This is a genomic window from Mesorhizobium sp. B3-1-9 (assembly GCF_006439595.1).
Lineage (GTDB): Bacteria > Pseudomonadota > Alphaproteobacteria > Rhizobiales > Rhizobiaceae > Mesorhizobium.
In genome coordinates this window covers 170495-282905 of record NZ_VFTJ01000007.1, presented here as the reverse complement: position 1 = coordinate 282905, position 112411 = coordinate 170495, and the positions used below count along the sequence as shown (strand labels likewise).

The following is a 112411-nucleotide window of genomic DNA, read 5'->3' as shown; positions in this document are numbered from 1 at the left end:
TCTTGATCTCCATCGCTTCGGGCGAGCCGGGCTTGAGCTTCGACAGGTCGTGGCCGATCAGCCCCGCGATGTCGGCGCGTATGGCGTCGGCTTTTTCGGCCGAACCACGCGCCTGTTCCTCGATGACGCGCTCGAGCAGGCTGACGACGAAGGTGACGCCGGAAGCTTTCACCGCCTGCAGGTCGACGGGCGAGAGCAGGATCGGCTTCTTCGCATCGCGTTTGTCTTCGAGGCTGTTGGCCGCGATCTCGGCGATCGCGCCGATCGCCTTGCCCTTGGCCGAGCGCAGATAGCCGGCCGGATCCTTCAGCTCGCAGACATCGCGCACCGTGGGCGCCGCGCTCGAGGTGATGTCGATGACCTGGCCGTCCCGCACCGTCACCACCAGCGGATGAGTAGCTTCGCTTGTCCTGGCGCGGCCGACGAAGAGGCCGTCGGCGGGCAGGCGGGTCGGATCGGTCATGGTGATGCTTCCTCTCAACTGTCGCGCGGCACTTTCCCCGGATTTGGGTCAAACGTGCATGCCGTTTTGTAACCCGGTTCGTGGGCCAGTTGTCCCTGTCATCAAAAGCGTAGCCGGCTGGCCCATCGAACGCGCTTTCAAATTCGTGAAATGAACAATAGGATTTTCACGAAGCTCCAGCGCCGAGGTAATCTTTGCCCGCAGCCTTTTCCGATCCGATTTGGCAAAAGCCGCAGGCTGCCCCGGCATTTCAATCGGGCTTGTCGGCTGGCGGCACGCTTGACGCGGTCATCGTCGGCGGCGGCATCATGGGACTATCGACGGCGCTGCATGCGGCGCGCGCGGGCCTTTCCATTCAGGTGCTTGACGCCGGCGCGATCGGGCAGGGCGCTTCGGGCCTCAATGGCGGCCAGGTCATTCCAGGCCTCAAATACGATCCGGAATGGCTGCTCAGGCATTTCGGCAAGGAGCGCGGCGAAGCCCTGGTGGAATTCGCCGCCGCGACAGCCGACGCCGTGTTCGATGTGATCCGCGACGAGAAGCTGACCGTGCCGTTCACGCGCAACGGCTGGATCCAGGCGGCCCACACCGAAACCGCGCTGAAGGCGGCGGCGAACCGGGATCGTCAATGGCGCTCGCGCGGCGCCGACGTCGAGTTGCTCGACAAGGCAGGGATCGCGGCGATGACCGGCGCCAGGGGCTATCTCGGCGGCTGGCTCGACTGCCGCGCTGGCGTCATCGATCCGCTGTCCTACACGATGGAATTGGCGCGCGTCGCCTCGGCCGCCGGCGTCAAGATCGCCGAGCAGCAACGGGTGGTGAAACTCGCCAAGGAGGCCGGCGTCTGGCGGGTTTCGACGCAAGGCGGCGCCGAATTGCGCGCCAAGTCGGTCGTGCTCGCCACCAACGCCTATACGGATGGCCTGCTGCCTGGCCTCGCACAGACGATCGTGCCGCTGCATTCCTTCCAGATCGCCACCGCGCTGCTCCCGGCGGACCTTGCAGCCAGCATCCTGCCGGGCGGGCAAGCCGTTTCCGATTCCCGTCGCATCCTCGTCTACTATCGCCGGAGTCCCGATGGCCGGATGGTGCTGGGCGGCCGCGGCCGCATGGCGCTGCCCTCCAGCCCTGCGGACTGGGCGCATTGCGAACGCGCGCTCACCCGCCTCTATCCGGCGCTCGCGGGCGTCGCCATCGAAAAGCGCTGGTTCGGCCGCGTGGCGCTGACACCGGATCATCTGCCGCATCTGCATGAGCCGGAGAAAGGTCTGCTCGCGGTCGTCGGCTGCCAGGGCAGGGGCGTCGGCCTGATGAGCGCGCTGGGCAAGCGCATGGCGGGCTACCTCTCGAGCGGCGATGCCAGGCAATTGCCGTTCCCGCTGTCGCCGATCCGGCCGATCCCGTTCCATGCTTTCCGCCAGGTCGGCGTCGCCGCGGCGATCACCTGGTACCGGATGCTCGACGCGTTCGAGCGCTGACCCCGAACGCGTGCGGCGCACAAGCGATTCAGCTTGACAATTTCAGGAATATGAAAAATCATTTGGTGATTTCAGAATTTCGATGGACAGTTCGATGTCGTCGACCATCGCTGCAACGCGGCCCCTGCCGGAAAACCGCATCTCGCCGGTGTTCCGCTTCGCCATGCTGCTGCCGGGCGGACTGGTCACCTTCTTCCTGATCCTGTTCTCGCTTGGCCTGGTGGTCTTCCTCGCCTTCAGGGGGAATGACGGCTCGCTGCTCGGCGTCGGCCTGACGGCGGAGAATTTCGTCACCGTCGCTACCGATCCGCTCTACTGGACGGTGACGCTGCGCTCGCTGGTCATCGCCGGCCTGGTGACGCTCGCCACCGTCGCTACTGCATATCCGGTCGCCTATTACCTCGCCTTCCACGCCGGCCGGCGGCGCAACCTGCTGCTCTTCCTGGTCACGTTGCCGTTCTGGACCAGCTATCTGCTGCGCGTCTTCGCCTGGAAGATCGTGCTCGCCTATAATGGCGTTCTGAACTCGGCCTTCATCGAGACCGGCCTCTGGTCACAGCCGACGCTTGCCTTCCTCAACACGCCGGCAGCGGTGGTGGTGACGCTCGCCCACGCCTACGCACCTTTCGCCATTCTGCCGATCTATGTGGCGCTGGACACGATCCCGAAATCGCTGCTCGAAGCCGCGTCCGATCTTGGTGCGCGGCCGTTCACCAGCTTCCGCCGCGTCGTGCTGCCGAATTCCATGCCGGGCGTGCTGGCGGCAGCACTCGTCGTCTTCGTGCCGACGGTCGGCGATTATGTCACGCCGGCCATGGTCGGCGGCCCGGCCAGTACCATGATCGGCACGCTGATCCAGTCGCAGTTCGGCAAGGCCAATGACTGGCCGTTCGGGGCGGCCCTCTCGGTCTGCGTCATGCTGGTCATCCTCTGCGTGGTGCTGGTGGCGCGCGGCACCGACCGCAGATTTGGCAGTCGCACATGAGCGCCCGGGCTGACACCAGCAGCGACGGCCGCTGGCTCGGCCTCTATGTACTTGGCTATCTCGTCTTCCTCTATCTGCCGGTGCTGCTGATCCCGCTGTTTTCCTTCAACAACTCCATCCAGGCGGCGTTTCCGCTGCGGGGCTTCACGCTCGAATGGTACCGCACGCTCTACGGCAACCCGGCGCTTTCCGGCGCTTTGGCCAACAGCCTGGTCATCGGCGTCATCGCCGCCTCCGGCGCGACGCTTTGCGGCATCACCGTCTCCTATATAGACCTCTACGGCCGCTCGCCGCTCGCCGCCACGATCAGCGCCATCGCCCGGCTGCCGATCCTCATCCCGGGCGTCATCGTCGGCATTTCGCTGTTGATCCTAGTCAACCTCATCGGCCTTGGCCCGTCGCGCGTTTCCATCGTGCTCGGTCACATCCTCGTCGCGCTGCCGACCACCGTGGTGGTGATGCGCAGCCGCTTCGCCGCCATCCCGAAGACGATCCGCGAAGCGGCGCTCGACCTGGGCGCCTCCGACTGGACGACGTTCCGGCGCGTCATGCTGCCGCTCAGCCTGCCAGCCGTGCTGTCGGCCTTCATGCTCTCCTTCCTGATTTCCTTCGACGAGTTCATCGTCGTCTTTTTCCTCGCCGGCACCGAGCCGACGCTGCCGCTCTACATCTGGAGCCAGCTGCGCTTCCCGCGCTCGCTGCCAACCGTGATGGCGCTCGGCACGGTGATCCTCACTGTCTCCTTCATCATCGCCGGCACCGCCGAAATCCTTCGCCACCGCGGTCTTGGAACTGCGCGCCGCAATCCAGCCTGAACCACAACAAAGAAGAGGAGAACGAAAATGACATTCCACCTGAAATCGATCGCCGGACACAAAGCCCGGGCCGGCCTTGCCGCACTGGCGCTCGCGCTGTCGTCGACGGTCGCTCTTGCCGCCGACAAGCTGCAATATTTCACCTGGTCGGGCTACGAATTGCCCGACTTCAACAAGAGCTTCCTTGCCGCGCATCCCGATGGCGTCGAGGCGACGATCTTCGGCGATGACGACGACGCCTTCACCAAGGTCAAGGCCGGCTTCCGCCCCGACATCGCTCACCCCTGCTACGACAAGGTGGCGCGCTGGAACAAGGAAGGCCTTCTGCAGCCGATCGACACCAAGCGCATCAAGAACTGGGATTCGATCTTCCCGGTGTTCAAGAACTTGCCCGACCTGCAGGCCGGCGACGGCAAGGTCTGGATGGTGCCGTGGGACTGGGGCAACACCTCGATCCTCTACCGCACCGACTTGGTGAAGAACCCCGAGGCGAGCTGGAACCTGCTGTGGGACAAGCAATATGCTGGCCGCATGGCGACCATCGACGCCGTGCACGACACGCCGATCGTTGCGGCTCTTCTGGCCGGCGTGAACCCCTTCGACATGACGCCGGCCCAGATGGACAAGGTGGCCGAAAAGCTGCGCGAGCAGCGGCCGCTGCTGTCGAGCTACACCACCGACATGACCTCGGTCGAGCAGGCTTTGGCGAGCGGCCAGCTGGTCGCCGCCATGACCTGGAATGCCTCGGCCACCTCGCTGAAGAAGCAGGGCGTGCCTGTCGAATTCATGAAGCCGAAGGAAGGCATGCTGACCTGGGCCTGCGGCTTCGTCATGCTCAAGGACGCCAAGAATGTCGATCTCGCCTATGACTTCATCAACAGCCGGCTCGACGCCGACTCCGGCAAGTTCCTGATCCAGTCCTACGGCTATGGCAGCTCGCTCTCGACCGCCTTCGCCGGCGTGTCGAAGGAGGAACTCGATAAGCTGCAACTGCCGGCCGATCCGGACGTGATGCTGAAGAGCACCATCTTCACCGGCCCGATGAAGCAGAATGACGACGTGGCCAAGATGTTTGAAAAGGTGAAGGCAGGGGGCTGAGCGATTAATTGCCGAAGTTTTGCGCTGCCCCTCACCTGCCTGCCGGCATCCTCTCCCCGTATAGTGACGGGGAGAGGGGCGCTGTCGCCGGCGGTTTCGCCAATCACCTCGTCGCAGGACTGGCGTCAGCGTCCGGCAGGATAAGAAACTTAATAATGAGGCCGGCTTGGTCAATTGCCGGCCTAATTGACTGCAACGAGGACCATTGCATGGACATTCTCGACGAAGCGGCGGCAAAGCCGAAAGACGATGCCGACGTCCGCGTCGGCCGGCGCGTCCGGGCGCTCAGACTCGAGCGCAAGCTGTCGCTGGCCGAACTCGCGGCCAAGGCCGGCATCTCCATCGGCGCGCTCAGCCAGATCGAGCGCGGCATGTCCTCGCTGCGCGTCAAGGTGATCTGGCCGCTCGCCGCCGCGCTCGACATCGAACCGTCGGCGCTGATCGCCGACGGCAACGAAGCGGTCAACGACCTCTATTGCGTGCGCGCCGACAAGCGGCGGCAGATCCCGGTGAAATCCGAAGGCATCGCCAAGGCGCTGCTGTCGCCGCCTGCCGCGACGCTCACCGGCATGCTGGTCACGGTCGAGGCCGGCGGCGGCACCGCGGAAGCCTATGCCCATGCCGGCCATGAATTCGGCTTCGTGATGGCGGGCGAGGTCGAGCTGGTGGTGGACGCCACGACCTATGTGCTGAAAGCCGGCGACAGTTTTGCCTTCAAGAGCACGCTGCTGCACGCCTTCCGCAATCCTGGCGCCGAGCGCTGTCAGATCCTGTGGGTCAACACGACAAAACCGTCAGAGGTGCGCGATGGCGCCTGATGCCCCAGAGCAATTCCAGGAAAAATGTGAAGCAGTTTTCCGTCCGGAATTGCGAGAACCATTGGTTCGGCTGCGGAAAGTCTCGAAAGTCTTTCCGGGTGGCGTGGTCGGTCTCGATGCCGTCGATCTGGATATCGCCAGCGGTGAGTTCCTGACCTTGCTCGGTCCATCCGGCTGCGGCAAGACGACGAGCCTGCGCGTCATCGCCGGCTTCGAAAGTCCGACCAGCGGCAATGTCCTGCTCGATGGCCGCGACATCACCGGGCTGCGGCCCTTCGATCGCCCGGTCAACACCGTCTTCCAGGACTATGCCTTGTTCCCGCATATGGACGTCGCGGCCAATGTCGGCTTCGGCCTGTCGCTGCGCAAACTCACCGGCGCCGAGCAGGCAAAGCGGGTCCGCGAGGCGCTCGACATGGTCGGCCTCGCCGACAAGCTGCGTGCCCGTGTGTCCGAGCTTTCCGGCGGCCAGCGCCAACGCGTCGCTTTGGCCCGCGCCATCGTCTGCGAGCCGCGCGTGCTGCTGCTCGACGAGCCGCTGTCGGCGCTCGACGCGCATCTGCGCGAGCAGATGCAGGTCGAATTGAAGCGGCTGCAGTCGCGGCTCGGCACCACCTTCGTCATGGTCACCCACGACCAGACCGAGGCGCTGTCGATCTCGGACCGCATCGTCGTCATGAACAAGGGCCGCATCGAGCAGACTGCTGCGCCGGCGACGCTCTACGATCGGCCGGCGACGCGCTTCGTTGCTTCCTTCATCGGCACGATGAACCTCTTACAGTCGCATTTCGTCGGACGCGACGGCGAGCGCCTGCGCTTCGCCGCAGGTGAGTTGCCGCTGGAGGCTACATCCGACAGCGGCGAGACGCCGGCTGTCGGCGACACGCGCACCATCGGCGTGCGGCCGGAGGATCTTCTGGCTGCCGGTGAAGCCGCCGAGGGAACCGCGCCGGCACGGGTGAGCGGCGTCGTCTTCCATGGCCGCACGCTGCGCCTGCATGCCGAACTGGGTGAGGGGACGGCGATCGTCATCGATGCCCCGCGCCGTGCCGCCGGTTCACAATTCAGCGTCGGCGACGTGGCGCATGTCAGCCTGCGGCGCGGCGCCAACTGTCCCATGCTTTCCAACTGATGCGATAGCGTTGGTTCAAGACGCCTTGGCGAAGAATCCCTGATAATCGGACTTGGCCTGCAGCAGGCGCAGGATGTTCTCGCGCGAGCCGCGCACATGGGAACGGGCGCGCTCGCCGGCCAGCGTGACATCGCCGGCGCAGATCGCGTCGACGATGCCGGCATGTTCCTCGCGGGTGAGCTTCCATTCGTCCAGCCACAGAAGCTCGGTCCAGACATATTGCTGGCATTTGTCGAGGATGCCGCAAAGCATGCCGTGGAGCATCTCGTTGCCGCTGATCTCCGCGATCACCCGGTGCAGGTCGATGCCGACCTGCAACTCCTCGAATTTCTCCCTGGTGCTGCGATCCGGGATCGCCGCCAGCCGTTCGCACTCGGCGAGCATGTCGCGCAGTTTCGCCTTGTCGGCGGCGGTCGCGTTGGCTGCCGCCAGTTCGGTCGCGCGCCCGTCGAGCAGTTCGCGGATGTCGAAAGCCTCGCGGAACATGGTGAGATTGAACTCTGCCACCACATAGCCTTGGCGCGGCCGCCCGATCACCAGCCCGTCGCGCTCCAGCCGGTTGAAGGCCTCGCGCACCGGCGTGCGGCTCACCTTCAGGCGCTCGGCGATCTCATTTTCCGTCACGCGGCCGCCCGGCGGAATTTGGCCGGTGATGATCAACGCCTTCAGCGCCTCGAACACCGAGTCGCGCAGCGTGTTCTTTCTCTCCTTCAAGCGTTCCGTCTCCAACGTTGCGTCACGGATTCGCGAGCTTAGTTCGTTTTAGGGCAGGCTTGAACAGGAGCATTTCGCCGGAGGCATTGCCCCCGCGGAACGGTCGTCCTCTACCGCAACCAAAAAACGCGAAAACCCGAGTTGACATCGGCCTCCGAAAAAATACACTCAAAATTGTATACAAATTCGCATACCAAATCAACGATAACGGGAACACCGGTTGGAGAAGCGAAAATGACGAAGAGACTTTGTATTCACGGCATGGCCGTCGCCGGCCTGCTGGCCATAGTCGCCGTTCCGGCGTCGGCCGCCGACACCATCACCGTCGCCTCGTGGGGCGGCACCTACCAGGAAGCGCAGACCAAGGCCTTCTTCGATCCGACGGCCAAGGAACTCGGCATCACCATCAAGCAGGACACCACCAACGGCCTCGACGACGTGCGCCTGCAGGTCACCGGCAATGCCGTCAAATGGGACATCACCGAGCTTGGCGCCGACGAATGCGCGCGCGGCTCCAAGGAAGGTCTGTTCGAAAAACTCGACTACAACGTCATCGACAAGAGCGGCATCAACCCGAAGCTTGTCCACGACGACTGGGTCGGCATCTCCTACACCTCCGTGGTGCTGATCTATCGCACCGATGTCTTCGGCGACAAAGGCCCGAAGACCTGGGCCGATTTCTGGGACGTCGAAAAATTCCCCGGCCGCCGCGCGCTTTCCGGCAGCCAGTCGACCGAAACGCTGAGTGTTGCGGCACTCGCCAAGGGCATTCCGATCGACAAGGTCTATCCCGTCGACATCGACGGCGCGCTGCAGTCGGTGGACAAGATCCGCGGCCACATCGATGCCTGGTGGACATCCGGCGCGCAGGCCATGCAGCTCGTCAAGGACGGCGAGGTCGACATGGCCAGCATCTGGAACGGCCGCGCCGGCACCTTGAAGAAGGAAGGCGCGCCCGTGAGCTTCTCCTTCGACCAGGGCGTGCTCACCGCCGACTGCATGGTCATCCCGAAGGGCTCGAAGAACAAGGACATCGCGATGAAGGCGCTGGCCAAGTTCGTCAGCCCCGAGTTGCAGGCCAATTTGCCCCTCTATGTCGACAATGGCCCCGCCAACGAGAAGGCCTTCGAGACCGGCAAAATCCCGCCGGAGCGCATCAAGGACATCAATTCCGCGCCCGAGAACGTCAAGAAGCAGGTGCTGCAGGATCCAGCCTTCTGGCGCGACACCCTCGTCGAGGCGACCGAGAAGTTCAACAACCTGATCCAGCAATAGCGATCCTGTTGGAGCGGCGTCGGCGAGACGCCGCTCCGTATCGTTTCGCGAAAAATGATCCGGAGTTGAAGGAGATGCTCTTGTCTCTCGCGCAGACCGCGCTTCCCATCGGTATCAGCGGTATCGAGAAGCGCTTCGGCGGCGTGTCCGTGCTGCATGACCTCGGCCTCGATGTCGCCGCCGGCGAGTTCCTGACGCTGCTCGGGCCGTCCGGCTCGGGGAAGACGACGCTGCTGATGATCCTGGCCGGTTTCGTCCGAGCCAATGCCGGCTCCATCAAGGTCGGTGGCGAGGAGATCATCACCATGCCGCCGCACAAGCGCAACATCGGCATGGTGTTCCAGAACTATGCGCTGTTCCCGCATATGAACGTCTTCCACAACATCGCCTTTCCGCTGAAGCAGCGCCGCGTGTCGACGGCCGAAACGGCCGAGCGTGTCGAGAGGGCGCTGGACCTTGTGCAGCTGAAAGGCCTCGGCGAGCGCCGCGTCGACCAGCTCTCCGGCGGCCAGCGGCAACGTGTGGCCTTGGCCCGCGCCATTGTCTTCGAACCGCGCATCGTTTTGATGGACGAGCCGCTGTCGGCGCTCGACAAGAGCCTGCGCGAGCATATGCAGATCGAGCTGCGCAACCTGCACCGAAGGCTCGGCATGACGACGGTCTATGTCACGCACGACCAGCGCGAGGCGATCACCATGTCGGACCGCGTCGCCGTCATGAATGCCGGGCGCATCGAGCAGATCGACCAGCCCGAAGCCCTTTATGCGAGGCCGAAGACCAAATTTGTCGCCGGCTTCATCGGCGAATCCAGCTTCATTCCGGTCGAATGCCGCAATGGCGGCGTCTGGCATGAGGGGAGCAAGCTGCGCATGAAGAATCCAATGCCGTCATCGGGCCGGCACCTGATGGTGGTGCGGCCAGAAAAGCTGCGCGTGATCGCTGGCGAACCCGCAGGCGACGTCAATGCGCTGCCGGCAATTGTCGGCGATGTCATCTACCAGGGCGACAGCTTCGTCTGCTACGCGACGCTCAGGGACGGGCGACAGGTGACGTTGCGCGACTATTGCCGTTCCGACGTGCTGGCGAAACTGCCGGCGCCGGGCGAGCCGATCACGCTCGGCATCGACGCGCAGGACGTCGTTCTGGTGGCCGATCAATGAGCCTCGCATCCGCCGGTTTCGATCATGTCGGCAGGTCTCATCGCGCGCTCAATGCCGATGCGCTCAACGCCGACGCGCGCCGGGAGGCGCGTGGCCTGCTCGCGCTTCTGTCGCCCGGGCTGCTTCTGGTCTTCGCCGTCATCATCGTGCCGATCGGCTGGCTGTTCTGGCTGTCGCTGTTCGACGAAGCCGGCCAACTCAGCGCCGCCAATTACGCGCGCTTCTTCGAGCAGGCCTCCTACATCAAGACCTTCGTCACCACCTTCAAGGTGGCCTTCGTCGTCACCGGCGCCTGCGTGCTGTTCGGTTATCCGCTGGCCTATATGCTGTCGCAGCTGCCGCGCCGCGCCGCCGGGGTCTGCCTGGTCTTCGTCATCCTGCCGTTCTGGACCTCGGTGCTGGTGCGCACCTATGCCTGGCTGGTCATCCTGCAGCGCAAGGGCCTGGTCAACACGTGGCTGATCGACCTCGGCGTCATCGGCCAGCCGCTGCCGCTCGCCAACAATTTCGCCGGCGTGGTCATCGGCATGACCCACATCATGCTGCCCTTCCTGGTCCTGCCGCTCTACGCGTCGATGAAGAGCATCGACACCGACTGCCTGCGCGCCGGCATGAATCTCGGCGCCAGCCCGGCCGCCACTTTCCGGCAGATTTTCCTGCCGCTGTCGCTGCCCGGTCTCGCCTCGGGCGTGGTCATCGTCTTCGTGCTGTGCCTCGGCTTCTTCGTCACCCCGGCGCTGATGGGCGGCGGCAAGGTGATCATGTGGGCGATGCGCATGGAGCAGACCACCAGCCTCTATTCCAACTGGGGCGCGGGCGCCGCGCTCGGCGTCGTGCTGCTTGGCGTCACGCTGGCGCTGCTCGGCCTCTTCCAGTGGCTGCTCGGCGCCCGTGCCACCGGGGTCTGGAGTGAGCGATGAGCATGGAGAACGCCCTGCCCATCTCGCATCGGCAACGCCTCTGGCTCTACGCGCTCGGCGGGCTTGTCATGCTGTTCCTGATCGCGCCGTCGGTGATCATCGTCATCATGTCCTTCTCCGGTTCGACGCTCTTGCAGTTCCCGCCGCAGGAATGGTCGCTGCGCTGGTATGAGAGCTATTTCGGCTCCGTCGAATGGCGCGACGCCACCATCGTGTCGGTCAAAGTGGCGTTAATGACGGCGGTCGTCGCAACCCTGCTCGGCACCGCCGCGGCCTACGCCATCAACGCCCGCACGCTGCGGCTGACCGGCGCCATCAACGCGCTGCTCACCGCCTCGCTGATCATCCCGGTCATCCTGATCGGCATCGGCACTTTCTTTCTCTATGCCCGCATCGGCCTCAACAACACGCTGACCGGCCTCGTCATCGCGCACACGGTGCAGGCGCTGCCGCTGGTCGTGCTGACCGTGCTCTCGGGCTTGCGGTCCTATGACATGAACCAGGAGATGGTCGCGCGCAGCCTCGGCGCCGGCCGCTTCTCCGCCTTCTTCCAGGTGACGATGCCGCAAATAAGATTCTCCATCGTCTCGGGCGCGCTGTTCGCCTTCATCACCTCCTTCGACGAGGTGGTGGTGTCGCTGTTCATCTCCGGCGGCGAGACCACGACGCTGACGCGCCGCATGTTCAATGCGCTGCGCGACCAGATCGATCCGACGATCGCCGCCATTTCGACTTGCCTGATCGTGCTATCGATCGTCTTGTTGTCCGCTGCCCAGCTTTTCGGCCGCGGACGTTGATACAGGGATACCCAGAACCGCATGCGTGACTTCCAGTTTCCTGGCCGCTCGCCAGTCCGCGCCACCGAGGCCATGGCCGCGACCTCGCATCCGTTGGCGACGCTTGCCGCGATCGACATGCTGCGCTCCGGCGGCAACGCGATGGACGCCGCGGTCTGCGCGGCCGCGGTGCAGGCCGTGGTCGAACCGCAATCGACCGGCATCGGCGGCGACTGCTTTGTCCTCTATTGCCCGAAGGGCGACGGCAACGTGCTGGCCTTCAACGGCTCGGGCCGGGCACCCGCCGCCGCGACCGTCGACTGGTACCGGGACAAGGGATTCAGCGAACTGCCGAAACAGGGGCCGCACGCGGTCACCGTTCCCGGCGCCATCGACGCCTGGTGCCGCTTGTTGGAGGATCACGGCCGCAAGGGTTTGGCCGACGCGCTCGCTCCGGCCATTCGTTACGCGGAAGAAGGCTATGTCGTGCACGACCGCGTCGCCTTCGACTGGGAGGATCCCGAGACCGACCTGTCGGCCGACGAGGTCGCGACGCGCATCTTCCTGCCGGGCGGCAAGCCGCCCAGGGCGGGTGACGTCCATCGCCAGCCGGAGGTGGCTGAGACGCTGCGCGTCATCGCCAGGAAAGGCCGCGCCGGTTTCTACGAGGGCGCGGTCGCGGACGATCTGGTCGGGCGGCTTCGCGCGCTCGGCGGCCTGCATACGCTCGACGATTTCGCCGCCACCAAGGGCGATTACCGGACCCCGGTCAGCACCTCCTATCGCGGCTACGACATCCACCAGATGCCGCCCAACAATCAGGGCCTCACAGCGCTTCTGATGCTTAACCTGCTCTCGGGCTTTGATCTGGGCAAGCTCGATCCGGACGGCGCCGCGCGCCTGCACCTCGAGATCGAGGCGGGCCGGCTCGCCTACCAGGACCGCGATGCGTTTTTCGCCGATCAAGATCATGTCGACGTGCCGGTCAAGGCGCTGCTTTCCGGCGCCTATGCCGATCGCCTGCGCGCCGCGATCGATCCCGAGCGCGCCATGACCGATCTGCCGCGTCTCGACCTGCCGGGCAGCGACACGGTCTATATCAGCGTCATCGATCGCGACCGCAATGCGGTCAGCTTCATCAACTCGACCTATTATTCCTTCGGCAGCGGCGTCGTCGGCCCGAAGACCGGCGTCGTGCTGCAGAACCGTGGCTCCAGCTTCCGCCTCGATCCGAAGCACCCGAACGCAATCGCGCCGGGCAAGCGGCCGATGCACACGATCATGCCGGGCATGATGACGAGGAACGGCCGCGCCTTGATGCCCTTCGGCGTGATGGGCGGCGGCTATCAGCCCTTCGGCCATGTTCATGTGCTGACCAACATGATCGACTTCGGCATGGACCCGCAGCAGGCGATCGATGCCGCGCGGGTGTTCTACAACCACGACGTCGTCGAGGCCGAGCGAAGCGTGCGTGCCGAGACGATCGGAGACTTGCGCCGGCTTGGCCACAAGGTGGTCGAGCCCGGTCATCCGCTGGGCGGCGGTCAGGTGGTGCTGATCGATTGGGAAAAGGGCACGCTGACCGGCGCGTCAGATCCGCGCAAGGACGGCCTGGCGCTCGGATATTGAGCAGCGCTGGACATCGGCCGATCGTTCGAAACATAGTCTGGAACCATGACAAACAGCGAAAACGCCACCGATCTCGCCTATCGCCTTGCACCAGGCGCCGATGACGCGCCGGCCATCGCTGCGCCCGAACGGACGGCCCTCTCGCATGGCGGACTGCGCCGCCTGATCGGCGATACCGTGGCGCGGCTCAACGCGCTGGGCGTCGGCCGCGGCGACCGTGTCGCCATCGTGCTGCCGAACGGTCCGGAAATGGCGACGGCTTTCATCGCCGTTGCTGCGGCCGCGTCCACCGCGCCGCTCAATCCGGCCTACCGGGTCGACGAGCTCGATTTCTATCTGAGCGACATCGGCGTCAAGGCGATCCTCGTCGGCAGGGACGAGCAGGGCCCTTCGGTCGAAGTCGCCGGGCGCCTCGGCATCCCGGTGCTGCGGCTGGCGGCGCCGCAAGGCGCGCCGTCCGGCGTGTTCACGATCGAGGGCGATCCCGCCGGGCCGCCGGTCGCCTCGGGCCTGGCCGCCGACGGCGATGTCGCGCTCCTTCTGCATACCTCCGGCACCACGTCGCGTCCGAAACTGGTGCCGCTCAGCCACGCCAATCTCGCGGCGTCGGCAACGCATATCGGCGCGACGCTCGGCCTGACGCCAGCCGACCGCTGCCTCAACATCATGCCGTTGTTTCACATCCATGGCCTGATCGCCGCGGTACTTTCCTCGCTCGCCGCCGGCGGCAGCGTTTTCTGCACACCGGGTTTCAACGCGCTGCGTTTCTTCCAGTGGCTCTCCGAAGCGAAGCCCAGCTGGTACACCGCCGTGCCGACCATGCACCAGGCGATCCTGCCGCGCGCCGCCCGCAATCCCGAACAACTCGCCGAGGCGAAGCTGCGCTTCATCCGCTCGTCCTCGGCTTCGCTCCCGGCACAAGTGATGGCCGAGCTCGAATCCACCTTCGGCTGTCCGGTTATCGAGGCCTACGGCATGACCGAGGCCGCGCACCAGATGGCGTCCAACCGCCTGCCGCCCGGACTGCGCAAGCCCAGCAGCGTCGGCGCGTCGGCGGGACCGGAAATCGCCGTCATGGCGCAGGACGGGCGGCTGCTCAAACCCGGCGAGATCGGCGAGATCGTCATTCGCGGCCCCAACGTCACCGCGGGCTATGAGAAGAACCCGGACGCCAATGCCAGCGCCTTCGCTCATGGCTGGTTCCACACCGGCGACCAGGGCGTGCTCGACGAGGACAGCTACCTGCGCGTCACCGGCCGGCTGAAGGAGATCATCAATCGCGGTGGCGAAAAGATCTCGCCGCTCGAGGTCGACGAAGTGCTGATGGACCATCCGGCGGTGGCGCAGGTCGTCACCTTCGCCATGCCGCATGACAAGCTGGGTGAAGAGGTAGCGTCCGCTGTCGTGCTGCGCGAAGGCCAGAGCGCCAGCGAGGCCGATATCCGCGGCTTCGCCGCCACCCGGCTCGCTGATTTCAAGGTGCCGCGCAAGGTGCTGATCCTCGACGAGATCCCGAAGGGCGCGACCGGCAAGCTGCAGCGCATCGGACTGGCGGCCAAGCTCGGGCTCGGCTGATGCGCATCACAGTCTTCGGCGCCGGCGCCATCGGTGGCTATCTCGCCGCGAAGCTCGCGATCGCCGGCTCGGTCGATCTGTCGATCGTGGCGCGCGGCACGCATCTGGAGGCGATCAAGGCCGACGGCCTTCGCCTGATCGAGGACGGCAAGGAAACGGTGGCGCGGGTCAGGGCGGCGGCACACGCCGAGGAACTCGGCGCACAGGACTATGTCGTGCTGGCGCTGAAGGCGCATTCGCTGGCGCCGGCGCTCGATCAGATCGCGCCGCTGCTGGGCGAGGGGACCGCGGTCGTCACCATGCAGAACGGCGTGCCCTGGTGGTATTTCCATAAGGCCGGCGGCGCGCTCGAAGGCACGAGGCTCGATGCGGTCGATCCTGGCGGTGCGATCTGGGAGCGCATCGGGCCGGAGCGGATCATCGGCTCGGTCGTCTATCCCGCCGTGGAGGTCGACGCGCCCGGCCTGATCCGCCATGTCGAGGGTACACGCTTTTCGCTGGGCGAACCGTCGGGCCAGAAGAGCGAGCGAGCCACCGCGCTTGCCCGCGAAATGGTCAAGGCCGGGCTGCAGGCGCCGGTGCGCGAGGACATCCGCTCGGAGATATGGGTGAAGCTTTGGGGCAATCTTTCCTTCAACCCGATCTCGGCGCTGACCGGCAGCACGCTTGCGGCGATCGTCGCCGATGAAGCGACGCGCGCCGTCGTCCGCGCCATGATGCTGGAGGCGCAGGCGATCGGCGAGAGCCTCGGCGTGCGCTTCCTCATCCCCGTCGACCGGCGCATCAAGGGCGCCGGCGATGTCGGCGAGCACAAGACCTCGATGCTGCAGGACCTCGAACGCGGCCGCCCGATGGAGATCGACGCGCTGGTTACCGCCGTGCAGGAGCTCGGGCGCCTGACCGGCCAGCCGACGCCGACCATCGACAGCGTGCTGGCGCTGGTGCGGCGGCTTGCGATCGAGCGCGGGTGCTATTCGCCCTTGTAGTTTGTTCCTGATTTGTTCTAATCTGATCCTTTGGACGATATCCGAAAGGGATCAGCCATGAACGAACAACCGTGGTTCGGGATCGGCAGGAATGGGCAGGCTTTTTTTCGTTGGGACGAGCCCAGTCAGGAGCCCAACGACCGACTGTTCTTCGCCATCCTTCTCGAAGAGATGATTGCTCGTATGCTGGCCTCACGAGCCGTGACTTGGCAGCGGGAGTTAGGGCTCGGCGGAAAGCTCATTCGAACCAGGCATCTGCATATTTCGCTTGTCATGCTCGGCGATCACGATGGATTGCCAAGATCTCTGGTCGACGCCGCTTGCTCGGCAGGCTCTCTCGTCCGAGCTCAAGCCTTTGATGTGTCGTTTGACCGTCTGTCGGCCTTTGGTGGCGGCGCTCTCGTTCTGCGCGGCAGTGACGGCGTTCCCGCATTGCAGGCCTTCTGGCGAGCGCTCGCCGCTGTGCTGTCCGACAGCCCGTTTAAGCCGCTTGTCGGGAAGTCGATCGAGCCGCACGTCACATTGCTGCGTGACAAAGTGCGTGTTCCGAAAGTCAATGAGCGGCCAATTGAGCCGATTGGTTGGACCGTGCGCGAGTTCGTGCTGATACACAGCTTCCTGCGTCAGGACCGCTATCAGGTCATCAGACGCTGGCAATTGAACGGTCAGGATGACGCGCATGCTGTCATGTGAGCATCTCAAATCGTCCTTATCGTCAGCGCGCAGGCCTCGCCATGCTGACAGGAATTGTCACCTGCGAAGCGACCGAGCCGTGGCGGGCGAACGATCGATACCTACTTGATGTCTGGTCCAAACCGGGAGGATCCCATGACCACTGCCGAAATTGCCAAGGACTTCACCGAACTGCTCAAGCAGGGCGACAGTCATAGCGCCGCCGCGAAATACAATGCCGACGACATCGTCAGTTACGAAGCCATGGAAGGCCCGATGGCCGTGTGCAACGGCAAGGAAGCCGTCAAGCAGAAGGGCGAGTGGTGGGAAGCGAACCACGAGGTCCATGGCGGCTCGGTCGAGGGTCCCTATGTCAATGGCGACCAGTTCGCCTTGCGCTTCAGCTTCGACATTACGCCCAAATCCACCGGCGAACGCGTCAAAATGGACGAGGTCGGCCTCTACACGGTCAAGAACGGCAAGATCAGCGAAGAGCGTTTTTACTATTGAGGCCGATGCGCTGAGGCTTTTTGCTTCCTTTCGCTCGTAAATTTGAAATCAGGGATGGCGACCGGGCAGATATTCCGGTCGCCATGCCAGCTTCTCAAATCGTCTTCACATACTGAGCCAGCTGGTCGGCCACCGCGCCCCAGCCGTCGAAGAAACCCATCTCCTCGTGGCTGTTGCGCGTCGCCTCGTCGCGGTGGATGGCGGTGGCGGTGTAGCGCGTGCCTTTGCCTTCCGGTGTCAGGGTAATGACCGCGGTGATGAACGGCTCGCCCGACGGCCGGTAGCCCGGCAGCAGCGCGTCGGTCCACACCAAGCGTTCGTTCGGCACGATCTCGAGATAGCAGCAATGGCGGTCGCTCACCTCCTTGCCGTCGGGCGACTGGATGCGCGTGCGGAACAGGCCGCCCGGTCTGAAGTCGATCTCGCAATCGGTGATGACCCACGGTTTTGGCGTGAACCACTGCTTGACGTGCTCCGGCGTCGTCCAGGCGCGCCACAGCAATTCGCGTGGCGCATCGAGAAAGCGCTCCAGCGTCAGGTCCAGTTTCGGGTTCGGCTTGAACGGATAGCTCACTTTTCACTCTCCTTGAGGCTCATCACATAGGCGTCGAACTGGTCGAGGCGGCGCTCCCACAGCGCGCGCTGTTCGGCGAGCCAGTTTTCCGCAAGCTTCAGCGGCTCGGGCGAAAGACTGTAGGTTCTGACGCGGCCGGTCTTTTGCGACTGCACCAGCCCGCAGCCCTCCAGCACCTTGAGATGCTCGACGAAGGAGGGCAGGGCCATCTCGAACGGCTCCGCCAGTTCGCTGACCGAGGCCGGGCTTCTGTTCAGCCGCTCCACGACACACCGGCGCGTCGGATCGGCAAGCGCGCGAAAAATGCCGTCGATGGGCGGCGGGCTCTGGCTGGCGGTATCGAGGCTGATCATTGGCTCTCGGTCCTGGCGTTGCGAATAATACTTAGGGAAAAACCTTAGTGTTGGCAAGAGCCAAAACCGAGCCGCCGTGAAGCGCTGGCAAAGCTGCCGCGGCGGGCCTAGGATTCGCTCAGATTCGCAAACCCACCGAGGCCTGCCTTGTCCATCGCCATGTACGGCATCACCACCTGCGACACGATCAGGAAGGCGCGCGTCTGGCTGGAAAGCCATGACGTGCCGTATCGCTTCCATGACTACCGCGCGGAAGGGATCGAGGCGGAAAGGCTGAACGGCTGGGTCGGCAAGGTCGGCTGGGAAAAGCTGCTCAACAAGGGCAGCACCACTTTTCGTGAGCTGACGGAGACGGACAAGGCCGGACTGGACGAGAAGAAGGCGAAGAAGCTGATGCTCGCCAAGCCGACGATGATCAAGCGCCCGGTACTGGAGGTCGGGGAGCGGGTTTTGGTAGGGTTCAAGCCGGAGGTCTATGAGGAGGCGGTTGGCGGAAAGTAGTCGCTAAGAACCCTCCCTCTTACGTCGAGTTCCTTCGCCCCCCTCTCTGTCCTGCCGGACATCTCCCCCTCAAGGGGGGAGATTGGCAGCTTTGACGAGGCGCTCGTCTTGCAACGTCTGCGATTGGCGAAGGCCGGCGTGACGGCTGATCTCCCCCCTTGAGGGGGAGATGTCCGGCAGGACAGAGAGGGGGGCGAAGGAACTCGACGTCTCAATAATTAAATTATGCTTGGCTTCCAAAAATTAAATTATGGTTGGGCTTCAAAATATCCCGCCAGCGCCACCGCGTTGTTATGTGCCTCGTCATGCGCGCCGTAGAGCAGCGTCACCTTGCCCCTGCCGAGTAGCGCACGCAGCTCTGCCACCGCGTCGCCATTCGCGTCGAGCTCGGCCCGATACCGCTTCTGGAACTCTGCCCAGCGCTCCGGCTCGTGCCCGAACCATTTGCGCAGCGCGTCGCTCGGCGCGATGTCCTTCAGCCACAGCGTCAGTTCGGCGTCCTTCTTGCTGACGCCGCGTGGCCAGATACGGTCGACGAGCACCCGCTGGCCGTCGGCTTTCGCCGGCGGCTCATAGACACGCTTCACCGCAATGTCGAAGGCCATCATACCTCCAATGAGCGAGAGACCTCTTACGCCCACTCGCCCTTGCGCATCACCGGCACGCGGCCGCCGTCCTTGGCGACGCCGTCAATGTCGATCTTGTCGGAGCCGATCATCCAGTCGATATGGATGAAACTCTTGTTGCCGCCGCGCTCGGCGATCTCGTCCTGGCTGAGCGAAGCGCCGTCGACGAAGCACTTCGAATAGCACTGTCCGAGCGCGATGTGGCAGGCGGCGTTTTCGTCGAACAGCGTGTTGAAGAACAACAGCCCACTCCGCGCGATCGGCGAGGAATGCGGCACCAGCGCCACTTCGCCGAGGCGGCGCGCGCCCTCGTCGGTGTCGAGCACCTTCTTCAAGACGTCCTCGCCCTTCGAGGCCTTGGCCTCGACGATCCGCCCGCCCTCGAAGCGCACGGAAATCTCGTCGATCAGCGTGCCCTGATAGGAGAGCGGCTTGGTCGAGGAGACATGGCCCTCGACGCGCCTTGCATGCGGCGTGGTGAAGACTTCCTCGGTCGGGATGTTCGGGTTGCAGGTGACGCCGTTCTTCGCCGTCGAGGCGCCGCCCATCCATTCATGGCCGTCCGCCAGCCCGACGGTCAGGTCGGTGCCTGGACCGGTGAAATGCAGCGCGTGGAAATTATGTCCGTTCAGCCATTTCGTGCGCTCGGCCAAGGCGGCGTTGTGTGCCTTCCAGTTGCCGATCGGGTCCTCGACGTCGACCCGCGAGGCCGAGAAGATGGCGTCGGCGAGCTTGACCACCGCGACGTCGTCCGCCTCGCCCGGAAAAACCTGCTTTGCCCAGGCAAGGTCGGGATAGGCGACGATGTTCCAGTTGATGTCGAAGCCGGTGATTTTTTCCAGCGCCGGCTGGTAGGCCATCGAGTTCGCCTTGTTGGCGCGCGCCACCTTGGCCGGATCCTGCGAGGAGAGCAGCGACGGATCTTCGCCGCGCACGGCGAGCCGCGCCGCATTGTTCGAGAAGGCCTTCGCCATGCCTTCATACAGCCAGCCGGCGGCGCGGTCGAAGCCGGCGTCGGCGCCGTAGCGGAAACGCGCCAGCGTGATCTCGTCGTCGTTGAAGATCGGCGTCACCAGCCCGGCGCCGGCCTTGTAGGCGTGCTCGACGATGCGGCGGGTCAGCGGCAGCGCCGCGATCGACGAGGTCAGCACCAGATCCTGTCCGGGCTGCAGCTGCAGCCCGACCTTGATGGCGACTTCCGCCAGCCTGTCGAGCTTCACCGGGTCGATGGTTGCCGAAACGCCGCGCGAATGTGTGGTCATGGGTCCTGCCTGCCATTTGTTGGGGTCCTGTTCCTACATAGACCGCTGCGGTTGGCCTTTCCACCGCGATCGACTGGGCCTGATTTCAGGCGGCGCTGTCCAGCGCCCGGAACTGCGCCATGGTCGCCTCGATCTCCTCGCGGAGCCAGGCCTTGAAGTCGCGCACCTTGCGGCTTTCGCTTTTTGTGGCTGAGGTCACCAGCCAGTAACCCAGCCCGCTCTCGGCCCGCACACCGAAGGGCGCGATCAGCCGGCCGTCGGCCAACGCGTCGGCGGTGAGCAATTGCCAGGCGAGCATCACGCCGTGGCCGGCGATCGCCGATTCCAGGCACAGCATCGGATCGGTGAAACGCGCTCCCTTCTGGAAGGTGACCGGCTCGACGCCGGCCGCCTCGAACCAGCCGTCCCAGCTGAACATCGCCCGTTCGTCGGTGATGGCGCAGGTCTGCGCCAGATCGCCGATCGACTTCAGCCTGGCCGCGATCGATGGCGCGCAGACCGGAAACACTTCCTGGGCAAGCAGAAGCTCGGCGCGGTCGCCCGGCCATTTGCCATCGCCAAGCCGGATGGCGATATCGATGTCCGAGCGGTCGAGATCGGCGACCCTGGCCGAGGCGTCGATGCGCAAAAGCACGTTCGGGTGTCGGGCGAAATGCCGCGATAGCCGGGGCAGCAGCCATTTCGAGGCGAAGGCCGGCGCCACCGAGACGACCAGCGTGCATTCGTTGGCCTCGTCGGCCAGCGCCACCGCTTGCGCGAGCTCGCGGAAGCCGGCGCTGAGCAGCGCCGTGAAGGCGGCACCGAATTCGGTCGGCACGAGCCCGCCCGGCGTCCGTTCGAACAGCGCCTGCCCCAGCTGCTTTTCGGTGCGCTTGACCTGCTGGCTGACGGCGCTGACCGAGACATTCAGTTCGGCGGCCGCTCCCGCCAGCGATCCCAGCCGAGCGACGGTTTCCACGGCACGCAGGCCGTTGAGATGGACGCGATTGAGCATAGCCATTCAGTTTTTCTAAAGTAGATGGATCGGAATCTCAATTGAAACCCGACAGAAAAGGGCGGAATTTAACAGGAGTAGCCTTGAGCCAGGAGGTGGTCCCATGAAGATTTTATCCTTGCTGAAAGGGCTTTCCGGCGCCGAGGCGAGGCCGCGCGATGACGATGACGATGAGATGACCCGCTGGATCACCGATCCGCTGTCGCATCCGGTGCTCGACACCATGTCGGAGCGCGAGCTTGGCGACATGCCGTTCCGGTTGACGGCGCGCCGCACCGCATACGAGATCGTGGGCACAACCTGTCTCTGACGCCATTCGGCCCGGTTGCGGGGCAGCGCTGGCCCAACGCAAGCACATTGTTTCGCGGACGCGCGCACTTATTGTGCGCCGCAATGAACGCCACCTCGCCATCGCCGCTGCGCCTTGCCCTTGCCGGCATGGTCGCGCTCGCCGTCGCCATGGGCATCGGCCGCTTCGTCTACACGCCGATCCTGCCCGGCATGATGGAGGAACTGCACCTGACGCCGGCCGACGCCGGCTGGATCGCTTCCGCCAATTATCTCGGCTACCTCATCGGCGCGCTCGCCGCGGCCGGCGGCTGGGCGCATGGCCGCGAGCGCCTGCTGATGTTCGCCGGCCTTGCCGGCAGCGCCGTGCTCGCGGCCCTCATGGGGCTCAATGAGACCATGGCCGCCTTCCTCGTCATCCGCTTCCTCGCCGGCCTCGCCAGCGCCTTCGTCATGGTGTTCATGGCCTCGATCGTCTTCAGCCATCTGGCTGAGGCTGGCCGCGGCGATTTGCAGGCGCTGCATTTCGGCGGCGTCGGCCTGGGCATTGCCGCGTCCTCGGCGCTGCTGGCGATTCTCGTCTCCGAACACGCGGGCTGGGCCGCCGGCTGGCTCTGGTCCGGAGCGCTTTCGGCGGTCGGGCTGCTCGTCGTCATGTTGCTCGCCGGCTCGACCACGCCGGCCAATGTCACCGACGGGCGCGAGCCGGCGCTGCCGAAGGACGGCTCCCTGGTGAAGATGATCGTCGCCTACGGGCTGTTCGGCTTCGGCTATGTGGTGACGGCCACTTTCCTGGTCGCCATCGTGCGCCAAGGCGGCGGCGGGCGCGTCTTCGAGGCCACCGTCTGGATGGTCGCCGGCCTTGCCGGCTTTCCCTCGACTTGGGCGTGGCAGAAGCTCGCCGGCCGGATAGGGCTTTATGCCGCTTATGCCGCGAGCTGCCTGGTCGAGGTGGTCGGCGTCACCGCCAGCGTCGTCGTCAAGGGCGCAGCCGGACCGTTGATTGCCGGCGTCCTGCTCGGCGGCACCTTCATCGCCCTCACGGCGCTGGGCATACAGATGGGCAGGCAGCTCGCGCCGCGGGCGCCGCGCCGCATCTTCGCGGTGATGACGGCAGCCTTCGGCCTTGGCCAGATCGTCGGCCCGATCGCCGCCGGCCTGCTTGCTCAGGCATCGGGCAATTACGTGCTTGCCTCGATCATGGCGGCGGCGGCCTTGCTGCTCTCCGGCGTCATTGCCTGGTCGGCTGCGCCAAAATCGCCATGATTTGCGGCCTTGTTCGATGCCGGGCATCGGGCACGGGCATTTTCTTTCCCCCTAATGTGTGACCTTATGCCCGCCGAACAGCAACGCCGCTGATTTGCGGTCAGACCGAGGAAACCCGCCACAGTGTTCGTATCTTTTTTCCCGCAGCCGAAGCTCTTCTTCACCTCGGCCGCCGTCTGGAGCCTTGCGGCGATTCTGTTCTGGTTTTTCGGCGGCGAGCAACTGGGAGCCGTCTTAGGCTTCCCTCCCGCTGCGGCCGGCGCGCCGCCCATCATCGGCATCGCGGTGCTGTGGTCGAAGCCCTTCCTGTGGTTCTACATCTACTTCGCGGCCTGCGTGGCGGTCTTCTATGCGTTCTGGAGCTGGTATGCGCCGCATCCGTGGCAGAACTGGTCGATCCTGATGACCGCCGTCATCCTGTTCTTCATCTATTTCAACGTGCAGGTCTCCGTCGCGGTCAACAACTGGTATGGTCCTTTCTTCGACTACGTTCAGGGCCTGATGTCGGGAACGACAGCCTCGACCGACACCGAATTCTACAAGGGATTGGCCGACTTCTCCTGGCTGGCGCTGGTCGGCATGAACGTGCAGGTGATCAACGCCTTCATCGTCAGCCATTGGATCTTCCGCTGGCGAACCGCGATGAACAATTACTTCGTGGCCAACTGGAGCCGGCTGCGCCATATCGAGGGCGCCTCGCAGCGTATCCAGGAAGACACGATGCGTTTCTCGCAGATCATGGAGGACCTGGGCTCCAGCTTCGTCCAGTCGATCATGACCCTGATCGCCTTCCTGCCGGTGATGATCCAGCTTCAGGCGCACATCACCGAGCTGCCGATCATCGGCGCGGTGCCGCAGCCTCTGGTCGTTGCGGCTCTCGGCTGGTGCCTGTTCGGCACGGCCTCGGTGATGCTCGCGGGCATCAAGCTGCCGGGCCTCCAGTTCCGCAATCAGCGCGTCGAGGCGGCTTACCGCAAGGAACTTGTCTACGGCGAGGATCATCCCGATCGGGCGCAGCCGGCGACGACGGCGGAGCTGTTCACCAATGTGCGCCGCAACTACTTCAGGCTCTATTTCCACTACATCTATTTCAACGTCGTCCGGTACACGTACCTGCAGGCGGACAACATCTTCTCGCTGCTGATCCTCGGCCCATCGCTGGTCGCCCATAAGATCACCTTCGGCGCGCTCAACCAGATTTCGAATGCCTTCGGCAAGGTGACGAATTCGCTCCAGTTCCTGCTGAATTCCTGGTCGACCATCGTCGAACTGCAGTCGGTCCACAAGCGCCTGCGCGCCTTCGAGGCGACACTCCAAGGCGAGCCGCTTCCAGACATCGACCGGCGCTATCTGGCTCGGCAGGGCGCTGAGGACCCGGCCTGATCTGGAGCAACCCAGGAGAGTGTAAAGATAAGCGATCCGGCGGGCGGCTCAGCCGCCGACGGTCGTCTGCGCCTCGCCGGCATGCTGGCGTGCCATATAGTCGCGAAAGCTGATGCATTCCACATCCGCTTTGACGCAGACCTCCCCGGCGAAGCGTTCCAGCGCGTTCCAGTAGGCGCCGTCGTTCATCAGCGTGAAGTGGAAGCCGAGTTCCAGCGGCAGGCGCTTGCCATTGTACTGAGCCTCGAAAGCGGCATGGAACGCCTGGTAGGCGCGCTCGGCGAATGCGTCCGCCATGGCCGGCCTCTCGGTGCCGTCCGAGTGGCGGACATAAAGATTGTAATCCATGGCGACCACCGGCTTCGCCTTCGGTCCCTCCGGGATGAGCGGCAGGGCAAAGCGGGTTGTCCCATTCAGGGTCGGCGGGACGGTCGGGCCTTTGGAGACACCGCTGGCGTCATACTGGAAATCGGCCTCGGGCAGGGCTTCGTAAAGCGCCTTGCCGGTCGAGAGATAGGGCGCGCGGAACCCGACCAGCGCATGATGGGCGAAATCGTGCCAGTCGGCCGGCTCCTGGATGCCGTTGATCGCATAGGCGTTCTCGAAAATGCGCCGGACGGAGGCGAATTCGGCCAGCCAGTCCGCCTTGCTCCAGGCCTTGCCGTCGAAATGGCCACAGGCATGGCTGCCGATGTCGTGACCCTCGGCCGCGGCCAGCCGGACCTGCTCCAGCCGGTCGGCCACGTCCTGTTTCGAGGCGCCGAAGCCGACATTGGATTTGCCGGCGGCCTTGCCGGGGCCGGCATAGTCCTGCCGCGTCTCCGGCGAGAGTAGGAACACGCAGGACAGGAAATAGGTGAAATGCGCGCCCGTGCGCTTTGCCAGCGCACGGCTGCGTTGCCACTGCGAGATCTCGCGGGCGGCGTCGAACGAGATCAGCACCACCTGCTTGGGTTTGGCCGGCGAAACGATTGGCGATTTCGGCGGATCGGCGAAGGCCGCATTGGCTGAGGCAAGCGAGGCGAGACTGAACGCAAGGACGCGGTACGAACGAAGCATTGGCAACCTCTGGCGGGACGTCTCCGGCTGATCGGAAGCCGGCTATCGCGCAAATGTGGCGCGGTTGCGTTCAGGCAAGGGCTGTGGGCGCCCGGCATTCCAAGCCGATTTTCCGGTCCGCCCCCTTCCATGCCGACAAAATTTCGCTAAAACGCGGGCTCAAGAGGCGCCCCCTTCCGGGGCAGCAATGGTTTTGATTGATGTCGGACGACAGTTTTATCCGCGAAGTCAACGAAGAGATGCGTCGCGAGCAGGCGCAGAAGCTATGGGACCGTTTTGGCCCGGCCATTCTCGGCCTTGCCATCCTCATCGTGCTCGGCACCGCCGCTGTCGTCGGCTACCGCTACTGGGACGAGACCCGCGCCAACCGCTCCGGCGACGCCTTCTCGGCGGCCCTCAAGCTCGCCAATGACGGCAAGAACGACGAGGCGATCGCTGCGCTCGACCAGTTGGAGAAGGACGGCTACGGCGCCTATCCGCTGCTCGCCCGCATGCGCGCCGCGACCGTCAAGGCCGACAAGGGCGACGTCGACGGCGCGGTCAGGGATTTCGACGAGGTCGCCGCCGACAACGCCATTCCGGCCGGCATTCGCGACATCGCGCGGCTGAGGGCGGCGCTGCTGCTCGTCGACCATGGTTCCTACGCCGACGTCTCCAGCCGCATCGAGGCGCTCACCGCCGACACCAATCCGCTGCGCCACTCGGCGCGCGAGGCGCTTGGCCTTGCCGCCTGGAAGGACGGCAAGTCGGCGGACGCACTCAAACTGTTCGACCAGATCTCTTCGGATGAAGCCGCCCCGCGCAATGTGCGCCAGCGGGCGCAGCTGATGTCCGAGCTGATCCGCGGGTCGGGCAACGCGTCGTGATCCTGGATGGGCTTCAAAGTCGCCATCATCGGCCGGCCTAACGTCGGCAAATCGACTCTTTTCAATCGGCTGGTCGGAAAGAAGCTGGCGCTTGTCGACGACACGCCGGGCGTCACGCGCGACCGCCGCGTCCACGCCGCCAAGCTCTACGACCTTCACTTCGACGTCATCGATACCGCCGGCTTCGAGGATGCCGCCGCATCGACGCTGCCCGGCCGCATGCGTCAGCAGACCGAGATCGCCATCCGCGAAGCCGACCTCATCTTCTTCACCATCGATGCCAAGTCCGGCCTGCTGCCCGACGACCGCACCTTCGCCGACGTCGTGCGCAAATCGGGCAAGCCGGTCGTGCTCGTCGCCAACAAGGCCGAGGCGCGCGGCGCTCAAGGGGGCATGCTGGAGGCCTGGGAACTCGGCCTCGGCGAACCGATCCCGGTTTCGGCCGAGCACGGCCAGGGCATGCCCGACCTGCGCGACGCGGTGATTGCGGCGCTTGGCGAGGAGCGCGCCTTCGGCGACGACGACGAAGACGGCAGCGACGAGATCGCCGCGAGCGAAGTGCTGATCGGCGAGGACATCGCCGACCCGGACGCTGAAGCATCCTATGACGATACCAAGCCGCTGCGCATCGCCGTCGTCGGCCGCCCGAACGCCGGCAAGTCGACGCTGATCAACGCGCTGATCGGCGAGGAGCGGCTGTTGACCGGTCCGGAAGCCGGCATCACGCGGGATTCGATCTCGGTCGACTGGGACTGGCGCGGCCGCCGCATAAAGCTGTTCGACACCGCCGGCATGCGCCGCAAGTCCAGGATCCATGAAAAGCTGGAAGTGCTCTCGGTGCAGGACGGCCTGCGCGCCATCCGTTTTGCCGAGATCGTCATCATCGTCCTCGACGCCACGATTCCCTTCGAGAAGCAGGACCTGCAGATCGCGGACCTGATCACCCGCGAGGGCAGGGCGCCGGTGATCGCCTTCAACAAATGGGACCTGATCGACAACCCGCAGGAATTGCTGGCTGAGTTGCGCGAAAAGACCGAGCGGCTCTTGCCGCAGGTGCGCGGCATCCAGGCGGTGACGGTCTCGGCCGAGACCGGGCGCGGCCTCGACAAGCTGATGGAAAGCGTCATCAAGACGCACAAGGTCTGGAACAGCCGCGTCTCGACTGGCAAGCTCAACCGCTGGCTGGAAGGCATCCTCGCCCATCATCCGCCGCCCGCCGTCGCCGGCCGCCGCCTGAAGATCAAGTATGTCACCCAGGCCAAGACCCGCCCGCCGGGCTTCGTCGTCTCCTGCTCGCGGCCGGACGCGATGCCGCAATCCTACGTCCGCTATCTGACCAACAGCCTGCGCGAGGCCTTCGACATGCCGGGCGTGCCGATCCGCATGGCGCTGCGCACGTCGGACAATCCGTTTGCCGGCAGGGCGAAGAAGCGGTGAGGTCTATTCCCGTCGCGGGTAAAATCCTCACAATGCTGGCGGGACAGCACCCCCTCTGCCCTGCCGGGCATCTCCCCCGCAAGGAGGGAGATTGGCAGCTTCGGCGCGCCGCCGATCCTGCAACGTGGGAGAGTAGCGAAAGTCTGCGTGACGTCTGATCTCCCCCCTTGCGGGGGAGATGTCCGGCAGGACAGAGGGGGGGTGTGACGGAACGCGACGCCGGATACTTCGATCCGCAGCACTACCTGTCCGAAAAAGCTAAGCGACCTCTCGCAACCCATCGCGGGTTCGCGCCCCCTCAGGCAACGTCTCCATCGCCGCCTGCAGCAATATCTCGGCCAGCCGCGCCGCCACCGGATCGAGCTCGGCGTCCTTCTGGTGCAGATGCAGCGCCATCGTCGGCAGGGCGGGAAGTCCCAGAATCCCCGGTGCGATCGCCCTGACATTGGCGGGCAGGCCGATATCGGTGCGGATCGTCAGGCCGAGACCCGCCGCCACCGCCGCCCAGATGCCGCCGAGACTAGGGCTGGAAAAGGCCATGCGCCAGGGCATGCCGGCGCGGTCGAGCGTTTCGGTCGCCACGGTTCTGAGCAGGCACGGCGCCTCGAACACCACCAGAGGCAGCGGCTCGCCCTTGCGCGGACCGGCCTCGATCGGCTTTGCCGGACCGATCCAGCGCGCCTGCACGTCGGCGACATGGCGGCTGTAGGGCAGCGTCATGCCGTCATGCCAGGCGAGCGCGATGTCGAGATTGCCTGACAGGACGCGCTCGGCCAGGTCGTGGCTGCGCCCGATCCGCGCTTCGATGCGGACCTTGGGATGGGCGCGGGCGAAGCGGCCGAGCACGTCCGGCAGCACGGCCTCGCCGAAATCCTCCTGCAGGCCGAGCCGCACCCAGCCTTCCAGTTCGATGTCTCGGATGGCGGAGGCCGCCTCGTCGTTGAGCTCGATCAGCCGCCGCGCATAGCCAAGCATCGTCTCGCCGGCCTCGGTGAGCGCCAGGCCGCGCCCCGCCTTGCGGAAGACCGGCGTGTCCGCCTGTTCTTCGAGCTTTTTCAATTGCGCGCTGACCGCGGACGTCGAGCGTCCCAGCCGCTCGGCCGCCTTGGCGAAGCTGCCCAGCTCCATGCCGGTGACGAAGGTCCTGAGGACGTCGAGGTCAAAAGTGACGCGGCGCATGAGATTGTCCTGATTTTCAGGATTGTTGATCAAAAACTTCCTGATTTTATGGATAAAGCTATGGCGCTACATCCCGTCCGTCAAGCCGTCAGCCGGCCGTCTCGGGAATGGAACCATGTCCGCCATCGTCACACGAAACGACTGCCAGCCGCCCGCGGGAGAAAGTGCCGGCAACCCTGCTCGCCGCGCCTTCGGTCCCAATCATCGCTGGAAGGTGCTGGGCATCGGCGTCGCCGCCAATGCCGGCTTCTCCGCCACCTTCTCCGGCATCCCGGCGACCGCGGTGGCGATGCGCCAGGGCTTTCACCTCGACAATGCCGCGCTGGGTTTGGCGCTTGGGCTGCTCGGCCTCGGCGTGGCGCTCAGCGAGTTGCCCTGGGGCGTGCTCACCGATCGCTGGGGCGACCGCCGCGTGCTCCTGACCGGACTTGGCGCGACAGCCGCGTGGCTTCTCATCATGGCCATGCTTGTCGTGCCGACAAAAACGGCCATTCCCGGCGTCGCGCCGCTGTCGGCAAGCCTGCTCGTCGCCGGCCTGCTCGGCGGCAGCGTCAACGGCTCCAGCGGCCGCGCCATCATGGGCTGGTTCGGCGAGGGCGAGCGCGGCTTCGCCATGAGCATCCGGCAGACGGCGGTGCCGCTTGGCGGCGGGCTGGGCGCTCTCGTCCTGCCGTCCCTGGCGCTGGCCCTAGGCTTCACCGCGGTCTTCGGCCTGCTTGCGGCCGTCTCCGCTCTGTCAGCCTGGTTTGCCTGGCGCTGGCTGCACGAGCCGCCGGTGGCAAGCGGCGGCCGCGCCGCCGCCGCGACAAGCGGCCCGGCACCCTTGCGCAACATCGAGGTGTGGCGCATCTCGACCGCCATCGGCCTGCTCTGCTTCCCGCAGGTCGCGGTGCTGACCTTCGCCTCGGTCTTCCTGCACGACTTCGCCGGCATGGCCACCTTTGTGACCAGCGCCAGCCTCGCCGCCGTGCAGACCGGCGCAATGGTGATGCGTATCTGGAGTGGGCGCTTCACCGACCGGCATGGCAACCGCCGGCCGTTCCTGAAACTCTGCAGCGCGTTGAGCACGCTGGCATTCCTGGTGCTTTGGCTGTTGGTGATCGGCGCCGCCGGAGCACCGTCGCTGGTGCCGCTGCTCCCGCTGATGGTCGTCGTTGCCGGCATATCCGTCTCCGCCTGGCATGGCGTCGCCTATACCGAACTTGCCACGCTTGCCGGTGCCGGCCATGTCGGCACCGCGCTCAGCCTGGCCAACAGTTTTGTGTTCGTCGGTTTCTGCGTGGTGCCGATCGCCATTCCGTGGCTGTTGGTGTTCTTCGCATGGCCGGGCGTGTGGCTCGCGGCCGCGATCTGCGCGGCGGCCGCCTGGCCGATCTTCCTGCGCCCGGCCTGATTCACCAGTCTGATTCCTCGCCGGCTTGCCGCGGAAACGGCAAGCCGGCTTCGCTCAAACATGAAAAGAACACGATCGATGTCGTTAACCCCCCATCAAGGTTAATGCTTCATTTTGACTCTCCGGGGTCAGTAGCGTTCTGGAGAGTTCCGTGCATCGACGCGTTTCATTGCGGCTTGCCGCCGCCGCCGTTGCGAAAAAACGTTCCTTTCTTCCTCCTTTGGTGCTCGGGCTCGGCATTTGGATCGGCTTTCCGTCGGCCGTCGCCTATCAGGATATGGCAAGCCTGATCTCCGGCCTGGAATCGTCCAACACCCGCTGGAACGCCTATATCGAGAAATCCGCCGCCGGCTCGGTGCATGCCGCCGAAATGCCGTTTGTCGATTCCCTCACCACCGGCTCGCTCTCCGGCTCCGGCGTGAATTTGCCGGGGGTGGGCACCGTCGCCTTCCGCGGCAAGGGCAGCGCCGTGGGCGTGACGCCCGATGAGGATCGTGTCATGCGGGCCGACAAGAAGGGTCGCATCGTCAAGGTCTCGCCGGTCGCGCCGCCCAAGAATTTCAGCGCCGGCTCGATTTTCGAGCGCACCTCCTCGCTGCTTCGCCCGAGCATGGACAGCGGGCTGAAGCTCACCTTCGCCAAGCCTGGCATCAAGGGCAAGGAAGTCCAGATCGCCCAGGCCTTCCATCTTCGCGAGGACAAGAAGCCGGATCCGGCGCTGCCGGCGGCACTTGTCGCCCTCGTCAACAACGACAAGCCGGATATCCTCGCCACCGCCTATGCCCAGTCCGCGCCCGACTATGCCAAGGCCTCGCCCTTCGAGGCGCTGCTGCAGGACGATCCGAACGATGGCCGCTTCATCCCGCCGATGGGCAAGGGCGACCATTCGTGGATCCAGAACCCGCTGCCCGCAAGCGTCTTCTCCCAGCCGGAACAGGCGTGCCTCGCCAAGGGCATCTATTTCGAAGCGCGCAGCGAGCCCGTGCGCGGCCAGGCGGCGGTCGCCCAGGTGATCCTCAACCGCGTCCGCAACCCCGCCTATCCCAAGACGATCTGCGGCGTCGTCTACCAGAACGACGACTGGTTCAACCGCTGCCAGTTCTCCTTTGCCTGCGACGGCAGGAAGAAGACCATCACCGACCAGGCTTCCTACAAGACCGCCCAGGAGGTCGCCATGGCGGTGACCGCCGGCAAGATCTTCATTCCCGAGGTCGGCTCATCGACGCATTACTACGCCAATTACGTCCATCCGGGCTGGGCGCGAGCCATGCACAAGATGACCAGGATCGGCCTGCATATCTTCTACCGCACCTATGGCGGCGGCTGGAGTTGAGCCGGCTGGCGGCTCGAGCTGAGCCGCCTTAACCACCGCCCCGGCTATCCTTCCTTCGACGCCCGGCAATGCCTCGGCGGACGCGCCTTGTTGCGCGGATTCGCGCCGAGTCCTCACGCGGCCGTGAAGGGCACGATGTCGCACCTCGATAAATCATTGATTTAACTACCAAAAATACATCGCTTGGAAGTTCGGTCCGTGGCTTGACGGGGGCGGACCCTCTAACTATGTTGCCGGCGACTTTAGAAGCGGACGGACGGCAATCGTCTGCCCGGGCAGGGGGGTTGCGATGGCCGACAAAACCGGGCCAGACGGAACCGGAGAAACCGGCCGCGGCAGGCAGCCAGAAGCCACCATCCGCGACGACGAACTTGAGCGCCGCCGGCGTAGTCTCGAAGCATCGCTTGCGACGAGACGCACGGACCGGTTCGAGGGGAAAGACGAAGCGAGAGCTGCGACCGGTTACGGTCAGGCGCTGAAACTGTCCAGCGAGTTCATCGCCGGAGTGGTGGTTGGTGTCGGCTTGGGCTGGATCATCGACCGCCTGGCGGGAACAGCGCCCTGGGGTCTGATCGTCGGCCTGTTGCTGGGCTTTGGCGCTGGTATACTCAATGTCCTGCGCTCGGCGGGACTTGCATCCGAATTCGGCCAGGGCGGCAAGCCGCGCGAGCCGAAAGAATGAAGTGGGGCGCCGCAGGGCGCCAAGTGAACTTAAAAAGCCGGTTGTGGCTTTGACGGGGATTTAAAGTGGCTGCTGCTGACAAGGTCGATCCGATCCACCAGTTCCAGATCCATCCGATCATCCCGCTGCATATCGGCGGCTACGACGTCTCTTTCACCAACTCCTCCCTGTTCATGGTCGTGACGATCGTGCTGGCGTCGGCCTTCCTCTACATGAGCACGGCCAGCCGCGCGCTCATTCCGGGCCGCCTGCAGTCGGTGTCCGAGATGGCTTACGAATTCGTCGGCAACATGCTGCGCGACGCCGCCGGCAAGCAGGGCATGCAGTTCTTCCCGCTGGTGTTCTCGCTGTTCATGTTCGTGCTGGTCGCCAACCTGATCGGCCTGTTCCCCTATTTCTTCACCGTGACCAGCCACATCATCGTCACCTTCACGCTGGCAATCCTGGTCATCGGCACGGTCCTCGTCTACGGCTTCGCCAAGCACGGCTTCGGCTTCCTCAAGCTGTTCGTGCCGCAGGGCGTGCCGGGCTACCTTCTGCCGCTGGTGGTGGCGATCGAAATCATCTCCTTCGTCTCGCGTCCGGTCAGCCTCTCGGTTCGTCTCTTCGCCAACATGCTGGCCGGCCACATCACGCTCAAAGTGTTCTCGGGCTTCGTCGTCAGCCTGAGCGCGTTCGGCGCCGTCGGTATCGCCGGCTCGGTGCTGCCGCTTGCCATGGCCGTTGCACTCTCCGCGCTCGAACTGCTGGTCGCCTTCCTGCAGGCCTATGTGTTCGCGGTGCTGACCTGCATGTATCTGAACGACGCCCTGCACCCGAGCCACTGATTTTCACCGGCGCCCCGGCGCCAGCTTACCCAACGTACCAACTGCAACGAATAGAGAAACCACAGGAGTTTTGAAATGGACGCAACTGCAGCAGCTGCTATCGGCGCTGGTATCGCCTGCATCGGCATGGGCGGCGCGGGCATCGGCCTCGGCAACATCTTCGGCAGCTACCTCTCGGGTGCGCTCCGCAACCCGTCGGCTGCCGACGGCCAGTTCGGCCGCCTGATCTTCGGCTTCGCCGTGACCGAAGCTCTGGGCATCTTCTCGCTCCTGATCGCTCTGCTCCTGGTCTTCAAGTAAGAGCCAGAGCTGACGAAAGGGGCCGCATGGTGCGGCCCCGTTCTAGGGACAGGGGAATGAGATGTTCGTGACATCTGCCTATGCGCAAGAAGCAGCGCCGGCCGCGGCCGAGGGCGATACGCATGCAGGCACCGCCGTGCCTGCCGCGGAGCATGAAACGTTCCCGCCGTTCGATGCCAAGACCTTCCCGTCGCAGATCCTGTGGCTGGTCATCACCTTCGGGCTCTTCTACCTGTTCCTGAAGCGGGTTGTGATGCCGCGTCTTGGCGGTATCATCGATGTCCGCAACGACCGCATCACCCAGGATCTCGACCATGCCGCAAGGCTGAAGGGCGAGGCGGACGCCGCGGTTGCCGCCTATGAGCAGGAACTGGCGGAGGCCAAGGCCAATGCCAACAAGATCGGCCAGCAGGCGAACGACGCCGCCAAGGCGCAAGCCGAGGGTACGCGCAAGAAGCTCGAGGCCGAGCTCGAGAAGAAGCTTGGCGAGGCCGAGGCGAGCATCGCCTCGATCAAGGCCAAGGCGATGAAGGAAGTCGGCACGATCGCCGAGGACACCACGTCGGCCATCGTCGAGGCGCTTGTCGGCGGCAAGACCGACAAATCCGAGATCGCGGCTGCGGTCAAATCCGCGAGCCGGTGAGGAGCGAGGATCATGGACGCCACATCACTCGCCACGCTCTGGGCAACCATTGCGATGCTCATCTTCTTGGGCGCTGTCGTCTACCTGAGGGTGCCGGGCATGCTCGCCAAGTCGCTCGACGCCCGCGCGGCCAAGATCAGCGGCGAGCTCGAGGAAGCGCGCAAGCTTCGTGAAGAGGCCCAGCAACTGCTCGGCCAGTATCAGCAGAAGCGCAGGGAAGCCGAGAAGGAGGCCGCCGACATCGTCGCCGCCGCCAAGCGCGAGGCTGAGCTGCTTGCTTCCGAAGCGGCCAAGAAGACCGAGGACTATGTCGCCCGGCGCACCGCGCTTGCCGAGCAGAAGATCAGCCAGGCCGAGCGCGAGGCCGTCAGCGAAGTGCGCGCCTCGGCCGTCGACATCGCCGTCGAGGCCGCCCGCGCGCTGCTCGCCGCCAAGGTCGACGTCAAGGCAGGCGCGGACCTGTTCAAGTCGGCGCTGGATGACGTCAAGGCCAAGCTGAACTGAGCGGATTTAGACCGCCGACATGAAGCCGCCCGGGCCACCTGGCGGCTTTTTTGTTCGAGAGAAGAGCGGGACGGCGACGCTGCCGATCTTCCCCCTTGTGGGGAGATTGGCCGTCACCATCGCTCCCGCTCACTCCAGCCCGGCCAAGCTCTCTTCCTCTTCCACCATTTCCGCCCCACCCAGCCTGAACGGCGCGAACGAGGCCCGGTGCAGCCTTGCCACCGGCCCATGCATCTCGATCGCGGTCCGGTGCCGGACCGTCGCGTAGCCCATATGCACCTCGAAGCCGTAATGTTCGTGGTGTCCGCCGCAGCCGCACATCATGCGGTCGCGCATCACCTTGGCGACGATCGAGGCTGCGGCGATCGATTGCGAGCGCTGGTCGCCCTTGATGAGCGCCCGGCCTTCGCAGGCGAGACCTGGCGGAATGTCGCGGCCGTCGGCCAAAGCGAGCTTCGGCTGCAACGACAGGCCGGCGGCGGCGCGGCGCATCGCTTCGAGGCTGGCTTTCAGGATGTTGCTGTTGTCGATGCCTTCGGCGCTGATCGAGGCCATCGAGACGCTGAGCGCCGACCCCAGAATCTTGAGGAACAGCGCCTCGCGCTGCAAATGGGTGAGGCGTTTGGAATCGTCGAGGCCTTCCGGGATATTGGCGGGGTTGAGCACCACCGCGGCGGCCACCACCGGTCCGGCGAGCGGACCGCGCCCTGCCTCGTCCATGCCGGCGACTGGCCACAGCCCGTCGGCCATCGCCTTCGTCTCGATCGAGAAGTCGGGCTTCTCGACCATTTCAAAGAGAAGCGGAGAATCGGAACGCGCGCGAGCCATGGTGCGGCGAGGTTCGCATCGGCTCCGATTCTCCGCAAGTCCTTCCGGGTCGGATGGGGCGTCGGACCGGGAAGGCACCGTCTCGCGGCCGGGGGGACAATGGCCGGACGGGATTCTTCAAAAGGACTGCAATTCCAAACGGAAAATCGCTTGGCCTGGAATTGCTTAGCGCCGGCCCGTCATGGCCGGCACTGAGGTTAAAGCAGCATCAGTTGTTCGCCGGCGCCCGAACCTGCGACGAATTGGTCGGTGCGAAGCTGCCGCCGCTCGACATTGAGGCCGAGCCGCTTGGCGGCGATCTCGAAACGCCGGCCGATCTGCCAGGCATAGGGACCGGCGCCCTTCATGCGCTTGCCCCATTCGGAATCGTAATCCTTGCCGTCGCGCATCGAGCGGATCAGCGACATCACATGCCGGTAGCGGTCGGGATAGTGGCGCAGCAGCCAATCCTTGAAGATCGGCGCCACTTCGAGCGGCAGGCGCAGGATGACGTATCCCGCCTCCCTTGCACCGGCGGCTCTGGCCGAATCGAGGATGCGTTCCATCTCCGGATCGTTGAGGCCCGGAACGATCGGCGCCACCATCACCGATGCCGGAATGCCGGCATCCGAAAGCTGCCTGATCGCCTCCAGCCGTTTCGTCGGCGTCGACGCGCGTGGTTCCATGGTTCTCGCCAGCATGCGGTCAAGCGTCGTCACCGACAACGCCACCTTGGCAAGGCCGCGCTCGGCCATGCGCGACAGGATGTCGATGTCGCGCGTCACCAGCGCCGACTTGGTGACGATGCCGACCGGATGGCCGCGCGCCTCCAGCACTTCCAGGATCTCGCGCATGATGCGGTATTGCTTCTCGATCGGCTGGTAGGGATCGGTGTTGGTGCCGATGGCGATCGTGCGCGGCTGGTAGCCCGGTTTCGATAATTCCCTGTCCAGCATGCGCGCGGCATCCGGCTTGGCGAACAGCTTCGATTCGAAATCGAGCCCCGGCGACAGGCCCATGAAGGCATGCGTCGGCCTGGCGAAGCAGTAGACGCAGCCATGCTCGCAGCCGCGATAGGGGTTGATCGAACGGTCGAAAGAGATGTCCGGCGACTCGTTGCGGGTGATGATCGTGCGCGGCTTCTCGACCTGCACTTCCGTCTTGAACGGCGGCAGTTCCTCCAGCGAGTTCCAGCCGTCGTCGAACACATGCCGGCTGACCGGCTCGAACCGGCCCGACGGGTTGATGCCGGCCGAACGGCCGCGATTGCGGTCGGGCCGCACGCGCATGCCGCTCTGTTCGATCATTGCATTGGCCATCTCGGCTCTGCCTGCTCCGAAAGCAGCAATGTCGGCACGCACGATCTGTTCCATTTTCGCCCTCTCCCAGGGACTGTCGGCAGGCTGTCGAATCGCTCTGTTCATGAAACTATTCCTATTTTACCGAAGAGAACAAAGCAAGAACTTTTTCGGCGAAAAGCCGTAGCTGGCGCAAGTCGCGGCTTTCCGCTATTCGGCTAAGGATGCTCAGCGTTCTCATCGAAACCCGCAACGACGAAGAGGGTCTTGCCCGTACGCTCGCCTCGCTGGTCGGCGGCGCGGTCGAGGGTGTGGTGCGCGACGTGATCGTCTGCGATCAGGGCTCGACCGACCAGACGCATCGGGTGGCCGAACATGCCGGCTGCCATTATGTGACCGGCGGCATCGGCGCCGGCATCGGCAAGGCCAAGGGCGATTGGCTGCTTTTTCTGGAACCCGGCGCGCGGCTTGCCGAGGGATGGATCGACGAGGTGGTGGCGCACACGGCGAAGCAAACCATGCCGGCGCGGTTTTCACGCGCCCGGGCCGACCGTGCGCCTTTCCTGGCCCGCGTCTTTTCGGGCAACCGCGCGTTGGCCGAGGGTCTTGTCATCAGCAAGCGTCAGGCCTCGGCCCTGGCAAAGAGCGCGCGCGGCGCCGAGGCCCTGGCGCGTGGTCTTGCCACCAGAAGGCTGAACGCCGAAATCTGGGTGGCGCCGCCGAAGTGATGCAGGCTCCCCCTTGTGGGAGAAGGAAGAAGCGCTGTCCCTGCCCAGTCAGGTCCCTCTGATTTCGACGGGCATCCAGGCCCTGCGGCGCCTGGCGACACGCTGCTCGCGCGTTTCGGCATCGAACCGAACGGCGACCGGCTGGCGGGAGAACAACTCGTGATCGTCAAGCGCGTTGACAATGACGACCGCCGTGGCGTCGTCACCGTCTCCGGCGATTGCCGCGACATAGACGCCGCACTCGCGGCAGACGAGATAGTCGGCGGTGCGCAGGCCGAAGCGGTAGACCTGCAGCCGTGCCCTGTCTTCGACTGAGATGCTCAGGCGTCCGTTCGGATCGGCGGCCGCGCGCGAGCCATGCCGGGTGCAGAACGAGCACTGGCAGGCGCGAATTTCCAGTCCGGCCGGGCCGAGCGTGGTGGAGAAGCTGAGGCGGATGTTGCCGCAATGGCATCCGCCGCTGTGAACGGTCATGGCAGATTGTCCCTTGTTCGCAGCACAAGGTACTTTGCCGGTCGCGGCTTCGGAATGGCTGCTCGTAGGCGAGAGCGCCATTCCGCCTGCAAACCGGATGCCGGTCGGGATGTTTTGCCTTTAGGTCTTGCCGCCACGCCTGAGATGCTCGTCCAGCCGCGGCATGATCTCGACGAAGTTGCAGGGCATGTGCCGGTAGTCGAGCTGCGCCTTGATGATGCCGTCCCAGGCGTCCTTGCAGGCGCCGGGCGAGCCCGGCAGCACGAAGACGAAGGTGGCGTTGACGACGCCGCCTGTCGCCCGGCTCTGGATCGTCGAGGTGCCGATCTTGTCATAGGAGATGCGGTGAAAGACTTCCGAAAAGCCGTCCATGCGCTTTTCGAAAATCGGCTCCAGCGCTTCCGGCGTCACGTCGCGGCCGGTGAAGCCGGTGCCGCCGGTGGTGATGACGACATCGATGTTTTCGTCCTTCGACCAGCCGAGAACCTTGTCGCGGATCTTCTCGCTGTCGTCGGTGACGATGTCGCGGGCGGCAAGCGTATGGCCGGCTTCCGTGATGCGGTCGGCCAGCGTCTGGCCGGACTTGTCGTCGGCAAGGCTGCGCGTATCGGAAACCGTCAGCACCGCGATGCGCAGCGGGATGAAGGACCGGCTCTCGTCAAGCTTCGCCATCTGTCACCTCCATGCTGCGCGTCGCGGCGACGAACCAGTCGGGATGGCGCGCGCGGATCTCGATCGCCGCGCGCTTGGCGACATTGCCGGTCTCGAACAGGCCGAAACACGTGGCGCCCGAGCCGGACATGCGCACGAAAGCTGCGTCGGCGCGCTTGAGCGCCTTCAGCGCCTCGCCGATCGCCGGCTGGATCGAGCGGGCAGGTGCCTCGAGATCGTTGCGCGTCGTCTCCAGCCAGTTGCGGACGGCGTGGAAGTCGAGGCGCTTCGGCAGCGGCGGCAGCGCCTCGTTGTCGCGGCTGGACAGCGCCTTGAACACGTCCGGCGTCAAGACGGCGACGCCCGGATTGACCAGGACCAGGCTAAGCGCCGGAAATGCGGAGAGCGGTGACACCTCATCGCCGATGCCGCGTGCGACCAGCGGTTTTGACGTCAGGCACATCGGCAGGTCGGCGCCGAGCGATAGGCCGATCCGCGCCAGCGAAATGTCGTCGATAACGAGCTTCCAGAGCCGCGCAAGGCCGTTGAGCGCCGCCGCCGCGTCGCTGGAGCCGCCGCCGACGCCGGACGCGATCGGCAGGTTCTTCTCCAGCTTGATGGCAACCGGCGGCGCATGCTGCGCGCCGGCTTCCCGGCGCAAGGCGTCGCGCGCCTTCACCACCAGATTGTCGCCGTCGAGCGGCAGGCCGGCGGCATAACGGCCGGATACCGAGAACTCGTCGTGCTCCGCCGGCTCGATCTCGAGCCGGTCGCCGAAGCGGGTGAAGACGGCAAGGCTGTCGATGAGATGGTAGCCGTCGGTGCGCTGTCCGGTGACATGCAGCGCCAGGTTGATCTTGGCTGGCGCAAGCCATGTCCGGATCTCTGCGCCGGGCTCGAGAATGTCGGCTGCTGGCGAGATGGGATCAGTCCTTGGCGAGACGGTATTCGCCGGTCTTGGGATCCTTGACCAGTGTGCCCATCGTGCCGTTCGCCGCCTGTTTCTCGGTCCGCCGGATTTTTGCCGTCACGCGCTCGGCCTCGCGCACGAAAGCGCGGTAACCAAAGTAAGCGGCGGCGCCGACAACGGCGAAGAAAATGATCTGCGGCATCTCTAAAACTCCTCCCGCGTCCTCGCGGCAAGGCCGGTCGAATGGGTCGGTCAAGCAGCCATGCTAGCCGCATTCATGGCTTTTTCAAAGCCCGAAGCGCGCCCATAGCGCGCGCTCTTCCGCCGCATCGAGGACGCCGCTGGCGGCGGCCGCCGCGATATCCGGCGCCGAAACACGCGAGCCAAACAGGCCAAATCGGCCGAAAAGCCCGCGCGGCGCGGTGATCAGCTTGAGCTGCGTCTTGTCGCCGAAACGCGTCCTGAGCACACCGCGCATATCGCCCAGCGCATCGACAAGGCCGAGCTCGAGGCCGCGCTTGGCGGTCCAGAACAGGCCGGTGAACAGGTCCGGGTCGTCCTTGAGCTTGCTGCCGCGCCGCTCCTTGACGAGGTCGATGAAGGTCTCGTGCACGTCGAGCTGCAGTGCCTTCAGCCGCTCGACGTCTTCCTTCTTTTCCGGTTTGAACGGATCGAGCACGGCCTTGTTCTGCCCGGCGGTGTGGACACGCCGCTCGACGCCGATCTTCTTCATCAACTCGGGGAAACCGAACGAGGCCGAGACCACGCCGATCGAGCCGACGATCGACGACGGGTCGGCGAAGATCTCGTCGCCGGCGATCGCGATCATGTAGCCGCCGGAAGCCGCCACGTCCTCGACGAAGACCAGCACCTTCTTGTCCTTTTCCACCGCCAGGTCGCGGATGCGCTTGAAGATCAGCCGCGACTGCACCGGTGAGCCGCCCGGCGAATTGATCGAGATGGCAACCGCCGGCGCATCGAAGCTGAATGCCTTTTCGATGACGCCGGCCGTCGAGGCGAGGGACAGGCTCGGCCGGAATTGGCCGCCGCCCGCCATGATGGCGCCTTGCAGCCGGATGACCGGAATGGTGACGGCTGTCGAGCGCCAGGATTTCGGCAGCAGGCGGTTGAAGAGGCGTTTCACGAAGGAATGTCTCCGGTCGATTTGCAAAGCAGCAAGATGAGATCAGGTCGGTTGGTCTGTTTCACGGGCGTCAGCTTGCTTTGGGCATGTAGGAATTCGCTGGCCAACGGCAATGCCGCATCGCCAGCCAGTGCATGTCGCGCAAAAGTGTGCAGCGGTTTTGCGAAAAAGACATGCATAAAACAAAACCTGAAGCGCGTCGCTAGAATCCATTTCAACGCGACGCGCTTCAAGGATCAATCGCCGAACAGCGATGCCAGGCCGTTATTGATCATTTCCGTCCGCTCCGCCGGCGCGTTGCCCGATGGTCCGTGCAAGGTGAGCGGCGGGCGGATCGACAGTTTTCCACGCGCGCCGAGCACCGCCCTGATGACGATGCGAATCGCCGCCGCGTCCGGCCGCGGATGCACGCACAGCATCTCGGCGTCGCCGAAGCGCCCCTCGATCGCATCGAGGATGGCGACCAATTGCTCGGGCCGGGCGATGACGGCCAGGCCGCCGCGCGGCCTGGCGACGGCGGCGGCGCTCCTGATCCAGCGCTCAAACAGCCCGTCCTCGACGACATGCGCCTCCCTGCGCAGCGCGTTGGGGGTGGCGCGATCCTCGGCGGCGTTGAACGGCGGATTCATAATGACGAAATCGAACTGGTTGTCGGCAAGGCCGGCTTCCGCACGCGCCCGGCCGGCCAGCGTCACGTCGGCCGCCAGTACCGAAGCGCGGTCGCCGAGATGCGCATTGCCGGGATGCGAAAGCGTGGCGGCGGCGAACCCGGCCATTTCGGCCGAGCGTTCGACAAGCACTGCCTGCGCCGCCGGGCAGCGCGACAGCACGGCAAGGGCCGCCGCGCCGGCGCCCGCGCCGAAATCGGCGAGCCGGCCGGAAAAGCCGGACGGCACGGCCGCCGCCAGCATCATGGCGTCCATGCCGGCGCGATGACCGCCCCGGCTCGGCTGCACCAGCCAGAAGCGCCCGCGGTGGAAGGCATCGACCGTGTGCGCCGGCGTATCCGGGACGGGGGCGGTGTTGGCTGCCATTATTTTTTGCGGATCTCGTTCTCGATGCCGGCATCCTTGAGGATGCGGCGCGCCGCATCGACCTTCTCGGCATCGACCATCACCCGCCGCGGCAGGATGCCGAGCGAGCCGTCGAGCACGCTCATATTCTGGTCGGCGACGAAACAGGCGATGCCGGCGTCGCGCATCAGCGATTCGACAAAGGAGATCACGACGGCGTCGTTGGTCCGGACAAGCTCGATCATGGAGCGAAAGTCGCAGGTTGCAGCGTTCCTGTAAACGTGCGGATAGACACACCGTCGGCGAAGCCGCGCCAATTCGCCTCTTGCCGTGCCCGGTTGTGCCGCCCTAGAGTCGGTGCGGGATTAAGGGTGCCGTCGTGCGCGTTAACTCGTGCGCGTTGAAGAGACGGGAGTTGTCGTGGTGGGTGTCGTTCTCAACATCGAAGGCAAGCGGGAACCCGCTTCCATCAAGGATTTGATCGATCTGACGGCGGCCGACATGGGGCGGGTCAACGAGCTGATCCTGTCCAAGGCCGGCTCCGACGTCGAGATGATCCCGGAGATCGCCAACCACCTGATCTCGTCCGGCGGCAAGCGGCTGCGGCCCATGCTCACGCTCGCCGCCGCGCAGATGTTCGGCTATTCCGGCGAAGGCCATGTCAAGCTCGCCACGGCGGTCGAGTTCATGCACACGGCGACGCTTCTGCATGACGACGTGGTCGACGAGAGCGCGCTGCGCCGCGGCAAGAAGACGGCGCGCATGATCTGGGGCAACCAGGCGAGCGTGCTCGTCGGCGATTTCCTGCTCGGCCAGGCGTTTCGCATGATGGTCGAGGTCGGTTCGCTGGAGGCGCTGGACATCCTGTCGGCCGCGGCCTCCATCATCGCCGAAGGCGAGGTCATGCAGCTCGCCGCCGCGAAAAACCTCGAGACCACCGAGGATGAGCATTTCGCCGTCATCAAGGCCAAGACAGCGGCGCTGTTTTCGGCTGCGGCGGAAGTCGGGCCGGTCATCGCCCAGGCCTCGCGCACCGATCGCGCCGCACTTCGCTCATACGGCATGAATCTCGGCCTGGCCTTCCAGCTCATCGACGACGCGCTGGATTATGGCGGCTCGAGCAAGGATCTCGGCAAGAATGTCGGCGACGATTTCCGCGAGGGCAAGGTGACGCTGCCGGTGATCCTCGCCTACCGGCGCGGCACCAAGGCCGAGCGCACCTTCTGGAAGCGCGCCATCGAGGACAATGTCGCCGACGACGCCGGGCTCGAAAAGGCGATCGGCCTGATGACCCGCCACGGCGCCATCGCCGACACGATCGGCCGCGCCCGCCATTTCGGCGAGATCGCCCGCGACGCGCTGGCGCCGCTGGAAGCGACGCCGCAGAAGTCGGCTTTGATCGACGTCATCGATTTCTGCATCAGCCGCGTCAACTGAGCCGGTCTGTCTTCTCGGGACTTGCCTGGCATCCGCCGGGCGGGGCGCCTGTGAATCGCGCGCCGGCCGTCTCGACAAAGGGCGGTCCGGCAAATTATCTATAAAATATGGCCAGCACAGAAGACACGATCGCCGTCCGCATCAGCAAGGAACTGGCGGACCGCATCATTTCGGGCGCCATCGAGCCCGGCTCGCGGCTGCGCCAGGATCATGTCGCGGAGGAATTCAACACCAGCCATGTCCCGGTGCGCGAGGCTTTTCGCCGCCTCGAGGCGCAAGGCTTGGCGATCAGCGAGCCGCGCCGCGGCGTGCGCGTCGCTTCTTTCGATCTCGGCGAGGTGAGGGAAGTGGCCGAGATGCGGGCGGCGCTCGAAGTGCTGGCGCTGCGCCATGCCGCGCCGCATCTGACGGCGTCGATCCTCGACCTGGCCGAGGAGGCGACCAAGGCCGGCGACAAGTCCCGCGACGTGCGCTCCTGGGAAGAGGCCAATCGCACCTTCCACCGGCTGATCCTGGCGCCCTGCAACATGCCGCGCCTGCTCTCCACCATCGACGACCTGCACGCCGCGAGCGCGCGTTTCCTGTTCGCGGCCTGGCGCTCCGAGTGGGAAATCCGCACCGACCAGGATCACCGCGCGATCCTGAGCGCGCTGAGACAAGGCAACACCGAATCGGCTGCCGCGACCTTGGGGCGTCACGTGCAATGGATCGGCCAGAAGCCGGTCAAGACCGCCTCCGGCAGAACGCGAGACACCTTCGCCATCGTGGGGTAGGTTCGGTGATTGGCGATGGGCCGAGGCCGCTCAGCTTCGTCATTCCGGGGTCTGCGCGCGTCGCTTCGCTCCCTTGCTCCGCCCTGGAATGACGAGTTCGAGGGCAGGCGCTTGCCATTCGTTTCAAAATATGGATTCAATAATAGATGAAGTTCAAAAATTATCTATAATTCCACACAAGCCAAGGAAGACATCGTGACCAACGCAGCCGTTTCGGCCCAAAAACCCTCCTTCAGCCCACTGCGGCTGCACAGCCGTTCGCTCGCCTGGCAGATCGGCGCCGTCATTCTTGGCTCGCTGTTCCTGGCGCTGTCCTCCTATATCGAGGTGCCGATGGTGCCGGTGCCGGTGACCATGCAGACCTTCGCTGTCACGCTGGTCGGTGCCCTCTACGGCTGGCGCTTCGGCGCGCTCACCATTGCCGCCTGGCTGGTCGAAGGCGCGGCAGGGTTTCCCGTGCTGGCGGGCGGGGCGGCCGGCATTCAGCATTTCGTCGGTCCGACCGGCGGCTATCTCTTCGCCTTCCCGGTTGTCGGCGCCGTTGTCGGCTGGCTGGCCGAACGCGGCTGGAACGGCAACCGCGTCATGCTGGCCTTCGCCGCCATGCTCATCGGCAACCTGCTTTGCCTGGTTCTCGGCACCGGCTGGCTCGCCGTCATGATCGGCGCCGAGAAGGCCATCACCTTCGGCTTCCTGCCCTTCATTGTCGGCGGCCTGCTCAAGTCGGCGCTGGGCGCGGCGACGCTGAAGCTCTTTTCCACCTATCGGGCGGAACAGCGCGACCGCTCGTCCGGGACGCGATGACCGTCAGGCTGCGCGCCCATCACCTGCTCTGCCTGCTGACCTATGTCGGCAAGGGCTACTCGCCGGCCTTCACCGCCAACTACGACAAGGTGGTGAAGCGGCTGGGCGAGGGCGAGGGGGTGGTGATCGTTTCCGGTCCGGACGACATCTGCGCACCGCTGCTCGGCGAACCGGAGCCGCATTGCCTGCGCCAAAGCGCCGCTGAGCGGGACGGGCTCGCCGCGCGCGACGTGGGGGCTTTCCTCGGCCAGCCGATCGAGGACGGCGACCGGTTCGTGCTGGACGCCTCCAGGCTGGCAGGGATGCGCAAGGCTTTTTCCGCCGGCCTGATGCGCCAGGCGTGCTCCGGCTGCGAATGGTCCGGCCTGTGCGACGCGGTTGCCGCCGGCGGATTCAGCGACACGCGTCTTTAGAGCATGATCCCGAAAAAGAGCATGATCCCGAAAAGTGGGCCGCGGTTTTCGGGAAAGATCATGCTCCAACAAAAGAACTGGATCAGGATGGCGATTCAACGCAACGTCATCCTGATCCAGGCAGCCCGATGCCGGCATATGGGCGTCCCGGGCCTCCGCGCGGGATTTTTCGGTGGCGCGGCATCGTTTTTTAAGCCGGATGATTGCATTGTGATTCGCTTGGCGATTGAAGCCCGACCCCAAAAAGGCCATGCTTTGGCCGGAAAAGATCGAGTCTGTGGGCGGTCCTCCAAGGGCGGGATCGCATCTGGCTGAAAGGGATACGATGCGGCAAGGACGTGCGCGCTGGCTGACGAGGCTGGCATTTTTGACCGGTGTGGCGCTTTGGGTGCTGCCGGTCCAAGCCAAGGAAGATGCCCAACCGCTCCAGATCACGTCTTTCTCGGGCGCGTATCTCGCGGCTCATATCGCTGAAAGCGACAACGACCTCGACGACGCGATCGCTTATTACAAGCAGGCGCTGGCCTTTGCGCCGGACGACAAGGATCTGCAGCAGAGCCTGATGCTGGCTCTGGTCGCGCAAGGCCGCTTCGAGGAATCGCTGGTCTATGCCGACAAGCTGAAGGAAGTGCCGGATGTCGAGCGCTTCTCGCGCTTGGCGCTGGCCATCGATTCCTTCCACAAGAAGGACTACGCCAAGGCGCAGTACTGGTTGAAGCTCTCGCTCGAATCCGATCTCGACCGGCTGCTTTCCGGCGTGATGGACGGCTGGGCCAAGGAAGGCGCCGGCAACGCGTCCGAGGCCATGGATTCCGTTGACAAGCTCAAGGGCCCGGACTGGTTCGGCCTGTTCAAATCGTTCCACCGCGCGCTGATCGCCGACGCCGCCGGCCTGAACGACAAGGCCGATGAACTCTACGCCGCCACCCTGGCCGACACCACGGCCGGCGGCTCCGCGCCCGAAACCTGGATGCGCAATGCGCAGGCCTATGCCTCGTTCCTCACCCGCAAGGGTGACAAGTCGAAGGCGCTGGCGGTGTTGAACCAGGCCGAGGCCTTCGCGCCGGGCAAGCTCGAAATCACCACGTTGCGTGACCGCATAGCCAAGGGCGATAAGATCGAGCCGCTGGTGGCCGGCCCGGCCGACGGCGCGTCCGAAATCCTGCTCGACCTTGCCACCGCGCTCAACCGCGGCGGCGGCGAGCCTTTCGTGCGCCTCTATCTGCAATATGCGCTGGCGCTGAAGCCGGACAGCGACGCGGCCCTGGTGCAGCTTGCCGCCGTTGCCGAGCAGCTCAAGGACGGTGAAGGCGCGGTCGCGCTATACCGCCGTATTCCGGCGTCCTCGCCGCTCAAAGAGCTCTCCGACCTGCAGATCGGCCTCAACCTTGCCGATCTCGACAAGCACGACGAAGCGATTTCCCACCTCAAGGCCTATCTCGACAAGCATCCGGAGGACATGCGCGCCTATCTGGCGCTTGGCGGCGTCTATGGCTCGAAGGAAGATTTCCGCTCGGCCGCCAATCTCTACGACAAGGCCGTCGAGCAGCTGAAGACGCCGACCGCCGCCAACTGGAACATCTTCTACCAGCGCGGCATCGCTTATGAGCGGCTGAAGGAATGGCCGAAGGCGGAACCGAACTTCCGCAAGGCGCTGGAGCTGCAGCCCGACCAGCCGCAGGTCATGAACTATCTCGGCTATTCCTGGGTCGACATGAACATGAACCTCAAGGAAGGCCTGGCGATGATCCAGAAGGCCGTGGATCTGCGGCCGAACGACGGCTACATCGTCGATTCGCTTGGTTGGGCCTATTTCCGCATGGGTCGCTTCGACGACGCCGTGCGCGAGATGGAGCGCGCCGTCTCGCTGAAGCCGGAGGATCCGGTCCTCAACGACCATCTCGGCGATGCTTACTGGCGCGTCGGCCGCAAGCTCGAGGCCACCTATCAGTGGACCCAGGCGCGTGACCTGAAGCCGGATCCGGATGTGCTCGCCACCCTGCAACAGAAGCTGCTCAAGGGCCTGCCGCCGATCGAATCCAACACCGCGCAGGAAACCCCGAAGGTGAAGCCGGAGCCGACGCCCGCGCCGAAAGGCTAAACCGCTTGCCAGCGTTCAAAAAAACGGGGCTCGACGAGCCCCGTTTTCGTTTAGCTCGGCGTCTGCCGAGCTTAGGCGTTGGCAGGCGGCATGCGTTGGAGATCGGTCGAAATGCCCGCCCCGTCGTCATCCACGGGCGGAGCAAGGAGCGAAGCGACGCGCGCAGACCCGAGGATCCATTCCGTGACTTCCGAGCGCTGCTGCGGTGCAGAATTCTGCTCCGCTGCATTCCTTGATCAGGGTCACGGAATGGATCCTCGGGTCTGCGCGACGCCGCTTCGCGGCTGCTCCGCCTTGGAATGACGAGGTTGGGAGGCTTCAGCCAATCCTCAGCGTTTGTGCCGATTTCACGGAAGTGACCGGCCAAAATCTTGCCCGTCGACAAATGGCGACTTTCAAAATCCCTGTGTCGAGAAGCTAGAACATCTTTCTGTAGACGACGAATCCGGACTTCTCGCCGACCTTGTCGTAGAGTTGCATCGCCGTGTGGTTCGTCTCATGCGTCAGCCAGTAGACGCGGTTCGCGCCCGCCTGCCTGGCGCGCTCGTAGACGCCCTCGATCAGCGCCCGGCCGACGCCTTGGCCGCGCGCGGCTTGCGTGGTGAAGAGATCCTGCAAATAGCAGCTCGGCGCGATCGATGTCGTCGAGCGATGATAGAGATAGTGCACGAGACCGAGCAGGTTGCCCTCGCGCTCGGCCACCAGCGCATGCACCGGCTCATAGGCGTCGAAGAAACGCGACCAGGTCATCTGCGTGATCTCGCCGGCAAGCGCCGTCGGGCCGGAGCGCCCGTAAAACGCGTTGTAGCCATCCCACAGCGGCAGCCACTGCTCGTAATCCTGCCTCGTGACGGGGCGGACGGTGAGTTGACCGGACATGGCGAAACCTTTGTCGTTGAACCAACGGAGCAAACAGTGGCCGCTGCTCGACAGCAATGGGCCAGCCCGCCGCAATGCTTTCCACTTGCGGGACGCGAGCCGCCGCCTTGACGCTTGCCGGCCCGGCAACTAGGGAAGCGTCATCCTGCGCTTTCCGAGGCCGAGGCCGCCGTGACCATCGAGATCCCCGCCCATATGCATCCCAGCCGCTCCTTCCAGGGGCTGATCCTGACCTTGCACAATTACTGGGCGGACTATGGTTGCCTCATCCTGCAGCCCTACGACATGGAAGTCGGCGCCGGCACCTTCCACCCGGCAACCACCTTGCGCGCGCTGGGTCCCTTGCGCTGGAACGCCGCTTACGTGCAGCCCTCGCGCCGGCCGAAGGACGGCCGCTATGGCGAAAACCCGAACCGCCTGCAGCATTATTACCAGTATCAGGTGATCCTGAAACCCAATCCGCCGAACCTGCAGGAACTCTATCTCGGCTCGCTCGAGGCGATCGGCGTCGATCCGCTGCTGCATGACATCCGCTTCGTCGAGGACGACTGGGAAAGCCCGACGCTGGGCGCCTGGGGGCTCGGCTGGGAATGCTGGTGCGATGGCATGGAAGTTTCGCAGTTCACCTATTTCCAGCAGGTCTGCGGCATCGAATGCGCGCCGGTGGCGGGCGAGCTGACTTACGGCCTGGAGCGGCTCGCCATGTATGTCCAGGGCGTCGACAATGTCTACGACCTGAACTTCAACGGCCGCGAAGGCGCCGAGAAGGTCACTTACGGCGACGTCTTCCTGCAGGCCGAGCAGGAGTATTCGCGCCACAATTTCGAATTCGCCAACACCGCGATGCTGCTGAGACACTTCGAGGACGCGGAGGCCGAATGCAAGGCGCTGCTCGATGCCGGCACGCCCAAGCCGAGCGACAATCTGGCGATGCACCGCATGGTCTTTCCGGCCTACGACCAATGCATCAAGGCGAGCCACGTCTTCAACCTGCTCGACGCGCGCGGCGTGATCTCGGTCACCGAGCGGCAAAGCTACATCCTGCGCGTGCGCAATCTGGCCAAGGCGTGCGGTGAAGCGTTCCTCAAGACGCGGGCGGGCGGGCTGGCGGCGGCTTAAGCCGACACGGCTTTCACGGTCTCGGCGGCGGCGGCGCTCGGCAATGCGATCTGCGCCGTTGCGCCGTCGATCGTACGCATGGCCTGCCTGACCCCCGGCATCGTGATCGTGCCATGCGCCTGGGCGGCGAAGCAGGCGCTGAGCGCCAGGATCTGCAGGGTTCTCGATGCCGTCTTCATCGTCGTTCAGCCAATAGGTCTCTGCCTGAGCGTTTGTCGCTTCAGCGCAGCGTTCGGTTCATGGGAAGTTCTGCTCCAAGGACGGGTGGGCCGGCGCCAACCCGACAGTGGGTGGCAAAATTCCGCGAAATCGATTGAAGAGGCGGTCTGCTTGCGGGGTGACAGCGGCCGGCCGAGTTGCTATTTCCCGCCCCATTCGTGACACCGGCGCCACGCGCCGACCTTCCCCATCGAGGGGAGGGTATGGAGCCAACCAATGCCCGACTTGCTGCTCGAACTTCGCTCCGAGGAAATCCCCGCCCGCATGCAGCGTAAGGCGGCCGGCGACCTCAGGAAGATGCTGGCCGACGGTCTGGTCGAGGCGGGTCTGACCTATGAGGCGGCGCGTGAATATTGGACGCCGCGGCGCCTGACGCTCGACATAAGGGGCCTGACCGCGCGTTCGAAGGACATCCGCGAGGAGATCAAGGGGCCGTCGACCACGGCGCCCGAGCAGGCGGTGCAGGGCTTCCTGCGCAAGGCCGGCCTGTCATCGATTGCCGAGGCGCATGTCCATTCCGACCCGAAGAAGGGCGACTTCTACGTCGCCCACATCGCGAAGCCGGGCAGGGCAGCCGAAGAAATCATCGCCGAGCTGGTGCCGGGCATCATCCGGAACTTCCCCTGGCCGAAATCGATGCGCTGGGGGCCGGCCTCGGCAAAACCCGGCTCGCTGCGCTGGGTGCGGCCGCTGCAGTCGATCGTCTGCACCTTCGGCCCGGAGACCGAGGAACCGGTGGTGGTCGATTTCGAGATCGACGGCATCCGCTCAGGCAACGTCACCTACGGCCATCGCTTCCATGCGCCGGGCCCGATCACCGTGCGCCGCTTCGACGACTATGTGTCAAAGCTCGAAGCGGCCAAGGTCGTGCTCGACGCCGACCGGCGCAAGGAGATCATCCTGGCCGATGCCCGCAATACCGCCTTCGCCAACGGCCTCGATCTTGTCGAGGACGAGGGCTTGCTGGAGGAGGTCTCCGGCCTGGTCGAATGGCCGGTCGTGCTGATGGGCGAGTTCGAGCAGGATTTCCTCACCATTCCGGGCGAGGTCATCCGCCTCACCATCCGCGCCAACCAGAAATGCTTCGTCACCCGGCCGCAGGGCAAAGGCGAGGACCTGTCAAACCGCTTCATCCCGGTCGCCAACCTCGAGGCGAGCGACGGCGGCAAGGAAATCGCCTACGGCAACGGCAAGGTGGTGCGCGCCCGCCTGTCCGACGCGCTCTATTTCTGGAAGACCGATCAGGGCGACCTGCCGGACCTCGATCAACTCGGGGAATCGGCGGCGAAATTCGACCTGGATTTGAAGAAGCCGCTCGACCAGCGCATGGCGCGGCTCGATCATCTGAACGTGACCTTCCATGCCAAGCTCGGCACGCAAGGGGAGAGGGTCGCGCGCATCAAGCGGCTGGCTGAGGAGCTTGCCTTGGTCGTCGGCGCCGACAGCGCGCTCGTCGCCCGCGCGTCGGTGCTCGCCAAAGCCGATCTGCAGACCGAAGTGGTCGGCGAGTTTCCCGAACTGCAAGGCGCCATGGGCCGCAAATATGCGCTGCTGCAGGGCGAGCATGCATCCGTGGCCGCGGCCGCCGAGGAGCACTACAAACCGCAGGGCCCGTCCGATCGCGTGCCCACCGATCCGGTCTCGGTTGCGGTGGCGCTCGCCGATAAGCTCGACACGCTGACCGGCTTCTGGGCGATCGATGAAAAGCCCACGGGCTCGAAGGATCCGTTTGCCCTCAGAAGGGCAGCGCTTGGTGTGGTCAGGATCCTCATCGAGAACCGTATCCGGCTGGCGCTGGCGTCTGTTTTCGCCAAGGCCTTTGCAAACTTCAAAGGCGGCGCGGATCAGTCGTCCGACCTCCTCGCCTTCTTCCATGACCGCCTGAAAGTCTACCTCCGAGACCAGGGCGCCAGGCACGACCTCATCGATGCCGTCATCACGCCTGCGTCCGACGATCTGCTCCAGATCGTCCGCCGCGTCGAGGCGCTCGGCTCCTTCCTCGACAGCGAGGACGGCAGAAACCTGCTGGCCGGCACCAAGCGTGCGGCCAACATCCTGGCTGCCGAGGAGAAGAAGAAAACCGTGGTGGCCGAGACTGTTGAGCCGGCGCTGTTTCGCGAGGATGCGGAAAAGAAGTTGTTTGCGGCGGTGAATCAGGCCGAGAAGGAAGCCGGCCAAGCAATTCAAAACGAAGATTTTTCCGCCGCCATGCTGGCGCTTAGCGTGTTGCGCGAACCGGTTGATTCATTCTTTGAGGGCGTTCTCGTGAATGATGAGGACCAGGCCGTGCGCGCCAACCGGCTGGCGCTGCTTGCCCGCATCCGCGCCGCCACCGACCAGGTCGCCAACTTCTCCAAAATCGTCGGCTGACGGTTCGAAAAATCGTAGGCTCGCTACCGGTCGCATCCGCTAGGATGCGGGCAGGCTTGAACAATTCGGCGCTCGAAATTTAATGCGCCGGAGCCGGCTTACAGTCATACGGCGATGACCTCCGCATGGGAGAAGTGATCCATGTCGCCCAGAAGCGCTGAGCGGTTCTGGGGCAACGACATGCATCAACCAAAGACTTAAGGCGCGTTCCCCGAGATCGTTTCCCGCGGCGCGCCGTAAGACGTTCCCAAACACGGAGGCATGCCATGAATTCCGTTGACGATATCGACCTGATTGAAGAGACCTCGGCCGCCGCCGAGGCCATCGAATCCGCTTCCGAAAACCTCCTCGACCACGCCGCTGCTGCGGCGGTCGAATCTGCCGATCCGTCCGAGGACGATGAGGAAGATGACGAAGACGGCGAGGAGGCCACTGCCTCGGCCGACGATGAGTCGGAAGACGAGGATGAAGATGACGACGAAGACGGCGACGACGAAGACGATGACGCCGACGAAGAAGCCAAAGCCTCGGGCGACGATGAGTCCGACGACGAGGATGAAGATGGCGACGGCGATGAAGACGACGCCGACGAGTCCAACGATGACGACAAGGAAGAAGCGGCCTGAGCCGTCTCCTGTCGTGTGAAGCATGAGGGGCGGCGCGTTACGCGTCGCCCTTTTTCGTCAGGCTCGTCAATCTCCAGGAAGATCGACCCGTCAATCTTCAGAAGCAGACCTAGTCAGTCTTCCACGATGCTGACCCGCACGCTGTCCGGATAGACGTCGACCTCGATCAGCGGCTCGCCATTGACGATCGCGCGCCGGGTCGAGCTGCTCATGGCGCCGCCGCGTCCCAGCATGCGCTGCAGGTCGGCGCGCGAGCCGTCGCTGCGGAACCAGGGATCGCCCTGGTCGTCGCCGTCGCGCCGATGGAACTTGTGCCAGTTGGCGCGGTCCTGCCGCACCATCTGCGCCGCGCTGCCGAGCGGATAGCCGTCGCTGGCGCGATGATCGCGATCGGAAATCCGCGCCGTGTAAGAGCCGAGCATATCATCGGCACTCGCCGTGCCCGCGCCCAGCGCGGTTGCCGCCATCAGGCCGGCGACGGCGATTGCTTTCGAAACAGTCATGAAATCCCCCTTTTTGAAACGCCAGCGCCATCGTGCCCGATCCGCATGACGGAGATCGGACAAAGTTCAAGCGCCTAGCATATCGAGGTGGTATCCAGTGTGATCTACATCGCCTTGCCGACGCGCGGCAGTGGCTGGGCAGTTTGCGGTTGCGCCTGTGGCTGCGCATCGGCTGTCGCGCCTGGCTGGGCGGCGGTCTTGCCGCTGCCGTTCGAAGCGGACGCGGTGCCGTTCGCGGGCGTTGCCGGCGAAGTGCCGTTTGCCGGCGCGGTGGCGGCGGGTGTGGTTGTGGCTGTTGCAGGCTTGGCCGACGCGGTCGCCGCCGGCGCTGCGAAAGCGCCGCCGACAATACCGCCCCGGATGATCATCGGGGCCTGCTGGTGCCCGGATTTCTCGGGGATTGCCGCGACCTTTTCATCGGTGACGGCGGGCATAGGGTCGCCAAGCGCTATCATCGACGGCGTCGAGGCCGCGGACAGCTTGGTCGGCTCGATCGCATTCAGCCTGACGACGGAAGGCGTCGAGGTCGAGGGTCCGACCACGACGATCGACGAGGCATGTGCCGCGCCGTTCATCGCCAGAAGGCTGATACCGAACGCTCCAAGCAAACGCATCACAAGAACTCCCCAGCCCGCAACCGCATCAAACCCGCACCTTAGGACCGGCACATTGAAGCCGGCTTGCTTGAAAACTTAACATTTTAGGGATTGATAAATCGCCAATGCCCGCACTTGCCCGATGCAAGCGGCCGTATTACGGGACCGGCATGTGCAGGACTGGTGGCGAATTTGGCTGAGATACTGGCGATCGGCGAGGCTCTGGAGCGGGCTTTGGCGCTGCTCGAAGGCGGCGACGTCGTCGCCATTCCGACCGAGACGGTTTACGGCCTGGCCGGCGATGCCACCAATGGCGTTGCCGTGGCGCGCATTTTCGAGGCCAAGGGCCGGCCGCGCTTCAACCCGCTGATCGCCCATGTCGCGGATCGCGCCATGGCGGACCGTATCGCCGGCTTCGATCCGCTGTCGGCAAGATTGGCCGAAGCCTTCTGGCCCGGCCCGCTGACGCTGGTGCTGCCGCACAGGGCGGACAGCGGCATCCATCCGCTGGTCACCGCGGGGCTGGACACGATCGCGCTGCGCATGCCGCGCGGGTTCGGCGGCGGGCTGATCGCGCGGCTCGGCCGGCCGCTCGCGGCCCCCAGCGCCAATTCCTCCGGAAAGATCAGCGGCACGACGGCAGGCGCGGTCGCCGCCGATCTCGGTGACAGGATCAGGCTGGTCGTCGATGGTGGCGCGACGCCTGTCGGACTGGAATCGACCATCGTCAAGGTCGAGGACGGCAGGCTGCGGCTGCTGCGGCCCGGCGGCATCGGCGCCGAGGAGATCGAGGCGGTGGCCGGCGCGAAACTATCGCGCGGCGCGAGCGGCATCGAGGCGCCGGGCATGCTTGCCTCGCATTACGCGCCGGGCACCGCGATGCGGCTTAATGTCGGGGACGTTGCCGAAGGCGAGGCTTTGCTTGCGTTCGGCCGCAATCGCGCCGAGGGCTGGGAACGGGCCGCTGCGTTGCGCAATCTCTCCGAAACGGGCGACCTGCGCGAGGCAGCCAGCAATCTGTTCGCCTTCATGCAGGCGCTCGATCGTGTCGGCGCCGCGACCATCGCCGTCGAGCCGATCCCGTTGGAGGGCCTGGGCGAGGCGATCAACGACCGGCTTGCCCGCGCCGCCGCGCCGCGTGACAAGCTCGCCTGAGCGCCCTAGGGTTTGTTTCATGAACGACCAGCCCTTCGATCTCGATCCCGCCGTCATCGACCGCTTCACGGCCATCGTCGGCGACAAATATGCCTTGCGCGACCAGGCCGACATCGCGCCTTACATCACCGAGCGGCGTGGCCTTTGGCATGGCCGGACATCGCTGGTGCTGCGCCCCGGCAGCGTCGAGGAAGTGAGCCGCATCATGCGGCTTGCGACCGAGACCGGAACGCCGATCGTGCCGCAGAGCGGCAACACCGGGCTGGTCGGCGCCCAGGTGCCGGACAAATCCGGACACGACATCGTGCTGTCGCTGTCCAGGCTGAACCGCATCCGCGAGATCGATGTCCTGTCGAATACGGTGACCGCCGAGGCCGGCGTCATCCTGCAGACGCTGCAGGAAGCGGCTGACGCCGCTGGCCGGCTGTTTCCGCTGTCGCTCGCCGCCCAAGGATCCTGCCAGATCGGCGGCAATCTGTCCTCCAATGCCGGCGGCACTGGCGTGCTTGCTTACGGCAATGCGCGCGAGCTCTGCCTCGGCGTCGAGGTCGTGCTGCCGACCGGCGAGGTGCTCGACGACCTGCGCAAATTGAAGAAGGACAACACCGGCTACGATCTGAAGAACCTTTTCGTCGGCGCCGAAGGCACGCTCGGCATCATCACCGCCGCGGTGCTGAAGCTTTTCCCGAAGCCGAAAGGCAGGGAGGTCGCCTTTGCCGGCCTGCCGTCGTCCCCGCACGACGCGCTTTCGCTGTTCACGCTGGCGATGGATCGCGCCGGCGCCTCGCTCACCGCTTTCGAGCTGATCGGCAAAAGACCCTACGACTTCACGCTCAAGCACGGGCAAGGCATCACCCGGCCGCTGGCCGACGACTGGCCATGGTATGTGCTGATGCAGGTCTCTTCCGGCCGTTCCGAAGAAGACGGCAGGGCGCTGATCGAAGAGATTCTTTCAGCCGGCCTCGAGCAGGGCATCGTCGGCGACGCGGTGGTGTCGGCAAGCCTTGCCCAGGGCGATGCTTTCTGGAACTTCCGCGAGACGCTCCCCGAATGCCAGAAGCCGGAGGGCGCCTCGATCAAGCACGACATCTCGGTGCCCATCGCCTCAATCCCGCAATTCATCGAAAAAGCGGCCGGCGTGGTTGAGCGGGTCTGCCCCGGCGCGCGCGTCGTCTGCTTCGGCCACATGGGCGACGGCAATCTTCACTACAACATCTCGCGTCCGGTGGATTGGCAGGACGAGGCGTTCCTCGAGCTCTACCATCCCATGAACAAGGCGGTGCACGATGTCGTGCGCTCCTTCCGTGGCTCGATCTCGGCCGAGCACGGGATCGGCCAGTTGAAGCGCGACGAGCTGATCGCCACGGCGCCGCCGATGGCGATCGACCTTATGCGCCGCGTGAAAGCGGCCTTCGATCCGGCCGGCATCATGAATCCCGGTAAGGTTATCTGATCCTCACCACATCGGGCGCTGGTCGCATTCCGATAACCATCGGCTCAGATCAGCAAAATTTAACCGACTTTCTTAAGCGCGCCGGTAAGAAGCGAGCGCTAATGTTTCTTCCCATAACGAGGCCGGAAAAACCGGCCCTGAGAGAACCGGAAAACGGCCCTCAGGACTAACAGGGAAGACATCGATGAACACTGGACTGAAGCCAGTCTGGGCCGGGCGCAACATGCGTCTCGACCCGTTTCGCCTACCGCAGATGGTGAGCTATGCCACCCGCGACGACTATGGCGATGTAACCTTCACCATCGACCAGCGCGGCGCCGTCATCCGCCGTGTGCTGGAGATGAGCGGCGTGCCGGCGATCATCGCGCTGCCCGCCAAGGCGTTCCGCGGCGTGGCCGCCCGCGCCATGGAGGATCCGGAGGGCAATGTCACGGTGACGCTGGAACTGCTGCACAATGATCCGATGCTGTCGGTGCCGCTTCTGGTCGCCGACGACCTCGACGACGTCGCCGCCGACTGGCGCGCCTGGGCCGATGCCTATCGCCTGCCGATGCTTCTGATCGAGGCCGACGGCATAGCCCGCACGCTGGAAGAATCGCTCGGCGCCGCCATCAAGTCGCTGCCGCCGCAGGAGCGCCGCAAGGGCCGCGTCTCCAACATGCGACGCCCGCGCTTCCTTGCCCGCCGCAAGTCCGGCAACCTTGGCCTGAGACTGGTCATCGACGGCCAGGAGATTATCGCAAGGGAGTAGCCGCCGGTGACAATCTTCTCCCCGTCACTATACGGAGAGAAGTGCCCGGCAGGGCGATGAGGGGCAGCGCCGACCTGGGTGTTTGGCCACCTCAAAATTTGATCCAACACACGCTATATCGCCGCTGTGCCTTTCGCCTTACCTCCAAGGTCGGCGCCGCCCCTCATCCGGCTGCCGCCACCTTCTCCCCGTGGAACGGGGAGAAGGAAGACTACACCAGTGGCTTCAGCCATATCCACACCGAACCGCCGATCAGGCCGAGGAAGATCAGCCAGCCGACCTGGTTGTTCGACTTGAACAGCTTCAGGCACTGGTCGGGATTGTCGATGTCGAGCCGGATGATCTGGCGCGCCATATGCGCGCCGGCGGCGATCAGCCCGGCCAGCGCCACCACGGGCACCTGCGCCGAAGCGAAGGCGATGGCGAAGCAGACCAGCGCGCCGCCATAGAGCCCGACCAGCCAGGTCTTGGTGTTGTCGCCGAACAGCCGCGCCGTCGAACGCACGCCGACGATGGCGTCGTCTTCCTTATCCTGATGCGCGTAGATCGTGTCGTAGCCGATCACCCACAGGATCGAGCCGATATAGAGCATGATGGCTGGATCATCGATGTCGCCGAACTCGACCGCCCAGCCCATCAGCGCGCCCCAGGAGAAGGCGAGCCCCAGCACGAATTGCGGCCAGTTGGTGATGCGCTTCATGAAGGGATAGACGGCCACGATCGCCAGCGAGGCGATGCCGAGCGGAATGGCGAAGCTGTTGAACTGCAACAGCACGGCAAGCCCGATAAGCGCCTGGATGATGACGAAAGCCCAGGCCTGGCGGCGCGTGACCTTGCCGGCCGGCAACGGCCGCGAGCGGGTCCGCTCGACCTGGTTGTCGATGTCCACGTCGGCGAGGTCGTTATAGGCGCAGCCGGCGCCGCGCATGGCCACGGCGCCGACGAAGAACAGGAACAGGTACCAGGGCGCCGGCAGCAGCGTCAGCAGCGGGTCGGTCGGGCGCGGATAGGCGCCCGCGGCAAGTGCCGCCGACCACCAGCACGGCCACAACAAGAGCTGCCAGCCGATAGGCCGGTCCCAGCGCGCTAGCTGCGCGTAGGGCCAAAGCCAGCGCGGCAGCACCCGGTAGACCCAATGGCCGCTCGGCGCGTCGGCGACCCGGCCCTGTGCTGCTTTCGACTGGATGGTTTCCATCACGGTGGAGTGGCAGCAGCAAGAGGCGCCGTCAAGCGGCCGCGTTGTCGCTCAAGCGTTGAAAACTTGTGCGTTGAAGCCCTAGGCGGTGAAAACATCGTGACTGGCAAACCATGCCTTGGCGACGTCGATGAAGGCCACGGCCGCCTTCGACAAGCGCTGGCGCGTGTCATGGGTCAGGATGATGCGCTGCATGGGCAGCGGATCGGAAAGCGGCTTGCAGACCAGCGGCAGCCCGTCATAGCTGCGGTCGCCATACGGCCTCGTATAGCTGACCGCGACGCCGAAGCCGTTGGCCACCATGGAGCGCTGCAATTCGAACGAGCTCGTCGCCGCCCGGGCGATCGGCGACAGGCCGCGGCTGAGGAAAAGGTCCAGCATGTGCTGCCAACTGTGCGGCTGATCGGTAGTGATCAGCGGATGCTGCGCCAGTTCCGCCAGGCTGACGGCGTGCTTGTCCGCAAGCTCATGGCCGGCCGGCAAAAGCGCGTGCGGCCGCAATTCATGCAGGAGAATGCGCTTGAAATGCCCGGGCAGACCAAGATCGTAGGTGAGGCCGAGATCGACGGCGCTGTCGGCCAGCCGCCGCCCCAGCGTGTCGAAGGTTTCGTCGCCGATGACGACCGTGACGGCTGGGCAGCGCTCGGCGAAGGCGCGCATCAGCGCCGGCGCGAAATAGGGCGCCAGGTCCTCGAAGCAGCCGAGCACCAATTCGCCGCCGACATCGGCATCGCGCGATCCGAGCGCCGCGAGCTCGTCCGCTTCGCCCAGCACCTGCCTTGCCTTGGCGACGGCCCTGCGGCCGAAGGATGTCAGCGCAACGCCGCTTCCCCGCTGGCGCACGAACAGCTTCTGGCCAAGCGCGTCCTCGACATTGTCGATCGCCACCGAAATCGATGGCTGCGAAACGTTGAGCGCCGAGGCGGCCGCGGTCACGCTGCCATAGCGGGCGACGGCAACGACATAGCGCAACTGGGTGAGGGTCGGTCTCATAGGTAAAAACTATAATCTAGATGACAAGTTATTATTTTACGCGATGTCCAGCGCTTGCGATAGTCGCTCGCCTAATCAAGGAGAGCGCCATGGCCAGCCCAAAGATCGATGCTTCGACGATTGCCGACTATCAGCGCGACGGCGCTGTCTGCATCCGCGGTGCCTTCAAGGACTGGGTCGATGTCATCGCCGGCGGCATCGAGCGCAACATTGAGAACCGCAGCGCCACGGCTTCCGACATTGCCGGCGGCAAGGGCAGCTTCTTCGACGACTACTGCAACTGGGAGCGCATCCCGGAATTCGTCAGGATCGTCAGGGAATCGCCGGCCGCCGAGCTCGCGGCCGCGGTCATGCAGTCGCGCACCGCCCAGTTCTTCCACGACCACGTTCTGGTCAAGGAACCCGGCACCCAGAAGCCGACGCCGTGGCACCAGGACATTCCCTATTACTTCGTCGACGGCAGGCAGACGGTGAGCTTCTGGATCCCGATCGATCCGGTGAAGGAAGCGACGCTGAGGCTGATCGCCGGCTCGCACAAATGGGAAAAGATGGTGCTGCCGGTGCGCTGGCTGAACGACGACAACTTCTATGCCGGCGAGGGCGACTACCGGCCGGTGCCGGATCCCGACAACGATCCCTCGATGAAGGTGCTCGAATGGGAAATGGAGCCCGGCGACGCCATCCTGTTCGACTTCCGCACGGCGCACGGCGCGCGCGGCAACCTGACCTCGGCGCGCCGCCGGGCGCTGTCGCTGCGCTGGGTCGGCGACGACGCGCGTTATGTCGAGCGTCCCGGCCGCACCTCGCCGCCCTATACCGGCCACGACATGAAGCCCGGCCAGAAATTGCGCGAGGACTGGTTCCCGGTCGTTTTCCAGAGCTAGAGTCGTCTTCCGGGCTTGAGTCGTTTTTCCGGCCCGGCCGGCGACGGGACTTGCCTCATTCCCCTCGATGCGGGCCATGTTCCCGTGCGCAATTGCCGCCAAAATGCCAAGATGCCTTGACCCATCGCCCGCGGACCAATAGCGGGTTCTCTCGACGAGGACGATCGGCAGCAAGAGGTGGCCATGAATGTTCTTCTTCTCGGCTCGGGTGGCCGCGAACATGCGCTCGCCTGGAAGATGGCCGCCTCGCCGCTGCTGACGAAGCTCTACGCCTCGCCAGGCAATCCGGGCATCGGCCGTGTCGCCGAACTGGTCAAGCTCGACGTCGCCGACCACTCCGCCGTCGCCTCCTTCTGCCAGGAGAAGAAGATCGACCTGGTCGTGGTCGGTTCGGAAGGTCCGCTGGTCGCCGGCATCGCCGACGACCTGCGCGCCTGGGGCATCCGCGTATTCGGTCCGTCAAAGGCGGCGGCGCGGCTCGAGGGCTCGAAGGGCTTCACCAAGGATCTTTGCGCGAAGTTCAACATCCCGACCGCCGCCTATGGCCGCTTCAGCGATCTCGCCTCGGCAAAGGCCTATGTCGAGGAGACCGGCGCGCCGATCGTTGTCAAGGCCGACGGCCTTGCCGCCGGCAAGGGCGTCACCATCGCCATGACTTTAGACGAGGCGAACGCCGCGCTCGAAGCCTGTTTCGACGGCGCTTTCGGTGCCGCTGGCGCCGAGGTGGTGGTCGAGGAGTATCTGACCGGCGAGGAGGCGAGCTTCTTCTGCCTGTGCGACGGCGCCACGGCGCTGCCCTTCGGCACCGCGCAGGACCATAAGCGCGTCGGCGACGGCGATACCGGGCCGAACACCGGCGGCATGGGCGCCTATTCGCCGGCGCCGGTGATGACGCCGGAAATGACCGAGCGCACCATGCGCGAGATCATCGAGCCGACCATGCGCGGCATGGCCAATATCGGCGCGCCCTTCGCCGGCATCCTCTTCGCCGGCCTGATGATCACCGACAGCGGCCCCAAGCTGATCGAGTACAACACCCGCTTCGGCGATCCCGAATGCCAGGTGCTGATGATGCGGCTGAAGGACGATCTGCTCGTCCTGCTCAACGCCGCCGTCGACGGCCAGCTCGCGCATATGTCGGTGCGCTGGAGCGACGAGACGGCGTTGACCGTGGTGATGGCGGCGAGGGGCTATCCGGGCACGCCGGAAAAGGGCTCCGTCATCCGCGGTCTCGACAAGGTGGAAGGCGTCCAGGTCTTCCATGCCGGCACTGCCATCAATGGCGGCGCGCTGGTCGCCAATGGCGGGCGTGTGCTCAACGTCACCGCTTTGGGCGCCACCGTCGGCGAGGCGCAGGCAAAGGCCTACGCGGCGATCGATCGTATCGACTGGCCGCAAGGCTTTTACCGCCACGACATCGGCTGGCGCGCTGTCGAGCGTGAGAAAGGCGCCGCCTGATCAGGCGGCCTGGCTCCTGCCGCCCTTGCGTGCCCAGGCCGGCAGCCAGTCGCCGTGAGCGGCAAGCAGCTCGTCGACCAGCGACCAGATCTGGTCGAGGTCGAGCTCGGCCGCGGTATGCGGGTCCATCATCGCCGCATGGTAGATGTGCTCGCGGTTCTCGCTCATCAGCGCTCGCACCGTCAGTTCCTGGACGTTGATGTTGGTGCGGATCAGCGCCGTGAGCTGCGGCGGCAATTCGCCAATGTAAGTGGGCTGGATTCCGGAAGCATCGACCAGGCACAGCACTTCCGCCGCGCAATCGAAAGGCAGCGAGGTGATGCAGCCATTGTTGCGCACATTGCCGTAGATCACCGACGGCTCGCCGGTCCAGACCGAATTCATGATCGAGGAGGCATATTCCCTGGACTGCTCAACCTCGATCCGGTCCGCCGAGCGGTAGGCCTCGGCCTGGCCCTTCCAGCGCTCGATCTGCTCGATGCAGCGTTTTGGATATTCGTCGAGCGGGATGCCGTATTTCTCGATCAGGTCGGGGCGGCCGTCCTTGATGAAATAGGGCGTGTACTCGGCGAAATGCTCGGAGCTTTCGGTGACGAAATAGCCGAGCCGGGTCAGCATCTCGTAGCGCACCTTGTTCGGGCAGCGCGGGTTCCAGCCGGGCTTCGGCGCGCGGCCCTCGCGATAGGCGCGCAGGAGATCGGGATAAAGGTCGCGGTAGGAACCGTCCGGCCGGCGATGCTCGAACTTGAGATAAAACGCCATGTGGTTGATGCCGGCCGAGCGGTAGCGGATCTCCTCATAGGGAAGGTCGAGGTCGTGCGCCAGTTCCATCGCCGTGCCCTGCACCGAGTGGCAGAGTCCGACCTGCTTGATCGTGGGATATTTCTCGGCGATCGCCCAGGTGTTGATCGCCATCGGGTTGACATATTGCAGCATGATCGCCTCCGGGCAGACGGCGAGCATGTCCTCGCAGATTGTCCATAGATGCGGCACGGTCCTCAGGCCCCGCATGATGCCGCCGACGCCCAGCGTATCGGCGATCGTCTGGCGCAGGCCGTATTTCTTCGGCACCTCGAAGTCGGTGACGGTGCAGGGCTCGTAGCCGCCGATCTGGAAGGCGACGACGACGAAGTCGGCGCCGGAGAGCGCCTGGCGCTGGTCCGAATAGGTCTCGGCCTTCGCCTTGACGCCGAGCGTCGCGATCAGCTTGTTGACGACGACGACGCTCTCTTCCAGCCGCTGCGGATTGATGTCCATCAATGCGATGGTGGCGCCCGATAGCGCCGGCCGCTGCAGCACGTCGCCGACGATGTTCTTCATGAACACCGTCGAGCCGGCGCCGATGAACGTGATCCTGGGATTTCTTGCCACTTTAAAGCCTCCGGCACTTTCTAAGCCACGTCGAAAGCGGCCCTGACGAGCCGTTCGGTGTAGGCGGTCTTGGGATTGGAAAGGACCTCGTCGACGGGCCCCTGCTCGACGATCTTGCCATGCTGCATGACGATGACGCAGTGGCACAGCGCGCGCACCACCTTGAGGTCGTGCGAGATGAACAGATAGCTCAGGCCGCGCTCGTCCTGCAGCTTTCGCAACAGGTCGATGATCTGCGCCTGCACGGAAAGGTCCAGCGCCGAAGTCGGCTCGTCGAGCAGGATGAATTCGGGCTCCAGCGCAATCGCCCGCGCGATCGCGATACGCTGCCGCTGGCCGCCGGAGAATTCATGCGGGAAGCGCGACAGGATGTTGCCGGGCATGCCGGCGCTGGCCAGCGCCTCGCGCACCCGCTCGTTCCGCTCGCGCCGCGTCGCGCCCAACCGGTTGACGACCAGCCCTTCCTCGATGATCTGGCCGATCGTCATGCGCGGATTGAGCGAGGAGAAAGGATCCTGGAACACGATCTGCATGCGCGAGCGCAGCGGCCGCATCTCAGCCCGCGTAAGACCCTCTATCGGCTGGCCGTCGAAACGGATCTCGCCGCGCTTGGCGTCGAGCAACCGAAGCAGGGCTTGCCCGAAAGTGGTCTTGCCGGAGCCGGATTCGCCGACCAGACCAAGCGTCTCATGGCGGCAAAGTTTCAGGTCGAGATCGTCGACGGCGACCAGCTCGCGCCAGTCCGGCTTCAGGAAAGAGCCGTGGCGCAGCATGAAGCAGACGCGCACGCCGTTCGCCTCGAGGATGGTGCCGCTGCTCTCCGGCAGCGGCTTTGGCCGCCCGCGCGGCTCGGAGGCGAGCAGCCGCTGCGTGTAGGGATGCTGGGGATTGGCGAAGAGCCGCTCGGTGACGTTGTGCTCGCGCATCTCGCCATGCTGCATGACATAGACGTAGTCGGAAAACTTACGCACCACGGTGAGGTCGTGGGTGATCAGGATCACCGCCATCCGCAGTTCCTTCTGCAGGTTGCGGATCAGGTTCAGGATCTGCGCCTGCACGGTGACGTCGAGCGCCGTGGTGGGCTCGTCGGCGATCAGCACGTCGGGGTCGTTGGCCAAGGCCATGGCGATCATGACGCGCTGGCGCTGGCCGCCCGAGAGCTGGTGCGGATATTGCTTCAGCCGCGCCTCCGGCTCAGGGATCTGGACATGCCGCAGGAGTTCGAGCGCGCGCGCCCAGGCTTGCCTGCGGCCCACCTTGCGGTGCACCCGGATCGCTTCGACGATCTGGCCGCCGACCGTGTAGATCGGGTTGAGCGAGCTCATCGGCTCCTGGAAGATCATCGAGATGCGGTTGCCGCGCAGCTTGCGCCGCGAGCTCTCCGGGAACTTCAGGATGTTCTGCCCGAGATAGTCGACGCTCGACCGCGGCGACACCGTCGCGCGGCGCGACAACAGCCCCATGACGGTGCGCGCCGTTACCGACTTGCCGGAGCCGGACTCGCCGACGATCGCGATCGTCTCGCCGCGATAGAGCTGGAACGAGACGTCCTTGACCGCCTCGACGGTGCCGTGCTCGACCTTGAAGGCGACCTCGATGTTGCGGGCGTCGATCACGGGCTGATCATGGCGACCGCCATGATCATGCCGGACGGCCGGTGCGAAATTGTCTGCGAGCGCGATCGTCGTCATCCGGCCACCTCAATAAGGATCGACGGCATCGCGCAGGCCGTCGCCCAGCGCGTTGAAGGCAAAGACGGTGATCAGCACGAAGCCGACCGGCGACAGGATCCATGGATAGGTGCCGATGACCGAATAGGTCGCGGTGTCCTGCAGCATCAGGCCCCATGAGATCAGCGGTGGCTTCACCGCGAAGCCGAGGAAGCCGAGGAAGCATTCGAGCAGCACCACCGTCGGGATCGCCAGCGTCACGGCGACGATCACATGGCTCATCACATTGGGGAAGATGTGCTGCATGATGATGCGCCGGTCGGTGGCGCCGACCGCCATGGCGGCGCGCACATAGTCGATCCGCGCCAGCGCCAGCGTCTTGCCGCGCACCTCGCGCGACATCTGTGCCCAGCCCAGCGCCGACATGACGATGATGACGAAAGCGAGGAAGACATTCGTCGGCGCTGTGACCGGGATCAGCGTCGTCAGGGCCAGATAGAGCGGCAGTTGCGGGAAGGCGAGCACAAGCTCGACGAATCGCTGCATCCAGACGTCGAACCGGCCGCCGAAATAGCCGGAGATCATGCCGACGCTGGTGCCGATGACCGTGATGATGAAGACCACCGTCAGCGCGATCATCAGCGACACGCGCGAGCCGTGGATGGCGCGCGACAGCACGTCGCGGCCGAACTTGTCGGTGCCGAGGAAATGCACCGGCTGGCCGTCCATCGAGGAAAACAAGTGCCGGTTCATCGGGATGAGCCCGAAGAGCTTGTAGGCCGCGCCTTCGACGAAGAAACCGAGCAGCCTTGGATGGTCGTAGTCGGGGCCGACGATCGGCTGGAAGGTGACCGGATCGAGATCGGCCGAATCGGCCAGCGCATAGACCCGCGGCCGCGCGACGAAATTGCCGTCCTTGTCGTGGAAAACAGGGGCCTGCGGCGGAGCGAAGGCGACGTCGGTCGCCTTGGGGTCCATCGGCGCCAGGAATTCGGCGAACACCGCCATGACCAGCAGCAGGACGACCAGCCAAAGCCCGGCCATGCCGGTCCAGGAGCGCTTCAGCCGGCGCCAGACGAGCGCGATGTAGCTCTCATTGCCATGCGCGGCTTCGGCTTTGGTTACGCCTTCGGCCGGCAAGGGCGTAAGGGATGGGGGCGGGGGTGAGGGATCGCGGGCCAGCATCTAGCGCTCCCCGAACTGGCGGATGCGCGGGTCGAGCAGAACCAGCAGCATGTCGGCGATGATGTTGCCGACGATCAGCGTCGCCGACAGCACCATCATGAAGGTGGCCGTGACATAGACGTCGCCGACCGCCATGGAACCGACGATCGCCGGACCGACGGTGGGCAGCGCGAAGATGATCGCCGTCTCGATCTCGCCGGTCAGCATATAGGGCAGCACCACGCCCTGATACATCACCAGCGGATGCAGCGCGTTGGGCACGGCATGGCGCATGACGACGGCGCCGCCGGTCAGGCCCTTGGCCTTGGCCGTCTCGACATATTGCGCGTTGAGCGTGTCGAGCAGGTTGCCGCGCATGACCCGCATATTGTAGGCGAGGCCGCCGAAGGTCGCGATCGCGACCACCGGCCAGACATGCTTGATGAGGTCGACGAACTTCGCCCACGACCACGGCGCGCCGCCATATTGCGGCGAAAAGAACGAGCCGATCTCGGAGACGTTGAACTGGAAGACCAGCAGATAGACGATGATCAGCGCCATCAGGAAGCGCGGCACCGTCATGCCGAGGAATGAGATCGCCGAAAGCGTCGAGTCGATCCAGGAATACTGCCGCGTCGCCGCCCATATGCCGAAGCTGATGCCGAGCACCGAGGCGAGCAGATGGCAGACCAGCGCCAGAAGCAAGGTGCGCGGCAGGCGCTCGCCCACCACATCGGCCACCGGCTTGTTGTAGTAGAGGCTGTAGCCGAAATCGCCGCGCGTGACGATGCCGCCGATCCAGTTGAGATACTGGACAGGCAGTGGCTTATCGAGGCCATGCTCGACGCGGTAGGCCTGGGCTTGCGCTTCAGCCTCGGCGTAGGAAGCGCCGCCCTGGTTGATCAGCTGCGAGCGGATATAATCCGCATAGTCGCCGGGCGGCGCCTGGATGATGGCGAAGGTGACGAGGCTCAGGATTGCGAGGACGGGAAGCGCCGACGCTATGCGCATAAGCAGGAATCGCAGCATGGGGGGTCAGCTTCCTTTCTGGCCGGTCGCTCCCTGAGGTGCGTTCGGAGGTTTCGTTGTCCGGCCGCGCCGCGACGCGGCCGGACGTCTCTCGTCAGGGGAGGTAAACCTTACATCGGACCCTTGTCACCCGGTTTGCCGGGAAGCTCCTCCGGATACAATTCGTGCTTCGCCTGCTTGTCGGCGGCAACGAAGACACGTTCGCGGACAATCGAATCCTCGGCCCAGTTGAACATGTAGATCGGTGTGCCTTGCGGGATGTTGGAGAACCGCTTGTTGATGATCAGCGCGCCCGGATACTCGGTCAGCCCGACATTGTAGACATGCTCGGTCGATATCTTCTGGAACTTTCGCATCAGGTCTGCACGCTGGTCGTTGTCCTGCGTCGTCACGAACTTGTTGACGATGTCCACGAGGTCCTTCTCGAAGGGCATCAGGTCGACCTCGCCGCTTTCCGGCGCGCGGTGATTCCAGCTGGTCTTCGGGCCGACGGGAGCAAGTTGCTCGGTGTTTTGCACCACCGAGGTCAGCTCGGTCTCGTTGCGCCGGATCAGCCAGTCGAAACGGCCGGAATATTGGATGGCGTCGCGCTGCGTTCCGTTAACCCCGTTGAGCACGACCCTCAGCCCGAGCTTCTCCATCTGCGCGACCACGCCTTCGGCAAGGCTCTTGTCGGTGGTGTAGTCGTTGTTGACCAGCATCACGATCTCGACGTTCTTGCCGCCGGCGGTGCCGGCCGGGAAGTTCACGATACCGTCGCCGTCGGTGTCCTTCAGCCCGGCCTTGGCAAGCTCGGCCTTGGCGCCTTTGAGATCGAACGGATAGTAGACCGTCGATTTGCGGTCATAGAAGCTGGTGCCCGACGAGAAGCCGCCCGGATAGATGGCGGTGAATGGACCCTTGACCAGCGAGTCGCCCAGCGCCTTGCGGTTGAGCGCCATGGTCACCGCCTTGCGGAAGTCCTCGTTGCGGTTCAATTCGCGCACCGCCTGCCCGCGTTCGTCCGGGTTGCCCCAGCCATTGGCGGAAAAATTCATGCGCAGATTGTAGCCGATGAGGCGCGGGCCGAAGGCAAGCCGGGCCGGCGCGTTCGAGTCGGCAGCGCGCTTCAGCGAGGCGACGAAATTCTCCGGCTGCTCAAGGTTGGAGAAATCGCCGGAGCCCGCCACCGCCTGGACGTCGCGGTCGGCCCAGGTCGACAGCTTGTATTGCAGCTCGTTGAGATAGGGCAGCTGGTTGCCCTTTTCGTCGACCTTCCAATAGTAGGGGTTGCGCCGCATGACGATGATATCGTCCGGCCGGTATTCGACCGGCACCCAGGCGCCCATCACCGGCATATTCATATAGTCCGGCGGGAAGGCATTCTTGAACTGGTCGTAGGTGTTCTTCGAGTATTTCGGATGCTGCGGCTTCAGGATGTGCGAAGGGCCGGGACAGAAGGTGCCGTAGGCCATCGCATAGAGATATTGCCGCGGGAACGCCTCCTTGAACGTCCACTCGACGGTGTAGTCGTCGACCTTCTTCAGCGTCGTGCCGACGCCGAAGGTTTCGGGCGTGGCGCCGTTCAGCGGCGAGACGTTGGGATCGACGACCTCGTCATCCCAGTAGAACATGACGTCGTCGGCGTTGAAGGGCGCGCCGTCGGACCACTTGGCGCCTTCGATCAGATGCATGGTGAGCTTGTGGCCGTCGCTCGACCAGTCCCAGCTCTTGGCGAGGTTCGGCAGCGGCTCGGTGTCCTTGGCCTCGACCTGGAACAGCGGCGCCGTACGCGTCAGGCATTCGGACAGGCCGATATCGATCCCGCCCCAACCTTGCGTCTGGCCTGCGCCGTAGTTCCAGCCCTCCGGCCGGCCGCCGATGACATGGCGCATCGTGTCGCCATAGACGCCGATGCCGTCCGGCATGTTGCCCGTCTTGAAGACCAGCGGCTCCTTGGGCAACCGGTCCTTGACCGGCGGCAGCTTGCCGGTCTTGACGTATCTCTCCGTCACCCAGTCCGGCTCGTGATATTCGGGCAGCGCCTTGAACTCCAGGATGGAGTCGCGCGCCACATAGTGGATCTTGCCCTCGGCCGGGAACGTCGCCGGCTCGGGTGGGATCGTCGGCTCGGATGCGAAGGCGTATGCCGGAACGGCAACGCTCATCGCCAGTCCGGCGGCAAAGCCAATTCTGCGTAAGGTCCTCATCGTTTCCTCCCAGTTGTTTGGACGCCTGCTGCCCGCCTCTTGTTTTCTGGACGGCTGAGCCGGTGATCTCAGCCGGCCTGTTTGAGCGCCGCCTTTTCGGCGCGCAATTCCTCGATCGAGCGGACGCTGCGGCGCGCCGCGCCCGCCCATTCGCGGGTCTTGACCTTGGATTTCGAAAGCCGCTCCTTTGCCCCCGGAATGGCATCGGCATATTGCGGCAGCCACTGCGCTTGGGCGACGACCATCTCGTCCACCATCTGCCAGACCTCTTCCGGCGTCGACACGGCTCCAACCAGCGGATCGTGCAGCACGGCGAGCTTGAGCAGGTCGATGTCGCCAGCGATCGCCGCGTGCACCGACATGCGTTGCACGTTGATCGAAGCCATGCAGGTGGCGGCACAAGCCTCCGGCAGCGTGATGCCGGCGGCCATGTTGATGCCGAAACGGTCGACGAAGCCGGGCGACTCGATGATGGCGTCCTGCGGCAGGTTGGTGATCACGCCGTTATTCTTGACGTTGAAATGGCCGCGATAGACGCGATTGGTCTCAAGCGCTTCCAGAATGTGGCTGGCGTGTTCGTTGGAGCGCTTTGCCGGATCGATCGGCTTCGACGCCACTTCGAGGAATTGCGGATACTCCGTCTCGAACCAGTTGCGGGTTTCCGTCGAGTAGCGCAGATAGCCGCCGGTCTCGCCATGGATCCAGTCGGACATGTCGATCCAGCGCGTGATCTCCTCGGGCCGCTTGCGGTACCAGGGCAGATATTCCGACAGATGCCCGTTGCTTTCGGTCGAGTAGACGCCGAAGCGCTTCAGCACATCGATGCGCAGCTTTTCCTGCTTCGAATAGACCGGATGCGCCTCGAAGGCGGCGACCAGCTCGTCCTTGCCGATCGGCCGGCCGTTCAGCCTGAGCTCGATGAACCATGTCTGGTGGTTGATGCCGGAGCAGACATAGTCGAGCTCCTTGGGCGATTTCGCGCCGAGCACCTCGGCGATCTGCTCGGCGCCATGCTGGACGCCGTGGCAGAGCCCGACCGTGTCGACCTTGCCGTACTCGATCGCCGCCCATGTGTTCATGGCCATGGGGTTGGCATAGTTGAGGAACTTGGCGTTGGTATCGGCGACCTCGCGAATATCCCGGCAGAAGTCGAGGATCACCGGAATGTTGCGCTGGCCGTAGAGAATGCCGCCGGCGCAGATCGTGTCGCCGACGCATTGGTCGATGCCATATTTGAGCGGGATGCGAATGTCGTCGGCATAGGCTTCGAGCCCGCCGACGCGCACGCAGCTGATGATGTAGCGCGCGCCCTCCATCGCCTCGCGGCGGTTCGTGGTCGCCGTCACCCTGGTCGGCAATCTGTTCGCCTCGACGATCCGGTCGAGGATCGCCTTGATCATCGCCAGATTGTGCTCGCTGACATCGGTCAGCGCGAATTCGATGTCCTTGAATTCCGGCACGCACAGGATGTCGGTGAACAGCTTCTTGGTGAATCCGACGCTGCCGGCGCCGATAATAGCGATTTTGAAACTCATCACCTTCACCTCGATCCAATCGAATGCTAGGCAAGGAGCAGCAAGGGAGGATATGGCCGCACGCAACAGCGCGCCCGCCACTCAAAGCCGGAAATCCGGCTCTTTTCTCCTCCCGCCCGCTCCTCGACCGCGGGTCTTTCGCGTCTTGAGGGCCGGATTATGCGCTTATTCGCCGGCGCGGCCAGAGAAGGATTATGCTTTCGAGGGTAATTTTGTGCTGCAGGACCTGATCGCCAACGGAAAGCTGATGCGCACGATCTCGCTGCCGCGCGGCCGCCAGCGCCTGCATGCCATGCCGACCAGCACGGGCTATGAACTGCGCGAGGACGAGACCTACGACTGGGACGGCAGAAAGCGTGGCCAGACCCCGTTCACGGTCCTCCAGCATACGATCAGCGGCACCGGCCAATTGCGCTACGAGAGCCGCAACTACCGTCTGCAGGCGAACGACACGCTGCTGGTTCTGGTGCCGCACAACCATCGCTATTGGTTGGCCAAGGGCGACCGCTGGGAATATTTCTGGATCTCGATGAACGGCGAGGAGGCGCTACGCATCCACAAGTCCATCCTCAGCGTCTCGGGCCCGGTGTTCCGGCTGCAGCCGGCGACCATCGATCACCTTGCCGATTGCAGCCTGCGCCTCATCAAGGTTGCGGCTTCGCCCGGCGCCGCCTCGGCGATCGCCTATGAGGCGGCGATGGCGCTTTACGACGACGTCTTCGGCTCACACGCCTTCGCAGAGAAGCAGAGCGCCATGCAGCCTGTCATCGACCACATCAACGCCAATCTCGACAAGCCGCTGCCGGTGGCGGAGCTGGTCGAAATCAGCGGCCTCAGCCGCGCCCATTTCTCGCGCTGCTTCGCCGAGAGTGAAGGACTGCCCCCGGCTGAATTCGTCCTGCAGCAGCGACTGCAGCGGGCGGCGAAACTCCTGACCAAGGCGGATTTCCTGCCGGTCAAGGAAGTTGCGGTGCTGTGCGGCTTCGAGGACGCGAACTACTTCTCCAAGGTTTTCCGCCGCTGTTACGGCATCAATCCGACGCAGTTCCGCACCACCGGCATGTATGCCAGCCTGGGCAACCACCGCTGAAGCATATCAGCGCTTGGCCTCGAGCGTTGTCGAGGCGGTGCTGACCGGGTCGGCCGCCGCGGCAAACGCTGCGTCGATCTGCTCGGGCGTGCGCTGCCCGGACCGTTTCCAGGCGACATATTGCACGATGCCGAAACCCGGCCGCGTCGGCACCGTCTTCACCACCGGCATGCGGAACCCGTCGCGGAATTTCTCCCAGCGCGCGCCGAGCACCGCGATCATCTCCTCGACGGTCGGCGGCGTCGCCACATCGGCATAGGTGATGGTGACTTCCCCGGCGAGTGCCGCCTGGCGCGACAGCGGCACCGGGATCGAAGCCAGGTAATCGGTCGGCACGTCGATCAGCCCGCCGAAGGCCCACTGCTGGCGCAATTCGCTTGCATTCATCGGCGCCACGGAAACGTCGATGTCGTGGGGCGTGCCCGGCACGCGGTAAGGGCAGGAGAAACGGCCGCAATTGGCCTGCGCCGAGAATTGCCACAGCGCGTAGCCCTGCCAATTGCCCATCGGGAAATGCACGTCGATGTCGGGCTTGTAGCGCGCGTACCACAGCGGCAGCCGTGACAGGAGCCGATACTGGTAGCGATTTTCGGCGATGTACTGGGCGGTCTTGCCGTTGACATAGAGCACCGGGAAGCGGCCGAGGCGGCGATGCACCTGGCGCACGAACTCCTCGGCGTCCTCCAGCGACATCCATTGCGTGGCGTCGATGCCTTCGATGTCGAGGGCCATCAGCTCATCCGGCGCCGGCTCGGCGAAATCGATGAAATTGTTGGCCTGCTCGACCGGGTTGCCGGGGCGGGCGAGGTGATAGGCGCCCCATTTCAAGCCGAGCGCCTTGGCCACCACCTTGCGCGTCTGGAACAATTCGCGCGTCACCGCGTAGCGTTTCCATTGCGCCTTGCAGAGTTTGACATCGGCCTCGGCGCCGAAGCAGAAATAGGGCGGCGGCAGCCCGTCGGACGCCTTGTTGATGAAGCCGGCGATGCGCTTGTCGGTGACGAGTTGTTGCCAGTCGATCGAATTGTATTCGTAGGCGTCGATCACCAGCGGGCGGTCGGCATTCTTCCACGGCTCGGAGAAATCCGAGGCCTGTGCCGCCGTGCCCAGCGCAACCGCCACCGCGAGAAGCGCCAGGCGGCGAAGAGGGCGCGCCGGCTTTTTCAATCAGGGTGTCCCCACTGACCAGGGATCGATCCTGAACCGCTATGGTTAAGGAAGTGCTTCGATCGCCTGTGTCGTCGGCGGGCCGAAAAGATCGAGGTCGAAGAGATCGGCCATCGCCTTGTAGCCGGCATCGGACGGGTGCAGGCCGTCGCCGCAGTCGAATTCCGGACGAATGCGGGAGCTGTCTTTCGGGTCGGCCAGCGCCCGGTCGAAATCGATGACGGCATCGGCGGGACTGGAGGCTCTTATCCAATCGTTGACGGAGCGGCGGACCCGTTCTTTCTCGGGCGAGTGGAACGTGCGCAGGGCCTCGCCCGCGAACGCGCCGGCACAGGGCGTGAGCGTGCCCTGGATGACTTTGATGCGGCGCATGTGGGCGCGCGCGATCAGTTGCCGGTAGCTGCCGACCAGATCCTCCAGCGAGACGGCCTCGGCCGGCCCGGCCAGCATCGTTCCCGGCCAGCCGATGTCGTTGATGCCTTCCAGAAGCACCATCTGGCCGACATTGGGCAGGCCGAGCACATCGCGGTCGAAACGAGCGAGCGCGCTCGCGCCGCGTGCCCGGCTCGCGGTCACCCGGTTGCCGCCGATGCCATGGTTGAGAACGCCGAGACGGCCAAGCAGTCCGGCCGCCGAAAGCCGCTCGGCCAGGCGATCCGGCCATCTGGCGTTCGCATCCACCGTCGATCCGAAGCCGTCGGTTATGGAATCGCCGAAGCAGACGATCGAGCGGCTGTCGGCCTCGCATTCGACAAGAACGGCCGTCAGGAAATAGCGGCTGGTGGAGGTCTGCTGCAAAGGCATGCGCTCGGCGTGAACGAACTCGCCGTAATCGGAAATATAGGCGGTCTGCTGGGCCTCGTAGTGATAGGTCTGGATCGGCGCGAAACCGCTGAAATACAGGCTGACGGCGACGTCACAAAGGTCGCCGGCCGCGAGCTCGACCGGGTCGCTCAAAAGCGGCGCGCCGGGCAAGATCCTGGCTGCGCGCGAGCCGCCGAAGGTCAACCGGCGCAAACTCCCGCCCTCGATGCTGCCGCCGTCGGCGGCCCTGGCGATGGATGCCGCGCCGATGTCGATCGGGTCGCTGCCATGCTCGTTCGAAAGCCGCACACAAAAGCGCGTGCCACCCTTGCTGATGCGCACAACCTGCCTGACCGTCTGGTTGTGGAAGCCGTAAAGAACGGCATCGCCCGGCCAGACATTCATCGGGCTGGCGGCCCACGTTCCTATCCAATGTCCGGTCATCCCGTCGCCTCCTCGTGGATCGAGCAGCGGCAACGCTAGCAACGCGCGGTTGGCTTCACCACCAGAAATCCGATGCCTGCCTGGTACTTTCTTGCTCTCGCGGCTTGCCTCTGCATCCAGCGCAGGACCGCCGCCATCACGGTCGCGCTCGAAGCACAAGAAAGTATCGGTCATGCGTCAGGGGCGTGGTGGCATCGCCATTTTCGCTTGGTTAGCTTTTCCGTCGTAGCAGCCGGCAGTGGAGGAGCCTTTGCCGGCCAGCGAGCGGTTTCGCGGGCTGGTGCGTGTCGCACCCGCGACCGGTCAATTGCCTTTGGGAAGGGAGGATAACCATGTCGAACATCATGAATTTCAGACTGAGCCGCCGAGCTTTGCTCGCAAGCGCCGCGGCGGGCGCCGCCGCTGGCATAATGACCCGAAGCGGTTCCGCCAGCGCGCAGGAGCTCTCGAAAGTGGTGGCCTGGGAAACGCCCTATCTCGGCTTTTTCTTTTTCGTCGTCCTGCAGGAGGCGTTGAAGCGCAAGGCCGAAAGCCTGGGACTGCAATTCGTCGGCAAGGATGCCAACGGCGATTCCAACGCGCAGGTGAACGACTGGAACAGCCTGCTGCTGCAGAAGCCGCGCTACCTCATCTCGGACGCGCTCGATTCCGAACTGCTCATCCCGCTTACGAAGAAGGCCAAGTCGCTTGGCGTTCCGGTCGGCATGGTCGACACGCCGCTCACCGGCGGCACCGTCGCCGCTTCGGTCACCTTCGACAATCGTCAGTCGGGCGTCATGGCGGCCGAAAAGACGGCCGAACTGCTGACCAAGAAATATGGTTCGCCCAAGGGCAGCGTGCTGAACAATTACGGCTCGCTGACGGCGGTCGCCCTGCGCAACCGCAAGGAGGGTTTCGAGGAGACCTTGCAGTCCAAATACAAGGACATCGAGATCATCTCGCGGCCGCAGAACAACCAGCATGAAGAGGCTTTGGCCGTCGTCTCCGCCACACTGCGCGAGCGCCCCGACCTCGACGCCATCCACATGCCCACCGACATCTTCGTCGTCGATGCCCGCAAGGCCATGGAGACGCAGAAGCGGCTCTTCCCGGTCGGTCATGAGAAGCACATCATCCTGACCAGCATCGACGCCTCGCCCAACGCGCTCGAATGGGTCAAGGCCGGCGAGATCGATGCCGACATCGCCCAGGATCCGATCGCCTATGTCGAGATCGTCGTGGATCTGCTGGAGCAGTACACGCTCAAGGGTCAGCGGGTGCCGACCGGCCCGTATGAGAACAAGAAGTACTTCTGGGAGAAGGGAACGATCGCCGACAGCCCGTCCGGGCCGCTCCTGACCATACCACCCTACTTCCTGACCAAGGAGAACGCCGACGATCCGCGCCACTGGGCCAACGTCGTCACCAAGGTCTGGAAGATGGAGCAGAACGCCGGTTGAGAACCGGCGGGCGAGGGCGCGCGGTATCGGCCGCGCCCTCCTTGACCTGGAATGGGGAGGCGGCCGATGACGCAGTCAGATCGCGAGCCGGCAGACGGCGCACGCCGGACACGCGAAGGGCCGTTTGCCGCGGCGACGCCGTCCGGCCGGCCCGTGCTGGTCGTCGACAATGTCTTCAAGGCATACGGGCCGGTTTCGGCGCTCGACGGCGTGTCGCTGTCTGTACGCAAGGGCGCGATCCACGGCCTGCTCGGCAAGAACGGCGCCGGCAAATCGACGCTGTCCAATGTCGTCGCCGGCTTCGTGCGCGCCGACGCGGGCAATATCCTGCTCGACGGCGAGGATGTCTCGTCGCTGTCGCTCACCGCGCGCAACAAGCGTGGGTTGTATCTGCTGTCGCAGCACTCCGAAATTTTCGAGGACCTGTCGATCGGCGAGAACCTGCTTTTGCCGAACCTACCGCGCCGCCGCGGCCTAGTCGACTGGGGCAAACTGCACCGGCAGGCCGCCCTTCTCCTGGAAAGTCACGCCATGCACGTCCCCTCGCGGCGGCGCTCGGGGGATCTCAATGCCAGCGACCGCAGGCGGCTCGCCATCATCAAGGCCGTGGCCGGCGATGCCAGGCTGATCATCCTCGACGAACCGACGGCGGGGCTTGCGGCGCGCGAGCGCCAGCATCTCATGGAATGGGTCGAGGCGCTGACCGCCCAAGGCACGTCCTTCGTCTATATCTCGCATCACAATGACGAGGTCCGCCAGCTTTGCAGCGAATACACCGTGCTGCGCGACGGCAAGGTCGCAGCAGGCGGCGTCGCAGGATCGCTGTCCGCCGACGGCATGGCGCGGCTGATCACCGGAAGCGATGTGAAGGAATTCCGGCGCGCCAGGTCGGCGGCACCAAAGCCCCCGGTCGTCAAGATAGACGATCTGTGCTTCCCCGGCGGCGGCCCGGTCGATCTCACCATCGGTCGCGGCGAAATCGTCGGGCTTGTCGGGCTGCTTGGCGAGGGCCCGCAAGAGCTGCTGCGCACGCTCGGCGGGCTCCTCCCGGTCATGTCCGGCCGCGTTCTGGTCGACGGCCGCCCGGTCCGGCTCGGTTCGCCGGCCCACAGCCTTGCCGCCGGCATCGCCTATCTGACGCATGACCGTATCGGCGAAGGGCATGTCGCTTCGATGTCCATCGCGGAAAACCTCAGCCTCGGCAACTGGCCTCGCCAGGCCGGATGGGCGATCAGCCGCTCCGGCATGCTCGGCCGCGTGCGCCGGGCGCGCGCGGCAATGGACGTCGTGATGGACGGGCCGGATCAGGAAATCCGCAAGCTCAGTGGCGGCAACCAACAGAAAATCCTGCTTGGCCGCCTGCTGGAGCGAAACCCGGCGATCCTGCTGCTCGACGAACCGACGATCGGCGTCGACGTGGCGGCGAAGGAACACATCCATCGCCTCATCGATGACGCCACCAAACGCGGCGTCGCGGTCCTGCTGATCGCGCAGGATCCCGACGAGATGCAGCGGCTGGTCGACCGCGTGGTCGTCTTTTCCAAGGGCCGCATCGAACGCTCGCTTTCGGCCGAGGGCCTGACGGTCGGCGCCATCGCCGACGCCAGGTCCCTGAGGGAAAAACCATGACAGGACGCAGGACGACATGAACGGCAGGAAATTCCTTCTCGACAATGTGGTGTGGATACTGATCATCGTCTTCAGCCTCCTTGCCGGCGTCCTCAATCCGTTCTTCCTGTCGGAAGGCAACCTGCAGAACGTGCTGGTGCAGGCCACCACGCTGGGCGTGCTGGTGCTGGCCGTGTCCTTCACGCTGCTGATCGGCGAAATCGATCTGTCGGTCGTCGGCAATCTCGTCTTTTCCGGCATGATCGGCGCCTATGCCATGCAGGAATACGGCGCGCACTGGACCGTCGCCGTCGCGGTGACCGTGCTGACGGGCACTTTTATTGGCGCCGTCAACGGCTATTTCGTCTCCTACATGCGGATGAACTCGCTCATCGCCTCGCTGGCCATGGGCCTGTTCCTGCAGGGCGCGGTGCTCGGCGCAACGCAGGCCCGCACGCTGGTCATAGCCGATGAAGGATACGCCTATATCGGCAGCGCGACGATCGGCACATGGCCGATCATGCCGGTCGCGCTGTTCGTTATCTATCTGGCGGCGCATATCGTGCTTGCCTATTCAGCCTGGGGCCGCAATCTCTACGCCACCGGCGGCAACCGGCGGGCCGCGCATGCGGCCGGCATCAACGTGCGGCGCGCTCGGCTCGGCGCTTTCGCCGCGTCAGGCTTCCTTGCCGGTCTCGCCGGCTTCCTCTACGCGTCCTATCTCGGCGGCGTGAGCGTCACCGTGGGCAGCACGACCCTGCTCTACGCGGTCGCGGCTCCTGTCATCGGCGGCGTATCCCTGCTTGGCGGGCGCGGACGGGTGCTTGGTATGCTCGGCGGCACGCTCCTCATCACGGTCATCCAGACCGGGCTGCAGCTGATCAACGTGTCCGCCTATTACATTCAGATGATCGGCGGCGCGATGATCCTGCTGGCGATTGCCGTCGACGCTTTCCGGGTGCGTGGCGAGGAGCAGGGATCGGTCTGAGTGCGGGTGTTTCTCGGTGCGCGCCGCACACCGCATCCGTCGCTGTTTATGTTCGTGAGCCGTTCTCCACCTGCTCCGAAACGTCAAAAAAGTATCGGTCGGGTGGACAAGCCGTGGTGGCAGGCGCTTCAATTGCCGCCTAAGCTTTCAATCGCGGCGGCCAGTGGGAATACACGGGTTGCCCAACGAAGCGCAGCAACCGGTCACAAGACCGGACCCGCGCGGGGAGGAAATGAAGATGAATCCGGACCTGGAAGTCGTCCAGATCAGACAGGGAGAGTCGTTCAAGGCCTGGGCCCACGGCTATCCTTTCCGCACCGTGCGCTGGCACTTCCATCCTGAATACGAGCTGCATCTGGTCGTCGCCACCACCGGCCGCTATTTCGTCGGCGACTTCATCGGCGAGTTCGAGCCGGGCAATCTGGTGCTCACCGGGCCCAACCTGCCGCACAACTGGGTCAGCGACGTGCCGCCGGGCGAAACCGTGCCACTGCGCGGCCGCGTCGTCCAGTTCTCGGAAGAATTTATCGCCGAGGCTTCCGCCGCGCTGCCCGAACTTGCCGCCTGCGCCGGCATCCTCGAAACCAGCCGACGCGGCGCGCTGTTCTCGGCGGCGACGGCTGAGCTCGCGGCGCCCTTGCTGGCGGAGCTTACCGAGGCGCAGGGCGTGCGCCGCCTGTCGCTGTTCATGGCCGTGCTCGATATCTTGAGCCGCGCCGGCGACGTCCGCACGCTGGCCAGCGCGGGCTATCTGCCCGACCCGTCCGGCTTCATGTCGGCCGGCATCAACCAGGCGCTCGCCTATATCAACTGCCACCTGACCGAGCCCTTCAGCGAAGGCACTCTGGCCGAGATTGCCGGGCGCAGCCCGAGCGCCTTCTCGCGCAGCTTCCGCCGGCACACCGGAATGGCGCTGGTGCAGTATGTCAACCGGCTGCGCATCAACCTCGCCTGCCAGTTGCTGATGAGCGAGGCGCAGATGTCGATCACCGAAATCTGCTACGCCGCCGGCTACAACAACATCTCGAATTTCAACCGCCAGTTCCTGGCGCAGAAAGGCATGTCGCCCTCGCGCTTCAGGGCCTTGCTGGCTGAGAACATCAACGCGGAGATTGCCGCCTAACAGGGAGGAAGCGGGAGGAGCTTAGAGCAATTACGAAGCGGTTGAACGCGGCGACCTTGCCGTAGCCTCCGTCCGGAATTGCGTCAAACAAAGAGACATTCAGGGAAGGAAGGACGCGGGGTGCAGGTCACCCTGTGCTGGGGATCGCTTGTCCCGAGATCCAGCACATTCAGGAGGATGTTTGCGCGGCTTACCGGGATCGGATCGATCCTTGGCCGCCGCTGATCATACTCCTTCCAACAGTTCGACATGCAGTCAAGGCCTGACGCGCCAGCCATCGCGCAGGTCCTCATGAAACCATTTCTCGAAACGGAGACATTCGAATGACCAGACATGCTTGGAAATCGCCGTTTGCCTTGAAATCGACGATCGCAGCCGTTTTCGCGGTCTCGCTGCTCGGCGCCACGGCGGCATTCGCCGACACGGTCACCGACGCCACAATTGCCTTCCTGATGCCCGACCAGGCATCGACCCGCTACGAGCAGCACGACTATCCCGGCTTCGTCGCCGAGATGAAGAAGCTCTGCCCTGGCTGCAAGGTGATCTATCAGAACGCTGACGCCGATGCGGCGCGCCAGCAGCAGCAGTTCAATTCAGTGATCTCGCAGGGCGCCAAGGCGATCGTCCTCGATCCCGTCGATTCGACCGCCGCCGCCTCGCTGGTCAAGCTCGCCCAGAGCCAGGGCGTCAAGGTCATCGCCTATGACCGGCCGATCCCGACTGCGCCCGCCGATTTCTACGTGTCCTTCAACAATGAAGGCATCGGCAAGGCGATCGCGGACTCGCTGGTCGAGCATCTGAAAGCCCTCAAGGTCGATCCGGCCGGCGGCGGCCTGCTGCAGATCAACGGCTCGCCGACCGACGCCGCCGCCGGCCTGATCAAGAAGGGCATCCATGAGGGTCTCGACAACAGCGGCTATCCGATCCTGGCCGAATTCGACACGCCGGAATGGGCGCCGCCGAAGGCACAGCAATGGGCGAGCGGCCAAATCACCCGCTTCGGCGCCAAGATTCTCGGCGTGGTGGCCGCCAATGACGGCACCGGCGGCGGCGCGATCGCGGCCTTCAAGGCGGCAGGCGTCGATCCGGTTCCGCCGGTGACCGGCAACGACGCGACGATCGCGGCCTTGCAGCTGATCATCGCCGGCGACCAGTACAACACCATCTCCAAGCCGAGCGAGATCGTCGCCGCGGCTGCGGCCAACGTTGCCGTCAAGCTGTTGTCGGGCGAGACGCCGAAGGCCGAGATGACGCTTTACGACACGCCCTCGCAGCTCTTCACGCCGGCGGTGGTGACGCAGGAGAACCTCAAGGCCGAGATCATCGACAAGAAGATCAACACGGCCGCCGAGCTCTGCGTCGACCGCTATGCCGAGGGTTGCAAGAAGCTCGGCATCACCAACTGATCATATGGCATCCGGCCGCCCGTCGGCGGCCGGATGTCCAGGGAACGACTGTCACGAAAGGCGGCGCATGAGTGAGAGTTCTGAAAGGTCGGCTTCAGTCGGCGAGCTGGTGCTCAGCCTGCGTGGCATATCGAAGAATTTCGGCGCCGTTTCGGCGCTGACCGATATCGACTTCGACGTCCATGCCGGCGAGGTCGTCGCGCTGGTCGGCGACAACGGCGCCGGAAAGTCGACGCTGGTCAAGATCCTCGCGGGCGTGCATCAGCCGAGTTCGGGAACGATCAATTTCCGCGGCAGGGCGGTGACGCTGCCCGACCCGCGCGCGGCGCTGACGCTCGGCATCGCCACGGTGTTCCAGGATCTCGCGCTCTGCGAGAACCTCGACGTCGTCGCCAACATTTTCCTTGGCAACGAGCTCAGCCCGCTGCGGCTGGACGAGGTGGCGATGGAGATGCGCGCCTGGACGCTGCTCAACGAATTGTCGGCGCGCATTCCGAGCGTGCGCGAGGCGGTCGCCTCGCTGTCCGGCGGCCAGCGCCAGACCGTCGCCATCGCGCGCTCTTTGCTGCTCGAGCCGAAACTCATCCTGCTCGACGAGCCGACCGCCGCACTTGGCGTCGCCCAGACGGCGGAGGTGCTCAACCTTATCGACCGCGTCCGCGCGCGCGGTCTCGGCGTCGTGATGATCAGCCACAACATGGAAGATGTCCGCGCCGTCGCCGACCGTGTCGTGGTGCTCAGGCTGGGGCGCAACAACGGCGTCTTCGAGCCCGACGCCTCGAACCAGGACCTGGTGAGCGCCATCACCGGCGCGTCCAACAACGCGGTGTCGCGGCGCGCCGAGCGCCTGCGCATGGAGCGCGATCACAGCGGCGGCGCACAAGCTGGGGAGCAACGCCCGTGACGGCAGAGAAAAGCACCTCCGCCCCGATGGCGCTCGACCGCGCCGATGCGCGTGTGAAGCATGAGGCAGGCCTCAGTGGAGCGGTCCGCGCCTTCCTCGATCGCGTGCGCAGCGGCGATCTCGGCTCGCTGCCGGTCATCGTCGGCCTGGTGGTCATCTGGACCGTGTTCACCAGTCTCAACCCGATCTTCGTTTCCAGCAGCAACCTGGTCAATCTGCTGTTCGACTGCTCGACGGTCGGTGTCATCGCGCTCGGCATCGTCTGCGTGCTGATGGTCGGCGAGATCGACCTCTCGGTCGGCTCGATCAGCGGCTTTGCTTCGGCGATGGTCGGCACGCTCTGGGTCAATCAGGGCTGGCCGGTCGCGCTGGCCATCATCGCGGCGCTGGCCTTCGGCGCCCTGATCGGCTCGCTCTACGCTTTGCTGTTCAACCGGCTCGGCATGCCAAGCTTCGTCTCGACGCTTGCCGGCCTGCTCGCGGTGCTGGGCATGCAGCTCTACATCCTCGGCTCCACCGGCTCGATCAATCTGCCCTATGGCTCCGCTTTGGTGGATTTCGGCCAGCTGATGGTGATGCCGAAATGGGTCTCGCACTTGCTGGCGGCGATCCCTGGCCTGGCGCTGCTGGTCAGCGGGCTTCGCACCTTCGCGCGTCGCCGGGCGGCCAACCTGTCGACCCCGTCCGCCGCCGGGCTCATCCTGCGCGTCGCCGCCATAACCATCGGCCTCGAGCTGATCGTCGCCTACCTCAACCAGTCGCGTGGCATCCCATGGATGTTCGGCCTGTTCGTCGGCCTCGTCGTGGCGATGAACTATGCGCTCACCCGGACCAAATGGGGGCGATCGATGACCGCCGTCGGCGGCAACCGCGAGGCGGCGCGGCGCGCCGGCATCAAGGTGCGCGCCATCTATCTCAGCGCCTTCGCGCTGTGCTCGCTCTTCGCCGCGCTGGGCGGCGTGCTGGCCGCCGCGCGGCTCGCTTCCGCCAGCCAGCAGGCCGGCACCGGTGACGTCAACCTGAACGCGATCGCGGCCGCGGTCATCGGCGGCACCAGCCTGTTCGGCGGCCGCGGCAGCGCCTATTCCGCGCTGCTCGGCATCATCGTCATCCAGTCGATCGCCAGCGGCCTGACGCTGCTCGATCTGTCCTCGTCGCTTCGCTACATGATCACCGGTGCCGTTCTGGCCATCGCCGTGATCGTCGACTCCCTCGCGCGCCGTTCCCGTGCTTCGCACGGCCGCGCCTGAACAGTTCAAACGAGAAGGGTACACATGGCTCAAGATCTTTCGGGAAAAGTCGCCGCGGTCACCGGCGCGGCATCGGGCATCGGCCTCGAATGCGCCAGGGCGATGCTTGCCGCCGGCGCCCGCGTCGTGCTGGTCGACCGGGCGGAGGACAGGCTGAAGGAGGTCGTCGGCGAACTCGGCGCCGGCGCGATCCCGCTGGTGGTCGACCTCACCAGCCCCGCCAGCGTGGCGACCATGATGCCCGGCATCCTGGAAAAGGCTGGCCAGCTCGACATCTTCCACGCCAATGCCGGCTCCTATGTCGGCGGTGAGATCCTCAACGGCGATCCGGACGCGTGGGACCGCATGCTGAACCTCAACATCAATTCGGTGTTCCGCTCGGTGCACGCGGTGCTGCCGCATATGGTCGAACGCAAGACCGGCGACATCATTGTCACAAGTTCGATTGCGGGCCTCGTCCCCGTCGTCTGGGAGCCGGTCTACACGGCCTCCAAACACGCCATACAGGCCTTCGTCCATACGCTGCGCCGGCAGGTCGCCAAGCACGGCCTGCGCGTCGGCGCAGTCGCGCCCGGACCGGTGGTGACGGCGCTGATCAGCGACTGGCCGAAGCAGAAGCTCGAGGACGAGCTGGCGGCCGGCGGGCTGATGCAGCCGACAGAGGTCGCGGAAGCCGTATTGTTCATGCTCACGCGCCCGAGGAACATCACCATTCGCGATCTGGTGATCCTGCCGCAGAGCAACGATCTGTAGGCAGTAGGAATTAGGCGGTAGGGAATAGGGAAAGAGGCCCTTGCGTCCGGCCATTCAACACTGACCATCTCCTACTGCCTACTGCCTACTGCCTACTGCCTACTGCCTACTGCCTACTGCCTACTGCCTACTGCCTACTGCCCTACCTTCGAGGTTCCCATGCCCTCCCATTTCCTCGGCATCGATGTCGGCACCGGCAGCGCGCGCGCCGGCGTCTTTGACGAGCGCGGCGAGCTCCTCGCCTCCGCCAAGCGCGACATTGCTCTCTTCATCGAGCCCGGCGAGATCGCCGAGCAATCCAGCCGCGACGTCTGGCAGGCGGTGTGCGCCAGCGTGCGCGAGGCGGTCGGGAAGGCGGGCGTCGATCCCCGGGAAATCTGCGGCATCGGCTTCGACGCGACCTGTTCCCTGGTGGTGGCCGGCGACGATGGCGAGCCCTTGCCGGTCGGCCGTTCGGGAGACAGCGATCGAAACATCATCGTCTGGATGGACCATCGCGCCCTCGACCAGACCAGGCGCATCAACGCTCTGCGGCATCCGGTCCTCGACTATGTCGGCGGCGTCATTTCGCCGGAGATGGAGACGCCGAAGCTTTTGTGGCTGAAGGAGAACCTGCTCGCGACCTTCGCCGGGGCGCGGCATTTCTTCGACCTCGCCGATTACCTGACCTGGCGCGCCACGGGCAGCCTTGCCCGCTCGGTCTGCACGCTGGCCTGCAAATGGACCTATCTCGGCCATGAGCGGCGCTGGGACGACAGCTATTTCCATGCCGTCGGGCTCGGCGAGCTTGCCGACGAGGGCTTTGCCCGCATCGGCACCGAAGTGGTCGATCCCGGCACGGCGCTTGGCGCCGGGCTGACGGAGAAGGCTGCGGCCGAACTGGGACTGGTTGCGGGCACAATCGTGGCGGCCGGGCTGATCGATGCCCATGCCGGCGGTGTCGGCACGGTGGGCGCTGCCGGCGATGCCGGTACCATCGCCTCACGCATGGCCTATGTGCTCGGCACCTCGGCCTGCACCATGGCAAGCAGCGAAGGTCCGGCCTTCGTGCCGGGCGTATGGGGACCCTATTATTCCGCCATGGTGCCGGGATTCTGGCTGAGCGAGGGCGGTCAGTCGGCGGCCGGCGCGGCGATCGATCTCCTGGTGCGTTTCCATCCGGCCGCAGCGGAGGCTTCCGCGCGTGCCGTTGCCGAAGGCAAATCGCTGGTCGATTGGCTGGCCGCTGCCGCCACGGCGGCTTCGCCCGACCTGTCGGCTGCCGCCACGCTCGCGGGAAGCATCCATGTCGTACCCGAATTCCTCGGCAATCGTTCGCCATTGGCCGATCCGGATGCGCGCGGCCTGATCGCCGGGCTCGGCACCGACCGTTCCGTCGAAAGTCTCGTCGGCCTTTATGTCGCCGGGGTTTGCGGCCTCGGCTATGGCGTGCGTCAGATCGTGGCGGCGATGGCCTCATCCGGTCTTGCCGTCGACACCATCGTCATCAGCGGTGGCGCCGGGCAGTCGCCGCTGGTGCGCCAGCTGCTTGCCGACGCTGCCGGCTTGCCGGTCGCCGCCTCGCAGTCGCCCGAGCCGGTGCTGCTGGGTGCCGCGATGCTCGGAGCGGTGGCATCCGGCCGGTATGCGGACCTTTCGACCGCCATGCCTGCCATGTCCCGGCTTGGTGATGTTTTCAGGCCGGCGGCCGACGCCATGCGGACGTGGCACGATCGCCGCTACGCGGCCTTTCTGGCGCTGCAGGCGGTAGGCCGCAGCATACGCTGAGGGATCGATCAGCGCCTAAACAGCGACGGGACTTCGAACGGATCGGGCGCCGGCTCGTGCGGCAGCGTGCCTTCCGCCTTGCGCTTCTTGTGATGCGCGAGCGAGCATTGCGGCGAGCACAATATGCCGCGATCGGTCCAGTAGGCGGGGCCTTCCTCGATCATGCCGTGATAGTACGAGAACCCGGGCGCCCGGTAAGGCAGGCCGCATTCGATGCAGCGATAGGCGTCGGGTCTGGCAAGCATGGATGGTTGTCCGGTTTGTCTACGAATTGCCTAACGGATCATATCGCAGCATGTAATTCCTTTTTGCGGAAATTTGAGACGTAATTGCAGCCTCGAAAATTGGCCATGACCATCGCGATTTCGTCATTCTATGGCGAAGCAAGGAGCGAAGCGACGCGGCGCAGACCATAGAATCAATTCCGTGACATTGAGGCGTTTCCACGGTCCAGAATTCTGCTCCGCTGCATCCCTCGCGCGAGATCACGGAATGGATCCTCGGGTCTGCGCGCGTCGCCTCGCTCCTTGCTCCGCCCGTGGATGACGAAGTTCGGGCGCTTCGGCTAATCCCTGAGGTCTGCGATTAGCTTCGTTGGGCAAAAGCGTCGATCACGTTCGTGATTAGCCGGAACGCCCGTTAGGTTGTCGTTCTATGGCGCCGCTCGCCCGTGGATGACGAAGTCCACCCTTGCAAAATCCGCGTGACAAAGTTTGACGTTTACGTAAAAAGAAGGTGCGAGATCGACGCATGGGTTTCGCTTCGGCCATGCACTAGGATTGGCTGGAACCAGGAGGAGCAGACATGTATCGCGCGCCGGTCGAGGACATCGCCTTCACGCTGAAGCAGGTGGCCGGGCTGAAGCCGGCACTGGACGCCGGCACCTTCGGCGATCTCGGCGAAGATATTGTCGATGCGATCCTGGCCGAGGCCGGGCGCTTCGCCAGCGAGGAGGTCGCTCCCCTCTACAAGATCGGCGACGAGCAAGGTGCTGTGCTCAAGGACGCCGCCGTCACCACGCCGCCCGGCTGGAAGGAACTCTACCGGCGCTGGATCGACGGCGGCTGGAACGCGCTGTCCGGGCCGGAAGAATTCGGCGGCCAGGGCCTGCCGACCATGCTCGGCGTCGCCGCGCTCGAAATGTGGAATTCCGGCGCCATGGCCTTCGGCATCGGCCCGACGCTCACCATGGGCGCTGTCGAGGCGCTCGACAAACACGCCTCGGAGGAACTCAAGGCCAAATACCTCGCAAAACTCGTCTCCGGCGAGTGGATGGGCACGATGAACCTGACCGAGCCGCAGGCGGGCTCGGATCTCGCGGCCTTGCGCAGCCGCGCCGAGCCGGTCGGCGACGGCACCTACCGCATCTTCGGCCAGAAGATCTTCATCACCTATGGCGAGCACGATTTCACCGACAACATCGTGCATCTGGTGCTGGCCAGGTTGCCCGACGCACCGGCGGGAACCCGCGGCATCTCGCTGTTTTTGGTGCCGAAGTTCTTCGTCAACGACGATGGTTCGCTCGGCGCCCGCAACGACGTCTTCTGTTCCGGCCTCGAGCACAAGCTCGGCATCCATGCATCGCCGACCTGCACCATGATCTATGGCGACGGTTTCCAGGGCGCCAAGCCCGGCGCCATCGGCTGGCCGATCGGCGAGGAGAACAAGGGCCTCGCCTGCATGTTCACGATGATGAACAACGCCCGCCTTGCCGTCGGCATGCAGGGCGTGGCCGTCGCCGAAACAGCCACGCAGAAGGCGATCGCTTATGCCAATGAGCGCCGCCAGGGCAAGGCTTCCGCCTATTCCGGCTCCGGCATGGCGCCGATCGTCCATCATCCCGATGTGCAGCGCAGTTTGCTCACCATGCGGGCGCTGACCCAGATCGCCCGCTCGATCAGCTATTCCTGCGCTCATGCGCTCGATCGCGCCCGCGTCGGCGAAGGCGAGGCCGCGGCCAGCTGGCGCGACCGCGCCAACCTGCTGACGCCGCTCGCCAAAGCCTTCTCCACCGATGTCGGCGTCGAGGTCGCCTCGCTTGGCGTCCAGGTGCATGGCGGCATGGGCTTCATCGAGGAAACCGGTGCCGCGGCGCTTTATCGCGACGCCCGCATCGCGCCGATCTATGAAGGCACCAACGGCATCCAGGCGATCGACCTTGTGGCGCGAAAGCTGCCGCTTGGCGGCGGCGAGCATGTGCATTCCTATATCGGCGAGTTGAAAGCGGTGGCCGATGCGGTGCGCACCTCCAACATCGAAGGCTTCGGCCGCACCGCAGACAATCTCGACCGTGCGCTTGCCGATCTCGACGAAGCGACCCGCTTCCTGCAAAAGCTCACGGTCGAGGGTAAGGTCGACGCCGCGATGGCCGGCGCCACGCCTTATCTGCGCCTCATCTCGTTTGCCGCCGGCGGCGCCTATCTGGCGCAGGGCGGGCTCGCCGACCGCGACCGCATCCCGCTTTGCCGCTTCTTTGCCGAAAACCTGCTTGGCGAGACGCGCGCGCTGAAGGAGCGCGTCATCGACGGCGCCGAAAGCCTCGCTGCAGCCGGCAAGGCGCTGATCTCCGCCTGAATAGCCCGATACTCGAAGGAACCGATAGTGACCGACCATATCCTCGTCGAGCGCCAGGGCGCCGTGCAGATCATCCGCATCAACCGCCCGGACAAGAAGAACGCGCTGACGCGCGCCATGTATGCGAAGATGTCGACCGCGCTTGCCGAAGGCGATGCCGATCCGGCGGTCCGCGTGCATGTGTTCCTCGGCGTTCCGGGCGCCTTTTCCGCCGGCAACGACCTCGCCGATTTCCTGGTCATCGCCACTGGCGGCGAGGGCGGCAACGAGGTCTGGGATTTCCTGATGGCACTGGCCAAGTCCGAGAAGCCGATGGTATCGGGCGTCGACGGCATTGCGGTGGGCATCGGCACCACGCTCAACCTGCATTGCGACCTGACCTTCGCCACGCCGCGCACGCTGTTCCGCACGCCCTTCGTCGATCTCGGCCTTGTACCGGAGGCCGGCTCAAGCCTGATCGCGCCGCGGCTCCTCGGCCGGCAGGGCGCCTTCGCGCTGCTCGGCCTCGGCGAAGGCTTTTCGGCCGAGCGCGCCAAGGCGGCCGGTATGATCTACGACGTCGTCGCGGAAGACGTGCTGGAAAGCGCGGTGCTGGCCGCCGCCAACGACATCGCGGCCAAGCCGCCGCAGGCGCTGAAGATCGCGCGCGACCTGATGCGCGAGCCGCGCGAGGAATTGATCGCCCGCATCAAGGTCGAGAGCGAGCATTTCCGCGAGCGGCTGACATCCGAGGAGGCGCGCGCCGCGCTGACTGCCTTCATGACCCGCAAGAAGGGATAGGCGCGAAGCCCATCCGGAAAGGGGCGCCCTCTGTGGCGGACGCCCGCGGACTTGTCACGTTAGCTTCTTGGCCGCCTGTTCGTCCAGCGCCTTGCCGAAAGCCTCTGCTGTCCAGCCGGCCTCGAGCGCGCGGTGGAGCAGCGCTTGCTGCGTTTCCGGCGCCAGCCCACCGATCGGCGGATCGCGATCGAGATTGGTCGGGAAGGAATAGCCCTCCGCCGTCGAGGCGATCGCGTTGGCGGCCGCTGCCTTCGAGATCGCGCCTGCTGCCAGCATCGTCTGGATCGCGGGATAGAGCGCGCGGCTCATCCTGGTGCGGTCCACGCTCTCCATCGCGCGGCCGTAACCCGAAGACACCTGCAGCAGATTGGCCATGCGCCGGATGTCGGCGGAGCGGTTGTTGCCGGCGGCATGGAGCAGCGCCGGGTTGAAGAAAGCGGCATCGCCCTTTTCCAACGCAAGCTGCACGTGATGCTCGGCGAAATACGCCTTGAACTCCGGCAGGCCGGTGGCGAGATATCCGGGCAGATAGGCCTGCGAGTAGGGGAGGTAGAGCGTTGGGCCGCTCTCCAGCGGCATATCGCAATGGGCGACGGCCCCCTGCAGCGTCAGCACCGGCGAGATGGAGTGCACATGCACCGGATAGCGCTCGATCACTTCGGGGGTTTGGAAGCCCAGATGATAGTCGCGATGCGCCGATTGCGCGGCGCCTCCGGGATTAACGCAGTTGATCTGCGAGGTCATCTGATAGGCCGGCCCGAGCCAGGCTTCCGAGATCAATGCGATGATGTCGTTGCCGTAATAGGCGGCGAAGGCTTGCGGATCGCGCAGGCAGAATTTCTCCAGCGCATTCCAGATGCGATCATTGGCGCCCGGCTTGGCGAAATGGTCGCCGCCGCCGGTCCCGATGGCGTGCTGCTCGGCGATCATCTCGTTGAAGAGCCTGGTCGCCCTATCGATCGGCGCCGTGTCGGCGAACGCTTTCTTGAAGGCCACGACGCCAGGCCCGCTGGTCATCGCCTCGACCCACTCCGCCAGCAGCGCCTTGCGTGTCTCGGGCTTGGCCGCCGCCTTGCGGACAGCATCGCCGTCATAGACGAGCACGTTCTTTTCGACGCCGGCGGCGAAGGGGTAGTCGGCGAGGTTGGTCGCTTGCTCGACGATCGCCCGGAAGCCTTCGATGTCGCACTGGTCCTTGGTCAGCCAGACCCGTTCGGACCTGACCTTGGCTGGGTTGTCGGCCTTCATGACGCATCCTCCTGTTGCGATCCCGGTTGTCGTTGCTGTATACCGCAATCTGCGGCGCCGGTTGCCTCCAAAACACCTCAAAAACACCTCAGAAGATGTCTCGCCCCTTTCTCGTCAAGGATATCGCTCTCCAGGCCGGGCTCAGCCTGGCGACGGTCGACCGCGTCCTCAACGAGAGGCCGGGCGTGCGCGAGCACACCGTACGGCGGGTCAGGCAGGCTATCGGCGAGCTTGAAAAGCAGCGCGCCCAGATCGGCCTTTCCGGCCGCAAGCTTGTCCTGGACGTCGTCATGGAAGCGCCGTCGCGCTTCAGCGAGGCGGTGCGCCAGGGGCTCGAGCAGGCGATGCCGTCGCTGCAGCCGGTGATCTTTCGCGCCCGCTACCATGTCGCCGAGACGCGCGGCGTCGGCGACACGGTCGCCATCATCGAGACCTTGCGGCGGCGCGGCAGCAACGGCGTGTTCCTCAAGGCGCCCGATGTCGCGGAGGTCAGGAGCGCGACGGCCGGGCTCGTCGCCGCCGGCATCCCCGTCGTCACGCTGGTGACGGATCTTCCCGACACCGGGCGACAGGCCTATGTCGGCATGGACAATCGGGCGGCCGGCGAGACCGCGGCCTATCTTCTCGGCGAGTGGCTTGGCGGCGGACCGGCGCGCATCCTCGTCACCATCAGCAGCAACCGGTTTCGCGGCGAGGAGGAGCGCGAGATAGGCTTCCGGCAAGCGCTTCGCGAGCGCTATCCGGCGCTCGGCATCGTCGAGGTCAGCGAGGGCCATGGCCTCGACCGCAACACCGGCATGCTCGCGCTCGCGGCCTTGCGGGCTAACGCCGACATTGCCGGCGTCTATTCGATCGGCGGCGGCAACCGTGCCATCGTCGAAGCCTTCGCCGCGCTCGGCCGCACGTGCCGCGCCTTTGTCGGGCATGACCTCGACGCCGACAATCTCGCGCTCCTACGCGCCGGACGTGTCAGCGCCGTGCTGCATCACGATCTCGGCCACGACATGCGAAACGCCTGCCTGCATGTCATGCGCGCGCATGGTTTGCTGCCGAAATCGCCGGTCTCGGGCATGGCCAACATCCAGATCATCACGCCCTTCAATGTGCCGCAGGCGGCTGGCAACACATAGGGGCAATGCCACAGTGCTTCAGGGATAAAGCCTGACCTTGTCCCAACCGCCTTGCGCGTTGCGCGAAAAGACGACCCGGTCATGCAGGCGGAACGGGCGGTCGTGCCAGAACTCGATCGTTTGCGGCATGATGCGGAAGCCCGACCAGTGCTTCGGCCGCGGAATCTCGCCGATGGCGTAGCGCGTCGTGTATTCGGCCACCGCCTTCTCCAGCGCGAAGCGGCCCTCCAGCGGCCGCGACTGTTTCGAGGCCCAGGCGCCGATGCGGCTGCCGCGCGGCCTGGTCGCATAATAGGCGTCGGCCTCGGCGTCGCTGACGATCTCCACCGGCCCCCGCACCCGCACCTGGCGGCGCAACGATTTCCAGTGGAAGCACATCGCCGCCTTCATGCTGCCAAGAATCTCGCGGCCCTTGGCGCTCTCGAAATTCGTGTAGAAGACAAACCCCTTTTCGTCGAACCCCTTGAGCAGCACCATCCGCACATCCGGCATGCCGTCGGCATCGACGGTTGCCAGGGCGACGCCGTTGGCGTCGTTGATCTCGCTTTTGGTTGCGTCCTCCAGCCATGCGGCAAAGAGCCGGAACGGCTCCGCAGCCTCTGTGAAGTCACTGCTTGTTAACTCGGTTTCGTTCATAGTTTTCCAAATTTTTAATATTGCGGGAGGAGTTCGCCGATTGTCGCGTATCGCGCAAGCTTTTGACAGCGGGCAATGGAGCGTTATCGCTTCGGCCAGTGCCAAGGCTGCGCTGTTGACGTTGGCGCTTCCTCTTGCCGCCTGCGGCGCCGGCGGGTTCAGCCTGGAAAAGGCGGAGGTCGATCGCTCGATCATCACCTCCAGCGCGCCGTCCTCGCCCGCGGCTCCTGCGGCGGCCGACAAGGACTCCGACCAGACCACCATCGGCAACGCCGTTTCCTCCGCCGACATCAAGGAACTGGGCGGCCAGTCCGTGCCATGGGCCAATGCCGACACCGGCTCGCGCGGCGCAATAACCGGATTGGTGGAACTGAAGGATGGCGGCCTGACCTGTCGCCGTTTCAGCGCCACGCGCGAGAGCTTCGACGGCGTTGCCCTCTACAAGGGCGAGCTGTGCCTGGCCGGCGCCGGCGGCTGGCGCATGCAGGAATTCAAGGCGCTCTGATTTCGGGCACTCTGATTTTCGGGCGCCAATTCCCCTTGCGCCACTGGAATTTCTTCCTATGCGAGCGCATATAGGGGGCGACCCGTGAATTCAATCTCTCTTGCAGGCAGGAAGCATGCGCGACCCCTATGAGGTGCTGGGCGTTGCCAAGAACGCATCGGCCAAGGACATAAAATCGGCTTACCGCAAGCTCGCCAAGAAGCATCATCCGGACCAGAATCCGAATGATCCCAAGGCGAAGGACCGTTTTGCGGCCGCCAACCAGGCTTACGAGATCGTCGGCGACGAGAACACGCGCGCCGCCTACGATCGCGGCGAGATCGACGCCGACGGCAAGCCGAAATTCCAGGGTTTTGAAGGCGCGGCCGGCGGCGACCCGTTCGCCGGTTTCCGCCGTCAGCAGGGCCCGGGCGGCGCGCATTTCGAATTCCGCACCGGGCGCCCGGGCGGCGATCCGTTCGACGGCAACAGCGACATCTTCAGCCAGATATTCGGCGATGCCTTTTCCGGCGCCCGCGGCGCCGGCCGGGGCGATCGCCGCCAGCCGGTCCAGGCGGCCGACCTCAACGTCACCATGGACATCAGCATCGAGGAGGCAGCCAGCGCCGATAAGGTGACGGCGATGTTTCCGGACGGCCGCAAGGTGGCGGTCAAGCTGCCGGCCTATGTCGAGGACGGCCAGACGATTCGTCTGAAGGGCCAGGGCGAGCAGGGCCCGGGCCAGCCGGGCGACGCGCTGGTCAAGATCCACATCCGCCGCCACGCCCGCTACCGCATCGAAGGGCGCGACCTGCATGTCGATCTGCCTGTCGATCTGGCCGACGCCGTGCTCGGCGCCAAGGTGGCGGTCGAGACGCCGACCGGCAAGCTCGCGGTCAACGTTCCGGCATGGTCGAGTTCCGACAAGGTGCTGCGCCTCAAGGGCAGGGGCCTGCCGGAAAAGGCGGGCGGCCATGGCGATCTTTATGCCCATGTGCGGCTGATGCTGCCGGAAGGCGGCGATGCCGAGCTTGAGGCCCTTATGCGCCGTCAAAAAGGCTGATCGGCGGAATTTTGTTCCTGTTGCAGTGTCTTTTGGGCGCTTGAAGGGGCCTTGTGCCTGTGCGATAGGGCTCTCCACAAAGCAGATATTCTTGCGGAGAGCTTGCACATGGCAGGTGGACAGGGCCTGATGGCCGGTAAGCGGGGCCTTATCCTGGGCGTCGCCAACAATCGGTCGATCGCTTTCGGCATCGCCAAGGCGTGCGTCGATCATGGCGCCGAGATTGCGCTGACCTATCAGGGCGAGGCCTTCAAGAAGCGCGTCGAGCCGCTGGCGGCCGAGCTCAACGCGCATGTCGCGGGCCATTGCGACGTGACCGACCCGGAAAGCCTCGACGCCGTCTTTGCCGACATCGCCGGGCATTGGGGCAAGCTCGATTTTCTCGTCCACGCGATTGCTTTCTCGGACAAGGACGAGCTGACCGGCCGCTACGTCGAGACGACGCGCGACAATTTCCTGCGCACCATGGACATTTCGGTCTATTCCTTCACCACCATCGCCAAGCGCGCCGAGCCGCTGATGACCGATGGCGGCTCGCTTTTGACGCTGACTTATTACGGCGCCGAGAAGGTAATGCCGCATTACAACGTCATGGGCGTCGCCAAGGCGGCGCTCGAAGCGAGCGTGCGCTATCTCGCCGTCGACCTCGGCGCCAAGAAGATCCGCGTCAACGCGATCTCGGCCGGTCCGATCAAGACGCTGGCCGCCTCCGGCATCGGCGACTTCCGCTATATCCTGAAGTGGAACGAGTACAATTCGCCGCTCAAGCAGACGGTGACGCAGGAAGAGGTCGGCGATTCCGGCGTCTACTTCCTGTCGGATCTGTCGCGCGGCGTGACCGGCGAGGTCCATCATGTCGATTCCGGCTACCATGTCGTCGGCATGAAGGCGGTCGACGCGCCGGATATCTCGACCGTCAAGGACTGATCGCCTCCGCTTATCATCCGTCCAGGCCCTGGCCCGACCTACGGAAGACCTGATGTACCCGCTCGTCTACATCGCGCGCCACGGCCAGACCGAGTGGAATGCCGAGCACCGCCTGCAGGGCCAGGCCGACACCGACATCAACGACTTTGGCCGCGAGCAGGCGAGGCTCAACGGCCAGCGGCTGGCGGAGCTCGTCAGAAATCCTGCGGATTTCGACTTCGTCGCCAGCCCGATGCGGCGCACCCGCGAGACGATGGAGCTGATGCGCGAAGCGATGGGGCTCGATCCTTCCGCCTACCGCACCGATGCGCGCCTGGTGGAGATAAGCTTCGGCGACTGGCAGGGTTTTACCTTCGCCGAGCTCGAGGAACGCGCCCCCGGTTCAACCGACGGCCGCCGCCACGCCAAGTGGGATTTCCAGCCGCCAGGCGAGGGCGCGGAAAGCTACGAGATGCTGCTCGACCGGATCAAGCCGTGGCTCGACGCGCTGCGTCAGCCGACCGTCTGCGTCACCCATGGCGGCGTCATCCGCTGCTTCTTCCGCTTCGTCGCCGGCCTTTCCAAGCAAGAAGCCGCCGGTCTCGACGTCCCGCAGGACCGCCTGCTGCGACTGGAAGGCCGCAGTTTGGAGTGGTTGTGAGGAAGACGCCTCTGCTTCGTCATTCTAGGGCGAAGCAGGAGCGAAGCTCCGTCGCGGAGACCCTGGAATCCATGCCGCGACCTAGGTCAAATGGTAAAAACGGTGCAGAAGAGAACTCGTTCTGCACCGTTGCAAAGCGTCGACGTAACGGAATGGATTCTAGGGTCTGCGCGCGTCGCTACGCTCCTTGCTTCGCCCTAGAATGACGAAACACGGACGCTTCAGCCTCCAACTCGAAAGCTAATTCTGGTCGCTGTCGGGCAACTGCATGTCCGTCACGACATTCTCGCCATTGGTCACGTCATAGGCGATGACGATGTCCATGCCGGGCTTCAGCGAGTCGATATCGGTCTCGGCGTTGAGCTTGTAGGCCTTGCCGTCGTCAAGCGTCAGTGTCAGCGTGTCCTTGTCGACCTTCTTGATCAGGCCTTCGGTCTGGCCGGCGAACGCGGCGGCGGTGGAAATCAGCAACATGGCGCAGGCGGCGCCAATCAGGGTACGCATCGTCGTCCTCTTTGGTCATTGCGCCGGCTGGTCAGCGGCGGATCCTCAACGGCGGATGGGAAGAGAGCAGAAACCAACCGAATGTGTCAAAACTAAATCCGCCAGATCACAGTTTGATGCAGCCGTTTGACCACTGTGGAAAACGCCAATAGAAGGCAAGCCGGCAGCGCCGCGCGTGCTTTTGGATGCGCAGGGGATGCTGCACCACTTCAGGTTGCCGGCTCCGCCGCCGGGCAGGGCGTTTTCCATGTCACACAACACATTCGGCCATCTCTTCCGCGTCACCACCTGGGGTGAAAGCCACGGCGCCGCGCTCGGCTGCGTTGTCGATGGCTGCCCGCCCGGCATTCGCTTCAAGCGCGAGGATATCCAGGCCGAGCTCGACCGCCGCCGCCCTGGACAGTCGCGCTTCGTCACCCAGCGCCGCGAGCCGGACGAGGTCAAGATCCTGTCCGGCTTCATCCTCGACGAGGACGGCGAGACGATGATCACCACCGGCACGCCGGTTTCGATGCTTATCGAGAATGTCGACCAGCGTTCCAAGGACTATGGCGAGATCGCCCGCCAGTACCGGCCGGGCCATGCCGACTACACCTACGACGTCAAATACGGTCTGCGGGATCACCGCGGCGGCGGCCGTTCCTCGGCGCGCGAGACGGCGGCCAGAGTGGCGGCGGGCGCCTTGGCGCGCAGGATAGTTCCCGGCATGACGGTGCGCGGCGCGCTGGTCTCGATGGGCGAGAAATCGATCGACCGCGCCAACTGGAACTGGAATTTCGTCGGCGATGCCGAAAACCCCTTCTTCACACCCGATCCTGCTTCGGTGCCTGTCTTCACCCGGTATCTCGACGGCATCCGCAAGGCCGGCTCCTCGGTCGGCGCGGTGATCGAGATCGTCGCCGATGGCGTGCCGCCGGGCCTCGGCGCGCCGATCTACGCCAAGCTCGACCAGGACATCGCGTCGGGCCTGATGTCGATCAACGCCGTCAAGGGCGTCGAGATCGGCAACGGCTTCGAGGCGGCCCGCATCACCGGCGAACAGAACGCCGACGAGATGCGCATGGGCAATGACGGCAAGCCGGTGTTTTTGTCCAACAATGCCGGCGGCATCCTGGGCGGCATTTCGACCGGACAGGCGATCGTCGCCCGCTTCGCCGTCAAGCCGACCTCGTCGATCCTGACCCCGCGCCAGTCGATCGACAAGGACGGCAAGGATGTCGAGGTGATGACCAAGGGCCGCCACGACCCTTGCGTCGGCATCCGCGCCGTGCCGATCGGCGAGGCCATGGTTGCCTGCGCGGTCGCCGATCATTATCTGCGGCACAGAGGACAGACAGGGAAGGCAGTAGGCAGTAGGGATTAGGCAGTAGACCGCCCGACACAGCCGTTTTCTTTCTTCTACTGCCTACTGCCTACTGCCTACTGCCTAATTCCTGCGAGCGAAGCGAGCGCCAATGCCATACGACCAGAAGAAGATCGTCGAAGCGATCCGCGCCTTCGAGCGCGGCGAGATCGTCGTCGTCATGGACGATGACGGGCGCGAGAACGAGGGCGATCTGATCGTCGCCGCCGTCCACTGCACGCCGGAGAAGATGGCCTTCATCGTCCGCAACACCTCCGGCATTGTCTGCACGCCGATGCTGCGTGACGATGCCAGGCGGCTGAACCTCGCGCCGATGGTGGCGGACAATGACTCCGCCCACACCACCGCATTCACGGTCAGCGTCGATTTCAAGCACGGCACCACGACCGGCATTTCCGCCGACGACCGCACGCTCACCGTACGCAACCTTGCCAACGGCAATGTCGGCCCGTCCGATTTCGTGCGTCCCGGCCACATCTTCCCGCTGATCGCGCGCGAAGGCGGTGTCTTGATGCGCTCCGGCCACACCGAGGCCGCGGTCGACCTCTGCAAGCTTGCCGGCCTGCCCCTGGTCGGTGTCATCTCCGAACTGGTCAACGACGACGGCACGGTCAAGCGCGGCCCTGAAGTGCAGGCCTTCGCGGAACAGCATGGCCTGAAGCAGGTCTCGGTCGCAGACCTCATCGCCTACCGCCAGCGCAAGGAAACGCTGGTCGAGCGCGTCGCCTGCTCCGACATCGACACGCCCGGCGGCAAGGCGCAGGTCTTCACCTACACGCTGCCCTGGGATTCCATGCACCATGTCGCGGTCGTCTTCGGCGATATTCGTGACGGCGAGGACGTGCCGGTGCGCCTGCATTCGGAAGATGTCGTCACCGACGTCTTCGGCACCAGCCATCGCCTCGACGGCATCATGAAGGCGATGGGCGAGCGCAGGCGCGGCGTCATCGTCTATCTGCGTGAAGGCTCGGTCGGCGTCGCCCACCAGGAGCGCAAGCGCCCTGTGAGTGGCGAGCGCGAAGATCATGAAGAAGCGCGCCGCCGCGAGAACGAATGGCGCGAGATCGGCCTCGGCGCCCAGATCCTCAAGGACCTCGGCATCTCCTCGATCAACCTGATCGCCTCGCGCGAGCGCCACTATGTCGGCCTCGAAGGCTTTGGCATCCACATCGCCAAGACCGAGATTCTTTAGGCTGCCGGGGCGCCGAAGGTCCTGGCGGCAGCCCCGCCGGCGTTGCTGATTGACCAGAGCCTCCGCGACGGAGGCGATTGGCCGGAGCCTCCGCGACGTCGTCATCCACGGGCGAAGCAAGGAGCGAAGCGACGCGCGCAGACCCGAGGATCCATTCCGTGACTTCGACGCGTCGCAACGGTCCAGAATTCTGCTCCGTAGCGTTCTACGATCAAGGACACGGAATGGCTCCTCGGGTCTGCGCTCCGCTTCGCGTCGCTCCGCCCGTGGATGACGAAGTCGCGAGGGTCTCGGCCAATTCCGAACGCTGGCGAAACGAGTACCGGACGCTTCGTTCCGTCACTCCGCAGGCACCACCGCTTCGCCCCTGTCCGCGTCGCAATCACCCGTCGCCAGCCGGCACTGCCCGGCAAGCACGGTGGCCAGCGCGATCGCCCCGGCCGCCACCGACACCCAGAACCCGTTCTGCGGACCGAAATTGTCGACCATCCAGCCGGCGGCGAAGGAGCCCAGCGCCATGCCGATGCCGATGCCGGTGGTTACCCAGGTGACGCCTTCGGTGAGCATTGCCGGCGGCACATGGCGCTCGATCAGGCCGAAGGCTGTGATGAAGGTCGGCGAGATCGCGACGCCGCTGACGAAGACCGCCAGCGCCAGCGTCGGCACCGTGTCGGCGAAAAGCAATGGCAGGGTGGTGAGCGCGATCACCGTGACCGCGACCGCGAGTTGCCGCTGCAGCGGCGCCTTCAGGCTGAGCGCGCCGACGATGATGCCGAGCACGAAGGATCCAAGCGCATAGACGCCGATGACGGGGCTTGCAGCCTCGGGCTGACCGAGCGCCTTGGTGATGGCGACGGTGGTGACTTCCGTGGTGGCGAAGGTCGCGCCGACGAAGATCAGCGCGAAGGTGATGATCTGCACCGGCCGCAGGCGGATCGCCGAACCGGCCGCGCCATGTTCCGCCGGACGTACCGGCGGCTCGGACGAGCGCTGCAGCAGGAATGCCGCCGAACCGAGCGCGAGCAGCAACGTGCTGACCACCATGCCGGCTTCGGGAAACAGAGCCGCGCTCAAGCCCACCGACAGCGAGGCTCCGGCGACATAGACCAATTCGTCCGCGGCCGATTCGAACGCGAAGGCGGTGCTCAACTCGGGACGATCGCGAAAAATCTCGGTCCAGCGAGCCCTGACCAGCGCCGGGATGTTGGGCATGGCGGCAGCAAGCAGCGCCGACCCGAACAGGGTCCAGGCCGGCCAGTGCTGGTTGGCCGCCACGATCAATGTCGTGAAGGCAAGCACCGAGACAAGCGTGGTCGGCAGGGCAATCGCGCTTTGGCCAAGCTGATCCACCCATCGCGAGATCTGCGGTGACAAAACAGCATTCACAAGGGCGTAGGTCGCGGAGACCGCCCCGGCCAGCCAATATTCGCCATGCGTCTGCGAGAGCATCGCCACGATGCCGATCGGCGCCATGGCGATCGGCAGCCGCGCGATGAAGGCGGCCGCGGCAAAGCCTTTCGTGCCGGGAGCCCGAAAGATGTCCGCATAGGGGTTTCGCATGATCCTGCTCCTCGACAAGGTTGCATACTAAAACTACATGCGCTGCGTATGAATGTGAGATAGTTCATACGCTGCGTATGTCAATTGGCATACGAGGCGTATGTTAGTAGGGCCAGAGCCATGCACAGACCGCGCAAGGAGATGATCGCCGAAACGCGCGCCAAGCTGATCGCGGCCGCCCGCCACGCCTTCGGCACGGTCGGCTACGCCGAGGCCTCGATGGACGATTTCACCGCGTCGGCCGGCCTGACGCGCGGCGCGCTCTACCATCATTTCGGCGACAAGAAGGGGCTGCTGCAGGCGGTGATCGCCGAGATCGACGGCGAAATGGCTGTACGGGTGAACGAGGTGGCTTCGAAGGCGCCGACCCGCTGGCAGCATTTCGTCGATGAATGCACCAGCTATATCGAAATGGCGCTGGAGCCGGAAATCCAGCGCATCATGTTCCGCGACGGCCCGGCGGTGCTCGGCGACCCGGCGCAGTGGCCGAATGCCAGCGCCTGTATCGCCTCGATGACCGACCATCTGACGAAGCTGCAGGACGAGGAGGTGGTCGTTCCAGAGCTTGATCCCGAGACGACCTCACGGCTGATCAATGGCGCCAGCAGCCAGGCCGCGCAGCGCATCGCCAATTCGAACGATCCCGAAGCGACGTCGAAGAAGGCGATCGCGGCGTTCAAGCAACTGCTCGAAGGCTTGCGCAAGAGGGTTTGACGGCACGCTTGGGTAACCAAGCCACCGGGTTGTGCACCGCTTTCCGACCGGCACAACCCCGCCGCGATTGACAATCAATAGGGCGAGCGCATCCTCCACCGCCAACTCTTACAGCGCCGCGCGTTCTTTGAACGCGCAAGGACGCTGTAAAAACTTTGATTCAGCGCATGGCCCTTCCCGAAATCGATTCCGATTTTCGGGATCATGCGCGGGGGTGTGGAGAGTCGGGGCATGTGGGACTTCAGCATCGCCAAGTCGGTGTCCATCATGATGCGGACATGGCCGTTCATCGTCTTTCGCATGATCGTCTATTTCGGCATCACGGTCGCCTACATCATGGCGACCGGCACGGGCGCCAGCGTCGGCTACGGCGTCGGTCACATCTCGACCGATCCGGACGGCCCGATGTCCTTCGCGCTCTGGGGCGGCGTGGTCGGCTTCGGCGTCGTGTCGATCGCCGTCTACTGGATCCGCGAATACATCCTCTACGTGCTGAAGGCGGGCCATATCGCCGTCATGGTGCATCTGATCGACGGCCACGATGTCCCTGACGGCCAGAACCAGATCGCCTATGCCAAGGAAGTGGTCACCCAGCGTTTCGCCGAGGCCAACATCCTTTTCGTCGTCGACCAACTGGTCAAGGGCGCCATCCGCGCCATCACCGGCCTGATCGGCGGCATAGCCGCCTTCCTGCCGATCCCGGGCCTGAGCGGCCTGGTCGGCTTCATCAACACCGTCATCCGTATCTCGCTGACCTATGTCGACGAGATCATCCTCGGCTACAACATCCGCATCAATTCGAACTCGCCCTTCGAGACGGCCAGGCAAGGTGTCGTCCTCTACGCCCAGAACGGCAAGCACATGGTCAAGAACGCCGTCTGGCTGGCGGCGATCATGTGGGGCGTGTCCTTCGTCATCTTCCTGTTGATGCTGGCGCCCGCGGCCGCGATCCTCTGGGTCATGCCGGGTCAGCTTGCCGGCTGGGCTTTCGTGCTGGCCATCGTCTTTGCCTGGGCCTTCAAGGCGGCCTTCATCGAGCCCTTCGCCATTGCATCGCTGATGCAGGTCTATTTCGAAGCCATCGAGGGCCAGGTGCCCAATCCCGAATGGGACCACCGGCTGGCCGAGGCCTCGTCCAAGTTCAGGGAACTGCGCGACAAGGCGCTGGGCTCCTTCGGCGGCGGCTCGCGCTGGGAGGCTCCAAAGACCGCAGCCTGAGGCAAGTCGAGAAACCGGACTTTACCGCCCGGGCCATCTTCATGAAAGCTTCGTCGCGCCAAGGCAGAATATTGGCGCCTCACAGACCAAACGTCATGATCTGCGCTTAGAATTGGCCATTTGGAGGAATTCGATGAGCGATGTCGACTACGCGCTGGGGCATGCAGAGGCGGAACTGCGACGTCTTGTCACTCAGGCGCGGTTGATCGATCCGATCACACGCCGCTTCTTGGAAGCAGCGGGGATCGCCAAAGGCATGCGCATCCTCGATATCGGCAGCGGGGCAGGCGATGTCGCGTTTCTTTGTGGCGAACTCGTTGGGCCGACCGGAGAAGTCGTGGGTACGGACCTTGCCCTGGTAGCTGTCGAGCAGGCGGAACTGCGCGCCAAGAATGCCGGGTCAGATAGAATCGCCTTCAGGCACGGCGACCCGGCCGAAATGAAATTCGACGAACCGTTTGATGCGATAGTTGGTCGTTACGTTCTCCAGTTCATGCCCGATCCGGCGCAATCGCTTCGCCGGATCGTCCGCCATTTGCGAACAGGTGGGATCGTTATATTCCATGAGCTTGACTGGGATGGAGCGCGTTCATCGCCTCCGTCGCCAACCTACGATCAGGTGTGCGGGTTGCTCAGCAGCACTATCGAGAGAGCGGGCGCGCAGGTGCGCCTTGGCGCGCGGCTCGCCCGCGTGTTTGAAGATGCTGGCTTGCCTGCGCCGACCCTGAGATTGGAGGCGGTCATTGCGTCCGGACGTCGAACCGTCGACGTTGTGCATCTTGTGACCGATCTTGTCGAGACACAATTGCCGACCATGGAAAGGCTCGGGATCGTGACAGCTTCGCAAATCGAGCCCTCGGTGCTCGCGGAGCGTATCCTTTCGGAGATAGGCAAAGACGGCACGTTGATGGGACGATCGGAAATAGGCGCTTGGACGGCAACGCCGGCGTGAACGCGCACGTGTCGCGATCACGGCAAATTTGGATCACCCGCGCGACATGATCTTCAACTTGCCATAATGCTCTATCGCCGATTTGAGCGGCGCCTCGCCGGCGCCGCGAAAAGTCTCGCTCATCACCAGTTCCGGCAGCGGCAGGCGCTTGCCCCAGCCATGCGCCTCGAGATCGGGCTTCGGCGCGAAGGCTGAGACGCGGCCGACGCAGAGATAGGCGATCGGCGTCACATGTTCCGGGATCGACAAGAGCTGCTTCAGCGCTTCCGTCTCGATGATGCTGACCCAGCCGACGCCGACACCCTCGGCCCGCGCCGCCAGCCAGAAATTCTGCACCGCGCAGACGGTGCTGTAGAGGTCCATCTCCGGATTGTGCCAGCGCCCGAGCGGCGAATCCTTCGACCGCTGCCGGTCGCAGGTGATGCACAGATTGAGCGCGCTTTCGCAGATGCCCTCGAGCTTAAGCTTGCGGTATAGCGCCTGCCGTTCCGCCTCGATCGCCGGCAGCTCCTGCTCGCGCGCGGCGAGGAACAGGTCGCGCACCTCCCGCCGCCTGCCTGGATCGCGGATGACGATGAAGTTCCACGGCTGCATATAGCCGACCGAGGGCGCATGATGCGCGGCGGTGATGAGCCGCGCCAACACGCTGTCATCGAGATCGTCGGGGACAAAATGGCTGCGCACGTCACGCCTGGTGAACATCGCCCGATAGACCGCGTCGCGCGCCAATTGGTCAAAGTCGTCGCCGCCCGCGGCGATCGCTGCTGCCGTCATCGCTTTTCCCCTTGCGACAAGCAGTTTCCCGCCTGACCAAGCGGAAAACCATGTCTGCCGGGCCGGTCTTCTGGCTCGGGATCCTCCCGCATCCGGCGCCTTCCCGTCATCGACAGTGGCTTTGCCGGCGCGGTCCCCCTCACAGCGTTGGGCACGCCACGGAGTTCAACCGTGTTCCCGATTCTCCCGCGTCGCGGGCACCAGGCAGCGAAGAACCTTACCGCGAAGCTTGCGCCGCGCCAATGGCGCCAGCGACACGGGCTGGCGCAATTTTCCCCAGCCATTCGGCTTTCAAACATGGTCATCCGCGCCGCCGGTGCCTAGATTAGGCGCCATGGCCACCCGTCTCTACACGCACCCGATCTTTCTGGAACACCTCACGCCGCCCGGCCATCCCGAGCGGCCCGACCGCCTGCGCGCCATCGAACGCGTGCTCGACGACGAGGCTTTTTCGGCGCTCGACCGCGTTAAGGCGCCTGAAGGCGACGAGAAAACGATCCTCTATGCGCATCCCGAGGATTTCGTCGAGCGCGTGCGCGCGGCGATCCCTGAGAGCGGCATCGTCTCGATCGACGCCGATACCAGCGCCAGCCCGAAAAGCTGGCAGGCCGTGGTGACGGCGATCGGCGGCGCCAACGCGGCAGTGGACGACGTCTTCGAGGGCCGTGCCGCCAACGTCTTCGTCGCTGCCCGTCCGCCGGGTCACCACGCCGAAAAGGCCACCGCGATGGGCTTCTGCCTGTTCAACACGGCCGCGATCGCCGCCCGCTACGCGCAGAAGAAGCATCAGGCCGAGCGCGTCGCCATCGTCGACTGGGACGTCCACCACGGCAACGGCACACAGGACATTTTTTGGGACGACCCGTCGGTTCTCTATTGCTCGACGCACCAGATGCCGCTTTATCCCGGTACCGGAGCGAAAAGCGAAACCGGCGCCGGCAACATCGTCAACGCGCCGCTCGCGCCGCAGACCGGCAGCGACCTGTTCCGCGACGCCTTCCTGTCGCGCGTGCTGCCCTCGATCGATGCGTTCGCGCCGGACTTGATCATCATTTCCGCCGGTTTCGACGCGCACCACCGCGATCCGCTCGCCGAGATCAACCTGACCGAGGACGATTTCGACTGGGCGACCGGGCAATTGATGGAGCGCGCCGGCCGCCACAGCTCCAACAGGCTCGTCAGCCTGCTTGAAGGCGGCTACGATCTGCAGGGACTGGCATTTTCAGTCGCCGCCCATGTCGGGCGGCTGATGAAGGGATAGGCTATGGCATTGGAAGGCAATGAGGACGTCAAGGCGATGAGCTTCGAACAGGCGCTCGACGCGCTGGAGAAGATCGTCGATGATCTTGAGCGCGGCGACGTCCCGCTCGACCAGTCGATCAAGATCTACGAGCGCGGCGAAGCGCTGAAGGCGCATTGCGACCGTCTGCTGAAAGCGGCCGAGGACAAGGTCGAGAAGATCAGGCTGTCGCGCGACGGCAAACCGGTTGGAACGGAGCCGCTCGACGCTGAGTAATTTGGACGACGGTGGGGCAAAGAAAGCAGGTAAGGAGTTCAAGCTATGTGCCGCAACATCAAGACCCTGGCCAATTTCGAGCCGCCGGCGACCAATGACGAAGTGCATGACGCAGCGCTGCAATTCGTGCGCAAACTGAGCGGCTCGACCAAGCCCTCCAAGCGCAACGAACATGCCTTCCACCATGCCGTCGAGGCGATCACAGCTGTCGCGCGCGAATTGATCGATTCGCTCGAAACCAACCAGGAACCGCGCAATCGCGAGGAAGAGGCGGCCAAGGCGAAGGCCAGGTCGGCGCTGCGTTTCGCCTGAGGATCCGATATGAGCTTTTTTCCGGGAAACGATCCTGAACCGGGCGATGCCTTCGCCTGCGACCAGATCGAGCTGATGGTCGTCCCCAACGCCAAGGACATTGGCGGCTTCGAGGTGCGCCGCGCCCTGCCGACGGCGAAGCGCCGTCTGGTCGGGCCGTTCATCTTCTTCGACCGCATGGGACCGGCGATCCTGCGCGCCGGCCATGCGCTCGACGTGCGCCCGCATCCGCATATCGGGCTGTCCACCGTCACCTACCTGTTCGACGGCAAGATCAGGCATCGCGACTCGCTCGGCACTGAAATGGTGATCGCGCCGGGCGACGTGAATTTGATGACCGCCGGGCGCGGCATCGTCCATTCCGAGCGCACGCCGGAGGAGTTGCGCGGCGCGCCGATGTCGGTCTCCGGCCTGCAGACCTGGCTGGCGCTGCCCGACGGCAAGGAGGAAATTGCCCCGGTGTTCGCGAACACATCGGTGGCCCGCTTGCCGCAGATCGATGCCGAGGGCGTCAGCGGCCGCGTCGTCGCCGGCGAATTCTCAGGCCTGCGCTCGCCCGTGGCGACCGCTTCGGACACGCTTTACGCCGATCTCAGGCTGGCGGCGGGCGCGAGCGTGAAGATCCCGGCCGATGCCGAGGAGCGCGCCATCTACACGCTGGAAGGCGACGTCTCGATCGCCGGCGATATTTTCCCGGCCGAGCGGCTCCTGGTGTTCAAGCCGGGCGAGGAGATCGTCGTTTCCTCCGAGCGCGGCGCGCATTTCATGCTGTTCGGCGGGGCTTCGCTGGGCTCCAAGCGCTACATCTGGTGGAATTTCGTGTCGTCCTCCAAGGAACGCATCGAGCAAGCCAAGCAGGAATGGAAGACAGGTCGCTTCGATATCGTTCCCGGCGATGAAGAAGAGTTCATCCCGCTGCCGGAGAATTAGGGTCCGCTTGCGCGTCACTGGCGCGCATTTACATTCGTCCGCCGGCGGCCTATTCCGCGCATGATTATGGCGCAATCTGCTGATAGCGCCGTGTTCGATCGATAAGGCAGGACGCGCCCGAGTGAAGCCAGACACGCCGCTGCTCGACAAGGTCCGCATTCCGGCGGATTTGCGGACGCTCGATGAGGGCGCGCTGCCGCAATTTGCCGCGGAACTGCGCGCCGAGCTCATCGACGCCGTGTCGCAGACCGGCGGCCATCTCGGCGCCGGGCTCGGCGTCGTCGAACTGACGGTCGCCCTGCATTATGTCTTCGACACCCCGGACGACCGGCTGATCTGGGACGTCGGCCATCAGGCCTATCCGCACAAGATCCTGACCGGCCGCCGCGACCGCATCCGCACGCTGCGCCAGGAGGGCGGCCTCTCCGGTTTCACCCGGCGCGCCGAGAGCGAATACGACCCGTTCGGCGCGGCGCATTCGTCGACCTCGATCTCGGCCGGCCTCGGCATGGCCATGGCGCGCGACCTGTCGGGCGGCCGCAACAATGTGATTTCCGTCATCGGCGACGGCTCGATGTCGGCCGGCATGGCCTTCGAGGCGCTGAACAATGCCGGCGCGCTCGACGCCCGGCTGATCGTCATCCTCAACGACAACGACATGTCGATCGCGCCGCCGACCGGCGCCATGAGCGCCTATCTGGCCAGGCTCGCCTCCGGCAAGGCCTATCTCGGCCTGCGCGATTTCGGCAAGAAGCTAACATCCTATCTCGGCAAGCGCGCCGACCGCGCCATCACCCGGGCGGTCGAGCATGCGCGCGGTTACGTCACCGGCGGCACCCTGTTCGAGGAACTCGGCTTCTATCACATCGGCCCCATCGACGGGCACAATCTCGAACATCTGATCCCGGTGCTGAAGAACGTGCGCGACAACGGCAAAGGCCCGGTTCTGGTCCATGTCGTGACCCAGAAGGGCAAGGGCTACGCGCCGGCGGAGGCCGCGGCCGACAAATATCACGGCGTCAACAAGTTCGACGTCATCACCGGCGCGCAGGCCAAGGCGCCGGCCAACGCCCCCGCCTACACCAAGGTGTTCGCCGAAAGCCTGATCCAGGAGGCACGTGAGGACGACCGTATCGTCGCCATCACCGCCGCCATGCCGAGCGGCACCGGCCTCGACCTGTTCGGCGAGATATTTCCGCTGCGGACCTTCGATGTCGGCATCGCCGAGCAGCATGCGGTAACCTTCGCCGCCGGGCTGGCCACCGAAGGCTACAAGCCCTTCGCCGCCATCTATTCCACCTTCCTGCAGCGCGCCTACGACCAGGTCGTCCACGACGTTGCGATCCAGAAATTGCCGGTGCGCTTTCCCATCGACCGCGCCGGTTTCGTCGGCGCCGACGGCGCCACCCATTGCGGCGCTTTCGACACCACCTTCCTCGCTACGCTGCCGGGCTTCGTCGTCATGGCCGCCGCGGACGAGGCGGAACTACGCCATATGGTGCGCACCGCGGCTGCCTATGATGAGGGCCCGATCGCCTTCCGCTATCCGCGCGGCAACGGCGTCGGCGTCGACATGCCGGAGCGCGGCTCGCTGCTCGAAATCGGCAAGGGTCGTATTCTCAAGGAAGGGATCAAGGTCGCCCTGCTTTCCTTCGGCACGCGGCTGCAGGATTGCCTTCTGGCCGCCGAGGAACTCGGCGCGGCGGGCCTGTCCACCACCGTCGCCGACGCCCGCTTCGCCAAGCCGCTGGACAAAGATCTCATCCGCCGCCTCGCCCGCTCGCACGAAGTGCTGGTGACCGTGGAGGAGGGCGCGATTGGCGGTTTCGCCAGCCAGGTGCTGCATTTCCTCGCCCACGAAGGCCTGCTGGAAAGCGGCCTCAAGGTGCGCCCGCTGGTACTGCCGGACGCGTTCACCGACCACGCGAAACCCGAAAAGATGTATGCCGATGCCGGCCTGGATTCGGTGGGTATCGTGCGCACGGTCTTCGCGACGCTCGGCCGTGGCGTTCAGGCGCAGCGTGCCTGAATCAGGACTTCAAGACCTGAATCGTTTTGCCGGCTTCCGGATGTAACTATCTGTTAACGCTCCCGTTTGGCGGTTCGCTTACCCTGTCTCTTGGCCGATTTTCAACGGCGCCCTGCTAGAAGCTCGAGCCAGGCAGGGAGACAACAGAAATGAAAACGCTTCTGTGCGGCGTGGCCCTTTTGGCTGCCATGGCTGCGCCGGCGACAGCCGAAACGCGTTACGACCGCAACCTTGAAAAGGCGGTGCTGGATATTGTCGCCGGCAAGATGGGCAACATCCGCGGCGCCTTCTCCTACAGGCAGGTTCCTCAACTCGTCATGGTGCCGGAAGCGACGACGCCGGCTGTGCCGGCGCCGGTCGAGCCGCCCCGCAGGGAAGCCTCCGGCAATGATGGCCTGACGCCGGCCGTCGAGCGCCGGGTTTCGCGAACCGTATTTTAGAACCACATATCGCGCACGCAGCGGCCGTCGCGCGGCAGGTCGTCATACGTATCGAGGCCGTCGAAATGGTCGATCGGCAGGTCGGCGACGTCCTCGGGCGGCGCCAGTCTGACATTGACGGCGATGCGCGTGCGGCCGCTCTTGCCGGAACGCAAGCCGCGCCAGGCGACGACGCAGGCGCAGGTCGGGCAGAACAGGATCTCCAGCGAGGGTTCGGCCACCCCGGCGCGCGTATAGGATTTCAGCGGCCCGGCAACGCGAATGCACTCGTCGACATAGTCATAGGCCCAGAGCGTGCCGTAGCGGCGGCAAAGCGTGCAGTTGCAGGCGGTGATTCCGCCGGGATCGCCTTCCAGCGTCCAATGGACCGCGCCGCAATGACAGGTACCCTTCAGCATCGCCACCTCCACCGACTGACGAACGGCCCGTTCCTGTCCGCATTCTGCAGCCTGTCGCCCGATATTCAAACCCATTGCGTTCGCGCCCGGCTTTCGCCAATGAAGGCCGATGAGTTCCCCTTTGCCAGCCAGCCAACGCCAGCGGCTCGACGAATTGCTCGTTGGGCGCGGCCTGTTCGCCAGCCGCTCGCGTGCCCGCGACGCGATCGAGCGCGGCACGGTAACGGTCGACGGCATCGTTGCCCGCAAGCCCGGCCAGGCTGTCGCGCTGGACTGCCTGGTCGCCATCGACGATCCGGCGCACGCCTATGTGTCGCGCGCGGCATTGAAGCTGATCGCCGGCCTCGATCGTTTCGGCCTCGATCCTTCCGGCAGCGAGGCGCTCGATGTCGGCGCCTCGACCGGCGGCTTCACCCAGGTGCTGCTCGAGCGCGGCGTGGCGCATGTCACGGCGATCGATGTCGGCCACGGCCAAATGCATCCCGACATTGCCGGTAACCCGCGTGTGACGGTGATCGAGGGGCTGAACGCCCGCGACCTGACGGCGGCCGATCTCGGCGGCCGCGCTCCCGCTTTCCTGGTCTGCGACGTCAGCTTCATCTCGCTGAAGCTGGCGCTGCCGCCGGCGCTGCAATTGGCGGGCGAGGGCGCCAGGGCAATTCTTCTGGTCAAGCCGCAATTCGAGGCCGGGCGCGAGGCCATCGGCAAGGGCGGCCTGCTCAGGCAGCCAGAAGACGCTGAGCGCATTGCTGTCAGCCTGGCTGATTGGCTTGCCGGCATTCCCGGCTGGCGGGTGCTCGGGCTGCACCCGTCGCCGATCGAAGGCGGCGACGGCAACCGCGAGTTCCTGCTCGCCGCCATAAAGGATGCGGGGTCGCGATGAGCACACGCTTCACCATCGCCAGGCTGGGCTCGCAAGGCGACGGCATCGCCAACGCCGAGGGCGGGGAGGTCTTCATCCCCTTCACGCTGCCAGGCGAAACCGTCACGGCCGCGCGCCAGAGGGATCGCGCTACGTTGATGTCGGTGCTGGAAGCCTCGCCGTTCAGGATCGATCCCGCCTGCCGTCATTTCACCGAATGCGGCGGCTGCGCGCTGCAGCATTTCGAAGCCGAAGCCTACCGGCAATGGAAGCGCGAGAAGGTCGTGCAGGCGCTGAAGGCCAAGGGCATAGCTTGCGAGATCGCTGCGCTGGTGCCGTGCGCGCCGCACACCCGCCGCCGCGTCACCTTCAGTGCCAGGCGCACCGATGCCGGCATGCTGCTTGGCTTCGTGCGCGCGCTGTCCTCCGAGATCATCCCGATCGAGGAATGCCCGATCTCGCTGCCGGCGATTGTTTCGGCGCTCGATAAATTGCGTGCTCTGGCCGGATTGGTCTGCGCCACGCCGAAGGCGTTCCATATGACGGTGACCGTCACGGCTTCGGGCCTCGACATTGCCGTCCATGATCCCGGCAAGCTCGGCGACCACCAGCGCCGCATCGCGTCGAATTTCGTCATGGCCGAGGGCCTGGCGCGGCTTTCCGTCGACGGCGAGATCGTCGTCGAACCGAAGAAGCCGGTGGTGCAGTTCGGATCCGTCGCTGTCGCCCTGCCGCCCGGCGCCTTCCTGCAGGCGACGGAAGCCGCCGAGCAGGCGCTGGCGGACCTTGTCGGCCAGCACCTGTCGCGCGCCAGGAAAGTCGCGGACCTGTTTGCCGGCTGCGGTAGCTTCGCGCTGCGGCTTGGCGTGAAGTCGGAGGTCCATGCGGTCGAAGGCGATGCGCCGGCGCTCGCCGCACTCGACCGCGCCTTTCGTTTCGCCGGTGGCCTGAAGCGGGTGACCAGTGAACGCCGCGACCTTTTCCGCCGGCCGCTGACCTTCAAGGAGCTGAACGCTTTCGACGGAGTGGTCTTCGATCCGCCGCGCGCCGGCGCCGAGGACCAGTCGAAGCAGATCGCCCGTTCCGACGTGCCGCTGGTCGCCGCCGTCTCCTGCAATCCGGTGACGCTGGCGCGCGATCTGCGCATCCTGATCGATGGCGGCTATACGCTGAAGAGCGCCACGCCGATCGATCAGTTCCTGTGGTCGCCGCATGTCGAGGCCGTCGCGTTTTTGGAGAAGCCGAAGCGGCGGCGGTAGCTCGCGGCCGGAGGCTCGCGTGAAAATTGCGAAGCCTCTGTTCTTTCGACGAAATTGCGCCCTAAAGCGGCCTTTTTGCAGGGCCTTAATTCTGCTGTTAGGGAAACATTCCTGCCTCTCCGGCGTTATCGCGTTGGACGAATGGCGGACAAGGATGGCGGATAGCAATGCGCTCGCTTCGGAAAGTCATCGGTCTTGTCGTCGTTCTCATCGCGTTCGCCGTCGCGTCCACGCCGGACGCGCTCGCCCAACAGCAGAAACGTCTCGCATTCGTCATCGGCAACGCCGCCTATCCGTCGGATGCACTGGTCACCTCCGCGAATGACGCCGGTCTGATCGCGCAGACCCTGCAGGCAGCAGGTTTCGATGTGGTCGGCGCGCGCGATGTCGACCAGGAATCGCTGCGTGGCGCGCTGCGCGATTTCCTTGGAAAGGTTTCTGCCGCCGGTCCGGACGCAGCCGTTTTCGTATATCTCGCCGGCCGCGGCGTGCAGTTCGAGGGCGAGAACTATTTCTTGCCGGTCGACGCCCAGATTGCCAATCCGGCCGACGTGCCGCTGCAGGCCATGCGGCTCTCCGATATCACCAAGTCTCTGGCGGGACTGCCGGCGAAGGTCAATATCGTGGTCCTCGACGCGGCTCGGCCGAATGCCCTTCCGAAAATGAACCAGCCGCTGGCCAGCGGTCTCGCGCTGGTCGACCCCGACCCCAACATGCTGATTGCGTTCAACGCGGCGCCCGGAACGGTTGCGCCGGAAGGCAAGGGCCCATACGGGGCCTATGCCCAGGCGCTTGCCGAGATGATGCGCGACGGCGGCTTGTCGCTTGACGATGTTTTCGACCGCACGCGGCTACGCGTCAACGAGGTGACGCAAGGCGCCGAAGTTCCGTGGGACGCCTCGAAGATCAGCGCGCCCTTCGTCTTCTTCGAACGCGCTGCGGACGCGCCGCCGCCGAAGGTTTCCGAGGCCGAAGACCGGGCCAACCGGACCAGGCCGATCCGCGACTTCAATGCGCATGACGCCTATGTCGCGGCACTCGATCGAGATACCATGCGCGGCTACGAGGAATTCCTCGTCGCCTATCCGCATGATCCGATGGCCAAGCGTGTGCGCGCCATCATCGCGGCGCGGCGCGAGGCGATCATCTGGCGCGAAACATGGCTGCGGGATACGCCGGAGGCCTATTGGTCCTACCTCGAGCGCTATCCGCACGGGCTGCATGCCTGGGACGCGCGTCGCCGGCTGGAGCATTTTGACGCCGAGCTCGAGCCACCGACAAGCTTCACCGTCATCGTCTACGACGTGCCGCCGCCGCCGCCGGAGGAAATCATCTATGTCGACAGGCCGGTGCTCTATTTCGACGATCCCGATTTCGACTTCGAGCCGCCGCCGCCGATCGACGTGATATTCCTGCCGCCGCCGCCGCCGGATTTCGTCGTGCTGCCGCCGCCCCCGCCGCCGGTCGATGTTTACGTCCTGCCGACGCCGGTCTTCGTCCCCGTGCCGGTCTGGGTCAGGCCGCCGCGTGACATCGTGCCGCCGCCAAACGACATCATCTTCAACAACATTCACAACACGACCGTCATCAACAACATCAACAACACGACGATCAACAACGAGCCGGCCAATCAGGCCGGACAGCCGAGCGCCAATGCACCGAGCGGCCTCACCACCGGGCAGAAGATAGCGGTTGGTGCGGGCGCGGCCGCACTGGCGGCCAAGGTGGCGCTGCCGCCGTTGCTGCAGAAAAGGGCGGTGCTGTTCAAGCAAAATCAGGGCGGCCAGCCGCTGAAGCCCGGCCAGGCTGCGACGCAGGGCCAGCAGCCGGGTGCGACGCCGCAATCGCTGAAGCCGGGCCAGGCTGTCACGCAGGGCCAGCAGCCCGGTGCGACGCCGCAGGCGAAGACGATGGGCAAGCTCTCGACTGATCACGCCTTGCCGGGAGCTGACGGCAAAGCGCTGCCGCTCGTCAA

The 112411-nt window shown here is 64.8% G+C and carries 114 protein-coding genes and 1 riboswitch (2 of these 115 cut by a window edge); of the genes, 74 read left to right on the top strand and 40 right to left on the bottom strand.

Translation table 11 applies throughout. The annotated features are described in order from the left end of the window. Positions 1–463, bottom strand: partial view of a fumarylacetoacetate hydrolase family protein gene (locus FJW07_RS15860; protein WP_140857442.1) — the 5' portion only. The gene continues 695 nt to the left of window position 1, outside the view; 463 of the gene's 1158 nt are visible here — the first part of the coding sequence; its start codon is at positions 461–463; its stop codon lies off the left edge, out of view. Positions 464–657: 194 nt separating this feature from the next. On the opposite strand from FJW07_RS15860, the gene FJW07_RS15855 reads away from it, so the two are divergent. The 6 genes from FJW07_RS15855 (at position 658) to FJW07_RS15830 (ending at position 6789) form a co-directional block, all read left to right on the top strand. Next, complete coding sequence (locus FJW07_RS15855) at positions 658–1941, top strand: FAD-dependent oxidoreductase (protein WP_140857440.1); 1284 nt, start codon at positions 658–660, stop codon at positions 1939–1941. 94 nt (positions 1942–2035) lie between these two features. Beyond that, positions 2036–2926 (top strand): ABC transporter permease, encoded by an 891-nt coding sequence (locus FJW07_RS15850; RefSeq protein ID WP_140857438.1) that lies wholly within the window; start codon positions 2036–2038, stop codon positions 2924–2926. Continuing rightward, positions 2923–3741, top strand: coding sequence for an ABC transporter permease (locus FJW07_RS15845; RefSeq protein ID WP_140857436.1), 819 nt, complete (start codon positions 2923–2925; stop codon positions 3739–3741). The genes FJW07_RS15850 and FJW07_RS15845 overlap by 4 nt, the downstream gene beginning before the upstream one ends. 27 nt (positions 3742–3768) lie before the next feature. After that, positions 3769–4839 carry an ABC transporter substrate-binding protein gene (locus tag FJW07_RS15840; RefSeq protein WP_140857434.1) on the top strand — a complete coding sequence of 357 codons (1071 nt, stop codon included), beginning with the start codon at positions 3769–3771 and terminating at the stop codon, positions 4837–4839. A gap of 209 nt (positions 4840–5048) precedes the next feature. Beyond that, complete coding sequence (locus FJW07_RS15835; protein WP_140857432.1) at positions 5049–5657, top strand: cupin domain-containing protein; 609 nt, start codon at positions 5049–5051, stop codon at positions 5655–5657. A 61-nt stretch (positions 5658–5718) separates the two neighbouring features. Beyond that, on the top strand, positions 5719–6789 hold the full coding sequence (locus FJW07_RS15830; RefSeq protein ID WP_246680769.1) for an ABC transporter ATP-binding protein: 1071 nt from the start codon (positions 5719–5721) through the stop codon (positions 6787–6789). Positions 6790–6804: 15 nt separating this feature from the next. On the opposite strand, the gene FJW07_RS15825 is transcribed toward FJW07_RS15830, so the two are convergent. Beyond that, positions 6805–7503: a GntR family transcriptional regulator gene (locus FJW07_RS15825; RefSeq protein ID WP_181167006.1), complete on the bottom strand. Its 699-nt coding sequence runs from the start codon at positions 7501–7503 to the stop codon at positions 6805–6807. A 234-nt stretch (positions 7504–7737) separates the two neighbouring features. Between FJW07_RS15825 and FJW07_RS15820 the strand changes: the two genes are divergently transcribed. From FJW07_RS15820 to FJW07_RS15780, 9 genes are all read left to right on the top strand, one after another. Then, on the top strand, positions 7738–8778 hold the full coding sequence (locus FJW07_RS15820) for an ABC transporter substrate-binding protein (RefSeq protein ID WP_140785323.1): 1041 nt from the start codon (positions 7738–7740) through the stop codon (positions 8776–8778). Positions 8779–8858: 80 nt separating this feature from the next. After that, positions 8859–9938: an ABC transporter ATP-binding protein gene (locus FJW07_RS15815; protein ID WP_140857428.1), complete on the top strand. Its 1080-nt coding sequence runs from the start codon at positions 8859–8861 to the stop codon at positions 9936–9938. Beyond that, a complete protein-coding gene (locus FJW07_RS15810) occupies positions 9935–10858 on the top strand; it encodes an ABC transporter permease (protein ID WP_140857426.1) in 924 nt (307 codons plus the stop codon). Before FJW07_RS15815 ends, FJW07_RS15810 begins: the two co-directional genes overlap by 4 nt. Further along, positions 10855–11655, top strand: a complete 801-nt coding sequence (locus FJW07_RS15805) for an ABC transporter permease (RefSeq protein WP_140857424.1) — start codon at positions 10855–10857, stop codon at positions 11653–11655. Before FJW07_RS15810 ends, FJW07_RS15805 begins: the two co-directional genes overlap by 4 nt. A gap of 21 nt (positions 11656–11676) precedes the next feature. After that, on the top strand, positions 11677–13263 hold the full coding sequence (ggt, locus tag FJW07_RS15800) for a gamma-glutamyltransferase (RefSeq protein ID WP_140857422.1): 1587 nt from the start codon (positions 11677–11679) through the stop codon (positions 13261–13263). 45 nt (positions 13264–13308) lie between these two features. Then, entirely contained in the window at positions 13309–14838 is a 1530-nt protein-coding gene (locus FJW07_RS15795) for an acyl--CoA ligase (protein WP_140857420.1), read from the top strand. Further along, positions 14838–15824 (top strand): 2-dehydropantoate 2-reductase, encoded by a 987-nt coding sequence (locus FJW07_RS15790; protein ID WP_140857418.1) that lies wholly within the window; start codon positions 14838–14840, stop codon positions 15822–15824. Before FJW07_RS15795 ends, FJW07_RS15790 begins: the two co-directional genes overlap by 1 nt. Positions 15825–15881: 57 nt before the next feature. Further along, the gene (locus FJW07_RS15785; RefSeq protein WP_140645081.1) at positions 15882–16517 is read left to right on the top strand and encodes a 2'-5' RNA ligase family protein; all 636 of its coding nucleotides are present in this window, start codon (positions 15882–15884) and stop codon (positions 16515–16517) included. Between the two features lie 135 nt (positions 16518–16652). After that, on the top strand, positions 16653–17006 hold the full coding sequence (locus FJW07_RS15780) for a nuclear transport factor 2 family protein (protein ID WP_140645080.1): 354 nt from the start codon (positions 16653–16655) through the stop codon (positions 17004–17006). Between the two features lie 94 nt (positions 17007–17100). Here the strand turns inward: FJW07_RS15780 and FJW07_RS15775 are convergent, their stop codons facing one another. Both FJW07_RS15775 and FJW07_RS15770 read right to left on the bottom strand, forming a co-directional pair. Further along, positions 17101–17580 (bottom strand): SRPBCC family protein, encoded by a 480-nt coding sequence (locus tag FJW07_RS15775; protein WP_140857416.1) that lies wholly within the window; start codon positions 17578–17580, stop codon positions 17101–17103. Beyond that, a complete protein-coding gene (locus tag FJW07_RS15770; RefSeq protein ID WP_140857414.1) occupies positions 17577–17933 on the bottom strand; it encodes a metalloregulator ArsR/SmtB family transcription factor in 357 nt (118 codons plus the stop codon). The genes FJW07_RS15775 and FJW07_RS15770 overlap by 4 nt, the downstream gene beginning before the upstream one ends. A 147-nt stretch (positions 17934–18080) precedes the next feature. Between FJW07_RS15770 and FJW07_RS15765 the strand changes: the two genes are divergently transcribed. Next, positions 18081–18434 (top strand): ArsC family reductase, encoded by a 354-nt coding sequence (locus FJW07_RS15765; RefSeq protein WP_140857412.1) that lies wholly within the window; start codon positions 18081–18083, stop codon positions 18432–18434. Positions 18435–18682: 248 nt separating this feature from the next. On the opposite strand, the gene FJW07_RS15755 is transcribed toward FJW07_RS15765, so the two are convergent. The 3 genes from FJW07_RS15755 to FJW07_RS15745 form a co-directional block, all read right to left on the bottom strand. Then, entirely contained in the window at positions 18683–19039 is a 357-nt protein-coding gene (locus FJW07_RS15755; RefSeq protein ID WP_140857410.1) for a DUF488 domain-containing protein, read from the bottom strand. Between the two features lie 26 nt (positions 19040–19065). Then, positions 19066–20322, bottom strand: coding sequence for an aminopeptidase (locus FJW07_RS15750; RefSeq protein WP_140857408.1), 1257 nt, complete (start codon positions 20320–20322; stop codon positions 19066–19068). Between the two features lie 85 nt (positions 20323–20407). Then, entirely contained in the window at positions 20408–21322 is a 915-nt protein-coding gene (locus FJW07_RS15745) for a LysR substrate-binding domain-containing protein (protein WP_140857406.1), read from the bottom strand. Between the two features lie 97 nt (positions 21323–21419). Between FJW07_RS15745 and FJW07_RS15740 the strand changes: the two genes are divergently transcribed. The 3 genes from FJW07_RS15740 to sbmA all read left to right on the top strand — a co-directional run bounded on the left by FJW07_RS15740 (position 21420) and on the right by sbmA (position 24253). Next, on the top strand, positions 21420–21626 hold the full coding sequence (locus FJW07_RS15740) for a hypothetical protein (protein ID WP_140645073.1): 207 nt from the start codon (positions 21420–21422) through the stop codon (positions 21624–21626). A gap of 83 nt (positions 21627–21709) precedes the next feature. After that, complete coding sequence (locus tag FJW07_RS15735; protein ID WP_246680768.1) at positions 21710–22870, top strand: YbfB/YjiJ family MFS transporter; 1161 nt, start codon at positions 21710–21712, stop codon at positions 22868–22870. A gap of 123 nt (positions 22871–22993) precedes the next feature. Continuing rightward, entirely contained in the window at positions 22994–24253 is a 1260-nt protein-coding gene (gene sbmA / locus FJW07_RS15730; protein WP_140645072.1) for a peptide antibiotic transporter SbmA, read from the top strand. A 48-nt stretch (positions 24254–24301) separates the two neighbouring features. Here sbmA and FJW07_RS15725 read toward each other — a convergent pair whose 3' ends face one another. Next, positions 24302–25312, bottom strand: coding sequence for a polysaccharide deacetylase family protein (locus tag FJW07_RS15725; RefSeq protein ID WP_140857404.1), 1011 nt, complete (start codon positions 25310–25312; stop codon positions 24302–24304). A gap of 200 nt (positions 25313–25512) precedes the next feature. On the opposite strand from FJW07_RS15725, the gene FJW07_RS15720 reads away from it, so the two are divergent. Both FJW07_RS15720 and der read left to right on the top strand, forming a co-directional pair. Next, on the top strand, positions 25513–26178 hold the full coding sequence (locus FJW07_RS15720; RefSeq protein WP_140857402.1) for a tetratricopeptide repeat protein: 666 nt from the start codon (positions 25513–25515) through the stop codon (positions 26176–26178). A gap of 6 nt (positions 26179–26184) precedes the next feature. Further along, a complete protein-coding gene (gene der, locus FJW07_RS15715) occupies positions 26185–27615 on the top strand; it encodes a ribosome biogenesis GTPase Der (RefSeq protein WP_140645069.1) in 1431 nt (476 codons plus the stop codon). 258 nt (positions 27616–27873) lie between these two features. On the opposite strand, the gene FJW07_RS15705 is transcribed toward der, so the two are convergent. After that, positions 27874–28794, bottom strand: a complete 921-nt coding sequence (locus FJW07_RS15705) for a LysR substrate-binding domain-containing protein (RefSeq protein WP_140857400.1) — start codon at positions 28792–28794, stop codon at positions 27874–27876. A 115-nt stretch (positions 28795–28909) separates the two neighbouring features. On the opposite strand from FJW07_RS15705, the gene FJW07_RS15700 reads away from it, so the two are divergent. The 7 genes from FJW07_RS15700 to FJW07_RS15670 all read left to right on the top strand — a co-directional run bounded on the left by FJW07_RS15700 (position 28910) and on the right by FJW07_RS15670 (position 34476). Further along, on the top strand, positions 28910–30187 hold the full coding sequence (locus FJW07_RS15700; RefSeq protein ID WP_140857398.1) for an MFS transporter: 1278 nt from the start codon (positions 28910–28912) through the stop codon (positions 30185–30187). A 151-nt stretch (positions 30188–30338) separates the two neighbouring features. After that, positions 30339–31520: a cell wall hydrolase gene (locus FJW07_RS15695; RefSeq protein WP_140857396.1), complete on the top strand. Its 1182-nt coding sequence runs from the start codon at positions 30339–30341 to the stop codon at positions 31518–31520. A gap of 289 nt (positions 31521–31809) precedes the next feature. Next, on the top strand, positions 31810–32202 hold the full coding sequence (locus tag FJW07_RS15690) for an AtpZ/AtpI family protein (protein WP_140645065.1): 393 nt from the start codon (positions 31810–31812) through the stop codon (positions 32200–32202). A 65-nt stretch (positions 32203–32267) separates the two neighbouring features. Next, on the top strand, positions 32268–33029 hold the full coding sequence (locus tag FJW07_RS15685) for a F0F1 ATP synthase subunit A (RefSeq protein WP_140645064.1): 762 nt from the start codon (positions 32268–32270) through the stop codon (positions 33027–33029). Between the two features lie 75 nt (positions 33030–33104). Then, on the top strand, positions 33105–33329 hold the full coding sequence (locus FJW07_RS15680; RefSeq protein WP_027164582.1) for a F0F1 ATP synthase subunit C: 225 nt from the start codon (positions 33105–33107) through the stop codon (positions 33327–33329). 61 nt (positions 33330–33390) lie between these two features. Continuing rightward, positions 33391–33972, top strand: coding sequence for a F0F1 ATP synthase subunit B (locus FJW07_RS15675; RefSeq protein ID WP_140857394.1), 582 nt, complete (start codon positions 33391–33393; stop codon positions 33970–33972). 12 nt (positions 33973–33984) lie between these two features. Then, on the top strand, positions 33985–34476 hold the full coding sequence (locus FJW07_RS15670; RefSeq protein WP_140659467.1) for a F0F1 ATP synthase subunit B: 492 nt from the start codon (positions 33985–33987) through the stop codon (positions 34474–34476). A 129-nt stretch (positions 34477–34605) separates the two neighbouring features. On the opposite strand, the gene FJW07_RS15665 is transcribed toward FJW07_RS15670, so the two are convergent. Beyond that, a complete protein-coding gene (locus FJW07_RS15665) occupies positions 34606–35304 on the bottom strand; it encodes a ribonuclease HII (RefSeq protein WP_140786218.1) in 699 nt (232 codons plus the stop codon). Between the two features lie 197 nt (positions 35305–35501). Further along, entirely contained in the window at positions 35502–36656 is a 1155-nt protein-coding gene (locus FJW07_RS15660) for a PA0069 family radical SAM protein (RefSeq protein ID WP_140645060.1), read from the bottom strand. A 149-nt stretch (positions 36657–36805) separates the two neighbouring features. Between FJW07_RS15660 and FJW07_RS15655 the strand changes: the two genes are divergently transcribed. Then, positions 36806–37309 carry a glycosyltransferase gene (locus tag FJW07_RS15655; protein WP_140857392.1) on the top strand — a complete coding sequence of 168 codons (504 nt, stop codon included), beginning with the start codon at positions 36806–36808 and terminating at the stop codon, positions 37307–37309. Positions 37310–37357: 48 nt separating this feature from the next. Here the strand turns inward: FJW07_RS15655 and FJW07_RS15650 are convergent, their stop codons facing one another. From FJW07_RS15650 to FJW07_RS15615, 8 genes are all read right to left on the bottom strand, one after another. Beyond that, positions 37358–37783 (bottom strand): aldehyde-activating protein, encoded by a 426-nt coding sequence (locus FJW07_RS15650; protein ID WP_140857390.1) that lies wholly within the window; start codon positions 37781–37783, stop codon positions 37358–37360. 120 nt (positions 37784–37903) lie between these two features. After that, the gene (gene moaB, locus FJW07_RS15645; RefSeq protein ID WP_140857389.1) at positions 37904–38455 is read right to left on the bottom strand and encodes a molybdenum cofactor biosynthesis protein B; all 552 of its coding nucleotides are present in this window, start codon (positions 38453–38455) and stop codon (positions 37904–37906) included. Continuing rightward, positions 38442–39338 (bottom strand): 4-(cytidine 5'-diphospho)-2-C-methyl-D-erythritol kinase, encoded by an 897-nt coding sequence (locus FJW07_RS15640; protein WP_140857387.1) that lies wholly within the window; start codon positions 39336–39338, stop codon positions 38442–38444. The genes moaB and FJW07_RS15640 overlap by 14 nt, the downstream gene beginning before the upstream one ends. A 22-nt stretch (positions 39339–39360) precedes the next feature. Next, positions 39361–39546, bottom strand: coding sequence for a membrane protein (locus FJW07_RS15635; protein WP_027164591.1), 186 nt, complete (start codon positions 39544–39546; stop codon positions 39361–39363). A gap of 84 nt (positions 39547–39630) precedes the next feature. Beyond that, positions 39631–40488, bottom strand: coding sequence for a S49 family peptidase (locus FJW07_RS15630; protein ID WP_140659461.1), 858 nt, complete (start codon positions 40486–40488; stop codon positions 39631–39633). After that, positions 40485–40721 carry a hypothetical protein gene (locus FJW07_RS15625; RefSeq protein ID WP_140659460.1) on the bottom strand — a complete coding sequence of 79 codons (237 nt, stop codon included), beginning with the start codon at positions 40719–40721 and terminating at the stop codon, positions 40485–40487. Before FJW07_RS15625 ends, FJW07_RS15630 begins: the two co-directional genes overlap by 4 nt. A 3-nt stretch (positions 40722–40724) precedes the next feature. After that, positions 40725–41522, bottom strand: coding sequence for a methyltransferase (locus tag FJW07_RS15620; protein WP_181182640.1), 798 nt, complete (start codon positions 41520–41522; stop codon positions 40725–40727). Then, the gene (locus FJW07_RS15615) at positions 41522–41746 is read right to left on the bottom strand and encodes a DUF2007 domain-containing protein (protein WP_027164594.1); all 225 of its coding nucleotides are present in this window, start codon (positions 41744–41746) and stop codon (positions 41522–41524) included. The genes FJW07_RS15620 and FJW07_RS15615 overlap by 1 nt, the downstream gene beginning before the upstream one ends. A gap of 178 nt (positions 41747–41924) precedes the next feature. Between FJW07_RS15615 and FJW07_RS15610 the strand changes: the two genes are divergently transcribed. From FJW07_RS15610 to FJW07_RS15585, 6 genes are all read left to right on the top strand, one after another. Then, on the top strand, positions 41925–42938 hold the full coding sequence (locus tag FJW07_RS15610; protein ID WP_140645054.1) for a polyprenyl synthetase family protein: 1014 nt from the start codon (positions 41925–41927) through the stop codon (positions 42936–42938). A 107-nt stretch (positions 42939–43045) separates the two neighbouring features. After that, positions 43046–43711: a GntR family transcriptional regulator gene (locus FJW07_RS15605; protein WP_140857386.1), complete on the top strand. Its 666-nt coding sequence runs from the start codon at positions 43046–43048 to the stop codon at positions 43709–43711. A 195-nt stretch (positions 43712–43906) separates the two neighbouring features. Next, on the top strand, positions 43907–44515 hold the full coding sequence (locus tag FJW07_RS15600; protein WP_140857385.1) for a biotin transporter BioY: 609 nt from the start codon (positions 43907–43909) through the stop codon (positions 44513–44515). Continuing rightward, positions 44512–44928, top strand: a complete 417-nt coding sequence (locus tag FJW07_RS15595; RefSeq protein ID WP_140857384.1) for a DUF1284 domain-containing protein — start codon at positions 44512–44514, stop codon at positions 44926–44928. The genes FJW07_RS15600 and FJW07_RS15595 overlap by 4 nt, the downstream gene beginning before the upstream one ends. A 3-nt stretch (positions 44929–44931) precedes the next feature. Continuing rightward, positions 44932–45243: a hypothetical protein gene (locus FJW07_RS15590; protein WP_140857383.1), complete on the top strand. Its 312-nt coding sequence runs from the start codon at positions 44932–44934 to the stop codon at positions 45241–45243. A 10-nt stretch (positions 45244–45253) separates the two neighbouring features. Next, positions 45254–47029, top strand: a complete 1776-nt coding sequence (locus FJW07_RS15585) for a tetratricopeptide repeat protein (protein ID WP_140857382.1) — start codon at positions 45254–45256, stop codon at positions 47027–47029. A 417-nt stretch (positions 47030–47446) separates the two neighbouring features. Here the strand turns inward: FJW07_RS15585 and FJW07_RS15580 are convergent, their stop codons facing one another. Beyond that, the gene (locus FJW07_RS15580) at positions 47447–47908 is read right to left on the bottom strand and encodes a GNAT family N-acetyltransferase (RefSeq protein ID WP_140857381.1); all 462 of its coding nucleotides are present in this window, start codon (positions 47906–47908) and stop codon (positions 47447–47449) included. A gap of 195 nt (positions 47909–48103) precedes the next feature. Here FJW07_RS15580 and FJW07_RS15575 point away from each other — a divergent pair, with 195 nt between their 5' ends. Continuing rightward, positions 48104–49027: a glycine--tRNA ligase subunit alpha gene (locus FJW07_RS15575; protein ID WP_176480037.1), complete on the top strand. Its 924-nt coding sequence runs from the start codon at positions 48104–48106 to the stop codon at positions 49025–49027. Here the strand turns inward: FJW07_RS15575 and FJW07_RS15570 are convergent. Further along, positions 49024–49206 carry a hypothetical protein gene (locus FJW07_RS15570; protein WP_140645047.1) on the bottom strand — a complete coding sequence of 61 codons (183 nt, stop codon included), beginning with the start codon at positions 49204–49206 and terminating at the stop codon, positions 49024–49026. The genes FJW07_RS15575 and FJW07_RS15570 overlap by 4 nt on opposite strands. Positions 49207–49462: 256 nt before the next feature. On the opposite strand from FJW07_RS15570, the gene glyS reads away from it, so the two are divergent. Next, positions 49463–51616 (top strand): glycine--tRNA ligase subunit beta, encoded by a 2154-nt coding sequence (gene glyS / locus FJW07_RS15565; protein WP_140857380.1) that lies wholly within the window; start codon positions 49463–49465, stop codon positions 51614–51616. A 266-nt stretch (positions 51617–51882) separates the two neighbouring features. Beyond that, on the top strand, positions 51883–52242 hold the full coding sequence (locus FJW07_RS15560; RefSeq protein ID WP_140857379.1) for an ATPase: 360 nt from the start codon (positions 51883–51885) through the stop codon (positions 52240–52242). A gap of 113 nt (positions 52243–52355) precedes the next feature. On the opposite strand, the gene FJW07_RS15555 is transcribed toward FJW07_RS15560, so the two are convergent. Further along, a complete protein-coding gene (locus FJW07_RS15555; RefSeq protein ID WP_140857378.1) occupies positions 52356–52745 on the bottom strand; it encodes a hypothetical protein in 390 nt (129 codons plus the stop codon). A gap of 104 nt (positions 52746–52849) precedes the next feature. Continuing rightward, on the bottom strand, positions 52850–53359 hold the full coding sequence (locus FJW07_RS15550; protein WP_181182639.1) for a hypothetical protein: 510 nt from the start codon (positions 53357–53359) through the stop codon (positions 52850–52852). A 174-nt stretch (positions 53360–53533) separates the two neighbouring features. Here FJW07_RS15550 and FJW07_RS15545 point away from each other — a divergent pair, with 174 nt between their 5' ends. From FJW07_RS15545 to FJW07_RS15535, 3 genes are all read left to right on the top strand, one after another. Then, positions 53534–54496 carry an L-threonylcarbamoyladenylate synthase gene (locus FJW07_RS15545; protein WP_181182645.1) on the top strand — a complete coding sequence of 321 codons (963 nt, stop codon included), beginning with the start codon at positions 53534–53536 and terminating at the stop codon, positions 54494–54496. 19 nt (positions 54497–54515) lie between these two features. Continuing rightward, positions 54516–55949, top strand: a complete 1434-nt coding sequence (locus FJW07_RS15540; protein ID WP_140857376.1) for an FAD-binding oxidoreductase — start codon at positions 54516–54518, stop codon at positions 55947–55949. A gap of 184 nt (positions 55950–56133) precedes the next feature. Next, a complete protein-coding gene (locus FJW07_RS15535; protein WP_140645040.1) occupies positions 56134–56700 on the top strand; it encodes a DUF6101 family protein in 567 nt (188 codons plus the stop codon). Between the two features lie 211 nt (positions 56701–56911). Here FJW07_RS15535 and ubiA read toward each other — a convergent pair whose 3' ends face one another. After that, positions 56912–57895 (bottom strand): 4-hydroxybenzoate octaprenyltransferase, encoded by a 984-nt coding sequence (gene ubiA / locus FJW07_RS15530; RefSeq protein ID WP_140857514.1) that lies wholly within the window; start codon positions 57893–57895, stop codon positions 56912–56914. Positions 57896–57976: 81 nt separating this feature from the next. Further along, a complete protein-coding gene (locus FJW07_RS15525) occupies positions 57977–58888 on the bottom strand; it encodes a LysR family transcriptional regulator (protein WP_140659538.1) in 912 nt (303 codons plus the stop codon). An 89-nt stretch (positions 58889–58977) separates the two neighbouring features. On the opposite strand from FJW07_RS15525, the gene FJW07_RS15520 reads away from it, so the two are divergent. Together FJW07_RS15520 and purD are read left to right on the top strand one after the other, a co-directional pair. Beyond that, positions 58978–59772: a phytanoyl-CoA dioxygenase family protein gene (locus FJW07_RS15520; protein ID WP_140857375.1), complete on the top strand. Its 795-nt coding sequence runs from the start codon at positions 58978–58980 to the stop codon at positions 59770–59772. Positions 59773–59955: 183 nt separating this feature from the next. Continuing rightward, positions 59956–61230 carry a phosphoribosylamine--glycine ligase gene (gene purD / locus FJW07_RS15515; protein ID WP_140857374.1) on the top strand — a complete coding sequence of 425 codons (1275 nt, stop codon included), beginning with the start codon at positions 59956–59958 and terminating at the stop codon, positions 61228–61230. Here the strand turns inward: purD and FJW07_RS15510 are convergent, their stop codons facing one another. The 6 genes from FJW07_RS15510 to FJW07_RS15485 all read right to left on the bottom strand — a co-directional run bounded on the left by FJW07_RS15510 (position 61231) and on the right by FJW07_RS15485 (position 70188). Continuing rightward, positions 61231–62601 (bottom strand): alpha-glucosidase/alpha-galactosidase, encoded by a 1371-nt coding sequence (locus FJW07_RS15510; protein WP_140857373.1) that lies wholly within the window; start codon positions 62599–62601, stop codon positions 61231–61233. Positions 62602–62621: 20 nt separating this feature from the next. Further along, positions 62622–64292 carry an ABC transporter ATP-binding protein gene (locus tag FJW07_RS15505; RefSeq protein WP_140857372.1) on the bottom strand — a complete coding sequence of 557 codons (1671 nt, stop codon included), beginning with the start codon at positions 64290–64292 and terminating at the stop codon, positions 62622–62624. Between the two features lie 9 nt (positions 64293–64301). Further along, entirely contained in the window at positions 64302–65456 is a 1155-nt protein-coding gene (locus tag FJW07_RS15500; protein WP_140857371.1) for an ABC transporter permease, read from the bottom strand. Then, the gene (locus FJW07_RS15495) at positions 65457–66464 is read right to left on the bottom strand and encodes an ABC transporter permease (protein ID WP_140545715.1); all 1008 of its coding nucleotides are present in this window, start codon (positions 66462–66464) and stop codon (positions 65457–65459) included. A 110-nt stretch (positions 66465–66574) separates the two neighbouring features. After that, the gene (locus tag FJW07_RS15490; protein ID WP_140857370.1) at positions 66575–68653 is read right to left on the bottom strand and encodes an ABC transporter substrate-binding protein; all 2079 of its coding nucleotides are present in this window, start codon (positions 68651–68653) and stop codon (positions 66575–66577) included. Positions 68654–68721: 68 nt separating this feature from the next. Continuing rightward, on the bottom strand, positions 68722–70188 hold the full coding sequence (locus FJW07_RS15485; protein WP_140857369.1) for an alpha-glucosidase/alpha-galactosidase: 1467 nt from the start codon (positions 70186–70188) through the stop codon (positions 68722–68724). A gap of 247 nt (positions 70189–70435) precedes the next feature. Here FJW07_RS15485 and FJW07_RS15480 point away from each other — a divergent pair, with 247 nt between their 5' ends. After that, positions 70436–71278 carry an AraC family transcriptional regulator gene (locus FJW07_RS15480; protein ID WP_140857512.1) on the top strand — a complete coding sequence of 281 codons (843 nt, stop codon included), beginning with the start codon at positions 70436–70438 and terminating at the stop codon, positions 71276–71278. Between the two features lie 6 nt (positions 71279–71284). Here FJW07_RS15480 and FJW07_RS15475 read toward each other — a convergent pair whose 3' ends face one another. Beyond that, positions 71285–72445 (bottom strand): glycoside hydrolase family 25 protein, encoded by a 1161-nt coding sequence (locus FJW07_RS15475; protein ID WP_140857368.1) that lies wholly within the window; start codon positions 72443–72445, stop codon positions 71285–71287. A 45-nt stretch (positions 72446–72490) separates the two neighbouring features. Further along, on the bottom strand, positions 72491–73693 hold the full coding sequence (locus tag FJW07_RS15470) for an SGNH/GDSL hydrolase family protein (protein ID WP_181182637.1): 1203 nt from the start codon (positions 73691–73693) through the stop codon (positions 72491–72493). A 332-nt stretch (positions 73694–74025) separates the two neighbouring features. Between FJW07_RS15470 and FJW07_RS15465 the strand changes: the two genes are divergently transcribed. The 9 genes from FJW07_RS15465 to FJW07_RS15425 all read left to right on the top strand — a co-directional run bounded on the left by FJW07_RS15465 (position 74026) and on the right by FJW07_RS15425 (position 84931). Further along, positions 74026–75132 carry a sugar ABC transporter substrate-binding protein gene (locus tag FJW07_RS15465; RefSeq protein ID WP_140857366.1) on the top strand — a complete coding sequence of 369 codons (1107 nt, stop codon included), beginning with the start codon at positions 74026–74028 and terminating at the stop codon, positions 75130–75132. Between the two features lie 66 nt (positions 75133–75198). Then, positions 75199–76761, top strand: a complete 1563-nt coding sequence (locus FJW07_RS15460; RefSeq protein WP_181182636.1) for a sugar ABC transporter ATP-binding protein — start codon at positions 75199–75201, stop codon at positions 76759–76761. Between the two features lie 16 nt (positions 76762–76777). Continuing rightward, positions 76778–77728 (top strand): ABC transporter permease, encoded by a 951-nt coding sequence (locus FJW07_RS15455; RefSeq protein WP_140659550.1) that lies wholly within the window; start codon positions 76778–76780, stop codon positions 77726–77728. 238 nt (positions 77729–77966) lie between these two features. Then, entirely contained in the window at positions 77967–78851 is an 885-nt protein-coding gene (locus tag FJW07_RS15450; protein ID WP_140857362.1) for an AraC family transcriptional regulator, read from the top strand. 323 nt (positions 78852–79174) lie between these two features. Beyond that, positions 79175–80257: a sugar ABC transporter substrate-binding protein gene (locus FJW07_RS15445; protein WP_140857360.1), complete on the top strand. Its 1083-nt coding sequence runs from the start codon at positions 79175–79177 to the stop codon at positions 80255–80257. 67 nt (positions 80258–80324) lie between these two features. Further along, the gene (locus FJW07_RS15440; protein ID WP_140857359.1) at positions 80325–81161 is read left to right on the top strand and encodes an ATP-binding cassette domain-containing protein; all 837 of its coding nucleotides are present in this window, start codon (positions 80325–80327) and stop codon (positions 81159–81161) included. Between the two features lie 26 nt (positions 81162–81187). Continuing rightward, positions 81188–82411, top strand: coding sequence for a sugar ABC transporter permease (locus FJW07_RS15435; RefSeq protein ID WP_140857511.1), 1224 nt, complete (start codon positions 81188–81190; stop codon positions 82409–82411). 24 nt (positions 82412–82435) lie between these two features. Further along, the gene (locus FJW07_RS15430; protein WP_140857357.1) at positions 82436–83164 is read left to right on the top strand and encodes an SDR family oxidoreductase; all 729 of its coding nucleotides are present in this window, start codon (positions 82436–82438) and stop codon (positions 83162–83164) included. Between the two features lie 159 nt (positions 83165–83323). Next, positions 83324–84931 (top strand): FGGY-family carbohydrate kinase, encoded by a 1608-nt coding sequence (locus FJW07_RS15425; RefSeq protein ID WP_140857355.1) that lies wholly within the window; start codon positions 83324–83326, stop codon positions 84929–84931. A gap of 8 nt (positions 84932–84939) precedes the next feature. Here the strand turns inward: FJW07_RS15425 and FJW07_RS15420 are convergent, their stop codons facing one another. Continuing rightward, positions 84940–85176: a hypothetical protein gene (locus FJW07_RS15420; protein ID WP_140857353.1), complete on the bottom strand. Its 237-nt coding sequence runs from the start codon at positions 85174–85176 to the stop codon at positions 84940–84942. 559 nt (positions 85177–85735) lie between these two features. Between FJW07_RS15420 and FJW07_RS15415 the strand changes: the two genes are divergently transcribed. After that, positions 85736–87505, top strand: a complete 1770-nt coding sequence (locus tag FJW07_RS15415) for an acyl-CoA dehydrogenase (RefSeq protein WP_140857351.1) — start codon at positions 85736–85738, stop codon at positions 87503–87505. A 27-nt stretch (positions 87506–87532) separates the two neighbouring features. Further along, the gene (locus tag FJW07_RS15410) at positions 87533–88285 is read left to right on the top strand and encodes a crotonase/enoyl-CoA hydratase family protein (RefSeq protein WP_140857349.1); all 753 of its coding nucleotides are present in this window, start codon (positions 87533–87535) and stop codon (positions 88283–88285) included. A gap of 54 nt (positions 88286–88339) precedes the next feature. Here the strand turns inward: FJW07_RS15410 and FJW07_RS15405 are convergent, their stop codons facing one another. Beyond that, positions 88340–89533, bottom strand: coding sequence for a phytanoyl-CoA dioxygenase family protein (locus tag FJW07_RS15405; RefSeq protein ID WP_140857348.1), 1194 nt, complete (start codon positions 89531–89533; stop codon positions 88340–88342). Between the two features lie 95 nt (positions 89534–89628). On the opposite strand from FJW07_RS15405, the gene FJW07_RS15400 reads away from it, so the two are divergent. Continuing rightward, entirely contained in the window at positions 89629–90663 is a 1035-nt protein-coding gene (locus FJW07_RS15400) for a LacI family DNA-binding transcriptional regulator (protein WP_140857346.1), read from the top strand. Positions 90664–90681: 18 nt separating this feature from the next. On the opposite strand, the gene pdxH is transcribed toward FJW07_RS15400, so the two are convergent. Beyond that, positions 90682–91299 (bottom strand): pyridoxamine 5'-phosphate oxidase, encoded by a 618-nt coding sequence (pdxH, locus tag FJW07_RS15395; RefSeq protein WP_140857344.1) that lies wholly within the window; start codon positions 91297–91299, stop codon positions 90682–90684. 40 nt (positions 91300–91339) lie between these two features. Between pdxH and FJW07_RS15390 the strand changes: the two genes are divergently transcribed. The 4 genes from FJW07_RS15390 to FJW07_RS15375 all read left to right on the top strand — a co-directional run bounded on the left by FJW07_RS15390 (position 91340) and on the right by FJW07_RS15375 (position 94413). Further along, positions 91340–91804 carry an RT0821/Lpp0805 family surface protein gene (locus tag FJW07_RS15390; protein ID WP_140857342.1) on the top strand — a complete coding sequence of 155 codons (465 nt, stop codon included), beginning with the start codon at positions 91340–91342 and terminating at the stop codon, positions 91802–91804. A 115-nt stretch (positions 91805–91919) separates the two neighbouring features. Beyond that, positions 91920–92846 carry a J domain-containing protein gene (locus FJW07_RS15385; protein WP_140857340.1) on the top strand — a complete coding sequence of 309 codons (927 nt, stop codon included), beginning with the start codon at positions 91920–91922 and terminating at the stop codon, positions 92844–92846. A gap of 108 nt (positions 92847–92954) precedes the next feature. Beyond that, complete coding sequence (gene fabI / locus FJW07_RS15380; protein WP_140647257.1) at positions 92955–93773, top strand: enoyl-ACP reductase FabI; 819 nt, start codon at positions 92955–92957, stop codon at positions 93771–93773. Between the two features lie 52 nt (positions 93774–93825). Next, positions 93826–94413: a histidine phosphatase family protein gene (locus tag FJW07_RS15375; RefSeq protein ID WP_140857338.1), complete on the top strand. Its 588-nt coding sequence runs from the start codon at positions 93826–93828 to the stop codon at positions 94411–94413. A gap of 240 nt (positions 94414–94653) precedes the next feature. Here the strand turns inward: FJW07_RS15375 and FJW07_RS15370 are convergent, their stop codons facing one another. After that, a complete protein-coding gene (locus tag FJW07_RS15370; protein WP_041002438.1) occupies positions 94654–94917 on the bottom strand; it encodes a DUF1344 domain-containing protein in 264 nt (87 codons plus the stop codon). Between the two features lie 247 nt (positions 94918–95164). On the opposite strand from FJW07_RS15370, the gene aroC reads away from it, so the two are divergent. Together aroC and ribB are read left to right on the top strand one after the other, a co-directional pair. Further along, positions 95165–96280, top strand: a complete 1116-nt coding sequence (gene aroC / locus FJW07_RS15365) for a chorismate synthase (protein ID WP_140647259.1) — start codon at positions 95165–95167, stop codon at positions 96278–96280. Positions 96281–96371: 91 nt separating this feature from the next. Further along, positions 96372–97472 (top strand): 3,4-dihydroxy-2-butanone-4-phosphate synthase, encoded by a 1101-nt coding sequence (gene ribB, locus FJW07_RS15360; protein WP_140857336.1) that lies wholly within the window; start codon positions 96372–96374, stop codon positions 97470–97472. Positions 97473–97811: 339 nt separating this feature from the next. On the opposite strand, the gene FJW07_RS15355 is transcribed toward ribB, so the two are convergent. Next, positions 97812–99032 (bottom strand): MFS transporter, encoded by a 1221-nt coding sequence (locus FJW07_RS15355; RefSeq protein ID WP_140857334.1) that lies wholly within the window; start codon positions 99030–99032, stop codon positions 97812–97814. A 120-nt stretch (positions 99033–99152) separates the two neighbouring features. On the opposite strand from FJW07_RS15355, the gene FJW07_RS15350 reads away from it, so the two are divergent. The 3 genes from FJW07_RS15350 to FJW07_RS15340 all read left to right on the top strand — a co-directional run bounded on the left by FJW07_RS15350 (position 99153) and on the right by FJW07_RS15340 (position 101916). After that, positions 99153–99746, top strand: coding sequence for a TetR/AcrR family transcriptional regulator (locus tag FJW07_RS15350; RefSeq protein ID WP_140783434.1), 594 nt, complete (start codon positions 99153–99155; stop codon positions 99744–99746). Positions 99747–99977: 231 nt separating this feature from the next. Then, a complete protein-coding gene (locus FJW07_RS15345; protein WP_140857332.1) occupies positions 99978–100964 on the top strand; it encodes a hypothetical protein in 987 nt (328 codons plus the stop codon). Positions 100965–101097: 133 nt separating this feature from the next. Beyond that, complete coding sequence (locus FJW07_RS15340) at positions 101098–101916, top strand: methyltransferase domain-containing protein (protein WP_140857330.1); 819 nt, start codon at positions 101098–101100, stop codon at positions 101914–101916. A gap of 33 nt (positions 101917–101949) precedes the next feature. Here FJW07_RS15340 and bluB read toward each other — a convergent pair whose 3' ends face one another. Beyond that, a complete protein-coding gene (gene bluB, locus FJW07_RS15335) occupies positions 101950–102690 on the bottom strand; it encodes a 5,6-dimethylbenzimidazole synthase (RefSeq protein WP_140857328.1) in 741 nt (246 codons plus the stop codon). A 42-nt stretch (positions 102691–102732) separates the two neighbouring features. Beyond that, a riboswitch (cobalamin riboswitch) is annotated at positions 102733–102910 on the bottom strand. Positions 102911–103024: 114 nt separating this feature from the next. Between bluB and FJW07_RS15330 the strand changes: the two genes are divergently transcribed. The 6 genes from FJW07_RS15330 (at position 103025) to FJW07_RS15305 (ending at position 107917) form a co-directional block, all read left to right on the top strand. After that, on the top strand, positions 103025–103951 hold the full coding sequence (locus tag FJW07_RS15330) for a histone deacetylase family protein (RefSeq protein WP_140857326.1): 927 nt from the start codon (positions 103025–103027) through the stop codon (positions 103949–103951). A 3-nt stretch (positions 103952–103954) separates the two neighbouring features. Next, positions 103955–104206: an exodeoxyribonuclease VII small subunit gene (locus tag FJW07_RS15325; RefSeq protein ID WP_140647267.1), complete on the top strand. Its 252-nt coding sequence runs from the start codon at positions 103955–103957 to the stop codon at positions 104204–104206. 45 nt (positions 104207–104251) lie between these two features. Then, positions 104252–104518: a DUF2277 domain-containing protein gene (locus FJW07_RS15320; protein ID WP_140647268.1), complete on the top strand. Its 267-nt coding sequence runs from the start codon at positions 104252–104254 to the stop codon at positions 104516–104518. Positions 104519–104527: 9 nt separating this feature from the next. Then, complete coding sequence (locus tag FJW07_RS15315) at positions 104528–105448, top strand: pirin family protein (RefSeq protein WP_140857324.1); 921 nt, start codon at positions 104528–104530, stop codon at positions 105446–105448. A gap of 121 nt (positions 105449–105569) precedes the next feature. Then, complete coding sequence (gene dxs, locus FJW07_RS15310) at positions 105570–107477, top strand: 1-deoxy-D-xylulose-5-phosphate synthase (RefSeq protein ID WP_140857322.1); 1908 nt, start codon at positions 105570–105572, stop codon at positions 107475–107477. A gap of 149 nt (positions 107478–107626) precedes the next feature. Further along, positions 107627–107917, top strand: a complete 291-nt coding sequence (locus FJW07_RS15305; RefSeq protein ID WP_140857321.1) for a hypothetical protein — start codon at positions 107627–107629, stop codon at positions 107915–107917. On the opposite strand, the gene FJW07_RS15300 is transcribed toward FJW07_RS15305, so the two are convergent. Continuing rightward, on the bottom strand, positions 107914–108315 hold the full coding sequence (locus FJW07_RS15300) for a GFA family protein (RefSeq protein WP_140857319.1): 402 nt from the start codon (positions 108313–108315) through the stop codon (positions 107914–107916). The two genes, FJW07_RS15305 and FJW07_RS15300, sit on opposite strands and share 4 nt — an antisense overlap. Positions 108316–108424: 109 nt before the next feature. Between FJW07_RS15300 and FJW07_RS15295 the strand changes: the two genes are divergently transcribed. The 3 genes from FJW07_RS15295 to FJW07_RS15285 all read left to right on the top strand — a co-directional run. Next, on the top strand, positions 108425–109198 hold the full coding sequence (locus FJW07_RS15295; RefSeq protein WP_140857317.1) for a TlyA family RNA methyltransferase: 774 nt from the start codon (positions 108425–108427) through the stop codon (positions 109196–109198). Beyond that, positions 109195–110436 carry a class I SAM-dependent RNA methyltransferase gene (locus tag FJW07_RS15290; RefSeq protein WP_140857315.1) on the top strand — a complete coding sequence of 414 codons (1242 nt, stop codon included), beginning with the start codon at positions 109195–109197 and terminating at the stop codon, positions 110434–110436. The genes FJW07_RS15295 and FJW07_RS15290 overlap by 4 nt, the downstream gene beginning before the upstream one ends. Positions 110437–110603: 167 nt before the next feature. Then, positions 110604–112411, top strand: the 5' portion of a protein-coding gene (locus FJW07_RS15285) for a caspase family protein (protein WP_140857313.1). It continues 781 nt past the right edge of the window; the window shows 1808 of its 2589 coding nt (coding positions 1–1808); it begins with the start codon at positions 110604–110606; its stop codon lies beyond the right edge, outside the window.

Coding starts and splice junctions, on each gene's coding strand:
- FJW07_RS15290 (WP_140857315.1), top strand. CDS start 109,195: ATGAGCACACGCTTCACCATCGCCAGGCTGGGCTCGCAAGGCGACGGC.
- FJW07_RS15595 (WP_140857384.1), top strand. CDS start 44,512: ATGACCGTCAGGCTGCGCGCCCATCACCTGCTCTGCCTGCTGACCTAT.
- FJW07_RS15435 (WP_140857511.1), top strand. CDS start 81,188: ATGGCGCTCGACCGCGCCGATGCGCGTGTGAAGCATGAGGCAGGCCTC.
- FJW07_RS15605 (WP_140857386.1), top strand. CDS start 43,046: ATGGCCAGCACAGAAGACACGATCGCCGTCCGCATCAGCAAGGAACTG.
- moaB (WP_140857389.1), bottom strand. CDS start 38,455: ATGGCGAAGCTTGACGAGAGCCGGTCCTTCATCCCGCTGCGCATCGCG.
- FJW07_RS15790 (WP_140857418.1), top strand. CDS start 14,838: ATGCGCATCACAGTCTTCGGCGCCGGCGCCATCGGTGGCTATCTCGCC.
- FJW07_RS15300 (WP_140857319.1), bottom strand. CDS start 108,315: ATGCTGAAGGGTACCTGTCATTGCGGCGCGGTCCATTGGACGCTGGAA.
- FJW07_RS15415 (WP_140857351.1), top strand. CDS start 85,736: ATGTATCGCGCGCCGGTCGAGGACATCGCCTTCACGCTGAAGCAGGTG.
- FJW07_RS15735 (WP_246680768.1), top strand. CDS start 21,710: ATGAACGCCACCTCGCCATCGCCGCTGCGCCTTGCCCTTGCCGGCATG.
- FJW07_RS15385 (WP_140857340.1), top strand. CDS start 91,920: ATGCGCGACCCCTATGAGGTGCTGGGCGTTGCCAAGAACGCATCGGCC.
- FJW07_RS15470 (WP_181182637.1), bottom strand. CDS start 73,693: ATGACCGGACATTGGATAGGAACGTGGGCCGCCAGCCCGATGAATGTC.
- FJW07_RS15670 (WP_140659467.1), top strand. CDS start 33,985: ATGGACGCCACATCACTCGCCACGCTCTGGGCAACCATTGCGATGCTC.
- bluB (WP_140857328.1), bottom strand. CDS start 102,690: ATGACGGCAGCAGCGATCGCCGCGGGCGGCGACGACTTTGACCAATTG.
- der (WP_140645069.1), top strand. CDS start 26,185: ATGGGCTTCAAAGTCGCCATCATCGGCCGGCCTAACGTCGGCAAATCG.
- FJW07_RS15720 (WP_140857402.1), top strand. CDS start 25,513: ATGTCGGACGACAGTTTTATCCGCGAAGTCAACGAAGAGATGCGTCGC.
- FJW07_RS15320 (WP_140647268.1), top strand. CDS start 104,252: ATGTGCCGCAACATCAAGACCCTGGCCAATTTCGAGCCGCCGGCGACC.
- FJW07_RS15340 (WP_140857330.1), top strand. CDS start 101,098: ATGAGCGATGTCGACTACGCGCTGGGGCATGCAGAGGCGGAACTGCGA.
- FJW07_RS15850 (WP_140857438.1), top strand. CDS start 2,036: ATGTCGTCGACCATCGCTGCAACGCGGCCCCTGCCGGAAAACCGCATC.
- FJW07_RS15550 (WP_181182639.1), bottom strand. CDS start 53,359: ATGCGTTTGCTTGGAGCGTTCGGTATCAGCCTTCTGGCGATGAACGGC.
- pdxH (WP_140857344.1), bottom strand. CDS start 91,299: ATGAACGAAACCGAGTTAACAAGCAGTGACTTCACAGAGGCTGCGGAG.
- FJW07_RS15725 (WP_140857404.1), bottom strand. CDS start 25,312: ATGCTTCGTTCGTACCGCGTCCTTGCGTTCAGTCTCGCCTCGCTTGCC.
- FJW07_RS15840 (WP_140857434.1), top strand. CDS start 3,769: ATGACATTCCACCTGAAATCGATCGCCGGACACAAAGCCCGGGCCGGC.
- FJW07_RS15425 (WP_140857355.1), top strand. CDS start 83,324: ATGCCCTCCCATTTCCTCGGCATCGATGTCGGCACCGGCAGCGCGCGC.
- FJW07_RS15450 (WP_140857362.1), top strand. CDS start 77,967: ATGAATCCGGACCTGGAAGTCGTCCAGATCAGACAGGGAGAGTCGTTC.
- FJW07_RS15355 (WP_140857334.1), bottom strand. CDS start 99,032: ATGCGAAACCCCTATGCGGACATCTTTCGGGCTCCCGGCACGAAAGGC.
- FJW07_RS15805 (WP_140857424.1), top strand. CDS start 10,855: ATGAGCATGGAGAACGCCCTGCCCATCTCGCATCGGCAACGCCTCTGG.
- FJW07_RS15820 (WP_140785323.1), top strand. CDS start 7,738: ATGACGAAGAGACTTTGTATTCACGGCATGGCCGTCGCCGGCCTGCTG.
- FJW07_RS15770 (WP_140857414.1), bottom strand. CDS start 17,933: ATGATCAGCCTCGATACCGCCAGCCAGAGCCCGCCGCCCATCGACGGC.
- FJW07_RS15660 (WP_140645060.1), bottom strand. CDS start 36,656: ATGGAACAGATCGTGCGTGCCGACATTGCTGCTTTCGGAGCAGGCAGA.
- FJW07_RS15570 (WP_140645047.1), bottom strand. CDS start 49,206: ATGAAGACGGCATCGAGAACCCTGCAGATCCTGGCGCTCAGCGCCTGC.
- FJW07_RS15305 (WP_140857321.1), top strand. CDS start 107,627: ATGAAAACGCTTCTGTGCGGCGTGGCCCTTTTGGCTGCCATGGCTGCG.
- FJW07_RS15490 (WP_140857370.1), bottom strand. CDS start 68,653: ATGAGGACCTTACGCAGAATTGGCTTTGCCGCCGGACTGGCGATGAGC.
- FJW07_RS15295 (WP_140857317.1), top strand. CDS start 108,425: ATGAGTTCCCCTTTGCCAGCCAGCCAACGCCAGCGGCTCGACGAATTG.
- FJW07_RS15555 (WP_140857378.1), bottom strand. CDS start 52,745: ATGACTGTTTCGAAAGCAATCGCCGTCGCCGGCCTGATGGCGGCAACC.
- FJW07_RS15690 (WP_140645065.1), top strand. CDS start 31,810: ATGGCCGACAAAACCGGGCCAGACGGAACCGGAGAAACCGGCCGCGGC.
- FJW07_RS15500 (WP_140857371.1), bottom strand. CDS start 65,456: ATGCTGGCCCGCGATCCCTCACCCCCGCCCCCATCCCTTACGCCCTTG.
- FJW07_RS15480 (WP_140857512.1), top strand. CDS start 70,436: ATGCGCACGATCTCGCTGCCGCGCGGCCGCCAGCGCCTGCATGCCATG.
- FJW07_RS15400 (WP_140857346.1), top strand. CDS start 89,629: ATGTCTCGCCCCTTTCTCGTCAAGGATATCGCTCTCCAGGCCGGGCTC.
- FJW07_RS15810 (WP_140857426.1), top strand. CDS start 9,935: ATGAGCCTCGCATCCGCCGGTTTCGATCATGTCGGCAGGTCTCATCGC.
- FJW07_RS15370 (WP_041002438.1), bottom strand. CDS start 94,917: ATGCGTACCCTGATTGGCGCCGCCTGCGCCATGTTGCTGATTTCCACC.
- FJW07_RS15445 (WP_140857360.1), top strand. CDS start 79,175: ATGACCAGACATGCTTGGAAATCGCCGTTTGCCTTGAAATCGACGATC.
- fabI (WP_140647257.1), top strand. CDS start 92,955: ATGGCAGGTGGACAGGGCCTGATGGCCGGTAAGCGGGGCCTTATCCTG.
- FJW07_RS15745 (WP_140857406.1), bottom strand. CDS start 21,322: ATGGCTATGCTCAATCGCGTCCATCTCAACGGCCTGCGTGCCGTGGAA.
- glyS (WP_140857380.1), top strand. CDS start 49,463: ATGCCCGACTTGCTGCTCGAACTTCGCTCCGAGGAAATCCCCGCCCGC.
- FJW07_RS15585 (WP_140857382.1), top strand. CDS start 45,254: ATGCGGCAAGGACGTGCGCGCTGGCTGACGAGGCTGGCATTTTTGACC.
- FJW07_RS15525 (WP_140659538.1), bottom strand. CDS start 58,888: ATGAGACCGACCCTCACCCAGTTGCGCTATGTCGTTGCCGTCGCCCGC.
- FJW07_RS15780 (WP_140645080.1), top strand. CDS start 16,653: ATGACCACTGCCGAAATTGCCAAGGACTTCACCGAACTGCTCAAGCAG.
- FJW07_RS15405 (WP_140857348.1), bottom strand. CDS start 89,533: ATGAAGGCCGACAACCCAGCCAAGGTCAGGTCCGAACGGGTCTGGCTG.
- ubiA (WP_140857514.1), bottom strand. CDS start 57,895: ATGGAAACCATCCAGTCGAAAGCAGCACAGGGCCGGGTCGCCGACGCG.
- FJW07_RS15495 (WP_140545715.1), bottom strand. CDS start 66,464: ATGCTGCGATTCCTGCTTATGCGCATAGCGTCGGCGCTTCCCGTCCTC.
- ggt (WP_140857422.1), top strand. CDS start 11,677: ATGCGTGACTTCCAGTTTCCTGGCCGCTCGCCAGTCCGCGCCACCGAG.
- FJW07_RS15575 (WP_176480037.1), top strand. CDS start 48,104: ATGCATCCCAGCCGCTCCTTCCAGGGGCTGATCCTGACCTTGCACAAT.
- FJW07_RS15795 (WP_140857420.1), top strand. CDS start 13,309: ATGACAAACAGCGAAAACGCCACCGATCTCGCCTATCGCCTTGCACCA.
- FJW07_RS15540 (WP_140857376.1), top strand. CDS start 54,516: ATGAACGACCAGCCCTTCGATCTCGATCCCGCCGTCATCGACCGCTTC.
- FJW07_RS15615 (WP_027164594.1), bottom strand. CDS start 41,746: ATGATCGAGCTTGTCCGGACCAACGACGCCGTCGTGATCTCCTTTGTC.
- FJW07_RS15505 (WP_140857372.1), bottom strand. CDS start 64,292: ATGACGACGATCGCGCTCGCAGACAATTTCGCACCGGCCGTCCGGCAT.
- FJW07_RS15315 (WP_140857324.1), top strand. CDS start 104,528: ATGAGCTTTTTTCCGGGAAACGATCCTGAACCGGGCGATGCCTTCGCC.
- FJW07_RS15325 (WP_140647267.1), top strand. CDS start 103,955: ATGGCATTGGAAGGCAATGAGGACGTCAAGGCGATGAGCTTCGAACAG.
- FJW07_RS15655 (WP_140857392.1), top strand. CDS start 36,806: ATGCTCAGCGTTCTCATCGAAACCCGCAACGACGAAGAGGGTCTTGCC.
- FJW07_RS15835 (WP_140857432.1), top strand. CDS start 5,049: ATGGACATTCTCGACGAAGCGGCGGCAAAGCCGAAAGACGATGCCGAC.
- FJW07_RS15455 (WP_140659550.1), top strand. CDS start 76,778: ATGAACGGCAGGAAATTCCTTCTCGACAATGTGGTGTGGATACTGATC.
- FJW07_RS15755 (WP_140857410.1), bottom strand. CDS start 19,039: ATGGCCTTCGACATTGCGGTGAAGCGTGTCTATGAGCCGCCGGCGAAA.
- FJW07_RS15750 (WP_140857408.1), bottom strand. CDS start 20,322: ATGACCACACATTCGCGCGGCGTTTCGGCAACCATCGACCCGGTGAAG.
- FJW07_RS15460 (WP_181182636.1), top strand. CDS start 75,199: ATGACGCAGTCAGATCGCGAGCCGGCAGACGGCGCACGCCGGACACGC.
- FJW07_RS15665 (WP_140786218.1), bottom strand. CDS start 35,304: ATGGCTCGCGCGCGTTCCGATTCTCCGCTTCTCTTTGAAATGGTCGAG.
- FJW07_RS15675 (WP_140857394.1), top strand. CDS start 33,391: ATGTTCGTGACATCTGCCTATGCGCAAGAAGCAGCGCCGGCCGCGGCC.
- FJW07_RS15680 (WP_027164582.1), top strand. CDS start 33,105: ATGGACGCAACTGCAGCAGCTGCTATCGGCGCTGGTATCGCCTGCATC.
- FJW07_RS15535 (WP_140645040.1), top strand. CDS start 56,134: ATGAACACTGGACTGAAGCCAGTCTGGGCCGGGCGCAACATGCGTCTC.
- FJW07_RS15485 (WP_140857369.1), bottom strand. CDS start 70,188: ATGAGTTTCAAAATCGCTATTATCGGCGCCGGCAGCGTCGGATTCACC.
- FJW07_RS15520 (WP_140857375.1), top strand. CDS start 58,978: ATGGCCAGCCCAAAGATCGATGCTTCGACGATTGCCGACTATCAGCGC.
- FJW07_RS15465 (WP_140857366.1), top strand. CDS start 74,026: ATGTCGAACATCATGAATTTCAGACTGAGCCGCCGAGCTTTGCTCGCA.
- FJW07_RS15635 (WP_027164591.1), bottom strand. CDS start 39,546: ATGCCGCAGATCATTTTCTTCGCCGTTGTCGGCGCCGCCGCTTACTTT.
- FJW07_RS15580 (WP_140857381.1), bottom strand. CDS start 47,908: ATGTCCGGTCAACTCACCGTCCGCCCCGTCACGAGGCAGGATTACGAG.
- FJW07_RS15705 (WP_140857400.1), bottom strand. CDS start 28,794: ATGCGCCGCGTCACTTTTGACCTCGACGTCCTCAGGACCTTCGTCACC.
- FJW07_RS15700 (WP_140857398.1), top strand. CDS start 28,910: ATGTCCGCCATCGTCACACGAAACGACTGCCAGCCGCCCGCGGGAGAA.
- FJW07_RS15375 (WP_140857338.1), top strand. CDS start 93,826: ATGTACCCGCTCGTCTACATCGCGCGCCACGGCCAGACCGAGTGGAAT.
- FJW07_RS15845 (WP_140857436.1), top strand. CDS start 2,923: ATGAGCGCCCGGGCTGACACCAGCAGCGACGGCCGCTGGCTCGGCCTC.
- FJW07_RS15430 (WP_140857357.1), top strand. CDS start 82,436: ATGGCTCAAGATCTTTCGGGAAAAGTCGCCGCGGTCACCGGCGCGGCA.
- FJW07_RS15345 (WP_140857332.1), top strand. CDS start 99,978: ATGTGGGACTTCAGCATCGCCAAGTCGGTGTCCATCATGATGCGGACA.
- FJW07_RS15330 (WP_140857326.1), top strand. CDS start 103,025: ATGGCCACCCGTCTCTACACGCACCCGATCTTTCTGGAACACCTCACG.
- ribB (WP_140857336.1), top strand. CDS start 96,372: ATGCCATACGACCAGAAGAAGATCGTCGAAGCGATCCGCGCCTTCGAG.
- FJW07_RS15350 (WP_140783434.1), top strand. CDS start 99,153: ATGCACAGACCGCGCAAGGAGATGATCGCCGAAACGCGCGCCAAGCTG.
- FJW07_RS15620 (WP_181182640.1), bottom strand. CDS start 41,522: ATGGCAGCCAACACCGCCCCCGTCCCGGATACGCCGGCGCACACGGTC.
- purD (WP_140857374.1), top strand. CDS start 59,956: ATGAATGTTCTTCTTCTCGGCTCGGGTGGCCGCGAACATGCGCTCGCC.
- FJW07_RS15440 (WP_140857359.1), top strand. CDS start 80,325: ATGAGTGAGAGTTCTGAAAGGTCGGCTTCAGTCGGCGAGCTGGTGCTC.
- FJW07_RS15420 (WP_140857353.1), bottom strand. CDS start 85,176: ATGCTTGCCAGACCCGACGCCTATCGCTGCATCGAATGCGGCCTGCCT.
- FJW07_RS15740 (WP_140645073.1), top strand. CDS start 21,420: ATGAAGATTTTATCCTTGCTGAAAGGGCTTTCCGGCGCCGAGGCGAGG.
- FJW07_RS15785 (WP_140645081.1), top strand. CDS start 15,882: ATGAACGAACAACCGTGGTTCGGGATCGGCAGGAATGGGCAGGCTTTT.
- FJW07_RS15590 (WP_140857383.1), top strand. CDS start 44,932: ATGATCCCGAAAAAGAGCATGATCCCGAAAAGTGGGCCGCGGTTTTCG.
- FJW07_RS15650 (WP_140857390.1), bottom strand. CDS start 37,783: ATGACCGTTCACAGCGGCGGATGCCATTGCGGCAACATCCGCCTCAGC.
- aroC (WP_140647259.1), top strand. CDS start 95,165: ATGTCACACAACACATTCGGCCATCTCTTCCGCGTCACCACCTGGGGT.
- FJW07_RS15560 (WP_140857379.1), top strand. CDS start 51,883: ATGAATTCCGTTGACGATATCGACCTGATTGAAGAGACCTCGGCCGCC.